The organism is Spirosoma knui, assembly GCF_054780635.1.
The window spans coordinates 1-115,343 of the sequence record NZ_BAAGVY010000015.1; the positions used below are offsets into that span (position 1 = coordinate 1).

Below are 115,343 nucleotides of genomic sequence, written 5' to 3' on the forward strand. Positions count from 1 at the left end.
ACACAGCGTCGGCGAAGTACTTCGTAGTCTGAGTGTTTGTATTTTGCCATACTAACAGCAAAATACAATTATTATAAGCTTATTCACGCATCAATAACCTGTTTGTAGCTAATATTCCAACTTAATATATCGCGAGTACCATAAAGAACTCCTTTAAAATTATTGGATTCCAACTTATTAGCTGCTTCCAACTCATTAATTAAGTAGTAGCGTCTCAGCAATTCTTTTTTCCAGCTAATCACATAAGACAAGATCTTATGACCGCCAATCTCTATCATACCATTCTTCTTGTACTCCTGCAAAAGTTCTTGTGAAATAAAGTTGTATGGGTTCAAGTCAATTACAACTTCCATTCTTCCAAAGCGGGAAAGTCGCCTAAACATGTCAACATCATTTGGTGTAAAATACCTTAAAGACAATTCACTTTTCGTGATTAAGGTTAACCACAGTTCTTTATGCTTAGCAAGGTTTTTTTTACGTTGGCCATAATTCTGATCCTGCATCATCGCTAACAAACTATCTTCATAATCCCATATTGATCTTAACCCATTATCGATGATATGTGCTTCATAAATCATGTGGTCAAAATCATCTTTCTCATTTAAGTACCACATAAATAAAGTTACTCCCTCAGCACATACTAAGTTATCAATGTCTTTCACTAATGTGGTTATTTCATCATAACTCATGATTTACCTCAATTAACCTTTATAATTCGATCTCAGGAAGGCGGTTGACAGCATCTTGCTTTAGAGCTTCTACAATGCGCACATACTTTTGTGTATGGTCAAAGCTAGAATGGCCTAACAAAGAGGAGGCACTACTTACATCAGCACCAAAAATTATTAGATTAGTAGCAAACGAGTGCCTTGCAACGTGGAACGTAACAGTTTTGGAGAGGCCCGCGCGGTTTTTCCATACTTTCAAACTCTTAGAGATCCCAGTATGAGAAGGAAGCGCAAATACAAAGTCGTCCGGTTTGCCTGGTTTTCCTAAGAGTCGCTGTGCAGTTGCGTTAAGGTTGATGATTACCGGCTTTTGGGTTTTATTCTGAACGATTCTTAGTCGCCCCTCCTGATAGTGTTTCCACTGCAACGTTTTTACGTCGCTGTAACGTAGCCCAGTGTTACAGGCAAGTAGAAATGCCCTCTTTACCTCATCATTGCTACATTCAGCCTTTGCCAGTGTTTGCAGTTCCTCAACGCTTAGAATGTCTTTTCTTACGTCAATGTCGGGTTTTTTGTTCGGTACGTCCTGAGCCGGGTTCACTAGAAAAATACCATCGCGTACAGCCTGTTTGATAACCTTCTTAAACTTTGCAAAGAAGTCGTAAGGTGTTTCACCGCTAAGGTTAGGGTGATCATCTAACCAAGTCCTAAAATCACGGCATAGATTCTCTGTGACAGACTTAGAGGAGAGGTAATCTGAGCTGACAAACTCTTTTAAGTATCTGAGCGTATAACGAATCATACGCACATCCTTTTTAGTGTAGCGGTCAATGTAGGCTTGCATATAGTCCAAGAAATTGACCTTCTGCTTTAAGGCAGGTATTACCCCGTTTTGCTCAGCACCAGCCTGTAGCTCCCGTTTAGCCCGTATGTTCTCAGCGGTTTGAGTTACCGCCTTATTATGTTGCTTCTCTAATTCGTCTTTGGGACGCTTGTAGATGTACAATTTGAGAAACTCGTACTTTCGTTCCTCTCCCGTATAAATGTCAAGGTAGTAGCTTAGCTTACCATTGGCTAAAGCCTTCTTTCTAAGTTTAACCGCCATTTGCCTTTGCTTTACTTTTACTTTCCTATGGTAAGGTAATAGGAAATCGAGCAAAAAGCGAGTAACAAATGAGTAACAAAGATTGATAAAGCAACTGAAAACAAAGGAATACGGAAAAGGGTATAAATAACAAAAGCGCTGATTATCAGCGCTTTTGTTTTCATTTGATTGCCCTTGTTAGAGCCTTTTGTACCGGGAGCCGGACTCGAACCGGCATGTCCTTGCAGACAATGGTGTTTGAGACCATCGCGTCTACCGATTCCGCCATCCCGGCTTAAGAATCGGTTCAGATTCGGTTAAAACCGTCTCCGAACGCGAACGTGGGTGCAAAAGTAGGGCGCTGGGCGGTGTTATGCAAGAAAAAAGTAGGATTAAGCCACACGATTTGCGGAACGAACGGATTGGTTAGTGCATATTGGCTCATTTTCTTAGCTTTACAACCCTTACCTTTTCGTCTATGGCTACCACGTATTCAACGGAAATGTCCACGCTTTCTCCTGCCCTCCTTGCCGAATTACTCGCTACGTCTCCGCAGGGCATCGTTGTATATGAAGCTGTACGTGGTGCTGATCGACAGATTCTTGACTACCGCACGCTTTATTATACTCCACCGGCCTTACTGATTACCGGATTTTCGAGCGCGCAGCTCGAAAACCAGCTCCTGTTCCAGCGCTCGCCCGGAGGTCACCTCTTTGCGGATCAGTTACGGCGGGTCGTTGAGAAACAGGAACCTGTAGATTTCCATTATTTTAATGAACAGACCGGTCGGTGGGTCGAGTCGCAGAGCCGTCCGCTGGGTGATGGTTTCTTCACAGTATTTAAAGACATTGACGAGTTAAAACAAACGCAGGCAGCACTGGAAGAAAAAAACCTTGAACTCCGGAAAACGGTCGAACGACTGGCCGAACAGAAGGCTCTGCTCAACAGTGTTCTCAACGCTGCGCCCAGCAGCATCACCGTTGAACGGGCACTACGTAATGAGGCAGGTGAGATCATCGACTTTCAGGCGATCCTCACTAATCCTGCCAGTTTTGCCATAGGCGGCTACAAACCGGAAGATGTCTTTACCAGGACAATCAGTGAGCTGAACCCAGTTTTTAAGTCGTCCGGACTTTTTGCGAAGTACTGCGAGGTCGCTACTACCGGAACGCCGTTCAAAATCGAATACGTGTATCCGCCCCTCAGTAAGCATCTCGAACAAACGGTAACCCGCATGGATGAGGAGCATATTATCGTGCTCTTCAACGACGTAACCGTAGCCCGGCAAAACGCCCTTGATCTACAGAGGCAGAACGAACTGCTGGATGGAGTTCTGCGCACGTCGGAACATGCCATTGTGGTGTACGAAGCCGTTCATGATGAGGCTGGTACATTAACCGACTTTCGATTTCGGCTGGCCAATGAAGCTTCACTCAAATCGACCAATCGCACCCACCATGAAGTTATTGGAAAGCTCGTCACGGAACTCTTTCCCGAAACGAAACAGACGGGTTTATGGGATAAGTACGTGTCTGTCTACGAAACGGGCAAAAGGTACCGGGGAAATCACTATTTCCCCCGGTATAATAAGTGGTACGATGTAGTCATTACCAAATTTGGGAACGGACTGGTGACCACGCTGACCGACATTACGCTGGCCCAGCTCGCGGCTCAGAAGCTGGAAGAACAGGCCAGTCTCTTCGACGGCGTGTTAGCTAATATCACGAACGGACTGAACATCGTGGAGGCCATTCGCGACGAACACGGGGCTGTTGTCGATCTGCGCTACATCCGGGTCAGTCAGGCCGTTCTCGACCAGACGGGGCTCCGCTGGGACGACCTGGCCTCCACGACCATGCTGGAGCAGTTTCCTGGCCTGACCAGTACGGCCTACTGGACTGCCTACCAGGCCGTATTTACTACCGGTGAGCCACAACGTTTCGAGGTGCACTACACCGACGGGTATGACAATTACACGGATAACTGGATTACGCGACTCGACGAAAACCGGGCGATCTGCGGCTACTCCATCATAAATGATCAGAAACGTGCGGAGATACAGGCTAAAGAGCAGGCCGCTTTATTGCAGAGCGTGCTGAATAGCTGTCAGATGCCGATTGTGCTGTTTGAAGCCATCCGCAATCAGATGAATCAGATTGTCGACTTTCGGTATCTGCTGCAAAACGAAGCCAATGCGCGCATCGTGGGCCATCCAGTAGATCAGACGACAACGCGGACAATGCTGGACGTACTGCCGAACCTGAAAACGTCGGGCGTTTTCGACCGATACGTATCGGTCGTTGAATCTGGACAACCAATACGCTTTGAAACCCGCCTGGAAGACAACCACGTTAACGGCTGGTTCGATATCTCTATCGTGAAGCAGGGCGATGGTATTGTACTGGCGGCCAATGACCAGACACTACTACGTCATACCCTTGAACGCGCCGAGCAGCTCGTGAACGATCTTAAGCTATCCAATCAGAATCTGGAGCAGTTCGCCTACGTAGCGTCGCATGATTTGCAGGAGCCCCTGCGTAAAATTCAATCCTTCGGCGATCTGGTACTCAATCAATACAGCGATGCAATTCCCGACGAAGGGCAGGACATGCTCCGGCGGATGCAGTCGGCGGCTAAGCGCATGAGCCTGTTGATTCGCGATCTACTTGCCTACTCCCGCTTATCGACTCAGCCGGAACCGTTTGAGCCAGTCAGCTTACAGGCCCTGTTTGCCCTAGTGCTCAACGACCTGGAAATGGCCATTCAGGACAAGAAAGCTCAGATAACGATCAATACTGACACGACGAATCTGCCGCCTACCGTAGCAGGCCACCCGCTTCAGTTGCGGCAACTCGTTCAGAATTTACTGAGTAATGCCCTTAAGTTCTCCCGACCGGATACCGAACCACGAGTACACATTCAGGCCCGACCAGTCCCAGGTGATGCACTCCCCGCTTCCCTACGTAGTCGCTCTCAGCAATCTTGGATAGCCATCGACGTAGTGGACAACGGCATTGGGTTTGATGAGCAGCACCATGACCGGATTTTTCAACTGTTCGAACGGCTGCACGGACGTAGTGAATACAGTGGTACGGGAATCGGACTGGCCATTTGCCGGAAGGTAGCCGAAAACCACGGCGGGGCCATTACCGCCCGAAGCGAAGTCGGGAAAGGCTCAACGTTCACTGCCTACCTGCCAGTGGGAAAATAGAAGTTACAGAGTTATGTAGTTGTAGAGTTATAAAGTTGCCTGACGGAATATACAGCTCTGCAACTTTACTCATACCGAAGTGCTTCGATGGGGTCGAGTTTTGAAGCTCGAACGGCGGGGTAAATTCCGGCGAAAAGGCCGACCGTTACGCATACAACGATGCCTAGTCCCATCCAGGCCCAGGGTACAACGAAGCCCCCCTCACCCTGACTAACGAGGGTTGAAATCAGGTTGCCAATCCCAAGGCCAAGCAGCACACCACCGATGCCGCCCAGAATACAGATCACAATGGCCTCAATCAGAAACTGCTCCCGGATGCGTTTGGGCGTTGCACCCAGAGATTTACGAATGCCGATTTCGCGAGTACGTTCGGTAACCGAGACCAGCATGATGTTCAGCAACGCAATGGCGGCCCCCAGCAACGTAATGAATCCAATCCCAAAGCCTCCCATGCGTAGGTAGCCCGTAATATTTTCGGTTTCTTTTGCCAGGTCATCGGCCCGCTCGATCTCGAATGAATCCGGCTGGCCAAGCGGATCACGGCGAACCAGCCGCATAACCCCGCGTGCTTCGCCAATGGCTTCGTCCTGATCTGATACGGAGGGCACAGAGGCCGTGATGTCGAACGAAAGTTTTTGCGTGCCGGCCAGGGCACGGGCATTATCGATGGGAATCAGAATAATCCGGTCATCGCCCCCTCCGGTCAGTCCTCCTTTTTTGGCCAGCACACCCACAATTTTATATTGATTGCCGGATACACGTATCACCTGATTCAGCGGGTCCAGCTTTCGCTCAAACAACGTAGTAGCCACTTCACTGCCAATCACCGCTACGTTCAGGTTATACGTAATGTCGTTCGGAGTCAGGTTCCGGCCACCTTGCAGGGTGAACCCTTTGACGGGTAAGTACCGATCGTCGCCCCCCGTCAACTGTATGTTGGGGTTCGTTTTTTTCGAGCCGAACTTAGCCTGTGCGGCCCCGTTAACAATGGTCGAGACGGAAATCGTCGCCCCATACGGGAACCGGCGTTTGAACTGCACCGCATCAAAATAATCGATGGGGGCGTCCTGCCGCTGAACACGTCCTCCACGCCGAAACGCATCCTGCCGGGCTACTATATTGAACGTATTGGCCCCCAGCCCCGCAAAGCTGCTGTTAACCGAATTCTGAATGCCATCAATAGCGGTCAGGATACCCACCAGCGACGTAATACCGATGGCGATGATAAGCGACGTAAGGATGGTTCGAAGGCGGTTTCCCGCAATCGACCGCAGCCCTTCTCGAATATTTTCAATAACATTCATTGACTCAAAGCGTGAAAGTGCGAAAGAACAAAAGTGCGAAAGCGAGTTGTAAGGCCCATTCTTTTACTCTTTCACGCTTTCGCTCATTAAAATCCTGCACAAAATTTGCTTATCTTTCGTTATTACAAAACTACCGCGAGCAATCTTAATGGGGAAACCAATGAAACGGCTGCTGTTACCGCTTATCCTAATTCTGACATTGACGGGCCGTGTCTGGGCCTCTAAAATTTTGATTCCAATGGACGAGAGCCAGAAGAATCATTTAAAAGCGTACGGCATCGCTTATTGGGTACTGAAAACGCACGACACCGAAATCGACTGGCTGCTGAATTACCGGGGCGGCTCGTTTATGATGCCCCAAACCCAGGCCTTCGTTAACGAAATGGTCATCCGGGGCGTCAGCTACGAAGTTATTTCCGATGCCCAGTCCGCCCAAATTCTGGCTGAAGTTGCCGCTGCCGATGCGAACATGGACGCGGTGAAGCTTCAGAAGCCCCCTAAAGTAGCAGTCTATTCACCCAAAACCAAACAGCCCTGGGACGATGCCGTTACGATGGTGATGACCTACGCTGAAATTCCGTACGACGTAGTGTTCGACGAAGAGGTGATGAATGGCAAACTGCCCGAATACGATTGGCTGCACTTGCACCATGAGGATTTTACGGGCCAGTACGGGAAGTTTTTTCACTTCAAGGATCAGCCTTGGTACATCGCTCAGAAACAGGAAGCCGAAAACATTACCCGCAAGTTTGGTTTCTCGAAAGTACCGCAGCTTAAACTTGCCGTTACGCAGAAGATTCGTGATTTTGTGTTAGGTGGCGGCTACCTGTTTGCCATGTGCAATGCGACCGACACCTTCGACATTGCGCTCGCAGCGCATAACACCGACATTGTTGATGCGTTCTACGACGGCACACCCGCCGACGCGAACGCGAACAACAAGCTTGATTTCAGCCAGACGTTTGCGTTCAGAAACTTCCAGGTTTTTACCAACCCATACCTGATCGAATTCTCAAACATCGATAACCAGCCAGAAGAACGCGGCTTAAGCGAGCACAACGATTATTTTTCGTTGTTTCAATTTTCGGCGAAATATGACCCGATTCCTACCATGCTGACGCAGAATCACCTCAACGTCATCAAAGGATTTATGGGGCAGACGACAGCTTTCAAGAAAAATCTGATTAAGCCCGAAGTGGTGATCATGGCAGAAAACCGCTCGGTTGGTGAGGCTCGTTATATTCATTCGCCTTACGGCCGTGGTTTCTTTACGTTCTACGGTGGTCACGACCCCGAAGATTACCGGCACGAAATCGGTGAGGAACCCACCGACCTGAACCTCCATCCCAACTCGGCGGGTTACCGCCTGATCCTGAACAACATCCTCTTCCCGGCGGCAAAGAAAAAGAAGCAGAAGACGTAAGCCTATCGCTGATATGCAGTTATAAAACAGGGTGCCGGGTTTGAGAATCTGGCACCCTGTTTTTATAAAACCTGTTTTCTTTCCCTGAATACTAATGGGTTAACTATAAAGAAAACCATTCATCAACCATTTCACCCCGGCCTTTGCTTTCCAGCTTGCGTTCCAGATCATCGGGAAGCTTGGGGAAAAAGTCAATGCCCGTAAGCTGCTCGATCTGATCGACGGGTACCACAAACTGCTTCAGCGAACGCTCAGAAGCTTCATTGTTCAACAGAAAGCCAATCATGCGAATCTCTGGCCGGGCAGTCGTACTGTTGTTGCAGTAGAGGATAACTTTGTAAAATTTCTGCGGTACGCTGATTTCGTTCGTGCGGCCAATGGTAGGTAAGCCTGGTTTCAGCACCGGTCCCGTAACCACATAAAGCCCGTTGTCACGCAGCGCCCACCGGCGAACCTGATCTTCCAGCTCCTTCCAGACACCCCGATTGAAGGCAGGCGCCTGGGGAGACATGTTACTCATGTAAAACGTTTCCTGCATCATTCGGCGGGAAAACTTGAAGTCACCGGCCGGAGCCAGGTGGCCGCGGTCGTAACCAGATCGCGTGTAATCAGCAGGTAAAGCCGAGCCAGTCCGCACAGCCGGATCGGGCTGAAACTTTGAGCCTTCACGGTCTGTATCGCCGTTGATCTCTTCCGGAAGCAGTGGGTAAGCCACCCAGTCGGCCTGCTTGTATTGATCCCGAAAACGAAGGGTGTAGCCATTATGCCGCACGACATCATCCGAAGCGGAGAAGGCCGGTAAGATGAAGTCAACCTGCTTTTCAAAACCGAATAAAGTTTTGCCGCGCGTACTGGGAGCAGGTACCGATCCGCCCTTATCACTAGCCGAACTCTCTTCTTCACCCGATGGCCTCTGTTTATCCGCACGGCGGTCAGAAGCCACCTCTTCCGACGGCTCAGGTGCTTTATAAGGATTATCGGTCCGATCTGATCGGACGGGCCCCAGACCCACAATCTTACGGATGTCGTTCCAGAAGGCAACGACCGGCTGCGTGCGGCCCCCATAATGCAGAAACAGGCCGATCAGAAAGAAGATGAACAGCAATACAAGCGTATTACCCCGCAGCCGGAAGCCACGCCGATAATACTTCTTCGAACGAAAATTTGGCGGAAACAACATACTTGCAAAACTACAATTATCTGGGGATGCACCTCCTATTCAATCGCCCTCAGTTGCGAACTACGAGGTCTGCGTCGCTGTTCAGTTACTATGCCATCGTTGACTATTGTTGTAATTGGCGGAGGAGCCGCCGGTTTTTTCGGGGCTGTCACTGCTGCCGAAACGTTCCCGGATGCCACCGTTACCATTCTTGAAAAGAACCGTACTGTCCTGAATAAAGTCCGCATCTCGGGCGGAGGCCGTTGTAATGTTACCCATGCCTGTTTCGACAACCGGCAGTTGATTAAGCACTACCCGCGTGGCGAAAAGCCGCTTCGTTCGCTGTTGACTCAGTTCGATGCCACCACCACGGTACGTTGGTTTGAGAATCGGGGTGTTCAACTCAAAACGGAAGCGGATGGGCGAATGTTTCCCAGCACCAATACGTCAGATACCATCGTCGACTGTCTGCTCACTACGGCCCGCCGACTTGGCGTTCAGGTACGGACGAGCTGCGGAGTGGCTTCGCTCAGTCGCACGGCGCAGGGACAGTGGGCCATTCAACTGCTAACCGGTGAAACCCTACAGGCTGACCGGGTTCTGATCGCAACGGGTGGTTACCCGCAGCTTACCGCCTATGGCTGGTTACCCCGGCAAAGCGAACCGCTCATTGCTCCCGTCCCCTCGCTGTTTACGTTTAATGTGCCGGATAACCCCTTGTTGCCCTTGGCAGGCGTGTCCGTACCCGATGCGAAAGTATACGTAGTGGGTACCAGGCAGGAACAGCGCGGGCCGTTGCTGGTCACGCACTGGGGGTTTAGCGGCCCTGCCATCCTGCGGTTGTCGGCCTGGGCCGCCCGCGAGTTAGCCGAAGTCGATTATCGGTTTACGTTACGTATCAACTGGGTACCGACGCTTAACGACAACCAGCTTCGCCTGGCTTTACAGGACTTCAGGCAGCAGAACGGCCGCAAGCAGGTTGCTTCGCAAAACCCGTTTGGTTTACCTGCTCGTTTGTGGCAATCCTTCACGGAAGCGTCGGACATTGCCGATCAACAGCGGTGGGCCGATTTACCCGCCAAGCTCCTGAACCGACTCATCGAGCGATTAACCAACAGTCAGTTTCAGGTTGCGGGTAAAAGCACATTTAAAGACGAATTTGTTACGTGCGGAGGCATCGATATGAGCAGTCTCCACCCACAGACTCTCGAAAGCAAAACGCAGCCAGGATTATTTTTCGCAGGGGAAGTCCTCGACGTAGACGGCATCACCGGCGGCTTCAACTTCCAGAACGCCTGGACAACTGGCTACGTAGCGGGGCGGAATATCGGTCATTAACCGAGTATTATTCAGTGGTCATCTTTGCTCTTTAACAGTCGTTTGTTGTTACGTATAGCAAGCAATGACAAATGACCATTAATAACCTACAGATAACAACGGATGGCCACTATTGCCCCAATATCTTCCTGGCCGATTCTTCGTCACGCTTGAGTTGAGCAACCAGAGCTGGCAGGCCATCAAATTTTTGTTCGGGTCGCAGAAACGCCCGAAACTTCAGCGTCATGTGCTCGCCGTAAATATCCTTGTCGAAGTCGAAGATATAGGTCTCAATTGTCTGATTCGTTCCGCCTACGGTGGGCCGATAGCCAATATTGAGCATACCGCCGAGCGTCTGACCGCCATACAGCACATCTACGGCGTAGACGCCATTGGCCGGAATCAGTTTGATGGGGTCGTCAACCTGTAGGTTCGCTGTAGGAAAACCAATGGTACGGCCTAACTGCTGCCCTTTAATGATCGTACCGGTAAGGTTATACGCCCGGCCTAGGAACCGATTTGCGGTATCTACATTGCCTTCGCTCAACGCAGCCCGAATCCTGGACGAACTTACGCCCACCGCTTCCACATCCTGACGAGGAATCTCTTCCACTTCAAAGCCATACGCACTCTGATGGGCCTGAATGTAGTCAAAGCCCCCTTCCCGATCGCGGCCAAAACGGTGGTCGTAGCCGATCACCAGCTTTTTTGTGCCAATCTTGTCGATCAGAATTTGCCGGATGTATTCTTCGGAGGTCAGTTGCGAGAACGAACGCGTAAACGGAATAACAATGAGGTGATCAACACCCGCCTGCGCCAGCAGCTCGATTTTCTCATCGAGCGTTGTCAGTAACCGCAAGTTCTGGCTATCGTTCGACACCACCGTTCGGGGGTGTGGCCAGTACGTGATTAGCACGGACTCGCCACCACTGAGTTTGGCCACTTCCGTCAGGCGGGACAGAATCGTCTGATGCCCCCGGTGAACACCATCGAAGGTACCGCTCGTAACAACGGCATTAACTAAAGGCTGTAGGTCGTCGAGACCACGGTGAATCATCATAGCGTTAGCGGTGGTGCGGGCAATTCAGCGCGACACTTGGCAATAAAGCTTTCAAGCGTATCAGCATCCTCCACCCGAAAGGCTCCGATACGTGTCCGACGCAGACTACTCATGTACGCTCCATTGGCAAGTAAAAGGCCCAGATCGCGCACCAGACTGCGAATATACGTGCCTTTGGAACACACAATGCGGAAATCGATTTCGGGGAATCGGCTGGCATCCGTTTCAAAGACCGATACCGTAACCTGACGACTTTTAATGCCGCCTTCGATTTCGTTTCCGGTTTCGCCCCGCCGGGCCTTCTCATAGAGCCGCTCGCCATTCACCCGCACGGCCGAGTAAATTGGCGGCACCTGTAGAATGTCACCCGTCAGTTGCTCAGCGGCTTGCTGTATCTGCTCGGTCGTAATACCCGACGTATCGAATTCTGCATCGAAAGCGGTTTCCAGATCGACAGAAGGTGTGGTTTTACCCAGCACCAACGTACCGGTATACTCTTTTTCCTGCGCCTGGTACTGATCGATCTGCTTGGTCATTTTTTCGGTGCACAGGATCAGCAGGCCCGTAGCGAGGGGATCAAGCGTACCGGCGTGACCGATCTTTTTGAACTTGCAGGCGTATTTAAGCTTGTTGGCAACGTCGAACGACGTCCACGTCAGGGGCTTATCGATCAGAATAACCTGGCCTGGATCTGGCGATGGTAAGTTTTGTTGTGACACGGATTGAATCGCCGAAGCGAACACGTAAAGACGTTTAAAAATGGGGAGAGAACTTCAGGTCGTCCTGTCGATTCGCCAGTAAACGTTTATAACACTTGTAGTTTCACGCCCGCAGCCCACAGCCCTAACAGCAGCAGACCGAGCGCAATGCGGTAATAGCCGAACACTTTAAACCCGTAGCGGTTCAAAAATCCAACAAAGCCCCGGATCGCCAAAAGGCCAACGACAAACGCAATGGCATTGCCAATGAGCAGCGTCTGGTAATCGGCAGGTTGCAGCAATTTATAGGTTTTAAGCAGCTTGTATCCCGACGCAGCCGCCATAGTAGGAACGGCCAGAAAAAACGAAAATTCGGCCGCCTGCTGGCGGGTAAGGCCCTGGGTCATACCCCCAATAATGGTAGCCGCCGAACGTGACACCCCAGGAATCATGGCGATACACTGAAAGAACCCTACTTTCAGCGCTTCCGGGAACGTAATGTCGTAGTCGCGGGGCTTATCCTGAAACGCCCGGTCAATAAACACCAGGACAATGCCGCCCAGCAACAAGGTAATGGCGACAACAACGACGTTTTCGAGCAGTGAATCAATGAAATCGTTCAGCAAAAAGCCGATGATCGCGGCTGGTAAGAACGCAACCAACAGCTTTAAGTAAAAGTCGATCTGGCTGGTGTACGAGCCAATGAGCCCTTGCAGCGAAGTGGGCAGGCTGCGAAACCAACGTACCGATTCAGTGGTGCGGGTGTCGCGCAGGAACCGCCGGTAATACAGAACAAGAACGGAGAGAATACAGCCGAACTGAATGTCGACGGTGTAAAGCTTGGTAAATTCGTCTCCGGCGATACCGGCTAGTGACGAGTAGATGATCATGTGGCCGGTAGAAGAAACCGGCAGAAATTCCGTCAAGCCTTCGATTATGGCTAACGCAATTGCGTGAATAAGATCCATTCCGCAAAGTTATAGAGTCAAGCAGTCATAAAGTTGCAAAGTTGGCGGACGCAGTATAAACTTTACAACTTTATGACCGGAGACTTGTATAACTAATCGCTTTGGGGCCGGGCCAGAATCGCGAAAAATTCGAGCACGAAGCCGCTCATCACCACAATTGGGCCGAGTGTCAGGCCCAGAAAGCCAAACCCAAACTCTTCTTTATCGAGACTCATGATAAAGAAACCGGCCAGAATAACGCCAATACCGATCAGCATCAACGTGTAATTTCGGCGACTGAAAGGTAAGGCAGGCGTTTTGACGGCGTCCCGCCGACTCGATTCGGCCGTAACCGAACGTAGTGGCGCAGCTTTGGGAGCCGCCGTGACGGCTGGAGCCGGTGCGGTCGTTTTTTTGGCTGGTTCTTCGCGCGTCAGCGTAGTCGAGCCATATTGTTTGTCTTTTGCCATGTTCTTTCTAGTTATCAGTATCTAATGAACAAGCGGGAAGCGATAATGGCTTACAAAACCGTTGCCCATGTTCATTATTCCTGTGCTTTATTCATTAATAAAGTTCATCGACTGTCAGGCCCAGGTATCGGTTAACAGCCTGAAACGTACTCAGAAAGCCAATCAGCACCCCCAATCCCACAATTCCGGCCAGCAAAATGGCGGTCTTGTCATAATCCTGAAATGTGGCCATTTCGGGCAGGTTACGAATGGCAATCTGCAAAGCCGCCAATAACAAGGCAACGGCCAGCAAACCGGCTAGAAACCCCTGCCACATACCCCGCGCCAAAAACGGACGAGTGATAAAGCCATTGGTCGCGCCCACAAGCTGCATACTTCGGATCAGCATCCGCTGCGAGTGAAGAGCCAGCCGAATGGTGTTGTTCATCAGCACAACAATGATCACCAGCAGAATCACCGCAAAAGCCGCCATAAGGGCGTAGATTTTTGTGATGTTGCGGTTGATATTATCGACCAGATTCTCCTGATACACGACTTCGAACACACCGTCGATCTGCTCCAGATCCTGTTTTACTTCCTGCAGCTTCGCTTCTTCAAAGTATTCCTCGGTCAACTTGATACGGTAGCTGTCCCGTAACGGGTTCTCGCCCAAAAACTTAGAAAAGTCTTCTTTAGTTTCGGCGATAAACTCTTTGGCAGCAACATCTTTGGGTACAAAACTCAACTGGGGCGATCCGTTCGCTTTCAGGATATACGGACGCTCGGCAATGGTCTTGTACAACTTAACCACTTTCGTCGTGTCCATATCTTTATCCAGAAACGCCCGCATCTCGTAGTTTTCCCGGATATAAGTCACCAGCCGCTTAGACTGAATCGCCAGCACGCCACAGAAACCAATTAAAAACAACGCAAGCGTCAGGCTAAACAGAATCATGCCACTGGGATACGTACCTACCTTCTTTTTCTTACGAGCCATTCAGGGGTTCGTGTTAGGAAACAAAAATAACTGATTCAACTGGGTAACGGCCCAATTTAAGAAAATTTAGCATTTAGGGACCTTTATTTCCGTGTACGGCGACTGCAATCCCTACTGTAAACGCTATTTACCAGATAAGTGGTGTGCAGGTTGGTAATACCTCGAATTACCTCTTAACCGGTAGTTGCAGGCAGGCAACGCACCAAGCCAGTTAGCCAGGTCACAACGTATCGCACGTTTTACCAAGCTACAGGAGACTTTTTTATCATCATTACACACCGATCTTTTCTCATCGTTGAACTGATTTTCTTATTCGTAGCAAGGCCCCACTACGTATCGACGATTTCGGCCAGTGGCTGTAGTTGACTTCTGCGTCAGGCAGATCATGCGCAGGCTAGTCTGTACGAATACAGCCGAAACTTCTGATAAAGCAAGAGAAAGCTTAACCGTTTATGGAAGAAATGATAGGTGTTAAACGCTGAAAACGACTGGCCACGCTGTGCAGGCGACTCGTAATTCAAAAATGGCCCTCCAGCTATAAGTTTTAGAAAATAACCTCTGTCTCCGCACAACTTGCCTGCGCTTAGCGACTACTACTCAGCTGTTTTTAGATAATAAGCTGAGCACATAGGAGCTTCAGTGTTACGGATAACAGTTGTCAAATCCCTTTCTCATGAAAGCTATTTTCTCCTTTCTCTTTTCAGTCATCCTTTCAGTGGGTCCTATTACGCACCTGCAAGCACAAATTGTTTTTGATGGTTCGGCAGGTGACGGGGTACCCCCAGCCACTTTAGGAGGCTACACAATGACTTCGGTAGTCGACCCAAGAGCAAACCATGCTAATGTCACCTCCGTTGCTAGTCCGATTAGTGGTTCCATTGGGTTTAGCAGTGCAGTCACCCTGTCTACTTACCAGCCTGCCTCAGACGCTACTGTAAACACAAGCTGGGGCAATGGTTACGTCGGTAGAGTTTATTATACTCCAAGTAAAAGCATTACCCTTACTCTTCCTCCAGGCACTAAAGCCTTTTATTTTTACAGTGCCTCTGCTGTTGTTAATGACCTCACAACGATATCAGCTACAACCCAAAGTGGACTATCGTCTGGCTCGATTGAGACGACAAGCTCAGTCAGTAATAGCAACGCTAAATACATTGGATTCTATGTCAATCAGCCAGGGTACACGCTTGAAACGATCACCATCACAACGGATGGTGAAGGCTTACCCTTTGGTCAGTTTGGCATAAGTCAATGTGCGACTGTTGCGCCCACTCTTACAGCTTCCAATTACGGAACCATTAACTGTGCTAACCCTATCCTAACCTTGACAGCCACGGGTGGAGACCCAGGAGCCACTTATTACTTCAATGGACCGGGGCAAACAAGCCTGCCAACTTCATCCTCAACGTCTACAGCTTCTGTCGAAGGTGATTACTCGGTGACAATAACTAACCCAGGCGGCTGCTCTTCCACGGCAACAACGCTAGTGGTAGGGGACGCGTTACCTCCCCAGAATTTACTCTTGGCCAGCATCGGAATGATAAGCTGTGCCGAGCCTAATGTTCAACTTATTGCAGTGACTAGCTCGTTTGGCTCGCTTACCTTCAGCTTTGCTGGGCCCAATGTTACATTCCAAGATGGAAACCCATCAGCCACGGTTAACAAACCTGGCACTTACACGGTAACCGTTACTAACAGTTCTGGTTGCTCTGCCACGGCTACCGCTGTCGTAGAAAGCAGTAACCCACCGCTTAGCGTTACGCTGACTAGCTCCGGCCCGGTGTCTTTTACCAATGCTAATGTCACTCTAACGACTACGGCGACCCCTAGCGACAACTTCAGCTATAGCTTTAGCCAAGGGGCTATTCAACAAGGGACCGGTAGCACAGCGCTAGTGAACACGGCAGGCGTCTATTCAGTAACGGTAACAAACAGTTTGGGTTGCTCAGCCACAGCTTCCACAACGGTACTGGGCGGTAACAATCCCAAGGTGTGTCGGGGCGGGACAGCCGTGATCAGCGTTATCGTGGGGGGCAATCCGGTCAAGTATGAATGGTATAAGAACACGCTCACCAGCCCTAAGCTTATGGAGACCCCTCAGCTCTTTAGGGGTACGGCGACCTCTAGCCTAACATTGATCAACGCCCAGACCAACACGCAAGGCAACTTCTTCCTGAAGGTGACAGATAAATCAGGCACGGTGATGATCTATGGACCATACCGATTAAACGTTGATGCGGGTTGCAAGGCGCGTGAAGCGGCACAGTTGGAGATGCCGTTGCAGGTCGAGCTAGCGCCTAACCCGATTCAACAAGATCGACTCAGAGCTGTAGTGCGCGGTGCAGAAGGACGCTCGCTACAGGTTGAACTGCTTGATCTAAGTGGTAAGCCGATACGTCAGCAGCACTGGCGCCAGGCAGAGGCTCAGCACGTACTTGACTGGGATATGCAGGCTCATACTAGCGGGATCTATCTCTTGCATGTAGTGAGTGAAGCGAGTAACGATGAACCCGCTCAGCGGCAGAGTATGAAGGTTGTTAAACCGTAAAGAACCTAAACCACTTCCTACATAACACATTGGCTTCGCGTGCACTAAGAAAAAAGGACGTTTTTGTAAGCGTGGTTCCCACATTACAAAACCCAATAGATCAAAAAAGGAGAACTTCACTTATGGGTCTAGAATCACGCAGTGTAACGCCAACTTAGATCACAAACTCGATGCGACCTGTTTGAAACCAGTTTCATCTCACTTACAATCACTATAATCGATGTTGCGAATGAAGACTTGTATCTTAACGCTTACTCTCCTGCTGTTCTTAATGGTTCATGCACACTGTCAAGAACAGCCCAGAACCAAGATTTTACTCCTGGGAACCATTCATTTTACGCCCTCTCCAACCGATACGTATAAAAATGAGGCCATGACGATTAGTAGCAATAAACGGCAACAGGAGATCAATGCAGTAGTTGAACGGCTAGCCAAATTCCAACCAAACCAGATCTGTATCGAAATGACGCTCAGCGAACAACAGCGTATGGATAGCATCTATCAACAGTTTCTTAAGGGTAGTTACCAACTAAAGAATGATGAAATTGATCAGCTAGCTTTGCCCACAGCCCAAAAAGCTGGCTTGAAAAGAGTGACTTGTGTCAATTATCGAGGTCGCTATGAGCCAGGCCCAGTTGTGGAGTTTGCTAAAAACAACGACCAGTTAGCTATCACCACGGCCTCCGATGAGTATGGCAGGAGTTGTATGGCGGAAATAGAGCAAAAGCAGAAAAGCCAGTCAGTGGGCAACTTCTTGGCATTTCTAAATACTCCTTACGCTTTAAATAAAAACCTGGCGTACTACACAAATTATTTAGCGCGAATAGGTAAAGGGAACAACTACATTGGGACAGACTTGGTAGCAGACTGGTACGCTACTAATTTACACATCTACACAAATATTATACGTGCTATTCAACCTTCTGACAAGGCAATCATAGTGATTTTTGGGCAAGGCCACATTCCTATTCTTAAGCATTTATTCGAATCAAACGCTACGTTTGAAGTCGTAGAGGTCGATAAGATTTTAGCTAATTAGCCTCATTTTAAGATTATAAGCGTGGCTCTACGCTGGCTCCAAAGTTTATCCGTGTCTAGATTCTGAGTTGTAAGACAACTCTCCAGAAAACAAAATGCCTGGCCAACTTGATCTGTAGCCAGGCATTTTGTTTTTATAATGAACCAGTTTAGGATTAACAAAATAAGATAGGAACGTAGTGTTTCGACGGGACCGCGCCGGATAACAAAACGCATTTAAACAGCCTATTCAAGATAAAAAACAATATTATGAATCGGCGCTTGCTAGGACTGACATAGTCTTTGCCGGTTCAGCCAATGCCGCCAAGATCGTACCCTAACTTCCTGATAAGAGCAGTTAACCACCTGAGCCATAAGCATATGGACACTACGTTAGTCACCTACCGCCAGATAGATTCCACCGGCTGAATTGATACGGAACCGATCCCATTTCCAAAAAACTCAATTCCCCGGCTCGTCGGACTTGGAAAGATCTGATTCGTGAGGGTTGCCTGCCCTTCATTGGCAAACACTTCCACCGATGAGCGATCGACCCATATCTGTAACGAAATCCGGCCGTTTTGCGCTTGCAAAGGAGCCGCAAATCGTCCGGGAAATTCCTTTTTGAACGAAACCTGCCCCGACCGCGTACGATCAACGTACACCTGCGATTTGGCAGGGTCGTATCCAATAACGGTCTCTTCATTCACGCCCGTTTCCGAAACGCCTTTACGGATCCGAACGCCCGATGCAGGCTTGGTTGCATCCAACTCCATGGTCAGCAGATACGTATCGCCCGAAAGAGCACCCGCACTTAAGCTTTCGTTCAGCATGGCCAGGTCCGAGCCATTTCCCTGCATCCCCTTTCCAACCAGTTGTTTCAGTTCCTGAATGGGCCGTTGACGTAGTTCGTAACTCGTGCCGACCTTCGCCAGTCGCAGTTCGCGGGGCAGCGACATAGTTCCCCGAAAGGGCGTCGTAGGAATATCGGCTGCGTACTGCCAGTTGTTCATCCAGCCAATGCTGATTGCTCCTCGATTCCCCCGAATGGGCAGGTTATTGTACGTAATGGCCGCATAATAATCTTTCCCCCAATCGACAAACCGGGGTGGACCAGGCTTCAGCTCGTTCACAAAAGTGGCCCCATTGAACCGCCCGACGTAATACTGCATACCCGAACCACCAGCCGCTCCGTTGCTTCCCATAGACAGCAGCAGCAGGTATTTCCGCTCGGTGGTCCCGTCCACGGGCACCTCCACCAGATCCGGACATTCCCAGATGTTGGCGGGGCTGTCGGTGGCCGTAAACTCACCGGTTTTTGTCCACCGTTTGAGGTCAGGCGAGTTGTAAAAAAGCGCTTTTTTCTCTGTGGGCAACACTACAATCATCACCCATTTCTGGGTCGGTTCGTACCAGAACACTTTAGGATCGCGGAAATCCTTTTTCTTTAAATCAAGGACAGGATTCGCCGTATACTTGGTCCAGGTACGTCCTTTATCCAGGCTATAGGCGATATGCTGGCTTTGGTTATTCGGCCGATGGCCAGTGTAGACCGCGACCATCGGAACGATTCCGTCGCGCCCGAAGCCGCTGGTGTTGTTTTTGTCGACGACGCAGCTTCCCGAAAAAATCATGGTCTCCCCTTCCTCCGGAATGGCGGGCGGCAATTCGCGCCAGTGCACCAGATCACGGCTGATAGCGTGCCCCCAGGTCATGTGCCCCCAGCGAATGCCGAACGGATTGTACTGAAAAAAAAGATGATATTCGCTATCGTAGTAAACCAGCCCATTGGGGTCGTTGGTCCAGTTCTGACGGGGTGAAAAATGATACTGCGACCGCAGGGGCTGCTTATACGTTGTGTCAGTGCTTGTGCGTTGTGCGAGTAGCGAGGGCGAAACGGCCCCTAGACAAACTAGTAGGGCGAATACGCGAATGAACATAAGGCAAAACAATTTGGGTAGCAAGTACGCTAATCTTACGAAAAACTACTGCATGAATCGAGTAAACAAACCACTTATTACGGCCGCGCTCCTGTTTCTGGGTTTTTCGCCCATCACGGACCAGCAGCCCGTCGTTCAACCGGGTCAGACGCTGGCGGGCCCCGATGAGCAGTTCGGTAAACTTTTTGAAGACGTTCAGTTAAAGGCCGTTTTCCCGGATTCAAAGACTTTTGCCGACTGCACCCCCAAATTTGCTCCGGCAACCATCCTGGCAAATTACGAAAAAGCCCGTCAACAACGAGGCTTTACGTTAAAGACGTTTGTGGAACAGCAATTTACCCTGCCCATCACCCCGGCTTCGGGCTATACGAGCAAAGCCAACCAGTCAGCTCAGCAGCATATTACCGAACTCTGGCCAGTGCTGACCCGGCCCGCCAGTACCAAACCGAAACCGGATGCGCTTACAGGATCATTGATTCCGCTCCCGAAACCGTATGTGGTGCCGGGCGGGCGATTCGGCGAAATCTATTACTGGGACAGTTATTTCACCATGCTGGGTTTACAGGCTTCGGGCCAAACGGCGCTAATCCGGAACATGGTCGATAATTTTGCGTACCTCATCCGCACCTTCGGCTTCATTCCCAATGGGAACCGCACGTACTTTCTGGGTCGGTCGCAGCCTCCGTTCTTTTCGTTTATGGTCAACCTGCTGACCGAAACCCAGGGTCGGCGGGTGCTGCTCAATTACCTGCCGTATCTGCAACAGGAATATAATTTCTGGATGAACGGCAAAACGCAGCTAACCGCTCAGAATCCCGTTTACCGACGTATTGTCCGACTGGCCGATGGCGTGTACCTCAATCGGTATTACGACGATAAAAACACACCCCGGCCCGAGTCGTATAAAGAAGACGTAGAAACGGCCAGGAAAAGCAAAGATCCGCAACTGGTTTACCGGCATCTTAGAGCCGGAGCCGAGTCGGGTTGGGATTACAGCAGCCGCTGGTTTCGGGATGGCAAAACGTTACGTACCATTCACACCACTGATTTTATTCCAATCGATTTGAACTGCCTGCTGGTTAACCTGGAACGAACCCTGGCCGAAGGCTATCGGCTAAAAGGCGATCAGCGTCGGCATAAGATGTACCTGCTGCTCGCCCAGCAACGACGCGACGCTATTTTGCGGTACTGCTGGAATGAACGACGTCAGTTCTTTTTTGATTATGATTACGTGGCGCAAAAACAGGCGACTATCTATTCGCTGGCCGCCGTGTACCCCCTCTTCGTGAAAGTAGCGAAACCTGAGCAGGCGCAGGGCGTGTCCCGTGTCTTACAGCGTGACTTTTTAAAACCTGGCGGTTTAATAACCACCACGGTACGTACGGGCGAGCAATGGGATTCGCCCAATGGCTGGGCTCCTTTGCAGTGGCTGTCCATTCAGGGGCTTCGGAACTATAACCAGACGGAACTCGCCAACCGGATTAAGCTAAACTGGATGACGGAAAACCTGCGGGTATACAGCGCTGCAGGAAAAATGGTGGAGAAATACGATGTTGTCAATACGGGAGCCGCTAAAGGTGGTGAATACCCGAATCAGGACGGTTTCGGCTGGACCAACGGCGTTTTGCTACGTCTGCTGAAAGAAAGTTAATCAGAAAGGCGGGTGTTCCCCGGACGCTAACCAGGGAATACCCGCCTTTGCTACGTGTTTATTTCTAATTGTCTTTACAGCTTAACCACTTTCAATTGCCTGGTTTGTCCGGCCGTATGGACGTACAGCATGTACACGCCTGCCGCCTGATTGCTCACATCCCACTCCACGGTTTGTTCCTGAGCGGCTGATTTCCAATCCTGCTGACGTAGTGAATATCCCTGCGCGTTAATCAATTTCACGGCTAGGGGCTGACCAGCCGCGCCTTTGACCACCGCCCGTAACTGACCATTTACCAAGGGATTGCCCAGTACAGATACCTCTAAAGCGGATTCAGCTATGGCCACTTCTGCACCCTCACGAGCCCGGCAGCTGGCGTCTACATACAGCCGGTACGGGCCGTAGACCGTAACGGTTCCTGCCCCATCCGTCGTCTTGAGGTAGAAGTCACCCTGGGTGTTGGTCTGGGCATTGATAATAGTCAGACTTGACGTAGCGGTACCTCTAAACAACTGCGGGCTCTCCATGATCTTGGGCGTAGTCAGACTGTTCTTGTACCACTCATACTTGACCGGACTACCACTGACCACTACGCTGATCACCGCTGTGCCTCCCCTACAGACCGTCAGGCTACTTGAGCCACCCGTCACCGTCGTACTGGCCGTGACTGAACAGCCTCCACTAGTAGTCGCCGTGACCGAGTAGAGACCTACCGTACTGACCCTGGCCGTGTTGCCGCTGCTGCCCCCCTGCTGAGCGGCTCCTGAACTAAAGACGTAGCTGGCAAAGCCTGGGGTGGCCGTTAGGGTCACGCTGGCATTGGTGAACGAAAGCGGTCCACTGCTGGTCAGACTCAGGCTAGCTGGGACGCTCACCGTTAGTGACGTAACTGCCGAAGCCACCTGCCCATTGCTGCTTACTGTTAGGGTAACGCTTTGAGCACCCTGCCCGCTGGCCGTTACGTTCTGGCTGAAGTTGCCGTTGGCCATGCCGATGGTGGGGGCACTGCTGCCACTGCTGAGCGTGTAATTGTAGGGGCCCGTTACGTTACCCACCGTAGCGGTAAAGGTGACCGGACTACCTACACAAACTACATTGGGACTGGCGGCAAAGCCGCTCAGTATTGGGGTCGCATCTGTCACGGTCAGTGTGTAGGCTTGACTGGCCACCCCCACACAGCCGTTGGCGTCGCTAGCCTGCACCAGCACCGAGTAGCTGCCCGCAGCAGTGGGTGTACCGCTCAAGACGCCACTGGCCGACAGGCTCAGACTCGAAGGCAGGTTGGCGCTGACCACCGAGAAGCTGTAGTTGCCACTGCCCCCCTGAGCCGTGAAGCTTTGGCTGAAGGGCTGGCCCACCGTAGCGGTGGTGGTTGCCGGATTACTAACAACCAGATTTGGGCATACTACCGTGAAGGAAGTCGGATTGTTGGGTCCTGCTGTACCGGGATCATCAGTCAGGGCTGTGTTTTCGTTCGTACCATTACCATCACTATCAAAATTGATCGTGCCCTGATTGCTGATAAGTTGTCCACCTGTCCCTGGATTGACGGTAGCCATAATGGTAATGGTTGTTAACCCCCCGCCCGGAATGCTGCCATTCCAGGTTATAGTTCGGTTACCCACATCAGCTATGGCAGTGCCGGTTGAGGCTGAAGCTGTAACCAGGCTCAGGCCGGTTGGCAGTTCATCCGTAAATTCATTGCCTGCGTTGTCAGACTGAGCGCCTAATCCGGTATTGGTCAGGACAATGGTATACGTAATAGTACCGCCCGGACTAAAGGAGCCTGAGACGGTTTTGGTACCGGAGAGGCTGGGCGTTGGTAGCACTGGATTCTGGACCTCCAGCGCGCCCATGTCAACCCGGCCACCCGCAATCCGGGGGTTAGCGGCTGCATCGGTTTGAGGCAGGTTGGTGGCCGAGTAAGGCCCGCTGGCTACCGTTACGCTGTTAGGGTTGCCCGCATTGACGGCGGGCGAGGTGTTGGGCAGGTTGAGGTCACTAGCCGATACAAAGGGGGATGCGGTGATCGTCAGGTTACCCGGTCCGCTGGTGTAGCCAGTGATGGCTTGGTCCAGCAGGCTGTACTGCGCCGTTACGTTGAAAAGCGGGTTACCGTATCCATCCCTAAAGGTATTTGCGCCACTTGTGTTCCAAAGCACGCTGTTGATGAGCTGGATATCAATCGGCGTTGTACTTTGCGAGGTAGTATTTTTGGCGAGGCCACCGGCCAAATTAAGCAGTGAGCAGTTAATGAACTGGGTTTGTAGTTGCCCCGTACCATATTGATCATTATCCAGGAAGGCCTCACCTGTGTAGTTGGCAATTATGCAGTTTATAAATGTTGGCTTCAGTAACGACGTATTTTGTCCCGGAGTGCCGGCCGTATAATTATACACCAGCCCGCCAGATGGACGGTCTCCTGCCTGATTATTCCTGAACACACAGTTAACAAAGCTTGGGCTGGTATTTCCATTAATTAAGGCATTGTTGGCCACACAATACCCACTAGCCACTCCAGGCCCAGCAGTATAGCCGGTAAATAACAAGTTTCGATATTGTGGGCTACACTCCACGCCGTAATTTGAACCACTATAGTTCATGATTGCCCCTGAATTCGTACCCGATTGGGGCGGGGTAATCACAGCCCCATCCAGGATTGCCGTACTGGTAAGGTTGTGTGTGTTATTAACTATGCAGTAACTATTCCCCGCCAATGTCCCATCTCCATCAATATCGGCGGAAAGCGTAGTCGACGAGGGATTGCTCAGGGAGATGGCAGGCCGCTGATCCAGATCAACTTCGCTCCCCTCAAATCCGCCGTAGATAGCCACTCCTGGCAACATAGCGAATCCAATAAGCCGATCCGACTGAGTGATTTGATTAGCTGGCTTTGTAACCGGTTTATACACTCCACGAGCAATCCAGATTTCGGTTAAGTTACCCGTACATGGGTACTTCAGAGCCGATTGCAGGTCGGTAAACGCATCCTGCCAACTCAGGCCCGTGTTGGCTCCTGTCGCATTGGCCTTCACATACAGCCGTGTTACATCAGAAGGGGTAACTGTCAGGCTGGTGACCGCCGTAGCTAGTGCTCCTCCATCACTCACCGTCAAGGTAAAGCTCTGAGTACTTTGTCCGCTGGCCGTTACGTTCTGGCTGAAGTTGCCGTTGGCCGTGCCGCTGATGGGGGCACTGCTGCCACTGCTGAGCGTGTAATTGTAGAGCCCCGTTACGTTACCCACCGTGGCGGTAAAGGTGACGGGACTACCTACACAAACTACATTGGGACTGGCGGCAAAGCCGGTCAGTACTGGGGTCGCATCTGTAATGGTCAGGGTGTAGGCCGAACTGGCCACTCCCACACAGCCACTGGCATCCTGAGCACTGACCAGCACCGAGTATCTGCCCGCCTGGGTGGGCGTACCCGATAAGACGCCACTGACCGACAGACTCAGACTCGAAGGCAGGTTGGCGCTGACTACCGAGAAGCTGTAGTTGCCACTGCCCCCCTGAGCCGTGAAGCTCTGGCTGAAGCCTTGACCCACCGTAGCGGTGCTTATGGCCGGGTTACTCACCGTCAGCGTGGTGGGATTGCCCTGGTACTCATACGCCCCCCGATCAATGACGCCACCGTTGTACTGTCGGGGATTCCCCGCCAGGTCAGTATTGCCCCCCCCGGCTTGGTTGTAGGCTTCGCTGTTACCAGTGTTGATAGCTGGTGAGCAGGCATTAAGCGCTACACTATTCCCGCTCACAAAAGGCGATACGGTGGTGATCAGGTTATTACCCCCATCTGTGTAGTTATTTACCGACGGTTCCAGCAGACTGTAGCTTATCGTCAAAGTAAGGTTTTCATTATTGCCAAAGGTGCTGCTGAGAAAGGTGCTGACTGCACCATTGTTCCATACCACCGAGTTAGTCAAGCTGGGACTGCTGTTGCCCAGGTTGTAGATAGCCCCTCCACCGAGTATAGCTGAATTGTTTTGCAGCGAACAATTGACTAGGCTGGGACTGCTGATATTATTGTAAACGGCCCCGCCATTTGATGTAGCCGAATTGTTTTGTAGCGAACAATTAACCAAGCTGGGACTACTGATATTGTTATAAATAGCTCCGCCATTAGAGGCCGTGTTGTTTTGAAAGCTACAATTGATCAGGCCAAGATTGCCATTCACGTTATAGATGGCCCCGCCATTGATTGCAGCTGAATTGTTTTGCAGACTACAATTGATTAGGCTGGGACTGCTACCCAAGTTGTAGATGGCCCCGCCCCGTGTGTCAATATTACCGTTGCCATTCGCATTGCCGCCACTGATAACAAACCCATCGAGTACCGCTGTATTGTCCAGACGGTTTCCATCGTTTCTGATAACATGGTAGCTATTGTCAGAGGTATTGGCGAAGTTAGGGCCGTCATCTCCATTCAGGTCGCCCGACAGTATACTATTACTTGGTTGCCCCGTAATGGGTGTGATCGTCGGCCGATCTCCCAGTTGCCCTTCAGTTCCTACAAAGCCCCCAATAATCTTAACTCCCGCTTTCATCACAAAGCTGACGCTGCGGTCAGTGCCGGTGGTGGGTTTGTAGAGCCCCTGGGCCACCCAGACCTCTTGCACACCCTCGGCATCGATCATGGTCTGCAAGTCACCACTGGCCTGTTGCCACGAAGAGCCGTCACCCGTACCGTCCTGTTTGACGTAACGGATGGGTAGCGTTTGAACATAGGAGATAATCACCAGGCCATTGCCCGAGTTGCCATCCTGGGCTCCGGTTGTAGCGGTGCCATTGGGGTCGATGTTGAACGAGCCGCCCCCCCCACCAACGCCACTACCAATGTCGTTTATAACACCAGCACTGCCACCCCCTGAGTAGCCACCGCCACCCCCGCCAACTGCCGCTAAAAAACCAACGGTTTGGTAATAGCCTAAACCGCCACCGCCGAAGCCAGCGGCTCCGAAAAGGCCACCGGCCCCACCATTGACAAACGCTCGACCGCCACTTACTTGGTATTGTGGCGCATTCTGGCCATTTGTGAATAGGCCCCCCCCGCCCGCTGCTGGATCTTCTAATCCAGCAATACTACCGCCATTGCCGCCTGTGCCGCCTGCACCGCCCCCATTGTTGGGAGCAGTGCCCGCCCCACCGTTGTTGGTTAGCTGACCATGCTTCGACTCTGAATCAAGGTTGATGGTATTGCCCCCGGCACCACCGCTGCCGCCACCGCCCCCGGCAACGATCAGTGGCTGAATGGGGTTGCTACCTGTAACTACAAACGAACCACCCCCGCCCGAAGGTAAACCAATATATTGCCCTCCTACTAGAATAGATAGCTGTTGACCCGGTGTAACGGTGGCTTTACCCGTAATGATTGCCCCCTTCCCTGGCGCATATACCGATTTCGGGGATGTGCCGCCCTCTGCGCCCCGGGCCTCAATCGTTAGGGAAGTGACCCCAGCTGGTACGGTCCAGGTTACAATAGTCTCCGAGTAGGCAAACGTTTCGGAGGTAACAGCGGCCAGCCGACCGCTGGGCAGAGGCCGCATGATGGTTGCCTTAACGGGGGCAACCGTCCTGAGTTGACTTGCCGCCGGTTTAGGGCGAGATACCTCCCGACGTTCCTGTCGCGAGATGACGGGTTGTACCTGCTGAGCTAATGCGCTGAGCCAGCTAGAGAGTAAAACGAGAAGGGTACACAGGTGCTTCATAAGAAGTTGATTGAAAAGAAAGTAAGTTTATTCGCTATAAAACTACCACTACTGTAGGCGGTCAAATGTAAGGGGGCTAGTTGTCCAGAGGCTAACACGGATGTTACATTCTTTAACACTGTTGTTACATTTTAGGCAAAATGACAACTTTTTATCGTCAACAGTACTTAAGAGGTTGGTTCACAATAGACCTGCTGGAGTCGGTGGCGGCTACGTTTAAGCCGCATCTTCACGGCGCTTGGGGATAGGTTATACTGTTCGCTAATGGCCTGAATTGATAAGCCCTGCTCATATTTAAGCCTTAACAGATCGACCTCTTCGGCCGATAACTTCTTCAGGGCATTCTCCAAGGCGGTTAGTCGAAGCTCGGTTAGCTCCGTCCGATCTGAGTTTGAGGGGATGGTATCGAACCCGTTCGTCAGTTCAGGGGGCAACGGTTCCACCGCCATTCGTTTGCGAAGCCGTATCTGGTCCAGGCAGTAGTGGTAAGAAATGGCATAGAGCCAACTGGAGAAAGAGGATCGGTTCCGAAACGAGCCTAACCGCTCGAATACTTTTATGAAGATGTCCTGCGTATAATCTTCAGCTGCGGTTGTGTCCCTGGTCAGTGATAAACAGGTCTTATAAACTTTATGGACGTAACGAGCGTAGAGTACGCTGAAACTGTCTTCTGAATGGTCGGTTAAAAAAGCGTTGGCCAATTGCTCATCGGTACATTTATTCTTCGTCATAGCGCTGATTAAGGGAATTAGTTCTAAAACTAAGCTAGGGTAGGTGACCGGTCAGTTGCTCAATGTATGATCTTATACTCCCGGCAAGTACCACAAACACCAAATCAGGCGCTAACGCTCACGTTACATTCTTTACCACTCATGTTACACAGGCATAAAAAAAGCCTGAAAACTCAGGCTTTTGAACGCGATGACTATACGACTCATTCATGTCAGTACGTAGCATCTCTCTACGATGCCGTAGTCTGGTCTGGCCGGTCCGCCGGTGTGGTGACCCGGTCTGGCGCGACCCGACCGTATTGAGAAGGAGGTACACCATAGCGCTCCTGAAACACCTTGGCGAAGTAAGACAAGTTATCAAAACCAACGGCGTAGGCCACCTGCGAAACACTTTGCCCGCCCATCTGCAACAGCTCGGAGGCTCTGGCCAATCGGATATGTCGAATAAATTCAGTAGCTGTTGAACTCGCCAACGCTTTCAGTTTACGATGGAGTTGAACGCGGCTCATATTAACCCCTTCAGCGAGTTCTTCTACCGTAAAATCAGCCCGGTCGATGTGTTGCCACACGATCGCCTTCAGGCGTTCCAGAAACTGCTGCTCGGCCTTTAGCGCTACAGATTCAGTAGGTTGCTGAGCGTTTCCATCAGCAGTCGACTCGTGCGCTGTAGCCGAAAATCGTTGGTACAGATGCTGGCGTTGCTTTACGAGATTACGTACCCGTACCTGCAACTCGGCGCGATTAAACGGCTTAGTCAGGTAGTCGTCAGCTCCCAGTTCGAACCCTTGAATACGATCGTCAATAGTCGCTTTAGCCGTAAGCATCACCACCGGAATGTGACTGGTAGCCTCTTGGGTTTTCAGAGCTTTACAGAAAGCAAATCCATCGAGCCGGGGCATCATTAAATCGCATACCACTACGGTAGGCAAACTAGCGGTGGCCTTTTCCAGCCCTTCCTGGCCATCCACGGCTTCCAGAATCTGGTAGTCTGCGGCAAAAATGCTGCGTACATAGGCTCGGATATCGGCGTTATCGTCAATAATCAGGAGAATATTGTCCACCGTGGCTGACGTATCTACAGCCCCCCCCTGGTTGCCTAACGTTGGTTCGGGTGCCAGTATAGCTAAAGTTCGCTCGACACTCGGTACGTCAGTATTCGATACGGGTTGAGCGCTGACTGAGCTAACCGGTAGTGGCAGCTCAACGGTGAATCGAGTGCCAACGCCTTCCGTACTCTCAACCCTGATCGTCGCGCCGATCACCTTTACCAGTTCGTGGACCAGCGCCAGACCGATACCGGTCCCTTCGTATGATCGGTTGATTTTACCATCGACCTGATAGAAACGCTCAAAAATGTGCGTCAGGTGTTTAGGGGCGATACCAATACCCGTATCCTCAATGATTAACTGCACCGGCCCCGACGTTCGTGCTTCCGGGTAGTGTACGCGCATGCGCACCTCATTCCCCACGGGGGTGAATTTAAAAGCGTTGGAAAGTAGGTTCGTAACAATCTTTTCTAGTTTGTCGCGGTCAAATACGCTCTCATAGTCGGTTTTGGTTTGGGTAAAGCTGAACTGAATCTGCCGGCTCTCGGCCAGGGAATTAAACGAACTGGCCAGCGTACGGAAAAATGCAGCCAAATCGCCCCGTTCCGCCTGTACCTGAAGCCCACCCGCTTCGAGCTTGCTCAGGTCGAGCAACTGGTTGATCAGACTCAGCAGACGGTTGGCATTCCGCTCCATCAAGGCTACCAGCGGCTCAGCAGGAAACTTCTGTTTCAGGTCGGAAAGCGGACCAAGCAGCAACGTAAGTGGCGTCCGAAACTCGTGCGAAATATTGGTAAAAAACTGCGTCTTGACAGCGTCCAGCTCCTGTAGTTTATCCACTTCCAGTTTCTCACGCGTCAGTGCATTTGCCGTGGCAACCCGATCTTTGATATAGGACTGTACGATCCGCCCCAGTACGAGCGACATCGATACCATCTCAATGGCCAGTGCCAGCAGAGCCAACTGACTAATCACGGGTCGGTACGGAATTACCGACAACGATTGCAGTTGAAAGAGAAAAAAAGGAATCGTGCAAAGGGCGATGGGTAAGACAAAATGAACCGCCGACCTTGACCTGGTAGACCAGATCAGAAATACGTTCAGAAAAAAGAGGCCATACATCACCAGAACGATGATTGCATTGAACTGACCAATAGCGGCTGTCTGAACGAAAAAGGGGAGAAAAACGCCTACCGCACAAACGCCCGCAATACCCAGCAACAGCCACCGGAGCGGGCGGAAGAGAGGTCGGTTGTCCAATAGGCTATACATCCAGACGGCCAATCCCAGCGGCAGCAGCCGCCCCATACCGTAGTGCATCCAGTCCAGCAGGCCAGGATGTCCCGAAAGAAGGATAGGGTACACGCCCGTGCGGGAAAGGGTCGATATATACAGCAGAAACGTACAGACGGCGTAGAAGCGAAATTGCGGATCAGGAATGAAACGGGCCAGCACAAAATTGTTCAGCGACCGAAGAATAAATAGCCCTAAAAACATCCAGATGGCAAAAATAATGACCCGCCCTTTGCTGAGGTTATAGTATTCTTCCCAGACGGTTACTTTGCCAAACATGGCCAGGCTGCTCTGAATGCGAAAATAGGCAGTGACGGGGGTATTGGGTGGTAGTTCGACACGGAAGAACGGAGTGGTCGCAAAAAAACCCTGGTCAACGTAAGGGCGCTTCAGCCCGCCAGTTTGGTGTTTAATTTGGCCGTTCGGATAAACCAGATACAGATCAGCATAGTCGAGGGTGGCCGCATCGATCAGACCCAGCAGCCAGTGTTTTGTATTTTCCCGACTTTGGTTGATCAACTCAAATCGTATCCAATACGCACTGTTGCTGAAACCAAACTGGAAGTTTTCGGAAGGGCTGGGTTTGAAGTCTGTACGCTGCCTAACTTGGGCAAGGGTTAACCGGCCACTTTTATCCTCCAGAATAGCCGTTTGGCGACCGACCGGTATAAACCGGGTCGTATCCGACAACTTTATGACCGGGTCAGCGGCCTGGACACTGCCACCAGCCAACAGCATCCAACAAAACAACGTTGTGTAAACCAGGATACGCATTAAAAGCGCAGTTAATTAATGGACCTTATCAAGATAATTAGTCTCAAACATTCAGCCAAACAAATCGACTACGAAAGGCAATCTGTTAGTTTTGATAGGTTTATACGAATATCAGTAGCAGAAGGATTCCGACGTCTCACAGCCCCCGCAACTAAACCGTTGGTCCAGGTTCATCGAACGAAACCAGCTTGCTCATACGCCCCCTGTTCCGGACGGGCTGCCCAACAGCCATTACTGTTACGGATCATCGCCAAATGACTTGCTTCCGTCTAGCCATAACATAGATCATCCCAGTAGTCAACTTGGATCACGTTGCCGATACGTTATGGAGCAGCCATTTGTTGGGCTAGCCAGCACCAGTGACCATCAGTGTTTAATAAGTTTATGCCGCTGGATTTGTTGGTTGGCCTTTACCTCCAGCAGATAGATTCCCACAGGCTGCTCCCTCATGTCCCATTCTATCAACTGCTCTCCGGCTGCTTGCTCCCACTGTTCACTCCGCACGCTACGTCCCTGCTCAGTAACCAGTTTCAGCCGAAGCGGCTGACCAGCCGCGCCTTTAACCACCGCCCGTAATTGGCCATTGACTAAAGGATTACCTAGAATAACCACTTGTACAGTCGGCTCAGTTATTTCCTGGGCTAGCTCCCGCGCCCGACAGCTGGCATCTACAGTCAACCGATAGGGACCGTAGAGGGTGATGGTGCCCGACTGATCGAGTACTTTCAAATAGAAGTTGCCCTGGGTATTGGTCTGGGCGTTGATGATAGTCAGACTCGACGTAGCCGTACCCCGGAAGAGCTGGGGCGTTTCCATGATTTTGGGGGTAGTCAGGCTATTCTTGTACCACTCGTACTTCACCGGATTGCCACCCACGGCCACGCTAATGACGGCTGTTCCTCCCCGGCAGACGGTGGGATTATTTCCCCCTGTAACCGTGGTAGAAGCCGTCGCTGTACAGCCATTGTCTAAGCGGGTTGCTGTCACGGAGTAAACCCCTGTAGCGGTTACCGTGGCGGTGTTTCCACTGCTGCCCCCCTGCTGCACAGCTCCCTGGCTAAAGCTGTAACTAAAGGGTCCGACTGGATTGGTAGTAGCTATCAACGTTACTGTCGTGTTCGTAAAAGACAGAGGGCCGGTGTTGTTCAGCATTACTGTCGCGGCATCAAGGTTGAGACCCACCACCGTAGTAGCGGTAGTTGAGCAACCATTAGACCCGGTGACGGTCACGGTATAGGTGCCTGTCCGACTTACAGTGGCCGTAGGGCTTCCACTTTCCGACTGGGTAATAGGAAGAGGTCCAGTGAAGCTGTAGCCCAGCGAGCCGGTTGAACTGCTGGCAGCGGTAAGCGTGACGCTGGTTTGGGCACAGGTCAGCGGACCATTGTTGATTAAACTAACATTTTGAGGAGGAGTCGTGTTGCTGGTGACCGTTGTAGACGCGCTTACCGAGCAGCCTCCCAGGGTAGTGAGGGTGACGCTATAGGGCCCCGCAGCCGTGATGCTGGTTACCGGGCTGCTCAGTCCACCCGCTTGTAACCCGTTGCTGAACTGATATGTAGTGCCAACGTTGCCCCCCTCAGCGACCAACTGAACACTGGTCTGCGCGCAGGTTAAGGTACCGCTGGCGGTGAGGCTGACCGTAGTAGGTGGGTCGCTGACCGTTACACTAAATGCTGTAGACGTAACGCTTTCGCAACTCCCGTAAACGACGAGCTGATAGTTCCCATTGTCACCCGCCTGCACATTCGTTAAGGAAAGGGGGGCAACCGAAGCTTCTAAGACTTCAGTAGCCGGCGTTCCATTTTTCAGCCATTGGTAACCAAACGTGTTGCCGGAAACGTTAGCCGCAATGGTCACCGACGAACCGGCGCACACGGCCGTACCCGATGCCACCGACACGGATATGGGGAAGCAGGCGATATTGGCAGTTCCGGTAGCGCTACAGACCATCTCGACCGCATTGCCGTCCTGATCCAGATCAGCCTGATCCGTTATAGAACTACCTGCGCAGCGTTTATCTAAACTCTGACTGTTGTTATACAACAACTGATCAACCGAGACACTGCCCTTACTGGGTAAATTTTTAACCGTTGTACTGATATTGATCCAGATCTGCTGGTTCACCCCCAGATTGCCGCTGCCCGCATTCCAGCGCCAACGTAGCACGGTATATTTCTTACCGTCGATAACTACCGGGTCAGACTCTCTTTCAAAAATTTGTGGGGCTGGCAGCCCTGTACCCTGATCATCAAACGTCCAGGAAGAAAAACTCAATCGCTCATCCAGTAAGCTGACTGCGACTACATCCTGCAATGGAATCGGATCACTCGACTGGGCGTTTGACCACACCCGTGTACGCCACGAGATTGTCTGCCCAGGGTTGAAAGGTCCCCCACCCGACAAATTATTGACAACGGGGCTGAACTGAACGAACGGGGCTGCCAGAGTAAAGGATTCGCAATCGTTCCGATTTACGTTGGTAGGCCCATCCGCATAAACAGCAGAAAGCGCAGCGCAGAACTGAATTTGGTCACCAATAGCTACTGGCCCGCCTGCGTTATCAGGGTTAATGATTCGTCCGGTAATAATCGGCCGGGTGGTTGAAGTCATTCCCGGTTGCGTTTGGCCGTACTCCCAGCGAACACGGGTGATATACTCGCCAGCGCCCAGGCCAGGCGGTGGGGCCGTCAGCGTTGTGTTGGTAGTTGCATTAGGCGAGCTCCCCCAGAGCGTGAACACACCCAAGGCAGTATTCTTTTCATAACTCACGCGTACGCCTTCGCCAGCTGCAAAATCACTAACGCCCGTATATGCCCCCGTTGTGACAGAGCTAACCTGTAACTCAACGGGCAAGGTGCCAATGACCACTGTATTATCCAGCGGTACGTTGCCGTTGTTCGTCATATTGATATCAAACGAAAATCTCTGATTCAATGCAGGCGGATTAGGCGTACCACCGGCCATGTTTACCGTGAATCCAGCTCCTGGAGCGGCCACAAACCTAGAGACCTGATGCGTAATAGTTGCATCTCCTATCGATTGAGCGGACTTACCTAAAGGGGTTCCAGTCGCTGTTACGCTCGTGGTAACATTGATACCACTAGGGAACGTAGCAGACGGAAACGTTACGTTAATAAGGATATCGCCATTCTGATTAGGCTGGAGAGGCAAGGCAAACGGCGACGTGAAGGTAACCGTGGCGGGCGTGGTACCCACGCACCCCGGTTGGCAGTCGGCGGCCGGGGTGGCTCCATTAAAAACTGTACCCGGTGGTAACGTAACTACAACTGGCCCTACAGCGGTGAGATTGAGCGCTCCGTTGGTATTAGGTACACTCAGTCGATAACGGTACTGCTCGGGTATATCGAGATTTGCCGGGCTGGACTGAAGCGTTAATGCCGCATTAACCTGAACCGTGGCTTCGCTGGTAACCGTTACCGGAGGAGTCGTAAACGTACCGGGTGTGCTCCCCAGATTGATTGCATCGGCCGTGTTGGTAGCCACCGTCCCGTCGGGCGTAGATCCATTGCGAAAACGTACGTTAACGATCAGGTCACCTGAACTTCCGGCGGGTAGCGAATTAATAAGCTGAAACAATACGCGCGTGCGGCCGCTGCCTCTAAAGTTGGGCGTAACATTTATGGCGGCAATATCTCCAGTGGGCGATGCCGGAATTGTAGATACATACTCAAGCTCAGGCGGCAATAGATCAACAACCTCAGCGTTCAGGCAAGGGCCGCTGGTACTACCACAACTGTAGGTCAGTCGGTAACCGAATGTAGCCCCGGAAGTTTTGGTATTGCCAGCATCCACCTGTATGGCTGATTTCAACAAAGGCTGCGCGTTGATACGACTGGCTACTCCCGTTGCGACAAAGAAGCCTATAATCAGCAAGAGTTTCTGGAGGTCCGGTAACGTTGGCACTGGCGGAGAGCAGAACAGAAACGGTCTGACTGGGCTGTTCCGAAAACGTAGAGACAAGGCCATATGCATAGGAGTTAATTCTGTAGATGCAGAAAAGCTGAGTTTATAAACAAAGCATTTTTACTCATAAAATACTTCATCTAAATCTATAATCAACTTACTTCTAACCCCTTACAAGACGTACTGATTTTGCCTTTATCTACTAAACTTCCTCCTATGTCAACGAACTATTCGCGGCTCAACTAATTTTGCAAAAAAGAGAATAAACGAATTTATAGCAACTCTCTCACTCGAACTGCACTCGCTGCTGAAGCACTTCGGCGGGATAGCTAACTTCCATAAGATACAACCCGTTGGCGGGGGCGGCCCGGCCCGCAATCGTCCGGTCTTTGGCCTGAATAATCTGCTCGAACTGCGTAAGGCTCATCCGCCCTTGTCCAATTTCGACCATCGTACCCACAATTGTGCGGACCATTCCCCACAAAAACCGGTTCGCTTTGATGTGAAAAGTAAGCCGATCATCGCCCGTCTGTTCCCAATAGGCGAAATCGAGTCGGCATAAGAAATTTGTTACGTTCGCACGAGCTTTGCTGAAGCTCTGAAAGTCACGATACGTTAGCAGAATTTCGCAGGCGGCATTAAGTTGATCGATAGCCAGATGGGGCCGAAAATGATACGTAAGTCCGGGTTGAAACACGCGCTTGTACCGGGTGATGTGGTATTGATAATAGCGGGCTACGGCCGAAAACCGGGCGTGATCGTCGGGGCGAACGGGGAATATAGTATGAATAGCAATGTCGTCGGGCAACATGCAGTTCAGGGAGTAAAGCAGTTCGTTGGTCAGCGGCAAAGGCGCGTCGCTGTCAAAATGAGCAAACTGCTGTTCGGCGTGAACACCGGCATCCGTCCGACCGCTGCCAACAATATAGATAGGTTGGCCAAAGCGACGGCTCAACGCGGCTTCGAGCGTTGTCTGGACACTTACGCCATTACGTTGTGCCTGCCAGCCATGATAAGCTGTTCCCCGGTATGAGACTTCCATAAAATAACGCATACCCCGCAAAAGTACCGCTTTGTCCGCAGCAATACAGGCTCGTCGCCCATAAAGCGACGAGCCAGCTATCAGATAGACAGCTGGCTCGTGGTCCTTATAAAGCAAACGTTACGTAGTCGTTGTCTGTACTGCTACGTAACGTTTGCGGCCGTTAATACGAGTTACCGAGGACCGCGTGAATGACCTGCGCGGTTCGCTTCTCCACCCCGGTTTTGGCCCGGCCACTGATTCTGCGACCGATCACGCTGTGGGTACCCTTGCCCCCGAACATCGGGAGAGGGTTGCTGATACGTATTCTCAGCGCGTGGGCCCGGATTAGGCGCAGGGCTATTAACTACGGGTGCCTGATGGTCTGGGCGTTCATAGGTCCGGTTCGGCTGGGGCGAGTACCCATCCGATGCACTGTTCCCCCGCCGGTTATTCCAGCCACGGTCGTTGCCGTCGGGTTGAGTCGGTCGGTTATACGTCCTAGGTTCAGCTGGTACGTTGCCATTACCGTAGCCTCCACGACGATCGTTGGGTGCATAGTTTGGTCTATACTCCCGGTTGGGTTCATTATACCTGTTATAACCACGGCCATTGTCGTAGCGGCCCGAGTTGTTGTAATTCCGCCCGTAGGCTACCGATGGGTTCGGCCGATAGAAACCAACTGACCCATTACCGACTACCGACCGTCCCGGACGATCCATATAATCGACCCGGTACACCTGAACAGGCCGACGGGTAACGCGCTCGATCTCGACGCGCTGCGGACCATACACATACGCCCGGTTGTTATACCGATAGACGTTGTTGATGATCGTTGTGTTCTGATAAATATTGATTACCCGTGGATGCGGAACCCGGTAGCTGTACAGGTTCGGGCTGGTGATATACACCTGTGGCACGAAGGTCCAGTACGGAGCCGGAATATTGATGTTCACGTTAATATCGATGCCAGGTCCCAGCGGAGCCCAGCCATAATAGCCACCACCCGAACGCCAGGACACCCAGGCCGGTCCCCATTCAGAGGCCGGAATCCAGATCCATCCGCCATAGGCCGGGTCCAGTATCCACCGACCGTAGTGAAAGGGAGCCCAGCCCCAGTCGTAATCAGAAACCCAGGTGTTCCCATATTCCGTAACCACCCAGTGCCCATTACTGGCGTAAGGTTGAAAGTCCGGCCCGGTATTGGGTCGCCACACGTTTCCATACGTTGGGTGCTGCCCCCATTGCCCGTAGGGAGCCAGTTCGGTATAAAACGATTCAACCGGTACGTTAAAACCAGGCTGAGCTATAGCTGCTTGGTTCCCGGCCAGGCTAATGGTCAGCATCAGCAGACCCCATACCCACTTATTTATTGACGCGTTCATGTGTCCCGACAATTAACGGCGAAATGCCTTGTGTGCTGGTTAGACAGCCAGATCAGTTCAGGGTTTAATGCCTCATCTCGAAAACTCTGCGACTGAACAGGCGGTTGATTTAACCAGTACAAGCTCTTCTCGTTATGCAGCCAAATAACCCTTTTGCGCGATACGATCCGACCGACGATGCCCTGTTCTACAGCCAGCCGAGATTGGTTGTGCACATCGACGAAGCGGCCATTACGGCGGCTACCCAACTTTTCCGCGAGTATTTATCCGAGACCGGTGCTATTCTTGATCTGATGAGCAGCTGGCGCAGTCACCTACCTACTGACGTATCGTACGCGCGGGTGGCTGGACTGGGCATGAACGAAACGGAACTGCGCGAAAACCCGCAGTTGACCGATTACGTCGTTCAGGACCTGAACAAAAATCCCTACCTCCCCTACGCCACTTTTGACGGGGGAATGGTTACGGTTTCAGTTCAGTACTTGACAAATCCGGTGGCCGTGTACCAGGAAATTGGCCGGGTATTACGTCCTGGCGCGCCTTTTCTGACGGTCTTCTCGAATCGAATGTTTCCCACCAAAGCCGTCGTCATCTGGCAGACGCTTGATGATCGAGGGCATCAGCAGTTGGTTCGTTCATACTATGAACAGGCCGGGACGTTCACAGACATTGAAGTACTGGACCGCAGACCCGGCCGTTGGAGTGATCCGCTCTACGCGGTTGTTGGCCGACGAAGCCGGTCGTAGATAACCCCGGCTACCAGGCCCCCGAAAAAATACCAGCCAATGGTCATGGCGGCTGTGGCGGTGGTACGTTTTGTTGGCTTTTCTCCCAGGCCCATCGGTCCGGGTAAAGTTACTGCCCCAACGCCCGCCAATAATCCCAGGGCCGCCCCCGTAGCAATCGGATGCTTGGAATACGTACCCAACAAACTATAATAGAGCGCGTTGGATGCTACGTCACCCGCCATAGCCAGCGCGTAGAGTTTATCTTCAGCGGGTGGCTGTTCGCCCACTTTGCGGTAGCCTTTGGCAATCGCGCGCATACCGAGCAGATCGGCGCGTGGGGCCGTGGAAACAAACCGACGTACGGTTTCGTGCAGCAGGTTCAGTGCAATGGCACCGCCGAGGCCACTGCCCAATGAACGGGTAATATTCGTGTTGGTGAGATGATCCATGATGTGTTGAGTTTACCTGTTACAACAACTCACGGCCTGCCCGCTTGGTTATACTGGGCATTGAATGTCATTGGGTGGTCAATGGCTGTCGCAATAGCCCGGATGCCATCAACGAACAACTAACGCCCACCAACTACAGCCAGTTCTTAAGCCGGAAGACCCAGACGGTCAGGGCCGAGGATACCACCATCATGGCTAAGGCGAAGACGTACCCGTATTTCCAGTGGATTTCGGGCATTTCATCGAAGTTCATCCCCCAGATACTCGCCAGCAAGGTTGGCGGCAGAAACACCAGTGACACGACCGTAAAGATTTTAACGACCCGGTTTTGCTCCAGATCGATAAGCCCGAGAAATGTATTCTGCAAGAATTCGAGCCGCTCGAAAATGAAATTGGTATGGTCGATCAGCGAGTTAATATCCTTAATAAGTGTCCGCAGCCGGAGTTGTTCGGCTTCGTTGAACCAGCCATCTGAACGAATCATGGCCGAAATCACGCGTTGTTTGTCCACTACGCTCTCCCGAATCGACATGGTCAGCTCCTGGTAATCGTTGATATTCAGCAGCATTTCCCGATCAAGCGTAGCATCCAGATCGAGCATTCGGTTAATGGCCTTGATTTCGCCCGACACCATTTCGACCAGGTCGGCGTCGTAGTCAATCCGTGACTCAAAAATATAGATCATGATCTGCGCCCCGTCGGAGAAAGCTGCTCGGCGTGACTTAATCCGCTTCACCGTATCAGCAAACGATTTCAGATCGGCATGTCGGTACGTAAACAACGTATCGTCTTTCAGGATAAAACTGACCGGCACCGTTACGTAGCGCTGTTCTGGATCGGACACCAGAAAGTTGGAGTTGGCAATCATGTACTCATCTTCCTCGATGTAGCGCGAACTGCTTTCGATTTCCTGCTGCTCCTGCTGACTCAAAAAATCAACGTCAAACTTTTCCTCCACGCTCTTGATCTCGGCCGGTGTCGGGTTCTGAAGGTCAACCCAAAGCGTGCGTTCGGTGTTGGAGAACGAGTCAATATCACGAATTTTACGGACGGCCGTTTCGTCCTGCTGAAAAATACGGATCATAGGAGTTGAGCGACCCAGTTGTAGGGTTCCGCGTAAAGTTCGCAGAAAACCCGTGTCTGCCGAATGTGTCGATCTACTTTTATCTGAGACAGCCCATAGCAATCCGCGCTGATTCAGCCGTTCAGGCAGGTGTAAACTAGTTATAGATGTTTGTAAACACCTGACCGTTAAATAACTACTTTCAGCGCACAAATTTACCTTACAATCTGTTACTACTTTAGAGGCTCAACCGAAAGACGCCCGTAGGCTATGCAACCTGATCACGCTATCGATACCGTAACTTCTGACTTATTCATCAATCGGCAGCGACCTGGTCTGCCAGCCGCTATTGACATTTGGGAAACGGCTCACTCGCTGGGCTTCCCGGCTGCGCTGTGGCGACTGCCCAACAAGCGCGATAAACACATGATCGTCTCGTTCGATGAAGTGCTGCCCCGCGTAACGGCCGATCTGGAAGAACTGCCAGCGGGTTTCCTGGTTAGCCCGTTTGCGAGCCTCGACGCGGGTGTCAACAGTCCAGCCGCCCTAACCGTATTCATCAGGGCCGATGTACAGGCTACTTTTTCGGATACGGGTGCGTCAGAACTCACTGTCAATAACAAATCAGCCGCCAGTCACTTCCGGGAAGCGTTGGCTAACCGGCCGATTTCCAGATCAGTTGCGCAATCGGCCCCGGCAAAACTTATTGAGCTTACTGACCCAACCGCTCAGGCCGTTTACGTCCGTAACGTAGCGGAAGCAGTTGCGGCTATGCAACGCGGTGAGTTTCGGAAGGTGGTGCTGTCACGTACCAAGCGCGTTGCCTTTACGGATGCTCCGAATGCGGTAGTTTTCTTCGATAAGTTGTGCGAACGCTACCCAACCGCGTTCGTGTCGGCGGTATCGATTCCGGAGAAAGGTCAAATCTGGATCAGTGCTACGCCCGAGCGCCTGGTCAGTGTCGATGCAGAAGGTATGTTTCGAACGGTATCGCTGGCGGGAACGCAATCGGCGGCTAACCCCGACGGCACCCAAAAACGCGCGGCCGATGCCTTATGGTCCCAGAAGGAAATTGAGGAGCAAGCCCTCGTCAGCCGCTATATTATTGAATGTTTTAAAAAAATTCGGCTGCGCGAATACCTCGAAGAGGGACCTAAAACTATTGTGGCGGGGAATCTGATGCACCTCGGCACCCAGTTCACGGTCGACATCCACGGCGTGCGTTACCCGCAACTAGGTACGGTTATGCTGCGGCTGCTGCATCCGACTTCGGCGGTTTGTGGTATGCCCCGCGAGGCCGCTTTTGCATTCATCAATCAGCACGAAACTCACGACCGGGAGTTGTACAGCGGCTTTATCGGCCCCGTGAATATGAACGCAGCAAACGAAGGGTCAGCGACTGACCTGTTTGTGCATATCCGGTGTATGAAACTGGAAGGAAAGCAGGCCACGCTCTACGCGGGCGCTGGTTTAACCGAAGACTCGGTGCCTGAGCGGGAATGGCAGGAAACCGAAATGAAATGCCAGACGCTTCTGTCGGTACTCAACGAACAGTAATTCATTATCCGTACCAGATCATCAGCAAATGCTAATCCGGCACGGATAAGAGTTAGTGTTTACTCATCCCGGCCTTCGGCGGGGTCGCTGGTTGCGCGTGAACCTTCTTCGGTGGTACGTCCACCATCGGCACTGGCGGCCGACGATTGGGTTTCGCTATCGGGCGCGGTGTTGCCGGGGCCATTGTTGCTACCCGCTGCGCCTTTGTTTTCTTCGGAATCCTGAATTTCGGATGGGGTCATAACATTGAGATTAAAGATTGCGGATTCCCAACTACACGACGGTTTGAGACATCCAATCAGAAATCCGCAATCAAACTTGCATAAAAAAGTAGATTAGTCCATACTGTCGTCGTCGAGATCGTCGTCAATGTCGTCGTCCAGTTCTTCGCTCAGATCGTCGTCATCGCCGAATTCTTCATCATCGATATCGCCGAGATCATCTTCACCGTAGCCGCTGGTCGCTCCAGACCCTAGTTCGTCAAAATCAGCTCCTTCGTCGAACTCATCATCGTCGTCAAAAGCAGCGGTTTCCGGATCAGGGTTCAGCATCAGCACGTCATCGTCCTGATCAAACGTTGGCAGGTTAATCATAGTTGAAATATGTGTAGGTTGATTCTGGTTTCTGGTCATAACGCGGCTCTTTCGAATATGGTTAACCGGTTCGTCAACTAATTGAGTAAACGGCCTAAGAACAGCGAAGCGCCTTTTGGGTTTTACAGGTAGGTTTCCCGTTGCGGCTGCCAGGAACTGTCAGCCGCCCAAAATTCGGGAACACAACGCGCAAATATTGTGAAAAACTATCAATTACAACGGCTATCTGAGCAGCCAATTTTACAAACAAAGGACGTAAAACCCTCAATTGAGGGTTTCGACGTACTCGGTGCCTTTAATCCGGCAGCCTGTCGGATCGGCGACGAAACGATCCTGCTGCTACGTGTCGCCGAAGCCCCATCTGCCCGGGCTGGTCATATCGCCGTTCCCCTCATCGAAGACCGCGACGGCGTTCCTTCCTTAACCGTTAAGTACCTGCCGGAGCCCCAGCAGCCCTACGATCCCCGTATTGTTACCATCGACGGCAAGCAGTACCTAACATCGTTGAGTCACCTTCGCCTGGCCCGCAGTACCGATGGCATTCGGTTTACCATCGACGAAAAACCGTTTCTTTTTCCTGCCCGTCTGGACGAATCCTATGGCATCGAAGACGCCCGCATTACGTTCCTGGACGGTCAATACTGGATCCTGTACACAGCCGTTTCTGAGCATGGCCCAGCCGTGGGCTTGGCGCTAACCAATGATTTTAAAACCGTGGAGCGTATAGGCATCATTTTGCCGCCCCCGAACAAAGACGTAGCGGTGTTCCCACAAAAGATTAACGGAAAGTACATGCTGCTGCACCGGCCAATGGTGTCAGAAATCGGAAAGCCGTCGATCTGGCTGTCGGAATCCGTTGATGGCGTTCACTGGGGGCAGCATAAATTCCTGTTTGGCGGCCGGGGATTCTCGGGTTCAGCCTACGCGTGGGAAGGCGGTAAGATTGGCGCGGGACCTGAACCCATTCTGACCGATGAGGGCTGGCTGGTCTGTTACCACGGCGCGGATGCCAGCCACTCCTACTCCCTGGCGTTGGCCTTGCTCGATAAAGATGATCCGTCGAAAGTGCTGGACCGTTCGGAGCTGCCCATGCTCCAGCCCGAATTATCCTGGGAGCGGGAAGGTTTTTTCCCGAACGTAGTGTTTTCAAACGGCTGGGTTCAGCAGCCCGACGGTTCGATCTGGGTGTATTACGGGGCCGCCGACTCCGGGGTTGGCGTGGCCAAACTGGTGCGAACGTAGCCCAACGTCAATCGTTTAGATTCAGCACGTACCGCTCTTTAATCTGCGCAATCGTCAGCGGCTTGTAGGTGATGTTCAGGCGAGTAGCGTTTTCTTCTACCGTTTGGGTAAAGCCCGCCAGCCGCCGACGTTCGTTTACGCCTTTCGGATCGTCGATGGGCCAGATAAAGCATTCGGATGCGTTCGGAGTGCTCCGTAGCGGATAACAGCTACCCTGGGTACCGTACCGTTGTGGTTTACCCTTGTTCATTAGTTGTCGATCTTCCATCATAGCCACCAGTCGGGCGGGTAACTCACCGCGCTTACCGGCCTCACGGATCAGCGGTAAATACTGCTCTATTTTATTGGAGTGCTGGATTATATACCAGACCGCTTCATTGGTAGGCTCCCCGACCAGCGTTTTTCCGGGATAACCGTTCTGCTTCAGGATTACCTCTATGCGTGCCAGATTTGACTTGTCGATGGTGCTCTGTTTTTCCCACAAAACCCCTCCCAGGTCGGTTGGGCTGACCTTAAAGACGTTACTCAGGCTGTCGCGCATAGTCGTATTCTGTCCTATATTCGACAAGTACTCGCGATACTGCTGATCAAGTACATACATACTGTCCAACTCCTGTTTAAGTGATGCGTTACGTTGCGCGTAAGCGGCACCGGATGTAAGCATCAGGATAATCAGCAGGAAAAGGCTTCTGGACATAGTTAAAACGGTTCAATGTGCTTAAATTTAGGGATTACTATCTGGCTTTTGGCACTTGCCCATTATGTTACGTAAACTTTCCGTTCTCTTTCTTCTGTTTTATACCGCTTCCATAGCTTCTGCCCAAACTCAAAAACGTCCGCTTACGGCTGCCGATTATGACCGCTGGCAGAGTGTACGCTCCGAGAAAATAGCCAATGATGGGCACTGGATTGCGTACCAGATCGACCCGCAGGACGGCGATGGCTACCTGGAGTTGGCGGACGCTACCCGCAAGACCCAAACGCGCCGGTTCGCACGGGGATATATGGCTCAGTTTACGCCCGACAGCAAATTTCTGGTCATGCGCCTAAAAGCCCCCGCGGCCGACACGCGCAAAGCCAAACTTAAGAAGAAAAAGGGCGACGAACTGCCTAAAGACAGTCTGCTCGTCCTGAATCTGGGAACGGGCACGACCACAAAACTGCCGAATGTAAAATCATTCATGCTCGGTAAAGAAGCGGGTTCGTGGCTGGCGGTTCTGCAGGAACGGAAAGATGAGAAAGAAAAACCAGCAACTAAACCCGTTGCTCAGAAAGACACCCTCAACCCGTCAGCGCCTGCGTCCACTACGTCGGCAACGGCAAAGAAAGGGTCTCCTAAAAAGCCAAAGGGTGACGAGCTGACGCTGTTGAACATGGCCGACGGAACGCGCAAAACCATGCGTTACGTGACGAGTGTGGTCGTTTCGGAAAATGGGCAGTCAATTTTTTACAGCAAGGAGTCGGCAAATGATTCACTGAAAACAGGCGAAGTCAGCATTCCCGGCGTGTTTCTGTTCAATACGTCTACCAAACAAACGACCCTGGTTGACACCAGTTCGCAACGCAAGATTTACAAAGGGCTTGCTGTCGATAAGGCCGGGCAGCAGTTGGCGTGGATGGCCTCCGCCGACAGCTCTGGGGCAGACGTAAAGGTGTTTACCTTGTACTACAAGAACCTGGCTTCGGCAACGGCTCCCGCAAAAGGCAAACGGCAAAAGACAACGACCGCCGAACTACCCTACCGGGTTGTCGCCGATACGCTGACGAAGGCGTTCCCGAAAGGCTGGTCCGTCAATGAGTTTCGAGAACCAAAGTTTTCGGACGATGGCAGACGCCTGTACTTCTCCTCCTCCCCTATTCCGCCCAAGCCAACGAAGGATACGTTGACGCCCGACGACGAAAAAGTAAAAATGGATGTCTGGAGCTGGACCGACAACCGCCTTCAACCCATGCAGCAGCGTCGGCTGAAGGAAGAAAAAGAGCGCGGTTATCTGGCCGTGTATGATCTCCCGTCCGGTCGCGTTACCCCCCTGGCGAGCCGCGAAGTCGCTACGGTTACTTTTGACTCGAAAATAAACACCCGTTACCTGTTGGGATTGAGCGATCTGCCGTATCAGGTTCAGGCTTCCTGGGACCCTGGCCATACTGACCTGTATCTGATTGATACCCAGACGGGCGATAAAAAACGTATTGCCAATGACGTAATGGCTTCGGAGCCTAAGCTCTCGCCCGGTGGTACGTATGCCTATTGGTTCGATGAGCGCGATTCGCTCTGGCGGGCCTGGTCCATCGCCGACGGCAAACGGATCGACCTGACCCGTGGCCTGCCCAGTAAATTCTTTGATGAAGAACACGATACGCCCAATCTTCCCGGCTCGTACGGATCGGCCGGCTGGACAATCGGCGATCGGTACGTCTGGTTGTATGACCGCTACGACATCTGGCAAATTGACCCAACTGGTAAAGAGAAGCCTCTGAATTTAACCGCTGGCTGGGGCCGAAAAAATAGCGTTCGGATCCGTCGTGCCGACCTCGACCCCAGCGACGGACCATCCCGAGAAAAAGCCATTGACCCAAGCCAGGCGTTGTTCCTGACCGGTATCTGGGAACGCGATAAAGCAACCGGCATTCTGAAACAGAAAAACGGGATAGGAGCTGCTGAACCGGCGGTTCTTAGCCGAAGCAACCACCGGTACTTTGGTTTGAACAAAGCCAAGAATGGGCCGACAATGACGTTCTACAGAGGCAACTACCAGGAGCCGATCAACCTGTTCCTGACCGATTCGACGATGGCGAGTCCACAGCAGCTTACCCGCGCAAACCCGCAACAGGACAGCATTCGTTGGGGAAGCGTCGAATTGGTTAGCTGGATAGGCACCAATGGCACTAAGCTGGAAGGGCTACTCTATAAGCCCGAGGGTTTCGACGCCAAAAAGAAGTATCCGATGCTGGTATATTTCTACGAACGTAACGCCGAAACGCTCAACGACTATCGGGTACCCGCCCCCAGCCGGTCAACGATCAACATCCCCTACTGCGTATCAAACGGCTACCTCGTCTTCGTACCCGATATTGTGTACACGACGGGGCAACCCGGTCCTAATGCCTACGACTGCGTAGTACCCGGTGTACTGAGTCTGCTCGATCGCGGCTTTGTTGACCGCGACCGCATTGGTATTCAGGGGCAGAGTTGGGGTGGTTATCAGACGGCCTATATCGTTACCCGAACGAACCTGTTCCGGGCGGCCGAAGCAGGAGCTCCCGTGGCCAACATGACATCCGCGTACGGGGGTATTCGGTGGGAAACGGGCGTAAGCCGGGCGTTCCAGTACGAAAAAACGCAGAGTCGCATCGGCGGTACGCTCTGGGACAAACCGATGAACTACATTGAGAACTCGCCCCTGTTCTACGCCAACCGGGTGCAGACCCCTTTGCTGATTATGGCAAACGATGCTGACGGGGCCGTTCCCTGGTACCAGAGTATCGAGTTGTTTTCGGCCCTACGTCGCTTGAATAAGCCAAGCTGGATGCTCGTCTACAATGGCGAAGGGCATAACCTCACCCAACGGCACAATGCTAAGGATTTGAGCATTCGGATGTATCAGTTCTTTGATCACTACCTGAAAGATGCACCCATGCCAACCTGGATGAAAGAAGGCCGAACGGCCGTAGAGAAAGATCGCGGAGAAATGAAATATTAGTCATTGTGGTCATTGGCTGTTGTTCCTGGTTGCTGTAACCGGTACCAAGAATGACAACCAATGACCACAATCATTAAATTTAATATAACCGTTCGCCGGGCAGTGTTACAGTTTCCCACCAGTAGCTGCGCATGGTCTGGAAATACAGGAGCCATTGATTGTAATCCGTAGGCTTGGTAATGTACGATGTCCCACCGAAGGTGTAGAGGTCACCGATATCGTCCCGGTTCGTGGAGTAACTGAACACGACAATAGGCATCCGGATAAATGGCGAGTTTGGGACCTTGAGCGTTCTCAGCAAGTTCCAGGCCGGTTCCGATTCAGGCAGGTACAGATCAAGAAGCATCAGTTTAGGCAACACCCGGTTTTCCTCCAGGCAGCCGGTCATATACGAATAAGCCTCCTCAGCACTTTGGGCCCAGATCGTCCTGACTTCAGGCAACGACTCCCGCAAAGCAGCCTGAATCAGCGTCCAGTGATCCTGCTTATCCTCGACAACGATAATACTCGCATGGCGAAAGTTGTTGTCGAGTGCATTGCGATTGTACTGTTGAGCCATAGTTACAAAAATAAAGGGGTTAGCTAAGTAGCATCAAGCTCTTCGGCCTTAGGCAAACAAATCTACGTTTACTTAGTCAATACTAGTGCCACTGGTGGTAGTTTCAAGTAAAAGTAAGTTCATTCCTCTATATACCTTATGAGCGATACGTCCGAACCAATCAGCCTGCCCAGTTATTTGTTTGCCCGTCGGGAAGCAATTCTGAATATGTGGCGGGCCTCTTGCCAGGCCGATCCAGTACTTGCTCACACAGCCAATCTGTCGCGTGAGGAGTTTAACAATGAAGCACCAATTATGCTGAATATTCTGGGGCAGCGTTTACGGAATCTTCCCGAAGAGCGGCCGCTTGTCGATACCGCTTCTGATCATGGCCTGCACCGCTGGCATAAGGGCTACACCTTGCGGGAATTGCTGGCCGAGATCAACCATTTCACCCAATGCCTGTCCACGGAAATTTCCTGCTACGGTCAGTTATATCCCGCAGCCAATCTCTCGGTGCTGGTCGATGCCTACGAAAAAATGGTTCGGTTCAATAATGAACTGGTCGATGGCAGCGTGATCCGCTATGATGACCTTCAGCGAAAACAGGCGGCCGGACGGGCTGATGCTCTCCAGCAAACACTCGATCAGGTTAATGCCCTGACTCAGCAGCGCGGCAAAGTTCTGCAGATGACGTCACATGACCTACGGGGAGGATTTGGCGTTATTCATGGCGCAGCAGTGTTACTCGACCGGCCAAGCAACTCCGATCAGGAGCGCAAAAACCAGGTACAGATGCTGCAGCGTAATCTCCTAGCGGTCAGCGATATGCTGGCGCAGCTAACCGATCTGGCACGCCTTGAAGCCGGTCAGGAAACCCTCCACATCGAATCATTCGATGTCAGCCTCCTGCTGAAATCAGTCGTTGAAAGTGCCCAGCCTTTAGCTCAGCAGCGTGGACTGATGCTACGTGCCGATGGCCCCGCTCAACTGCTGGTTGACACTGACCGGGTTAAAATTCAGCGGATTGTTCAGAATTTATTGCTTAATGCGTTGAAGTACACGCCAACGGGAATCATCTCGGTATCCTGGTCCAGCGAGGATAATTACCGGTGGCTGGTTAGCGTTCAGGATACAGGGCCGGGCTTGCCCAAAGAATTGATCAACTCGCTCATCGATCCGCTGAAACCCCTGCACGAATCGGGTGTTGTATTCGACAAAGCCCCGGAAGCGAACGTAGCAACCAACGGGGTTCCGGCACCGGGGCAAACCTTTAAACGACGATCCGACTCGGGCGAAGGCATTGGCCTGTACATCGTTAAACGGCTGTGCGAACTGTTAAACGCAAACGTCGATATTGAAACTGAGCCCGGCGAAGGAACGCTCTTCCGGGTGCGATTTCCTATTCATTACAAATCATAACGTCGGCGGCATACGTAACACGCCCTGCCGCTGATTTGGCAGAGCGTGTTACGTATCGCTTATTGACCAACCGGTGCTTTGCTGACAACTTCGCCCTTGAAATGCAGCACCGTAAGGCCGCCTTCCGCGTTCGATTCAACCGTAACGGTTTTGCTGAAAGCTCCCGGCGCGGCCGCATTGAACGTAGCCTTCACGCTGCCCGACTGCCCAGGCATAATTGGATCTTTGGAAAAATCAACGCCGGTGCATCCGCATGACCCTCGGGCCGTGTTGATAACCAGGGGCAAATCGCCCGTGTTAGTAAACGTAAACTTGGCCGTAACGGGTTTCCCCTGCTCAATACGGCCAAAATCATGGGTGGTGCTTGCCCACTTGAATATGGCGACTGCCTCGGTCATGGCGACAGACACCGTCAGAGCAACCACTGACACTAGAAAAAGAATGCGTTTCATGGAATAAGATAGGTTTATAGTTACTCACCTGAGCAACGGCACAAACTTAATTTGTCAGTTAGCCTGCACCTGTTAACGACTTCCTAACAGTTGTTAATGAGTTGTTAAAAAGGTCGTTTACAGGGTTGACTACTGAAGTGCATACTGGATAAAGACGTACTTTAGAGCCCTAAAATAAGCCATAAAATCGGCTTATCCGCTTCTGCTTTTATTTTTAGACGTAATAGCCGGTATCATGTCCCAACTCCGTTTGCTGGTCGTTCTTTCTGTACTGTCAATCATAGGGATTCTGACGGTGCAGGCGGTGTGGGTACGTAACGTGTACACCCTACGCGAACGGCAGTTTCGGCAATCGGCATTCATTGCGTTACAGGACGTAGCGGACGAGGTGGCTCGACTCAATAAATTCACGCTCAACCGGTACGCCGTTACGCAACTTTCGGCCGACTATTTCATCGTGAATACCGACGCACCGATCGACCCGACCACGCTTGAAACCCTGATTCAAAACTCGTTGCAGCGGCACAATCTCTTTACGGATTACGAATATGGCATTTACGACTGCGAAACTGACCGCATGGTGTACGGTGCCTATGTAAGTACTAACGTAGCCACAACGCCGGGGGCTGGCGTTAAGCAACGACCAAATTTGCCCAAGTTTTCGCGCTATACGTATTACTTCGGTATTCGATTTCCGAACCAGTACGGATTTATGACGGATCAGTTAAACGGTTGGCTTTGGTCGACCGTGGCGGTGCTGCTGGTTGTGCTCTTTTTTGGCTATACGCTCATCGTAGTGCTGAAGCAACGGCGGCTGACGGAAGTGCAGCGGGACTTCATCAATAATATTACGCATGAGCTTCAAACGCCGGTCTCCACGATTCGCATCGCGGCTGATGTGCTGCAATCCGAGTCGATTGCGCAGCAACCCCACCGACTCAGTCAATACGCCCGCATTTTGAGCGAAGAAAGCCACCGTCTGCAAAAGCAGGTTAACCGTGTGCTTCAATTAGCCAGCGCCGAACGGACCGGATTTGCGCTTACCCGCACCCCTATTCACCTTCACACTCAGTTGCAAACGACCGCGCAACTGTTTGCCCCCCATGTTGAACTCGACTTGCAGGCGACTACCGATCTGGTCATGGCGGATTCGTATCATCTCGAAACCGCCATCAACAACCTGATCGACAACGCAATCAAGTACTGTCAGGAGACGCCACGCATTGTCCTACGAACACGTACCAAAACCAATCACGTACTCTTGTCTGTAATCGACAATGGTATCGGCATAGCACCTGCCTACCAGAAAGCGGTTTTTAAACAGTTTTTTCGGGTACCATCCGGTGGTCACACGCACAACGCAAAAGGGTTCGGCCTTGGTTTATACTACGTTCGCCAGGTCGTCCACGCGCATGGCTGGCAGCTTTCGCTGACAAGCCAACCCGGCGAAGGAAGTACATTTTGCCTGGCGATTCCGTTGCTCACTGCCGATACGTCACTATTGTCCATTGTGGAATCGCAGCAATCACCTGCGCAAACCAAGCCCACCCTCCAATGAGCGCCCCATCCGCCCGTATCCTGTTTGTTGAAGATGATGTCAATCTTGGTTTTGTCATTCGTGATACGCTCGAAAACGAAGCGTTTTCGGTTACGCATTGCCTGAACGGCGCGGATGGGTGGGCCACGTTTCAGGCTGATCGATTTGATCTGTGCTTACTGGATGTTATGCTGCCTCAAAGCGATGGATTTACATTAGCTCAGCAAATTCGAGCGGTTAATGTACACGTACCAATTTTATTCCTGAGCGCATTGGCCGATAAGGACAACCGGCTACAAGGGCTACGGCTAGGTGCTGATGACTACCTGACCAAACCATTCAGCATTGACGAGTTGATATTAAAAATCAACGTATTTCTACGCCGTACCATCGCTGTCCGAAAAATATCAGCTTCCGATACGTTGCTCAATCGACAAAATTTAACCCTTCATGTCAACGGCGAGACCCACACCTTAACCCATCGGGAAGCCGACGTGCTGGCGTATTTCCTCGACCGGTCAAACCAACTTATTCGGCGCGATGAGTTGCTCCGCGCCGTTTGGGGTGATGATGATTACTTTATGGGCCGCAGTCTCGACGTTTATATTTCGCGCTTACGCAAACGGCTGGCCAGTACGCCTGATGTCCGAATTGAGAATGTGCACGGGGTAGGGTTTATTTTGCGTCAGTAATCCGTAGTTTGCGCCACCATTTTATATCCTCCATGCACCGTATGTATCTGAAACTGGCCGTTGCTACTGTAGCCATTGCCTCGCTAAGTATTGGTTGTAAGACCGTTAAGCCACTCGCCACCACGGCAGCGCCCAAGTCGGCTATGATTGCCGAAGAAGGACTGCTGAACTGTTTTGCCCCCGGCACTTCACTGGATGGGAAACCCGTCTGGTGCGAAGCATCGGCCGTGCTGTTCGACGGAAAAAACGTGTTGATTGCCAATGACAAAGACATGCCCACCGGCTTGAGTCCTGTTTTCACCAAAAATCTAACGGCTCTGGCTGACTCAACCCAACCACCGGCCTACCTGCTCGCTCCATCCTACACAGCCGCCCGTAAATACGAAGATTTTGCCCAGACACCCGATGGTAAATTTGTGTTTTTAACGACGGCTTTCGATCGGGTAAAACCCGGCAGTCGCGATTGGGATGGCTATAACACGATTTTATACTGGCCCAAAGGCGATGAACAACAGCCACGGGTACTGGCCCCCAGCGATACCAGCCGAACCTCAATGGCTTATCGGCAACGTATCGCTCAGCTCCTGGCTAATGACGAATTTCCGGGCACCATGCCTTATTTTAAGATTGAAGGACTGGCCGCTACGGATCGGCAGTTGCTGTTTGGCATCCGCGAAGAAGGGAAAGCATTCGACAATTTTAAGTACCGGGCCAAAATCATCGGTGTATCGTACCGAATCGAAGGAACTGGCAAAGCCGCCCGTATTCGGTTGGGCGACGACTGGGCGCTCGTTGCCGATTTCGATCCCGCTAAGGCAGAGGCTGGTCTTCCGCAACCGCTGGCCCTGTCGAGTCTTGAATATGATTCCTACCGCAACCGATTCTGGCTCCTGACCTCTATGGAAGCCGATGGGAAACTTGACGCTTACCTGTGGACCGCTAGCCCGGATGAATTGACGGCTAACAAACCATTTACCCTCATCCGCGATGGACAGGGTCAGCCGTTGCGACTGGGTCACAAAGCCGAAGATGTTACGCCCCTGGATAAAAACAGATTGCTGATCATTCACGACGACGACCGCGTTCGCACCTCCGTGGGCAATCAGGTTCGGCAACCGCACCAGACGGCGTACACCATTCTGACGATCAATTAGCCGTTTATAACGCACCAACTCCGTAACATTTCAGGCCGCTTTCAGAAATGGAAGCGGCCTGAATTGTTACGTAACCAGCTGTTCGCTTCTACGACTTATTGGGTTTTTACCACCGTTTATTTAGTCATACCAACGGTTCACTAATTCTGGCTATCAGCGGGCATAGAGTAGTCTCTACATTTGCTCACAAGTTTTACAGAACCTTCTCTCTTTTCTAACAACAACACTAATGAAATCAATACGTCCAGTTTATCTTACGCTGCTCATTACGTCGCTGCTAGCTACGAGCTTCGTAAAAGCAGATAATCCACCTAGAGTTATGCCCGAAACCGTTCAGGAAACGCTGCCAGTCGTTGGGCAAAAAATTACGTACGCAGAAGTCGTCGATTGCGGGAGTGTATCCCAGGCTGATTTGTTCAGACGCGCCCGACTTTGGATAGCCCAATCGTGGGATTCCAGTCAGGCTTTGTTTTCACTAAACGACAAGGAAACCGGCGATCTGGCCGGGCGCGTCACCCAGGTCATTACGGTACCCCGTTCGGAGAGTTCGCCGGGTGGCAGTTATACCTTTCGGTATAGTCTGGTTATTGAATGCAGCAACCGTAAATACCGGGCCACCATTACGCAGGTCGGCATTGAAGACGGAAACCGCTACATTCCGGTTGAAGTTTACAGCCAGAAGAGCGACAAGAACATGGAACTGGTGTACGCCGAACTTGATAAGCACCTGAAAGCGACGCTGGCCGCCCTACAGGAAAATGTAAAGAACTACAAAGCGTTTTAAGATTCTCTTACTGATTGCCTGTGTACGCTTATTCAAGATGACATAGGCGAGTGTAACAAAACATCGGCCCGAACGAAGATTGTACCACACTTCGCTCGGGCCGATGTTTTGTCAATCAGAACGGAGTGTGCTATTGAACCGATCCAAAGAAGGCGTATGTGCCAGTAATAAATTCTACGATACCCGTGGCGTGATTAGCACCTTTCATGGGCTTTAGTTCAACGTTGGTCGCGCCCCGTTTGCGCATAGCGTCGAAGGCATTCTGCGAGTTCAGAAAAAGCACCGTATCGTCGGCATCGCCATGGTAAAGCTGGGTACGCGTACGGGGTTTCCAGTCGTGAATATCATTGTCCAGTACGGCGGCAATAAATTCTTTGTCCGTCCCCTCGTTGATCGCTTGTTTGAAGCTGTCGGTGAAAATGGTGTTTACGCTCACGTTGATGCTGGCATCTTTCCCTTGGGCGGCAATCTGGCTCGCGTACGGCTCCTTAAAGTAATACGTCATGGGCCGATTTAATCCGTAGATGCGATCGTACGTAAGCAGCACCCTGATATACAGCCGATTGATGCTATTATCGCTGCTGCTCCGTTCGTTAATGATCTGCCGCATGAAGGCCGGTTTATCGTAGGCCCCAGCTCCACAGCTTGATGCAACCAGATTAAATTCGGTTCCGGTTTCGTCCTCAATTTTCTTCTGGAGGGCCATTGTCGCGTAACCACCTTCCGAATAACCCGCCAGAAACAGCCGTTTGTCCCAGTTTACCTGTTGCTTTTCCAGAAACTCCTGGGCGGCACGTAACATATCGAGGGAGGCCGTAGCCAGTCCGTTACGTTGCTCGTACGTATGCGGCAGGTCTTTCGACGCGCCATAGCCAATATAGTCCGGTGCCGCAATGATGTAGCCCTGCGAAGCAAACACGGACCCAAAGAGGTAGGCTTCGCTGCCCGACCGGTAATAAGACGGAGCGTCGTTATCGTTTGTGATCGTACCGTGTTGCATACTTAACATCGGCACAGGCGATGCTACGTCGGGAATCAACAGAGCACCGGAAGCTTTAACCGTCTTACCGTCGGTATTGGTAGTCGTGTATTCCAGGCGATAGGCTTTTATGCCATACCGAATAAAAATCTGAAAGAGCGAGCTCGCTCCTGAGTATCGGCTCTTGAGCTGGCTAACGGAATACTCACCGATTAACGAACTATTCACCAGCGTACGTACTGGCGTTGGTGCTACGGTTTCGGTAGACTCCGACGTCTGGCATCCCGAGGGCGCGATGACGAGTAGACTACCTATGAAAATCAGCGCTAAAAGCGATTTGATTGTAATCATGCAGAAAGAGTAATGAGGCATCTATATGGTATATAGCTAACGTTATGACCTACTTTTTCGTTTGCTATAGCTTACTTATTTATACATTGTATTCGACGAATAACTATCAGATTAATAGACACTTATTTAAATAAAATAACTATTTATTGTTAGCTAGGTCAATCCTTTGTCAAGAACTGAATGCCTGTCTAAAGCGAGTCTTTTTGTGGAAACTTGTGTGGAATGGGTTCTACAAGATTAGGCATATCGCTTCCCTATTACCCTACTAAATTACTTCCCTAGACACTAAGATTAAAATTCGTTTAAGAATGATCGCCAACCTAACAAACTGTATAACAGCTATTTAAATAAATGTAACCTACAACCGGCGGACGGATAAATTAAACTGGTACAGGGTTTGGGTATCTAAGGGCAGTACCAAACATTCACAACACATGAACATTCAGTTGAAATCAGTAGGTAAACAGTCGGCGGCAGTGCTCCTAGCAGCAACTATGTTGTCCGGAAACGTTTTAACAAGCTGTAAGTCATCTGGCGGATTAAACAAAACTCAGAAAGGTGCGGCAGTTGGTGCCGGTGGTGGTGCCGTGGTAGGCGGTATTATCGGCAACAAATACGCAAAAGGAAATACGGCATTGGGTGCCATTATTGGTGCAACCGTTGGCGGTGCCGCTGGGGCCGTAATTGGTCGCCGGATGGACAAACAAGCCGAAGAAATGAAGCGGAGCATGCCAGGCGCTCAGGTTGAACGGGTTGGTGAAGGCATTAAAATCACGTTCGGCTCCGACATTTTATTTGACGTCAATTCGTACGAACTGAAATCAGAGACCAAAAGGCAACTGACTGAGTTCGCCCAGACGCTGAACACGTATTCAGATACCGACATCCGGATTGAAGGCCACGCCGATGCAACCGGCTCGGACGATCTCAACCTGAAATTGTCGAAGCAGCGGGCCGATGCCGTCGCTAGCTTCTTACAAGCGCAGGGCGTGAAAGCATCGAGAATCGATGAAAAAGGCTATGGCGAAGCACAACCCGTGGCCGATAACTCCACCGAAGCAGGCCGACGCAAAAATCGTCGGGTAGATGTTGCAGTTTTTGCAAACAAAAAGATGCAACAAGATGCTAAAGATGGTAAGCTCGATAACTAATCGGGTACGCTTTATCCAACTAAACAAAATATGAACTATGGCAACGGTGAAGAAAGGTGACGAGGTGACATGGAAGTACGGGAAGGGAGAAGCTAAAGGCACCGTTGCCGAAGTTCACAAAGAAGACGTGACCAAGAAAACGCAGGGGTCGACCACCAAGCGTAAAGGTTCGGACAAAGAGCCTGCCCTGGTACTCAAGCAAGGCAGTAAAACAATTGTTAAGTCGGCCAGCGAGGTCACAAAGAAATAAACGACATGGCTACAGCGACGCTCGACGAAACGGAAAAGAAGGACATCAGGAGTGAGTTCGACAGCTTAGTTAATATGTCGGCCTCTCAACTCGAAAAGTGGCTCAAGACCGAAGAATCCAAGTCTGTCGGCCAAAAACAGGACGGAGACACGGAATCGACAGGACATAAATCCGGTGAGAGGATCATTAAGATCCTGGGAAAAAAGAACGCTGAGCTGGACGATGACGATTACGCGCACATGCGAAAAGTGATCAGTTACGTAAAACGGCACAGTGCTCAGCAACCCAGGGAAGTAGAAGGTTCGAACTGGGAGTATTCATTGAAAAACTGGGGCCACGACCCCGAAAAGAAATAGCGGATTGGCGGGGTGTAACGTAGCGGTATGTGAATTTGATCGAAGTTGTTACACCCCGCCCAAACGCTGACCTGGATTTCTAATTTACTTAATGCAACGTTATATAACTTTTTAATTCAACACACAACCAACCAACGTTATGACTGTTAAAGAAACACGTGGAGAAATTCTGGATGTTTTAAACCGCCTGCTAACCCGCAACCACGATGCTGAAAAAGGGTATCAGGAAGCATCAGAAAATGTAAAAGACAACGAACTGAAAAGTTTGTTCATGGCGCAGTCGCGTCAGCGGGCTGAGTTCGCAATGGAATTAGATCGTGAAATTCGTGCCTTAGGTGGTGAACCGGACAACGGTACCAGCCTGGCGGCCGATTTACACCGCGCCTGGATTAACGTAAAAGCGACGTTTGCCAGCGACGATGATAAAGCAACGGTACAGGAGTGTCAGCGTGGCGATCAGGATGCGATCGAGAACTACAACTCCGTACTGCAAGAAACCGACTTAGTAGCCAGCACCCGAGAGCTGTTACTACGTCAGAAACAGAGCATCGATTCGGCTCATGCCTCGATGGCTCGTTTAGCCTTGGTAGTGTAGTGAATGGTGGGATCGGAAAGCCTGCCCTCGTTGAGGGCAGGCTTTTTTGTTTTAGTCTACTTACTCTATTACTCCTTTCTGATAACATCGATACCATTCGCGCATAGCTACTAAACATTCGACTTCAACGCGAGTTTTTTAGTAGTCCACTCGTCAGGCAAAAGAGCCTGAGAGTATACCATTCCTGCCACAATACGTTATGGATAAACAAGTAAACACCGGCACAGCCACCGATAACTTCACCACAAAACCAGGTAAACCTTACCCACTAGGCGCTACGTACGACGGCGAGGGCGTGAACTTTGCGATCTTTAGCGAAAACAGTACGGGGGCCTACCTCTGTCTGTACGATGCCAATGATCCGACTCAGGAAACCGCTATGATTCCGATGCTGGAGCGGACAGAGCTTGTCTGGCATATTTACATCGACGGGCTACAGCCAGGTCAATTGTATGGGTTTCGCATCGATGGCCCTTATGATCCGCAGGCGGGTCACTTCTTCAACCCCAATAAGTTGGTGCTGGATCCCTACGCACGCGCGATCAACGCTCCGCTAAATCACAACGACGACTGGCTTGGGTATGCTTATGAGGAAGCGGAAGGTGAAGAAAGTAAACACCTTGTTATGAGCAGCACCGACAGCGGCCCGAGCATGCCTAAGTCGGTGGTAATTGACAGTAATGCCTTCGATTGGGACGACGACACCGCGCCTGCTACGCCCCTGCACCGATCGGTAATCTACGAAATGCACGTAAAAGGATTTACGTATCAACACCCGACGATTCACAAAGCCATTCGGGGTACGTACGCAGGGCTTGGTACGCGCGAAAGCATTGATTACCTGAAAAAATTAGGCGTAACGGCCGTTGAACTGCTGCCCGTTCATCAGTTTACCGACGAGAGCTACTGGGGCTATAACAGCATCGGTTTCTTTGCGCCCCAAAATACGTACTCATCATCAGGCATGGCGGGTGAGCAGGTTACCGAGTTTAAGCAGATGGTTAAAGACCTGCATAAAGCCGGTATTGAAGTAATTCTGGATGTCGTGTACAATCACACGGCGGAAGGCAATCAACTCGGCCCCACGTTATCGTTCAAAGGCATCGATAACCGGGCCTATTATCATCAGGTCGGCGACAGCCCGGATTTTTACATGGACTACACCGGCACGGGTAATACGTTCAACCTGAGTCATCCGAGAGCTTTGCAACTGGTGATGGACAGCCTGCGCTATTGGGTGACCGATATGCACGTGGATGGCTTCCGCTTCGATCTGGCTTCAGCCCTCATCCGAACCGACGAAGAAGCAGGCCGAGTTTCTTCGTTTCTGGATACCGTTGCCCAGGACCCGATTCTGGCTCAGGTGAAACTGATTGCCGAGCCTTGGGACATTCAGTCGTACCACGTAGGCGGGTTTCCAGTACGTTGGGCGGAGTGGAACGGTAAATACCGCGATACGTTGCGGGCGTTCTGGAAAAGTGAGGATGGTAAAGCCGCCGAAACTGTACTACGCCTGCTGGGTAGCCCCGACCTGTACGCGAATGATGGCCGATCACCCTCCAACAGTATCAATCTGATCACCGCCCACGATGGCTTTACGTTAAATGACCTCGTTAGCTACAACGAAAAGCACAACGAAGCCAACGGTGAAGACAACCGCGATGGGTCGAACGACAACATAAGCTGGAACTGTGGCGTTGAAGGCCCAACCGATGATCCGGCCATTAACGAACTACGCGAGAAGCAAAAACGTAACTTCTTGTCTACGATGCTGCTGAGTCAGGGTACGCCTATGCTGGTCATGGGTGACGAATGCGGCCGTACGCAGCACGGAAATAATAACGGCTACAACCAGGACAGCGAGATTAGCTGGATGAACTGGCACTGGGACGATAAGCAGCAGGCACTGTACGACTTTACGTGTCAGCTAACGGCGCTACGTCAGGAGATACCACTGCTAAGCCGTCGCCGGTTTTTCGGTAGTGAACAAGTTGCCTACCTGCGCTCGGATGGGCACGAAATGACCAATGATGATCTAAATGATCCGGGCATGCACTGCATTGGTTTGTTCATTGATGGCGTACGGGTGAGCGAACAAACCGAGGATGGGCAGGATATAGGCGATGAACAACTTGTCTGGATCCTGAATTCGTATTGGGAAGATCTTCCGTTCATGTTGCCCAAGATTGGTCGCAAGAGCTCGTCCTGGGAAGTGCTCGTGGATACCACCAGCGGACAGGTCCGGCCCAAGGTTGACGCAGCAAAAGGAGGCCAGCCCATTACGGTTCAGGCGCGTTCGGCCATGTTGTTACGTCTCAAGTAAGTTCATAGAATTTCGTTTATAAAACTAAAGCCGACCTATCTAGGTCGGCTTTAGTTTTAGTATTTTCCAGGGTTAAGCAAGCTGCAATAAGCTCCATGTTTGATAGTGAGTATCTCCAATTAAATTCTGTATCTGTCTACATAGTGTAAAGCAGTAGCCTCAACGATACGCATCTCTCCTACCCTTACGGCCGTAGATTGTTTTGTTTAACTCGTAAAAATGTTGTTAGTTTAAAGGCTAAATTTTCCAGTCACCAAACCAGTAAACCAATGCCTGATTCTATTTGCCCAAAATGCAGTACCAAACGCTTTGAGATTGTAGAGAAAGACGACATTAAGGGAAGTAACTTTAAGCTAAATTTTGTGCAGTGTGCTAATTGTGGGACCGTAGTTGGCGTGACAGACTTCTTCAACCTGGGTCAGATGTTACGTCTGGTTATGGATAAACTAGATATTCAAGTATCGTAGTACCTTTCTAAAAACTAGTTCGCCAACCTCAGTGAGGTTGGCGAACTAGTTTTTAAACTATATGGATTGTTACATCCCTTGTAATCCGATCCTTACTACTATCACCTCCTCCTTGATACACCCAGTATTAGAAACTATGTCCACAGAATCATTATTTTCTTTTTCTCTGGTACGTTCGCACACGACCCACCAAAGAGTTTTTGGGAAAGCTATTTCTTAAATTTCCACTCCCTGATATTGACGGGTGCATGCTGAATGGCCTCATACAGCGCATTGTCATCCGCAAAAACGAGTTGGTCTAGCTGAAACGCTTCAACGTGTACGCTGAATTCGGTTTCCTCGAACGGCCAGGGGTCCAGGCTAATCGTCTCGTCGTTACGTTGGCGAATGAAATAAGAAACGCCGTCGGGCCCAACGCTCACTTCCAAACGGCGTTCTTCGGGAGGAAGCTGATCCATACACAGAATCAGCGACAGCGCATCACACCATTGCAGAAACTCGTAGGCGTACTCCGCTTCGGCTTTTGTCGCTTTATACTGCTTTCGCCACGCGGGCTGATTAACCTGGCGTTGCTGATCAAGAAAAGCGTCCAGTTCCGGGTCTTTGCCCCGTTTAGGCTCGTAGAGAAACGAGGTGTGCATCGACATCATCAAGGCATTCCAGCGGCTCTTTTGTAAGCCAATCTGAATCATCTGCTGACACTGCGACAGTGAATATTCCAGAATCTGAAAGTGCAGCGGAGCTCCGGCCGTAGTTAAGTGATTACGGCCTTCCCAGCTATCCTGGCCATCGTCATGCTCCGTGAGCGCAATCAGAGTTTCGTACCAATGAACCGGGCGTTTATCAGTCCGCCAATGCACTGCCAGTTGCACCGCCAATAGTCCATGCGCCTGCTGGTTAATCAGTTGCCAGCCTATATCTGTTTGGGTAACAATCATAAAAGAGCAAATGAATAGACGTAATACAGACGAAGGGGACGAAGGATAAATTAGCTTTTCCTTTCGTCCCCTTCGTCTGTATTACGTATACTCGCTAATTATATACTTTTTCGTTTTCACCCATCTTCGGTGGGTTGCCTGTAATGGCCGCTGTTGCCTGCTGAAATAAACGTACCATTGTACTATCGCTGGCGTTCCAGTATTCAGCCATGTGAGTATGAACCTTCAGCAGAATCAGATCCGGATCGTCTTTGCCCTCCGGAAACCAGGCTTTTGCCTGCGGATTCCAGAGTTCATCTACTTTCGCCCGATCGTCGAGTTCATCGGCAGTTCCTGAGATAGACACGTATTCAGCATCACTCACGGAAACGAAGGCAAGGTTAACCTGAGGCTCGGTGTTGTCGATCTGGTCGACTTTCGGCGACGAACGCTTCGTAAAAAACCAAAGCGTACCTTCCTCATCCATCTGTAAGGCCGCCATTGGCCGACTGACCAGATTGCCCTGTTCATCGACGGTGGTCATCATCGCAATGCGAATATCGCCCACCAGTTCCCGGACTTTTTCTAATTGGTTGTTGTTCTGTGGTTTTGTTTCCATATCGTTGAATGGTGAAAAGCCATTGATCCGCCAACATAGCGCCGTACACTTACTCGTTATATAACCGAGTAGTGGGCCGCGATGTTGGCGGATCAATGGGTAAAAATTAATTATATAACGTTTCGCGCAAATCGATGCCGTAGAACAACGAAGCTGGCGTCGTTACGGGATTTTTCGACTCTACTTCGGTCTGGTAAGCCATATCCAGGATGCCTACACAGCTACAAATAGTTTGCTGACACATCGCATAGACCTGGTTGCAGCGTTCAGTATTGAACTGGCTAACCTCCTGCGCGCACTTCTCGCAAACCTCAATGCAGGCTTTCGCCATTAAACGGGTGTTTTCTGAACCCCGCACATAAAGCATGGCCAACTGGCGACACATGTCTGCACAGTCAAGGTTAAGAAAAATGCTGCGGTACCAGCTTTCGATGTCTTCCGAACGCGAACATTCGGTGGCAAATTCATCGCACAAAGATGCGCAACTTGTTAACGAATCGTAGATGTTTTTCTTCCAGACCATGGTATAACTTGACTTGATAAAGGGTAAGGTTGGTTAAGCGTAAGGGCGAGCCACTATCGACGACCGCTCCTGGTCGGCGCTCAGGTTACGAGCCCACTGCCGGGCCATGTCAACACTTGTAGAGATGACCAGTTGTTTATCTAACTGTCCTTGTTCCAGTAGTTGATTGGCAATCTCAATTGCCTTTGCCCGTGTACTGGGGTTTAGCGAGCGCATTGCCGCTGGAAAGTGAGAAGGTGTCCACATACGCGTAGTCATCATAGTAACTACCCTATAGCTTATATTGTGCCAGCTAGTACTCCACTTACCCAATGAACTTAAAAATTTCAGTTTACTATTTGGTTACCAGATGATTACCCACAGAACAACTAGTTAAATTTGACGTAGAATTGTTATAAGAAATTTTAGGCTGTGGAAATATTACAAGAAGTGTGTACTTTTTTGCCCACTTAATTCCACAAAAAAAGCCGCGTCGGCGGCTTCTTATGACAACGATAAAACTCGAATTCCTACTTAGGAAAGAATAAACGGAAAGAGGTCCCCTGCCCTACAGCGCTATCTACCTCGATCGATCCTTTATGGCTATTTATAATGTTTTGAGTTGCCGTTAAGCCTAGGCCCATACCGCCCGATTTGCCGGTAAAGAATGGATCGAACAACCGTTTACGGTCCGATTCGCTGATGCCGCCCCCGTTGTCCGTTACTTCAACGCAAACGCGGTTATCTTCCGTACAGGTCGTTTTGACCACCAATACGCCCTTTCCTTCTTCCATAGCTTCGACAGCATTAACCAAAATATTCAGCAAAGCCGTTTTAACTTGGTCGTTATCCAGCATAGCCGTACAATCATCGGTGGAGAACGAAGTCACAAGCCGCATTCGCTTCAGCTTGATCCGATCATTAACCAACTGCAGCGTTGCCTTGACCACCGCGTTGAAATCTTGCCGCTTACGGTCGAGTTCTCGTGGTTTTGATGAGTTCAGCATCTCGGTGATTAGCTGGCCAATCCGGTCAACGTTACGTCCGATGATGTCCGTAAACATGGTGACGTACTCATTGTCCGAATCAAGTTCTTCTTTGAGCTGCTCCAGGGCAAGACTTAAGTTTGTGAGCGGATTTCGAACTTCGTGGGCGATGCTGCGGGCTATTTTGCCGGTCATGGTGAGTTTCTCGGCGAGAATTAAATCCTGCTGAGCCCGTTTCTGATCGGTTATATCGCGCACAATTCCCTGGTACCATTCCGGGCGCCCCACGATGTCGTCGACGGCCCAGACAGAAATCTGGCAGATTCGCTTGCGGCCGTTTCGGTTGATAAGGGTTGTTTCAAAATCTTTGATCTGGCCATGTTCCCGAACAGTAAACCGTAGCTGACGCAGGTGATTCAAATCGGAAAAAAGCCGTGCCGGATTCAATTCCTGTAGTTCTTCACGGCTGTAACCTAGCAATCGTTCAACCGAGGGGTTCGCGTCCTGAAAGCGGAGGTCGTTCGTAGCAACGAAGATGGCATCAATGGACCGCTCAAACAACGAGCGGTATTTATTCTCTTTCTGAGCCACTTCAGCGAGCACACTTGCCTGACGTAATGCATATCGAATACTGCGACCCAACAGTTGGGCATCAATACGTCCTTTGACCAGGTAATCGGCGGCCCCCAGTTCGAGAGCCGACTGGTCGACGGTCAGGTCGTCTTGGCCCGTAAGCAGAATCATGGGTGCACGGCACCCCAGTCGGAAGGCTTCCTGAATCAGATCGATCCCGGTGTTGTGCCCCAGGCGGTAATCGACCAGATATACATCGTGCTCATCGTCCCCGATGGCCTTCATCGCTCCCTCGTAACTGTCGACCCAGTCGAGTTTAATATTCGCATTTTCCCGAGCGGCTACAAGCGCCCTGGTCAGCATATAATCATCTTCGTCGTCTTCAACCAGCAAGACACGAATCGTTTTCCGTGTTTCTATTACGTCGAGTGTAGCAGCTATCATAAACTATGAGTACGTTATTTTCAGTGACGATTCAGCAGTACGTAAACCAGTAAAGAGTTTGCCCGATGTTACGGCAGTTTAACCGTATCCATCCAATACGTTTTCAGAGCGCCAACCATCTCTACCAGCCGATTGAAATTGAAAGGTTTGGTAACGAACGAATTCACACCCAGATTGTAAGTTTTCACTACGTCCTCATCGGCCGACGAAGTGGTCATGACAACAACCGGCAAACGACGTAGTTTAGGGTCATCTTTTATTTCTTCAAGTGCCTGGAACCCATTTTTTCGGGGCATATTCAAATCCAGAATCAACAGGTTAGGCCACGGTGCATTGGATGCGTTGTAACGACCCTGATGACGCAGGTATTCCATCAGCTCTTCACCATCTTCCACAAAGTGAACAGCTTGTGTGTATCCATTTTGCCGAAGTGCCTGATCCATAAATAAGCGGTCGTCAGTGTCATCATCAGCAATAAGGATTGTCATGTTCGTCGGCTTACGGTGCATAAAGTTATTGATAAAGCAGAACTAAGTTACGGACGTGCAGTTCAGCGGTCAATTTCTTACGTATTGGTGAGCCAGTCAGTACTCAACCCAAACGTTTTGATGCCTTACTGATGAGTGTCTGGCAAGAAAAGATTGACAGTTGTTCTGACCAAAAATAACTAAAAACCTTAAACTATAACCGGATTCACTTTATTAAAATCGTGATAAGCGAACTACTAGCTACTTAGTCCTTATTTACGATAGGCAAAAAATACTATTGGCTTCTCTTAATTAAAAATCAGTCTCCAGCTGACAAGGAAAATCACACTTTTACGTATCACTAGTCATTGCTTAATTCCATTACCGACGGAGTATTCTGTGGGCAATATTGTAGCCTTTCTATTTAATTATTTAGGCACGTATTCTAATCTTACTCCTTTCTGCTACTTCACGAAGATGCCCAATAAGTTGAACGGTATGTTCTACAAACTGTAGAAAAACTTACGCGTTTTTCTGCTTTGTTACGTATAGCCGTAACGTCATATAAATCACTCAAACCGGTATAATCCAAGTATATAAGCCTATTCTGCGCTATGCAGACATATTTGGCACGCTTTTGACATATTAATACGTAAAGCAGGAACCCATCCTGCTGATACATCAACTACATTGTCGTTATGAAAAAATCTGTGAAGACCTTACTTGTAGCCAGTGCTTTACTGGCTGGTCTGTATCTCATCAATCCATCTACTGCATTGGCTCAGGGCCGCACGCGGGTTGGTATCAAAGGCGGTTTAAATGCCAGCTCTTTGTTTTATGATTCGCAGGGCGTCACCAATAAAAATGAACGTATTGGCTTTCACGCCGGTGTATTTGCGCAGGCTCCTATCGGCGAGTTTTTCGCCATCCAGCCTGAATTGTTGTACATGACAAAAGGAGCCTCAGCCGATTATAACATTCTGAGCGTTAATGGTCGAAACACATTCCGGCTGAATTATGCTGAATTGCCCGTACTAGCTACATTCAAGTTGGGCCAGGCGGTTGAATTACAGGCGGGTCCTTATGTCGGCTACCTGCTCAATTCGAACATAAACTCGAATGGTGATTTCGGCGTTGGTACAGCAGCCATCAACCGCGATAACTTCAACAAGGTAGACTATGGTCTAGCAGGTGGGCTGAACATCTATTTCGGAAAAGCATTCATTGGCGCTCGTTACGAACAGGGTTTACAGCGGATCGCCGAGGGGGGAGCAGCTCGTTCCTTATTAGGCAATGCTAAAAACAGCGTTGGGCTGATCTCGGTAGGTCTGAGTATGAACTAGTCTAAACATAATCAGGAGCGTAACGGAAGCGAGGTAAATAATTACTTGCTTCCGTTACGCTCCTGATTATTTACTACGTTTCCTCTCTGCGCTCAGGCTAAAGATGAATATCGTACGCCTTCAATTTGTTATAAAGCGTCTTACGGTCGATATTAAGTACTTCGGCCGCTTTTGTTTTATTGTAGCCCGTCTTTTCCAGAACTTTCAAGATAGCAGCCCGCTCCGCATTTTCAGAAACCGATTTTAAGTTGGCTGCTGACTGACTGAACACAGGCACACCGGGACGGACTGGATCGAAACTGACCTGAACGCCACCGCTGGATGTATCTTCGTGCGTAAAATACTGGGGCGAAATAATTTCGTGTGGCAATACATCAGCCTCTACATAATCGCCCTGGGTAAGCAGCACAGCCCGTTTTACTACGTTTTGCAACTCGCGCAGATTGCCGTGCCAGTAATACTCCTTCAATTTTTCCTTGGCTTCGTCGTCGAAACCCAGAATGTCTTTTTCTAACTGCTGATTTGCCGATTCGAGAAAGTGTTCCGCAAAAATCATGATATCGGCTTTACGCTCCCGCAATGGCGACAAGTGAAGTTCGAATTCGGCAATGCGGTGGTAAATATCTTCCCGAAACTTACCTTGTCGTACGGCTTCGCGCAGGTCTTCGTTGGTAGCGACGATAATCCGTACGTCAACCGGAATATCCTGGTTGCTACCAATCCGCCGAATTTTACGCTCCTGCAAAACACGTAATAACTTGATCTGATTATCGTACGAGAGGTTGCCGATTTCATCCAGAAACAGGGTGCCTCCGTTGGCAAACTCAAAGCTACCGGCTTTGTCCGACATAGCGCCCGTAAACGAGCCCTTAACGTGTCCGAACAGTTCACTGCCCGCCAGGTCTTTACTCAGCGCTCCGCAGTCAATAGCGACAAACGGCTTGTCGGCGCGTTTGCTTTTCAGGTGAATGGCATTAGCCACAAACTCTTTGCCCGTCCCTGTTTCGCCGGTAATGATCACCGACATATCCGTGGGAGCAATCAAATCAATGTGTTTCTGGAGTTGTTCAGCGGCCCGGCTCTTGCCAAAGATAAACCGCTTTCCGTCTGGTGTAAGCGATACTTTAGTCGTAGTAGCTTTAGCTGGTGCAGCTTTAGCGGGCGCACTCGTGCTGGAACTACCCGACTGCGCAATCGACTGGGTGCGCCGTTCGAGCGCCCCTTTAATCGTGTACAGAATCTCGTCGGGATAGAGGGGCTTGGTTACGTAATCATAGGCACCGTGCTTAACCGTTTGCACAGCCACCCGGACGTCGGAATAGCCCGTAATAATAATGACGGCCGTGGTGGGATGCATAACCTTTATTCGGCGCAGCATCTCAAGGCCGTCGATATCTGGTAACTTAAAATCGCAGATAACTAATTCAAACGCTTCCTTCCGTAATAGTACTAAGCCATCTTCGCCACGTTGTACCGAGGCTGTTTTATAGCCTTGCTTGGTTAAAAAACGCTCCAGAAGCAAGCAAATATCATTATTATCGTCAACAATCAGAATTTTTTCCATGAAGGAGAAGTAGCTTGTTCAGACAGACTGAGCCCACCAAAACAAGTAATAAGAAACGATGGAAAGGGCCCCCTGGCTGTATGAACAAAGTTACTCAAACCTGAATGGTTTGCAAAGCCATTTCAACCGAACGCCGGGTGAAGGGTTTGCCTATAAAATAATCGGCCCCCTGTTCAGTTGCACGTCGGCGCTCAGCTTGCCCATCGAACGCACTGATCATAATAATCTTGGCTTCGGTCTGATCTTCCTTAATGTGTGGAAGTAGATCGAACCCCAGCCCATCTGGCAGATTCAAATCAAGAAAAATGGCGTCAAATTGCTGCGAATTGAGGCATTGCCGACCTTCTTCAATGAAATGAGCGCAAGTAGGTTGATAGCCTAGCCGACGAAGTAATCCGGAAAGCAACAAGCAAATATCGGCTTCATCATCAACGATCAATACACGCTTGGCACTACTCCCTGTATTCATTACGGCTGGTCTGAATTGCTGGCCCGCGCTAACACCTAACATCGTCCTCACCACGGTCAAATTTTGTTTTTCATACATCTATACAGCGGTTTATTACAAAATATAGTGCCGAAACCGCGCTTTATTAAAAAATTTGCGTATTTCTACCCATAATCATCGATAGATTAGCCACTTGCGTTAAAAAGAGACTTAGTCTTACTTATAAACCCACCAACTCGATCAATTTGTAATCGCGATCTATTGCGCTTTATTTCTACGATAATTCCACAGTTGTAGAGCTTTTTCCCCAACTAGTTCAGCCGACCTTTTTACTGATGTTACCGCTAATAGTAGATGTTATAACGAGTTTATATCTCATTTACAAGCTTATATGGCTACTTACCCTCCTACATCACCTATAGCGGAGAAACTTGGCACAACTTTTTCTAAGTAAAATGGTAACGGCGAGATAATTCGTTCTGATTTACTCACGAAACGTTATGGGAAACCTTCTTTACACGATTGCGGTGATTTTGATCATCATCTGGCTGTTGGGGTTCCTCGGATTCAATAGCTTTGGATTGGGAGGCTTAATCCACGTACTGCTGGTTATCGCCGTGATCGCGATTATTTTACGCCTGATTCAAGGGCGTGGTGTGTGAAGAAGTCGAGTACCAAAAAGATATTGCGTGACTAGTGGCAGTTCCACAGCTCACGAACACAGTATTCCTAACAAATAGTACGTTTAGGTTTAGGTGGTTTCATTTTAGGTTAAGTACAAGTTACGGTGGGTACGGAATCCCTGTGTCAAGTTGAACACAGGGATTTTTTTGTGTCTCTATACCTAGAAGCTAAACATAAGTCAACCGGGCATGCTCGCAGTTCTGCTACGTAGCTTTATCAATAATCTTCTTCGTTTCGCTTAGGTCGTCATGTTCAGGCTCCGGAGTCTCTTCTTGGGCTTGGGGCGTCGGTGCATAAATCAGTGACACCAGAATAGGGAAATGATCGGAGCCGCAATTCGGCAGCCGTTGGAGTGTCTCCAATTGAAAATGGTGAGACACAAATACGTGATCGAGTGGCCAGCGCAGAAAGAAATAACGGGCGTGAAACGTACTGAACAAACCCCGCCCAACCCGTGGGTCCAGCAGTCCACTTACCCTCTGAAACAAACGGGTTGTATGCGACCACGCTACGTCGTTCAGATCACCAGCTACGATGATTGGCCCGTCGAGTTTACGAGATTCTTTACCAACCAGTAACAATTCGGCATCACGCTCCGTAGAACGGTAATGTTCCGTGGGGCTCGGCGGCATCGGGTGAACTCCGAAAAAGTGAATCTGTTGTCCGGAGGGCAACGCTAATCGGGTGTATATAGACGGAATGTCGTCCTGGATCAGGAAACGTAGCTCCTGATGGTTGATGGGCAGCCGCGAATACATAAGCATACCGTACGTATTTTCCAGTGGATAAAGAATCCGGTAGGCATAGCTCGCTTCAATGGGTTGCAGGGCGCGTCGCCAGGTTTCATTCGTTTCCAGTAATAAAACCACATCCGGCTGATGCGTCTGGATCAGCGCCAGAACGTCGGGCGTTCGGGTGTTGTCCATGAACACGTTGGACGTCAAGAGACGGATCCGGTTTTGGGTAATAGCCGACTCGTCACCAACCGGTTTAAGCGCCTTCACCTGCGGGGCATGAAAAAACGTGTATGGATAGATCAGCCAGCCCTGATACAGCATAGCGGCCAATAGACCGAATGGAATAAGACCAAACGGCCAGCTAAAGACAGGATTGATAACTAACCAGCCGACAAATCCGGCCGTAGTTAAAGCCGTTAACTGAAGGTGAGGAAAATCCCAGATCCGAATCCACCAGTAGTCGAGTCGGACGAAGTGGATGAATGAGGCCAGAACAAAAAAGCTTGCATAAATCGTGAAGAAAAGTAGTGTAGGTGTCATTACCCGAAGTAAAGGTTGGTGGCTAAGCAACTCGCAAAGCGTGGTCAAATGTTTTCTTAAAGTCTAATCCTTAGTTATTGTCGCTGATTGTCAGGAGGGAGATGTCATCTGCCCGACGGTCGTCAATTGGGTAAAACCTGGACGTCGTTGTAGAAAATACTCCTCAACTTGATAAAAATAGACCTTACTGTAATGACCAGATAACTATTTTATCCACAGCGAGTTACTGAATATATCACAATGTGGTACAAAATTTTCTAAAGGGAAGGCGTATCCAATCATCACACTAGACCAAGAACACATGAAATCACTACCAGGTGTCTTAGTGGGAATAGCAGTTGGCGCAGTTATTGGCGTCCTGCTAGCCCCGGAAAGTGGCAAAAAGACTCGTAAGCGAATTTCGTCGGAGTCTGACTCGTTTTTCAAAGACCTTCAGGATCAGCTTCAGTCAGGTCTTGAAAATATTAAAAATCAGTACAACGACTACGTAGATTCGGCTGTCAGCAAAACGCAGGATGTAGTCGAGCAGACGAAGCGCAAAGCGAAGTAAACCATCACTAATCACCTAAAACAAGCAAAGCAATGAGAAGTACAAGAGATTTTCTGACAGGCATTATTACGGGCGTTGTTATTGGGTTGTTAACAGCCCCACGCAGCGGTAAAGAAACCCGCGATAAACTGGTTGAAGAAGCTAACAAACGCTCGGGCGATCTGAAAGATCAGTGGGAAAAAGGCGTAGCTCAGGTGAAAGAAGGCTACGAGCAGGCAAGAACTCAGGTTGATGAATACGCTGCCAAAGCGAAAGATCAACTGAACCAATATAAAGATCAGGCGCAGTCGGCCTACAATCAGGCACAGTCGAACAAGGAAGACGTAAAAAGCCAATACAACGACAAAGTTGACCAATTGGCTGATGATGCGGAAAGCACCATCGAGAATAATAAAGACTCCTTTAAAGTTAGCTAGGTGCTAACACCTGATTTACTCAACGTCTTGAAAAGAGGGGCCCACCGGAATTTCCGGCGGGCCCCTCGCTTTTTAACGTAAACTATCGATCAGACCTAAGTTAATACAGGCTAGGTTAACGTGAATCATGGATCAGAAGTAAGTTAACTGTCTTCTGTTGAACTCTATAAAATAACAAAATATGTCATCCCGACGATAGGACCGGGCCGCCGGAGCGGAGATCTTCGGATGAGGCTGACATCACCTCCGGCCACAGAAGATCCCCGCTCCGGCGGCCCGGTCCTATCGTCGGGATGACAAAAATTAAGCTTATTTAGGTACGGAGATCAGCTCTTATTCACGTCAAATCAACATCGACTTGCTTCTGCGCGTCAGCCTTTCATCTAGATGGGATTAATACGAGACGCCAGGTGTTTTGCGGAGATACGTATCATCGGTTAACTGCTTCAGCATAAAATCTGCTACGTCGGCACGGGCTATTTTAACCTTGAGCGCCTTGTCGGTAGCCGCAAACCCGTGCCGATACTGGCCAGTACGCTGGTCATCAGTCAGGTTACCGGGCCGAACGATCACCCAATCCAATTGGCTCTGCTTGATGTATTCTTCCTGAAGGGCGTGATCCGCAAAGCCTTTTCGCAGGATAAACGGCACGATGATATACTTAAAAATGAAAGGGGTCATGTCCAGTACGTCCCGACTATCACCGTAGCCAAGTGAGGTTTGGCAGATTAGTCGCTGGACACCGTTTTTCTCCATGGCCCGAATGGTATTCTGGGTCCCTTCCGAGCGGATGGTACCAATTTTATTAGCCGGAGACCCGATAGCCGATAGAATTGCGTCCTGCCCTTGTATGGCCCGTTCCAGCGACGGGTAATCCAGTACGTCTCCCTGAACGATAGTCAGGTTAGGGTGAGTCAGGTTGAGTTTGGCGGGGTTACGCGCAAAGGCAGTAACCTGATGGCCTTGTGTGAGGGCCTGTTCGACAAGTTGGCGACCCGTGCCGCCGGTTGATCCAAGAATAAGCAGTTTCATAGTGTTTTTTTTGACAAAACTAGACCCCTGCTTATCCCGAAAATAGAACAAAACCGACACCTTGCTACGTAGCCAGTAGCGAAAAGTTCTCGGCTACGTCGCTGTTCTGCTTCTGAAACTGATAGGGTGAAACTCCCGCAAATTCTTTGAAGGTGCGAATAAAATGCGACTGGTCGGCGTACTCCTGCTCAAACGCTATATCGGAAAGCTTATCATACGTGTTGTTTCTGAGTTGCCCCAGCGAAGCCTGAAATCGGCAAATTCGGGCAAAAAGCTTAGGCGAAATACCAACCCATTGCTTAAACCGGCGCTCAAAGCTTCTCTCTGTTAGCCGCAGGTCAACCTGTAGCTTTTTTAGGGATACGTTGCCGTTTGACGTGATCAGGTGTGTGAGCGCGTATTTCATGGCAGCGTTGTCGGTTTGTTCGCTGCTTTTGGTAAGCTGAACCGTTAAATACGATGAAATCAGGCTGATCTGATTAGCCACCGAAGGCGCATTCAGCAGTTGCTCCCCCAACGGATACCCTTGTTGCCGGGACAATAGATTCAGATCTGTACAGTCGTTGGTGAGTTCATCCGCATCGAATTTGAATACGCTTTTTAACGCATCAGGGTAAAAGACGACGCCAATTGTCCGATGTTTACCAGACGAGGTAATCTCGGTGCACTGGGTTGTCTGCCCATACAGAAACAGGTCGGGTAGCTCCTTTTGGTTCTGAATAAGCGCTCCTTCGTTTGATTGATGGAACATAATTCCCGGGCAACCATCAGCAATCGGCCTGAATATAGTCGATGGCGTGTCGGCGGTCGTAGTTTCTAAGGTCCAGATGTACCGAACGTACCCACGCAGGTAGTCAGACGGTTGTATTTCCCGGTAGTTCATAAGTTTCTCCGTCAGTCGTAATTAACCGGCCTGTCTTCTTCCTTTAATAACCTCAGCTTATACTGACAAAGGAAGCTTAACAAACATAAAAACAAATACGCCAATTTCTGTCAGAAATTGGCGTATTTGTTTCATATCCGAGCGTTTGGTTTAAGGACGTTCGGTTTCGTCTTCACCCGTATTTGGTGTGCTGATCGTATCGTTATCGGCCGCTGTCGATTGCTCCAGGGGAACTTCGGTTCCTGCTGCTTTCTTGCCCTCTCTGGCCGAGTTCGGTATATCCGACGAAGGCACGGCAATGTAAGGAGCAATAACCAGTGAAACGATCGACATCAGTTTGATCAGGATGTTCATCGACGGACCAGAGGTATCTTTGAACGGATCACCAACCGTATCGCCCGTTACCGATGCCTTATGCGGCTCCGACTTCTTGTAGTACATCTCGCCGTTGATCTCAACTCCTTTTTCGAACGACTTCTTGGCGTTGTCCCAGGCACCACCGGCGTTGTTCTGGAAAATCCCCATCAATACACCCGATACCGTTACGCCCGCCAGCAATCCACCGAGTACTTCAGGGCCAAAGATGAACCCGACAATCACCGGCACCGTCAAGGCAATAGCGCCTGGCAACACCATTTCGCGGATCGATGCCTGAGTTGAAATCGCTACGCACTTTTCGTATTCCGGTTTGCCGGTTCCTTCCAGAATGCCCGGGATTTCGCGGAACTGACGGCGCACTTCCTCCACCATTTTCATAGCAGCCCGACCCACGGCGGCAATCGCCAGTGAGGAGAAAATAAAGGGAATCATTGCCCCGACAAACAAGCCAGCCAATACGTCGGCCTTATAGATGTCGATGGCCGAAATGCCCGATATACCCACGAAAGCGGCAAACAAAGCCAGGGCCGTCAGCGCAGCCGACGCAATAGCGAATCCCTTTCCGGTTGCAGCCGTGGTATTACCGACCGCATCCAGAATATCGGTACGTCCGCGCACTTCTTCGGGCAGGTAACTCATCTCCGCGATACCACCCGCGTTATCGGCGATTGGTCCGAACGCATCGATGGCCAACTGCATAGCCGTGGTGGCCATCATACCGGCCGCCGAAATAGCGACTCCGTACAGACCCGCAAAATGATAGGATGTGTAGATACCAGCAGCCAGCACCAGAATCGGCAGCACCGTGGATTCCATACCGACCGAAAGACCACCGATGATGTTGGTAGCCGCGCCCGTTGCCGATTGGCGAATGATGGATAATACCGGACGGCGACCCATTGCCGTATAATACTCCGTGATAGTCGACATCAGGGCCCCAACGATCAAGCCCGTTACAATAGCGTAGAATACGTCCATGCGCGTAAACTCAACGCCCCGAATCTCCATCGTTACGTCGGGCAGATAACTGGTTACCAGAAAATAAGACGCGATCAGGGTGATGATAATAGAAGCCCAGTTACCGAGGTTCAACGCCCCCTGTACACTGCCGTTATCGTTCTTGATGCGTACGAAATACGTAGCGATAATCGAGAAGATCAGGCCAAGACCAGCAATCATCATCGGTAAGACGATGGGGGCGTGTCCGGTAATGTTAGCTTCCTCCGGAATGCGAATCTCGCGACCCAGTACCATCGTTGCCAGAATTGTCGCCACGTACGAACCGAACAGGTCAGCGCCCATACCTGCTACGTCGCCTACGTTATCCCCGACGTTATCGGCAATAGTAGCCGGGTTGCGCGGATCATCTTCCGGAATACCGGCTTCTACTTTACCAACCAGGTCAGCCCCAACGTCGGCCGCTTTGGTATAGATACCACCGCCTACGCGGGCAAATAAGGCAATTGATTCGGCCCCGAGCGAAAAACCGGCCAGGACTTCAAGTGCTTTTTCCATGGGCAGGCCATTTACGTTACCGTCGGGCCCGACATACATGTTATATAAAACAATGAACAGGCTACCCAGGCCTAGAACGGCCAGACCCGCTACGCCGATCCCCATTACCGAACCACCCGTAAACGATACGTTCAGGGCATTGGCCAGGCTGGTACGGGCCGCATGGGCAGTACGTACGTTTGCCTTCGTAGCGATGTTCATGCCAATGTAACCCGCTAAGGCAGAGAGGAACGCACCGAGTAGGAAAGAGAGACCAATGATGGGACTGGAATTTTCGACTAGTGTACCGGAGTACGCTAATAAGATGGCCACAATGATACCAAAGTACGTTAAGACTTTCCATTCGGCCTTAAGAAATGCGATGGCGCCATCGGCAATGTACGACGCGATTTCCTGCATCCGGGCATCCCCAGCGTCCTGACGCGATACCCACAGGAATTTTGTGAACATGACCAACAAGCCAACAATACCCAGGAGGGGAACCAGATAGATACTGTAATTCATGCGATTGATTAATAGGTTAGAAATTTGATTGCTCGCAAAGATAGAATTTGCCCTTTCATAACCCAACGTAATAAGAGCCCCTGGTTGACTTTTTTCGAGGTTTTTTACAGTTATTCCTAGAATTGCCTCTCCCCGGTAAACCGCCTTTATCCAGCGTCGAATGATTTAATACCTCCGCTATTTTTATACTCGTTGTTAATACGTACTATGAAACGTGTTACGCCGGAAGGCGTATTTAAACGCCCGGAGCGGTTATATTTGCCAGTATTGATTTCCAATTGAAGAGCCCGTGAAAAAACGCTCCCTACTCTCTGTCTTCCTGTTCCTGATTATCGCTTCGGCTGGTGTTGCCCAGGTGCCCTACGGCCCGATTAAAACGGCATCGTCCAGCGACATACTGTCAAACCTCAAGAAGCTGGACGTACTCGGCTCAGTGCTGTACGTAGCGGCCCACCCCGATGATGAAAACACGCTGCTGCTGGCCTATATGGCCAAAGACCGGCTGGTCAGAACGGCGTATCTGTCGTTGACGCGGGGCGACGGTGGGCAAAACCTGATTGGCCCCGAGCAGGGCGAGAACATTGGCGTCATCCGCACGCAGGAGTTACTGGCCGCCCGGCGCGTTGATGGTCCTGATCAATATTTCAGCCGGGCCTATGACTTCGGTTTCTCTAAATCGACTAACGAAGCCGTTCGGACCTGGGGCCAGGACAAAGTGTTGGCCGATGTCGTCTGGATGATCCGTAAACACCAGCCCGATGTGATTATCACGCGTTTCCCGCCCGATGCCCGCGCGGGTCACGGTCACCATAGCGCGTCGGGTTTCCTGGCCGAAGAAGCCTTTAAAATTGCGAACGATGCCAGCAAATTTCCAGAGCAGTTGGCGTACGTAAAACCCTGGCAGGCTAAACGCATTATGTGGAACGTGTTTATTCCGAATGCGTTTTTCAGCAACAAAAAGCCCGACGAGCCGGGCAATCTGATCGGCATAGAGACGGGGTTATACAATCCGCTGCTGGGCAAATCGTACGGGGAGATTGCGTCCGAGAGCCGGACTCAGCACAAAAGCCAGGGGTTTGGTGTAGCAGCCAACCGGGGGGCACGCATGGATTACCTGCTGCTGAAAGGGGGTGATCCGGCCGAGAAAGATCCGTTCGACGGGATCGACCTAAGCTGGAAACGCGTCCCGAACAGCGAATCGGTGCAGACGCTCGTTAATCAGGTGATTGCCCAGTTTAAACCCGATCAGCCAGCCGCGTCGGTACCCGCGCTGGTCCAGTTGTACAGTGCAATCAGTAAGCTGGATACGTCGAATATCTACGTAAAAACGAAACGTCAGGACATTCAAACGCTTATTCAGCAGTGCACCGGCTTATGGTTTGAGACGAACCCAGCTAGTTACGCAGCTACGCCCGGCGAGACTATCCAGCTGACGACCAACGTAGTGGAGCGCTCTACTCAGGCGGTTAAACTAGTCGATATTCGGTATTCGACCGGCAAAGACACTACGCTGAATCTGGCGCTCAAACCGAACGACGTCGTAGTATGGCCGACAACGGTAACGATTCCGAAAACACACAAGATTTCGCAGCCCTACTGGCTCGAAAAACCCATCGACAAAGGCTTATTTCAGGTAGACAACCAGCAGTTGATTGGCTTACCCGAGAATCCGCCCGCCTTATCCGCCAGTTATACCGTTGAGATAGAGGGCCAGCGCTTTACGTTCACCCGACCGATTGTTTACAAATCAACGGACCCCGTAGACGGCGAGACTTACCGTCCATTCATCGTTCAGCCCGATGTTACGGCTAATCTGGGTGAACGCGTGTATGCGTTCTCAACCAGTGCGCCCAAAACGGCCGAGGTGGTGGTACAGGCCGGTCGTGCCAACGTATCGGGCACCTTACGACTATCCGTACCGGCGGGCTGGCGGGCAGAGCCGGCTTCGCTGCCGTTTACGCTGGCCAAAAAAGGCGACGAACAGCGGCTGTCATTCACCATATCGCCAACGGCGCAGGCAAAAGACGGTAAGCTACAGGGGGTGATGACAACCAGTTCGGGCACATTCACGACGGGTTTACGCGTGATTGCCTATAAACACATTCCCACGCAGACGCTCTTCCCCCCTGCCGAAGCCAAACTGGTGAAGCTGGACGTAAAGGTAACGGCTAAAAACATCGGCTACATCGTTGGAGCGGGCGATGAAGTACCAGCGGCTCTGCAACAGATGGGGTGCCGGGTAACCCTGCTCGGCCCGGCCGAACTGAACGGAAATCTGGCGGCCTACGATGCCATTGTGGCAGGTGTGCGGGCCTATAACACCAACGACTACCTTGCCCGTTATCAGGCCAAACTCCTGGACTACGTCAAGAACGGTGGCAATTTGATTGTTCAGTACGTAACGCCGGGCGGATTTGCGAACAACGGCGGCATAAAAGTAGCGCAGCTTGGCCCCTACCCTTTTACGGTTGGCCGCGACCGCGTGACCGAAGAAGACGCCAAAATGACGTTCATTAATCCAGCGCATCCGCTGCTCAATACGCCTAACAAGATCACGGAAGCCGACTTTTCGGGCTGGATTCAGGAACGCGGCCTTTACTTCGCTCAAGACTGGGACAAAGCGTACGAGCCTATCTTCTCCGCCAACGACCAGAACGAAGCGCCGAAGCAGGGTAGTCTGATTTACGCCAATTACGGCAAAGGGCATTATATGTATACGGGGCTGGTGTTCTTCCGGGAGCTGCCTGCGGGTGTACCCGGCGCTTATCGGTTGTTTGCCAATATGATTTCGGCAGGAAAATAAAGAAACGGAACCCTACTTATAAAACGCCAAAGCCAGTTGATGAGACTGGCTTTGGCGTTTTACAGGTATTCTGAATTAGTTAAACGAGTGCCGGAATTCAAGGGGTGATACGTTGGTCTTATTTTTAAATAACTTGCTGAACGACTGCGGATACTCAAACCCAAGCTGATAGGCAATTTCACTTACCGACATCGACGTAGTGCTCAGGATTTCTTTCGCTTTGTCGATCAACTTGTTCTGAATGTGCTGCTGTGTGCTTTGGCCGGTTAGGGACCGCAACGAATCGCTCAGGTAACTGGGCGACAGATTCAACTGGTCGGCGAGGTAATGTACTGTAGGCAAACCCGATTTCTGTACAGCATCACTGTTAAAATACTGGGTGAGCAACTCTTCGACGCGAACCAGCAGATCGCTGCTGGCCTGCTTGCGGGTGATGAACTGCCGATTGTAGAACCGGTTGGCGTAAGTAAGCAATACGTCCATATGAGCGACGATAACATCCTGGCTAAACGTATCAATTGCCGAATGATATTCCTGTTCGATGTGCTTCACAATGGACGCAATCATGGCCTCTTCTTTCTCGGAAAGATGCAGCGCTTCATTCACCGCGTACGAGAAATAGCCATACTCGTTTATGCGTCTGGCGAGCGGATAGCCCTGAATAAAATCAGGATGAACGACCAGCCACCAGCCGTTCAGCGCAATCTGATCGGTTGCATCGGTAGCGATGACCTGACCGGGCGAAAAAAACGTCATAACTCCCTCATCAAAGTCGTAGTAGTTCTGACCGTATTTCAGTTTCCCGGCGAAGTCTTTCTTGATGCAGATCGAATAGAAATTGTAGACAAAACTACCAACCAGCTCCGAACAAGAAGTCCTCAAATCGCTCAGGTTGATCATGCTCACCAACGGATGCTCCGGCCGGGGCAGCGATAGTAAGCGGTGTAGTTCAGAAATTGAGTTGATAACGTGGGGAGCAGTCGCCGTCTTTTTCATCGAGAGAATCCGTTAATCAACCGGAAGAACTCTGGATAACTTAATCGAGTTCATCCGGTTGATATAAAGCCGTTTACTTATCGATCCAGGTCATGCCCACTTCATCGTAACGAGCCCCGGTCGACGTTCCCAGCGGAATAATGCGTTCTAATCGGTTCAGGTCGTCCGCGCTCAGGGTGATGCTGGCTGCCGCTATGTTCTGCTCAACATACGGAACGCGTTTCGTGCCAGGAATCGGCAGTGAACCTTTTGCAATCGCCCACGCGATGGCCAGCTGCGACGGTGTTACGTCTTTTTCGGTAGCCAGTCGTTTTATCTCGTTGACCAAGTCAAGGTTTTTGTAAAACTGTTCGCCCTGAAACCGGGGGATGCCTCGCCGAAAGTCATCTTCCGCAAAATCATCGGGACTTTTGATGTCGCCCGATATAAAGCCCCGTCCCAGGGGCGAGTACGCGACCAGACCAATACCCAGCTCCCTGAGCGTATCGACGATGCCAGCTTCTTCCACCTCCCGCTCAAACAACGAGTATTCGGTTTGCACGGCGGTTAACGGGTGAATACGGTGAGCGTTTCGGATGGTCTCCGACGACACCTCCGACAGACCGATGTATCGAATTTTGCCTTCCTGTACGAGTTCAGCCATTGCGCCAACCGTTTCTTCAATCGGCGTGTTAGGGTCAAGCCGGTGCAGGTAATACAGGTCGATGTAGTCAGTACCGAGGTTTTTCAACGACCGTTCGGCGGCTTTCTTTACGTAGGCCGGCTGCCCGTTGAATTGCCAGGTCAGTTGTTCGTTGTCATCGATTTCGAAGCCAAATTTGGTCGCGACGATGTACCGATCGCGCTGGCCTTTTATGGCTTTGGCAACGAGTCGCTCGTTTTGCAGCGGACCATACAAATCGGCCGTATCCAAAAAATTACCGCCTAACTCCAGCGAGCGATGAATAGTCGCGATGGCTTCCTCTTCATTAGCTCGTCCGTACACATCGGCTCCATTAATCTGAGACATGCCCATGCAGCCAAGACCCACTACTGGAACGATGAGCCCCTGACTGCCTAGCTGAGTTGTTCGAATTCTGTCCATTTGCTTGTTCATGTGATTAATTAACAAGACAAAGGTCAGCCAATGTTCTCGGCGAAAAGTAGCCCAATCGCTTGTTGTTGTATCCAGATCAACGGCTTCCGTATTCCGAAGCCCAGCCTGTTACGTGTAGCCTAGTTCATCGTAGCCAGCTGCTTCAGGCGCAGGTACTGGAGCAGCATAATCGTTTTACCATCCATGATCTCGCCGTTATCGACCATGTCCAGCGCCTGACTGACGGGCAGCTCCAGAATATCAATCTCTTCTTCGTCAATACCGCCCCCCGCATTTCGCTGCGTATCGGCCGAGTACTGAGCGATGTAGAAGTATAGCTTTTCAGTAACTGAACCGGGGCTCATATACGCTTCCATCACTTTCTGCACCGACTCAATCCGGTACCCCGTTTCTTCTTCCGTTTCGCGCCGGATGGCGTCGTCGGGGTGTTCGTCATCGAGTAGGCCCGCGCAGGCTTCGATCAGCATACCCGACGAATTTCCGTTGACAAACGTCGGCAGGCGAAACTGACGCGTAAGAATCACCGTATTGGCGTCCGGATTGTGCAGAAGAATGGTCGCGCCGTTTCCCCGGTCGTAGGCCTCACGTTGCTGGGTTGTCCATTCGCCATTTTTCTTGAGGTAGTTAAACGTAAAGCGTTTCAATACGTACCAGTTGTCAGAAAGTAGCTTCTCCTCCGTTATTTGTACTCGACTAGTACTCATCTTGTTTAAATTTGTTTGATTTTGTTTATTTTTGAACAAAACAAATCATTGCGCATGAATTTTCAACATCGGAAGCAACTTATTGTACAAACGGTCGAAGAGCGGGGCTCGGCTGACGTGCGTGAACTCGCCGAATTGCTGCAAACGTCGGAGATGACCGTCCGGCGCGATCTGGTTCAGTTGGCGGCTTCCGGTTTGGTATATCGGACGCGGGGCGGAGCCATGAAAGTAAGCGCGGCCACCGATCAATTTCGGTTTTCCAATAAAGCTGCGGTCAATGCTGAGCGCAAGGATTACATCTGCCAGTTAGCCGCGCAGGAGATTCAGGAAGGTGATGTGATTTTTATGGATTGCGGCAGCACCGTTTTCCGGTTATGCCAGTTTATTCGCAACAAACGCATTACGGTCGTTACCAATTCCCTGCCGATCGTGGCCGAACTCATGTCAGCCGACGTAACGGTTAACCTGGTCGGGGGCGAAGTCGATAAAGGTCGGCAGGCGGTTCATGGCCTGATCGCCGAAGAACACATTGCCCGCTACCGCGCCAACCGGGCGTTTATCGGTGTCGACGGCATTTCGCTCCAGCATGGATTGAGCGCTAACAGCGAAAAAGAAGCCAGCACCGCCGTAGCCATGGCCCGTCAATCGGCCAGAACGTATTTACTTTGCGACTCGTCGAAGTTAGAAACCAACAAATACCTCTATTTTGCGCCGTTGACCCTGTTTGACGTATTGATTACGGACAACGAAGCCCCTGCCGAACTGGTAACAACGTATCGGCAAGCGGGCGTTACGCTCATCAATTAAAGCCTGTGATTGGCGGGGCAACTTCCCGAAACCGCGCTTACCTCTCATAACCCATGTGGCAAATCTGGATTGATACGGGTGGTACGTTCACCGACGGCCTGGCCCTTAACCCCGACGGCATTCTGCACCGTACGAAAGTCTTAAGCAGCAGCCGACTGCGCGGACGCTTGATTGAAGGCCGTGTAGAAGCCGCCTGGTTAACCACTCCCCTCTTCGCCGGGTATCAACTCCGAATCATTGAAACGGACGAAATCTATCAGGTTGACTCGCTGGACGTTGATGGTACGTTACGGATCTCCAATCTAAGCGGACGGTCCGGCTCACTGGCGGGTTCCTTCACGATCGAACTTTTTACCAACGAAGAAGCGCCGGTTCTGGCCGCCCGACTGCTGACCCAGACACTTCTTCACCAGGCGTTTCCCGCGCTGGAAATGCGGCTAGGCACCACAAAAGGCACGAACGCCTTACTCGAACGAAAAGGTGGTCGGGTGGCCCTGCTAGTGACAAAAGGTTTTCAGGATCTTCTGCTGATCGGTACGCAGCAACGGCCCAACTTGTTTGAACTGGCCATTCCACCCGCCGAAGTTCTCTATGACCAGGTGCTGGAAGTCGACGAACGGGTCTCTGCGGACGGGCAAATCCTAACGCCTTTGTCGGATGAAACCGTAGCTTCACTGCTGGATCATTTGCGGCAAACAAATCCCGACGCCGTAGCGGTTTCCCTGCTGAATGCGTACCGAAATTCCGTCCACGAAGAGCAGCTCCGGCAGGCTCTTCGCACGGCTGGGTTTCAACTGATAACCTTATCTACGGACGTATCAACTTCGCCTGGGTACGTAGCGCGTACGCAAACGGCCGTCGTGGATGCCTATCTGACGCCCGTCCTCCGCACTTATCTACAGAACGTGCAGCAGCAGTTGGGCGGGCATCCCGTACGGGTCATGAGCAGTTCGGGGGGGCTGATCCGTGCCGATCTGTTTCAGCCGAAAGATAGCCTGCTGAGTGGCCCGGCTGGCGGAGTGATTGGTGCTGCCAGCGTTGCCGACGGCATGAACGTATTAACGCTCGATATGGGCGGCACCAGTACCGACGTAGCACGCATTCAGACTCATTTGGATTACCGTTTTTCGACCAAAATTGGTCCGTTTGAGCTGCAGCTTCCGGCACTGGCCATTGAAACCGTAGCGGCCGGGGGCGGCTCGGTCTGCTGGTTCGATGGCTCGCAGTTGCGCGTGGGGCCACAAAGCGCCGGAGCGAATCCGGGGCCTGCCTGTTACGGTGCGGGCGGACCGCTTACCATTACTGACGTAAATCTGCTGCTGGGTAAGCTCCACCCAAACCAATTTGGTATTCCGGTTTTCCGAGAAAAAGCCCAGGTGGCTTTAGGCCGCATTGTCGATGAAATCGCCAAAAAAACCAGCATCCCGCCCGATGCAACCGTTTTGCTGCGTGGTTTCGAACGTATCGCCAACGAGACGATGGCCGGTGCAATCCAGAAAATCTCTGTAGCCCGCGGCTTTGATCCGACCGCCTACGGACTCCTGGTTTTTGGCGGTGCGGGTGGACTGCACGGTTGCGCCATCGCCCGACGACTCGGTATGAGCCGGATTCTGCTTCCGTTCGATGGGGGATTGTTGAGCGCTTACGGCATTGGACAGGCCAGAATCGAACGCATAACGTCGAAGTCCATTCTGCAACCGCTTAGTCAGGTTGACGCCGATTTACCCGCCATACGTGCCGAAGTCGAGGAACAGGCCATAACCTTGCTGCGGCAGGATGTGGGCCCGGATAGTCCGGTGGCGGTTCAATCGGTACTGCTATTTCTTCGGTTGCAGGGTCAGGAAACAACGTTGACCATTCCGTTCGACGAGGACGGGTATCGGCCGCTGGCCGACCAGTTTCAGGAAGCCTATCAGCACCTTTACGGTCATTACCCGACGAATACCAACGGCCAACCGCGCCCTATTGAAGTGGAAAGTATGCGCGTGCTGGCGAGTACCATCAGCGACCAATACGCTACTAGTGGCTCACCGGTGAGTCATCGCCATGCCGTGCCCGCCTTTTTTGCCGGTGAGTTTCCGGCATACGATTGGACCATTTTGCAGGAAGGCGATACGTTTCGTGGCCCTGCGTTGCTGCTGAACACCACGTCCTCGGCCTTCGTCGAGCCCGGTTGGCGGCTCGTTGTTCAGGCAAACCGCAATGTTATTGTTGACTATATCGAAGACGAAGACGATTCCTTTCCCGCCGAATTACCGGCTGATTCAGGCCATGAGACGCGTGTTGATGTCAACTCATCCTCCTCGCATTCTGGACGTATAGGTCAGATTGATGACGTCATTCAGCTGGAGTTGTTCACCCAGCGTTTTCGGGCGATTGCCGAAGAAATGGGCGCTCAGCTACAACGCACAGCGTTTTCAGTCAATGTAAAGGAACGGCTTGATTTTTCCTGCGCCTTACTCGACGCCAACGCTGAACTTGTTGCCAACGCCCCGCATATTCCCGTTCACCTGGGCAGCTTAGGCGTCTGCGCCCGCTTGACCGTAGCCAAACTACCCGTCGGACCCGGTGATGTGGTCATCGTCAATCACCCCAAATACGGCGGGTCGCACCTCCCCGACGTTACGTTGCTCAGTGGTGTGTTTACCAACGAAGATCCGTATGGCCAGCAGCACCTGATTGGCTACGTCATCAACCGCGCTCACCACGCCGAAATCGGCGGCAAAGTACCGGGTTCAATGCCCCCCGATGCCGTTTCTTTATTGGAAGAAGGGGTTGTGCTGGAACCGCGCTACGTAATGAAAGCCGGGGAATTTCAATGGGATGGCCCAACGGGTCTGGAACAGCAGTTCACCCAGGGTCCTTACCCAACGCGCTCGCTAGCCGAAAACCGCGCCGATATCGAAGCGGCCTTAGCCTCGCTGCGAGCCGGAGAAACTGCGCTGCGTGAACTAGTTTATCAGCACGGCCTCAGCACCGTTCATCAGTACATGACGCAGTTGAAACAATCGGCAAGTCAGGCGATTTCAGCGGTTCTGCACCCCCTCAACGGCCAGAGCTTTACCGCCGAGGAATCGCTCGACGATGGCCATACCATCCGCGTAGCTATCCGCGTAAAAGACGGTCGCATTACGTTCGACTTTACAGGCACCTCGGCTGTCCACCCCAACAACCTGAACGCGAACGTATCCATTTTGTACAGCGCCATACTGTACGTTATCCGGCTCTGGATCGCTTCTAATCAGGCTGATGAGTCAACGACTCCGGTAAGCATTCCGCTGAACGAAGGGCTGATGGCACCGGTCGATTTGATTCTACCGGATTCGTCGTTTCTCAACCCGATATTCCCCGATGAATCAGCGCGTTGCCCTGCCGTTGTGGGCGGCAATACCGAAGTCAGTCAGCGGCTAGTCGATACGTTGCTGAAAGCGTTGAATCTGGCGGCTTGTAGCCAGGGAACCATGAACAACTTTCTGTTCGGCAAGTCGGGCGCGGCCTCGGGCGCTTTTGGGTATTACGAAACCATCGGTGGGGGTGCCGGTGCAACTCATGGCGCAGACGGACGTTCGGCCGTACACCAGCACATGACCAATACCAAACTCACCGATCCCGAAGAACTCGAACGGCGCTACCCGGTTCGATTACGTCAGTTCAGCATCCGTACCAACTCAGGAGGGGCCGGTAAATGGACCGGTGGCGATGGCATCATCCGCGAGATTGAGTTTCTGGAGCCTGTGCAGGCCACCCTGCTCAGCCAGCACCGCGTTGTCTCTCCCTACGGGCTGAACGGTGGAGAAGATGGGAAACCAGGCCGACAAACGCTGATCTACAATGATGGTCAGGAAGATGCATTGCCCGGCATTTTCACGCGGGCAATGCAGGCAGGCGAGCGAATCCGTATCGAAACGCCCGGTGGTGGGGGCGTTGGCCGGTCAAATCGTACGGAGTAACTGGCGTGGCTATTGCAGAAGTCACTATCGTATACGAAATCAACGAACTCTGTCTCGTAGCTTCTCCCAACCCTATCAACAGAGCTTTACGCTACCCGTTAGGTCTTTGCTTATTGATGTGAACTGATCGATCTATACGGTTCGTTAATTTGGCTACGACAATCACAAATCTGGCTACGTTTGTGTGTTGAGTCTACCGGACCTTTGTCATGAGCAAAACCAAACAACATCATGATCTTAGTAACCGGGGCTACAGGCCACTTAGGCAACGCAGTCGTTCAACAGCTATTGCAAAAGCTACCCGCCAGCCATATTGCCGCCTTTGTGCGGGACAAAAACAAAGCCATCGACTTAACTGAACAGGGAGTGTCCATACGTATTGGGACTTACGACGATATTGACTCCCTCGACAGTGCCATGCAGGACATTAAAACCGTTTTGTTGATTGCCGGGACGGATGAAGAAAACCGGGTCCGTCAACATCAGCAGGTCGTGGACGCGGCCCGAAACGCACAGGTTCAGCGGATTGCGTATACGAGCCGGGCGTTGAAAGACCGGACTACGCTGGTCAACCGGTTGATGGACGGGCACTTTCAATCGGAAGATTACATTAAAGCAAGTGGGCTGGCCTATACGCTGTTTCAGAACAGTCTGTACCTGGACGCCATTCCGCAGTTTGTGGGTGGAGACGCCGTGTTTGAACGCGGTATCTACGTACCGGCCGGGGAGGGCCGGGTTGCACTTGCGCTACGTAGTGAGATGGGCGAAGCGATGGCCAACGCTCTGTCTAATGAGTTTGAAGGCAACATAACGTACCAGCTCACCGGCAGCGAATCGTATTCCTTCTATGATGTAGCGGCTGCTTTGACCGATCTATCCGGTAAGCCAGTGACGTATACACCGGCTGAGCCAGCGTCTTTTGAAACGCAATTGATCGGGCGCGGTTTACCTCCTGTTGTAGCTCGTCGAATTACCGGATTTGTGACCGACATCGCCAACGGGCAGGAAGACGCCATAAGCCCCGACCTGGAAAAGCTGCTCGGCCGAAAGCCGATTGCACTCAAAGAAGGGTTATCATTGTTGTATAGTTAGTGACTAAGAAGCGGGGAGAGAGAAAGGTGAAGTGAGGAGTACGTGTAAGTCCCGTGTGCTACGGCCTAAGTCTTAGAATGCCTTACTCCTCGCTTCTATCTTCTCACTCCTACCTATTTACCCACTTATGCCAACGGAGTTGTTGCACCGAATCGATTCGATAGCCACGTATCATCAGTTTGCGGGTCTGCCTAAGCCCGCTCACCCGCTCATTAGTGTGATTCGGTTCGACGACGTCAAACCGCAAAAGAGTGAATCACCCAGAAGCATCGTTAACAATTTTTATTCGATTGCGCTGAAACGAAACTTCAACGGTCGGATGAAATATGGTCAGCAGGCGTATGATTTTAACGAAGGCGTGATGGTCTTCCTGGCGCCTGGTCAGGTACTTACTGTTACAGCCGACGAATCGCATGAGCATACGGGTTGGCTACTAATGATTCACCCCGACTTTTTGTGGAATACGCCCCTCGCTAAAACAATTCGGCAACATGAGTATTTCGACTATTCCATTCGTGAAGCCTTATTTTTGTCGGAGAAGGAAGAACTGATGATCGTTGGGATCATTCAGCAGATTCAGCAGGAATACCAGGCACCAATCGATAAGTTCAGTCAAAATATTATCATTGCTCAACTCGAGGTGCTGCTTAATTATGCCGACCGGTTCTATCAGCGTCAGTTCATTACCCGGAAGATTACCAACCACACTATTCTTGACCGATTCGAAGCCGTACTTGATGCTTATTTTAGCAGCGGTGAACTCTTAAAAACCGGTTTACCAACGGTTGGGTACCTGGCAGAGCAAGTTAATCTGTCGCCTACCTACCTGAGTAGTTTGTTAAAGACGCTGACTGGGCAAAACGCCCAACAACACATTCACGACAAACTCATTGACAAGGCCAAAGAAAAATTATCGACGACGGATCTGTCAATTAGTGAAATTGCCTACTTGCTGGGGTTCGAGCATCCACAGTCTTTCAGTAAATTATTTAAGAGTAAGACTAATGCCACTCCGCTCGAATTTCGCCATTCGTTCAATTAGTGAATCCTGTGCTAGTCAGGTGAGGTAATTATTCCGTTTATTTTTACGACCAGTATTGAAGTCAGTCAAAACCAACTTCCACAACAGCCAAGGGTACTATGGTTTCAAAAATAAAAGGAGCTTTTTTAGGAACGGCCATCGGCGATGCACTGGGTGTCCCCGTTGAGTTTAAATCGAGAGATTACCTTCGCAGCAGCCCCATAACCGATTATATAGGGTATGGCACCTGGAACCAACCACCGGGTACGTTCTCCGACGACAGCTCTCTGGTATTTTGTACCGCAGAAAGCTTGTGCAATGGCTTCGACCTATCAGATATAGCCACACGCTTCATTCGGTGGGCTCATCACGGCTACTGGGGCGCTCACGATACTGTCTTCGACATTGGCAATGCAACCAGCGAAGCCATCGACCGGTTGCACAGCGGCACATCTCCGAAATTATCGGGCGGAATGGCTGAATTTAGCAATGGGAATGGCTCGCTCATGCGCATACTTCCTATCGTTTTCCACTTGCGTAATGTGGAATCAGTCAATGAACGATTTGAGGTTGTTAAACTAGTATCGGGCATCACTCATCAACACGTACGGTCAGTTATATCGTGCTTTATTTACGTTGAATTGTGTTCAGCTTTATTTACGGACGTAGACAAGTTGACGGCCTACGAAAATGCGCAGCAAACAATCAATCAATTTATTGCTACCCATAAGTTCTCGCCCGAAGAAATAGCCTTATTTGACCGGCTCCTGAAAAACAACATTTCCCTTCTGTCAGAAAATGAAATACGGAGTTCGGGGTACGTAATCGATACACTGGAAAGTAGTATATGGTGCTTCCTGACCACCTCGACCTATTCATCAGCGGTGCTGAAAGCGGTTAACCTAGGCGGTGACACAGATACTACAGGTGCTGTCACAGGTGGTCTTGCTGGTTTATACTATAGCGATGAATCTATCCCGGCTCATTGGATACAAGGCCTAGCCAAACATCAGGAAATCAGCGAACTGGCCGAGCGCTTTGCTCAATCGTGTGTTTGAACTCGGTCAACCATCTTCGGTAATGACATACAGCACTCAGCAGACGACAAGGCCATATTACGCGGTTAAGGACACATCGAACTGGCCTGAGTCAGGTATCGCTTTCCGTTGAGCAGGATGCCGTTGCCACCGCTGTTGTTGGTCAAGGCTAGTCGGGCCACGCGCCCATTGCGATACGTAAGTATCACTACCGTCTGACTGCCTTCGGTTATCACGCGCCAGTTACCAGTGTTACCGTCCTGAGTAACCGCCGAAAACGAATCATTCGCATTCGAACTACTGGCCGAGGCATCGGTGGCGTAAATAAACGTACCGTTGGCACACAGATCGTAGGATTGCTTCTCCGAAAAGCCGCTGGCGGTATAAAAATACAGCAACTGCCGACCGCTCAGCCGCTGCTGCCACTGCCGGGCTACCGCCGATGTCTGCGGTTTAGTGAACGTAACGCTGGCGGCTATACTCTTGAGCGTTTGGGATAACTCCGCATTGTACTCAGCCTGCGGAGCAATCGTCGTTAGTGACACGCCACCACCATTGGGCGAAACCAGGGTCAGCACCGTGAGCACAACCGGTTGACTCCTGAGCGTTCCCCAGAACGTAGCCAGCGCTCCATTGGACCCGTACCGTTCCTTACGGACCTGGAGCGACGTATTGCTGGCGGCATCCTGCTGGTCGTAGGCATCACTGAGCACGGCCTCAACACTGGCGTACTGATGCGGGCTAACCGTCAGGATCGTTTGCCGACCGGCCCGCATAAACACCCAGCCACCCTGCTGGCTCTGCAACGTCCAGCCAGCCGGACCGTTAAACTGGTAACCGCCGTTAGGGTCACTGAAGGATTGCCCGGTCGAGCGCGAAGGAACCGGGCTTTGCGCCCATCCGGTGAGCAGAGCAGGCCCTAAACAGCCAAGAAATAAAGCAGTTCGCAGCTTCATAGGAACGTAGACGAAGGGTTCGATGCCGGGCGTTACGGCTTAGCACCAACAATCTACGGTACGGAACCCGTAAACGTTACGTCTCCTTTAGGAAGCGGTACAGGTAGGGCGCTTTGTTAGCTGCGCCGGTAAACTTCTTGTCCAGGCGCTCCAACACGTTCAGGTCCAGGATCTTCTTCTGAAAATTATTCCGGGCAAACGGCTTGTCGAAGATCGCTTCGTAGAGTTCCTGCACTTCCTTCATCGTAAACGTTTCCGGGAGCAGGTTAAAGCCAATCAGTTTGTGGTCGAGATTCAACTGAAGCGTTTCAAGGGCGCATTTCACCATCTCGTTGTGGTCCATTATCAGGGTGGGCAACTGGTTGATGTCGTACCAGTCGATGGACTCGTCAATCTCACTTTTCTGAGGGATGACCTTGTTTATATCCACCAGCGCGTAGTAGCCGATGGATATAAACCGGCGGGTGATCCAGTCAAACCCCTTTTGAATGAAGTGACTTCCCCCAATCTTTTCCTTGTTCAGCTCGATCATTCGCTTCAGAAAGCGGATGTTGCTGCGTTCGGTGTCCCCAAATATGCGGAACTGCTCCAGATAAATATCTTTGATTCCGGTCCGACCCTCCAATATTCGGCGGGCAGCCTGGTCAATGCTTTCATTCTGATCAATGTATCCACTTGGCAATGCCCAGAAATCACCCTTGAAATCCAGTTTAGGCACCAATACTTTTAGCTTACGTTCCTGATAGCCAAAAATGACGCAGTCGATAGAAAGCTGTTGAATATAGTTTTGTTCACTTAGCGCATTCATGGTGTATTCAGTAAGCCAGCGAGCGGATTGTCTACTCACTGGTGCATAAGAACGTATCAGGTAAGGAGGCTGGCTCGCTCACCAGACCTCTTTTAATCGTATAACGTAGTAGGTGCTAATGAGTAAAGAACGTCGCAGCACCATGTTAATAAGCCTTTATTGAGAATTATAAGGGAATAAGGGGATAAGGCTAAAAGCTCCAGCTTATGACTATGCAAATATAGAGTTGAATAAAATTTATTGTCTACTAAAAAGACAATAAAAAGATTTCCTCTTACATTTGTTCAATAATCGTTCGTTAACCGTTTCTCCAATGAAAGCTAACCGCCTGGTAGCCATCGCTCTTTTATGCAGCGTATGGCTCGCTTCCCTTCCGCTATATGCTCAATCGCCCAAAATCAACGTATTAGTCTTTAGTAAAACGGCTGCTTTCCGGCACCAGTCCATCGAAGCCGGAAAAAAGGCGCTGGCCAAAATGGCAACGGAGAAAGGATTTGGCGTGAGTTTCACGGAGGATGCCTCTCAGTTCACCGAATCGAATCTAAAAAAATTCAACACCGTCGTGTTCCTGAGCACCACCGGCGACGTGCTCAACAACGAACAGCAATCGTCGTTCGAGCGTTACGTGCAGGCGGGTGGGGGCTATGTGGGTATCCACGCGGCTACCGACACCGAGTACGAATGGCCCTGGTACGGCAAACTGGCCGGTGCCTACTTCCTCGACCACCCCATGCCCAATAATGTGCAGAAGGGCAAGTTCATCGTCGCGATGAAAAACCACTGGGCTACCAAAGGCATGCCCGACGAGTTTGAGCGCAGCGATGAATTTTACAGTTTTAAAGACATCTCGCCGAAAATCAACGTCGTCCTGAAAATCGACGACAAGAGCTACACAGGTGGCAAGAACCCAGATTTTCACCCGATGAGCTGGTATCAGGAGTTCGACGGTGGCCGCGCGTTTTACACGGCAATGGGCCATACCGACGAAACGTTCGCCGAACCCCTGTTTCTGAACCACCTATGGGCGGGGATTAATTACACAGCCGGGGGCGACAGCCCGAAATCGCTAGACTTTTCAAAAGCCCGGCCGGAAGAAAACCGGTTTAGCAAAGTGGTTCTGGCCGAGAAACTCGACGAGCCGATGGAACTGAGCGTACTAGGCGACGGACGGATTCTGTTCATTCAGCGCAAGGGCGAGGTTCGGCTGTATAACACCAAAACCAAAGAACTGAAAACCATCGCCAAACTACCTGTTAGCGTTAAATACGTGAACAAGGAAGGCAAGGAGTCGATGGGTGAAGATGGCCTGCTGGGCCTGAGTAAAGACCCGAACTTCGCGCAAAACCATTGGATTTACCTGTACTATTCGGACCCGAACGCATCGCGGAACGTACTGGCCCGCTTCGAGCTGAAAGGCGACGAACTGGTGATGGACTCGAAGAAAGAAATGCTCGACGTAGCGACCCAGCGCGAAGAGTGCTGCCATACCGGCGGTTCGATTGCCTGGGACCGTCAGGGAAATCTGTACCTCTCGACGGGTGACAACACCAACCCGCACGGCTCGAACGGCTTTAGTCCCAGCGACGAACGGGAAGGCCGCAGCGCCTGGGATGCGCAGAAGTCGTCGGCCAACACCAATGACCTGCGCGGTAAGATCATCCGCATCAAACCCCAGCCCGACGGTACGTACACCATTCCCGAAGGCAACCTGTTCGCCAAAGGAACCGCCCAGACGCGCCCCGAAATCTACACGATGGGTCACCGTAACCCGTTCCGTATTTCGGTAGACCCCAAAACCGGTTACCTGTACTGGGGTGAAGTTGGCCCTGATGCCGCCAAACCCGATGCCAATCGCGGCCCGGCGGGTCATGATGAAGTCGGACAGGCGCGTAAGGCGGGTAACTTCGGCTGGCCCCATTTCGTGGGCGATAACAAAGCCTACAACAAATACAACTTTGCGGCCAACACCTCCGGCGAGAAGTGGGATGTAAACGCGCCAAGCAATACGTCGCCCAACAACACCGGCCTGAACGTGCTGCCACCGGCTCAGAAAGCCTTTATCTGGTATCCGTATGATGCCTCGTCCGAATTCCCCCTAGTAGGTGCCGGTGGCCGTAATGCCATGGCGGGTCCGGTGTTCTACTCGGATAACTTTGCCGGAGCGCCCCGTGCCTTCCCCAATTACTATGATGGTAAGCTAATTACTTACGACTGGATGCGTGGCTGGATTATGGCCGTTACGATGGACAAGGACGGTAATTATCAGTCGATGGAGCGCTTCATGCCGAGCTATAAATTCAGCAACCCGATGGATATGGAGTTTGCCGATAACGGCGACCTGTACATGCTCGAATACGGCTCCGGCTGGTTCACCGCCAACGACGATGCCCGCCTGATTCGCATTGAATACAACGGCGGCAACCGCAAGCCGCAGGTGCAGGTAGCCGCCAACAAGCTGGGTGGCTCGGCTCCGCTGGCGCTGAAGCTCAACGCGCAGGGAACCACCGATGCCGACGGTGATGCGCTGACGTATTCCTGGAAAATTGCGTCGAAAAACGGCTTCACGAAAGTCGTAAACACGCCCGACGCAGCTATGACACTGGCAAAACCAGGCGTTTATAAAGCAACGCTGACGGTCAACGATGGCAAAGGCGGAGTAACGTCGCAATCCATGGACATTACGGTAGGCAACGAAACGCCCGTTCTGACGGTGGACATGCCCGGTGCCAACAAATCGTTCTACGTAGCCAACAAACCGTTCAGCTACGACGTGAAGGTCAGCGACAAAGAAGACGGTACGCTGGGCAAAGGCATTGACCCCGATCGCGTAGCCGTCAACATCGATTATCTGGCCGAGGGCTATGATCAGATCGCTATTGCGCAGGGTCACCGCTCGGCCGATGCCAGCGCGCTTACGGCTACGGGCAAAAAACTGCTCGGAGCCAGCGACTGTAAGGCGTGCCACAGCGTAGCGAAGAAGTCGATCGGGCCAGCTTACATCGACGTAGCGAAGAAATACAAAAACGATAACTCGGCCCTGGAGCGGCTGACTAAGAAAGTGATCACGGGCGGTGCGGGCGTCTGGGGTGAAACGCCCATGTCGGCTCACCCCCAGCTGTCGACCGCCGATGCCTCCGAGATGGTCAAGTACGTACTGAGCCTGTCGAGCGAAGCCGCCGGTGCAAACGCGCTGCCGGTGAAAGGAAGCTATACAGCCAAACTGCCTTCGGGCGATAAAGGCAAAGGTGTTTACATTGTGCGGGCTTCCTATGCCGACAAAGGAGCCAAAGGGCTGCCGTCGCTGCGGGCCGAGAAAACGTTTGTGCTGCGGAATGCGGTAGTTGATGCGCACGGCTTCGACACGTACGACAACGTGAACAAGATGTCGTTTGGTGGCAACAACCTCGCCATCCCGTCAAAATCGGGCGCTTACATGGGCATCAAGCAGGTGGACCTGAACGGCGTAACCGCGTTCAAGATCATGGCCGTAGCGCCCAAACCTCAGCTCAATGCAAAAGGTGGTAAGGTTGAGTTACGCCTGGACAGCCCGACCGGTAAGCTCATTGGAGAGTCATCATTCCTGGCGGCTTCCGATAAGATGGACTTCAAACCCGCCGAGTTGATGGCTCCGGTCAAGCTGCCTGCTGGCTTCGACAATAAACCGCACGATGTGTACCTGGTGTACGTGAATCAGAACGAGCCCAGCGGCAGCCTGATGGTGGTGATGGCCGTAGAAGCGGTTCTTAACAGCGCAAACCTGTCAAGCCGGTAAGTTGCGCATACATCGGTACGCCTGGTCTGCCAGGCGTACCGATGTATCTGGTTCATAACCCATTATTTGCTCTCACCCTTAATCAAATAGATTCATGAAAAAAGTAAGCTTGTTTTTCATCATGTGCATTCTGCTCGTTGCCGTCAAAGGCATAGCGCAGGCACCCGCTCCCGCTGATTTCTTCGCCGACAAATGGGAGATCGTAGTAACGGGAACGCCTAACGGTGACGCCAAATTTGTTACGAACCTCGTCCGGAAAGACGGCAAACTTACCGGTCAGCTAGCCGACCCTACCGATCCATCCCGAGAAAAGATTCCCCTCACCAGCATCGAAGAAAGTACCGATAAGCTGTCTATGGCTTTTACGGCTCAGGGTTACGATGTTACTCTTGAACTGACGAAAGTCGATGATGACAACCTGAAAGGCAGCCTGATGAATATGTTCGATGCAAAGGCAAAGCGTCTGAAAAATTAAGTAGACTGGAAGGCGCTTGACAAAATGAGGACGGAAATTGAGCCCCGTCCTCATTTTATATTTACCCGTTTTGACTAACTAAGGTTCACCTGGAAGTCCCCATACGTAACCCCTTATCGCTCAACCCCTATTCCTGACTAAACCCTACCTTTCCCATGAAACGATCTCACGTAATCCCTAAAGCGACCGGACTGTTGCTGGTTTTGTCGCTGCTCAGTCAACCGGGGCTGGCACAGACTGGCTCTACACTCAAAGGCGGTTTTCAGACTCCACCCAATTCAGCTAAACCACGAGTCTGGTGGCACTGGATGAACGGCAACATTACTATAGAAGGGATTCAGAAGGACCTCGAATGGATGAACCGCGTGGGGATCGGCGGTTTTCAGAACTTCGACGCTAGTTTATTCACGCCCCTGGTCGTTCCGAAGAAGCTGGTCTTTATGACCCCCGACTGGAAAGACGCGTTTAAGTTCACGACCGATCTGGCCCAGAAACTACAGCTTGAAATGGCCATTGCCGGCTCACCGGGCTGGAGCGTTACGGGTGGTCCCTGGGTGCAGCCGCAGGATGGCATGAAGAAATACGTCTGGACCGAAACGCGCGTCAGTGGTGGGCAACCCTTTTCGGGTATTCTACCGCAGCCACCGGCAACTACGGGCAATTTTCAGCATGTCGCCCTGCCCAAAGCGACCATGCTGGGCGGAGCCGCCGGCGAGCTACCCACCTTTTACCAGGATGCCCTTGTGGTCGCGTATCGCGTTCCCAATACCGACAAACTCCTCACGGCCTTCAACCCGAACGTAACATCCAGCGGTGGTACGTTTAGCGTAAGCGAACTGACCGACGGGGATCTCAATACGACGAAGCACCTCCCCCCCACCGCCGTAGGCGAAGATATGTGGATTCAATACGAATTTGAGACGCCCCAGACCTTCAAAGCGTTTTCAGTCGCGGGAGCCAGTCATGTTGGCCTGGAAGAGTTCAACGGAGGGCCTGAGAACCGCTCGCTGAAAGTCAGTGACGATGGCACTAAGTTCCGGGAGGTTGCCACGGTTCCGGGTAGCATCGTTCCCCAAAACACCGTAAGCATTCCGCCTACGACCGCTAAGTTCTTCCGGTTTACGTTTAAAACGTTACCGCCCGAGGTGAACCGGTTTGCTGCCATGATGGGCGCTAAGCCTGAAGTGCCTAAACCCGCCGGGGTCGACGTAGCAGAACTGGTGCTGCACAATACCGACCGTATCCATTTGTTTGAGGACAAAGCCGGGTTTACGCCCTGGAAAGAAACGGGTCCACTGCCAACCACCACCCAGACCGACGCCATTCCTGCCGAAGACGTAGTCGATCTGACCGCGAAGATGACCCCTGATGGTCGTCTGACGTGGACGCCCCCCGCGGGAAACTGGGTCATTATCCGGTTGGGTTATTCGCTGACGGGCCGTCAGAACCACCCGGCTTCGCCCGAAGCAACCGGCCTGGAAGTGGATAAACTGGACAAGGCAGCCGTCCGGAAATACATCGATACGTATCTCGACATGTACAAGGATGCCACGGGTGGGCAGATGGGCGCTAAGGGGTTGCAGTACATGGTGCTGGATAGCTACGAAGCGGGCCACATGACCTGGACGAAAACCTTGCCGGAGGAGTTTGCCAAACGGCGTGGCTATGACCTCAAGCCCTGGATTCCGGTCCTGACCGGGCGCGTCGTGAAAAGTGCCGAAGCCAGTGAAAACTTCCTGTGGGACTTTCGCCGGACCATCGGCGAACTCATCGCCGAAAATCACTACGATGTCATCGGTGAAGCCCTGCACCAGCGCGGTATGAAACGGTACACCGAGTCGCACGAGAACAAACGGATCTTTCTGGCCGACGGTATGGACGTAAAACGGAACGCTGATATTCCTATGTCGGCCATGTGGACGCCGGGCAGTTTAGCCGGTGGCGCTGACGAGGAAGTGCGCAGCAAAGCCGACATCCGGGAGTCGGCATCAGTGGCTCACATCTACGGCCAGAACCTGGTAGCAGCCGAGTCCATGACCTCCGTCGGCAACGCCTTTACGTTCCATCCCGAGAAACTCAAACGGACGGCCGATATGGAGATGGCGTCGGGATTGAACCGCTTTGTGATTCACACCTCCGTGCACCAGCCGCTCGATGATAAGAAACCCGGATTTTCGCTGGGACCCTTCGGCCAGTATTTCACCCGTCAGGAAACTTGGGCAGAACAGGCAAAACCCTGGATGGACTACCTGGGTCGCAGTTCGTATCTATTGCAACAGGGCAAATTTGTGGCGGATGTCTTGTATTACTACGGAGAGAACCATAACATCACCAGCACATTCGCCACGAAACTACCCAGCATTTCCGGTTACGAGTACGATTTCATTAACGCGTCGGCCCTGATGAATCAGGTGCAGGTGAAGAATGGCAAGCTCGTCACCCCGACTGGCATGGCCTACAGTGTGCTGGTGCTGGACGAGACGGCGAAACTGATGACCGTACCCGTACTCAAGAAAATCAGAGATTTGGTCAAAGCAGGCGCTTACGTTACCGGCGCTAAACCCGAAAAATCACCTAGCTTAAGCGACAGTCCAGCGGAATTTACGGCCCTGGTCAATGAAATCTGGAGCAAGCCGACGGTATCGGTGAACAAACCCGCAGCCGACGTATTGAAGTCCATGAACGTACCGGAAGATGTCCTGATCAGCAACGCCAAAGCCGAAGTCCTTTACGTACACCGCCAGACCGGCGACGAAGATATTTACTGGCTGAATAGCCGCAGCGAAAACCCGAACGATGCCGAGCTTAGTTTCCGGGTGACGGGCAAAGCCCCTGAATTGTGGAATCCGCAGACGGGAGCGGTTGAAAAGGTGTCGTACCAGGTCAAAAACGGACGAACAGTAGTGCCTCTTCATTTTGAATCGTGGGACGCTTATTTCATTGTCTTTAAAGATAGGACCACCGCAACAACGTACACCAAACCGGCGGTTACGGTAACACCAGTCTTAACCCTCTCGTCACCCTGGACGGTCACGTTCAAAACCCGCACGGAAGCTAAAAATATGACGTTTCCGCAATTAACGTCCTGGTCAGAACATCCTGACGCCGACGTCAAGTACTTCTCCGGTACTGCCGCTTACAACACCCCGTTTACCCTTGCCAACGTAGTAAAAGGTGGTCACTATGAACTGGATTTAGGGGACGTAAAGAACTTGGCCGAAGTTGTCGTTAACGGCAAGAATGTAGGAACCGTCTGGAAAAAGCCGTTTACGCTGGACGTAACGGACGCGCTGAAAGCCGGTGCCAACACGCTGGAAGTGCGGGTGACTAATCTTTGGGTAAATCGGCTGGTTGGCGACGCCAAGCTTGATCCGAAGCAACGGACGACGTTTACGACAATGCCTTTTTACCAACCCGACTCACCACTGTTGCCATCGGGTTTATTAAGCCAGGTGCGGGTAATTTTGAAAAAATAGAAGTCGTTCTACAGCTTATTTAGGATTTTCAGAATAGATAAGAACGTAACGTTTTTGTCATTCCGAGGCCCGGTCGTGCCTCGGAATGACAAAAACACGCTCAATCTAAAACTCTAAACAGCTTCACAGATCGCGTCGACACTAAATAATGCTTTCCTGATACTTGTACATTATAGGTCCCCGTAAGGCCGCCTGTAACTTCCTGGCTAGTTCATCCATGTACAGGAAGCCAATGGTTTGCAGCGATGTACGGCTTTTGGTGTAAGCAATCGCAATCGTTTTACCGGTGGCACTCCCCCCGGTTTTATCTGCCATGTCGAAGATGCGGCCCGAAAGTTTAACGATTCCGGTGCTAACCACCAACTGCCCTTCAAACACTAATCCTTTGGCCGCCAGCGATGAATTCTCGCCAGACCGGATCAGCAAGCCGTCGTTATTGACCGTTACGCCAATCGGCTGCTCAGCCAAAATCTGCATAATGGTCTGATAAGCTTCTTTATCGGCCAGACTTGTTGACAGGATAATCATGTTGGCTCCCCGGAACGGCTCATGTTGAGCCTGGCAGTAGTTAGAACCAACTAAAATCAGAAAGGCTACCCAATAGCCCCATTGCAGACGGAAGATGTGTTTCATGCTTGTAACGTTAAGATTAGTTTGATTCAATTATTAAGACGGTAAAATCAGCAGGCGTCATCATAAATTTATTTTCGGCAACGAATCGAACGTAATCAATTGCCGGTTTGTCAGCATTCAAAAACCGCTCAGCCTACTTCAGCGGCTGAAAAAGGACTTTCTTCGACAGCAGAAACTGAATCGCGGCCCACGCATAAACTGTAGCGGTCACTAGTAGTAAGGCTTCCACACGTAACGTTTTAAGGTAGTTCTATACAAACTCCTCTCTACTAACTTTGTTTCATGTGTTACTGTGCAGACGTTTGCAGCGAACGGCACCGGGTAAACGTAGCCTGTGAGAATTAGCGTAAATGGCAGAAAAAACTTAAGTTTCCCAGCCTGAACCGTTATCGCTAACTCCGACAGCTTCACCTCATGTCATCAACTCGTCGTCATTTTCTGGGTTCGCTGGCTGCCCTTACCAGCGCTACGTTACTGACTGGTCGTCAATCGCTGCTGGCGGCTTCGGTAGACCCTCCAAAATCTGTCTCCTGCAATGCGTATACCTGGGGTACGTTTTACAGTCGGGAAAAGAAGCAATGGATGGCCAATCCGGACGCGTCATTCGCCGAGTACGTACAGACTGGCTTAACGGCCTATGAACCCTCGGTCAACGACGCTGATGAGGTACATAAACTTGCGCCTTATCTGGCAAAGTATAAACTGACAATGCCGTCGCTCTACGTAAACAGCACGCTCCACCGCGCCGATGACGCTCAGCAGTCTATTGACTCAGTATTAGCCATCGCCGATGCTGCCAAGCCTCTCGGAACTACGATTGTAGTCACGAACCCCAGCCCGATTAAATGGGGTAGCGACGACGACAAGAGTGATGCGGACCTGAACGAGCAGGTTAAAAACCTCGACCGACTCGGAGCCGAGTTACGTAAACGCGGCCTGGTGCTGGCCTACCATACCCATGCTCCCGAGCATCGGCAGGCCGCCCGCGAATTTCACCACATGCTGGTAGCATCCGACCCTAAACACGTATCGCTTTGCCTGGACGCCCACTGGGTGTATCGGGGATCGGGCAACTCGCAGGTCGCCCTGTTCGACGTTGTGAAGCTATACGGTAAACGAATCGTCGAAGTGCACATCCGGCAATCGAAAGGAGGTATCTGGCAGGAGACATTCGGCGATGGCGACATCGACTACCGCCGACTGGCCAATGACCTCAAAGCGCAGGGGGTTCGTCCGTTGCTGGTGTTGGAACAATGCCTGGAAAAAGGCTCGCCAAACACGATGGGGCCCGTTGAAGCGCACCGGCAGGATCTGGCCTACACCAAACAAGTGTTCGCGGGTCTACTTCGATAAACGGAGCAGTCTCAGCTTTTCCAGGCACCCAGCAAGCGCCGAATCAGGATAATTTCGCCAACATGATACGCCGTATGATCGCCAATTAGCAACGCTTCGCGAAGCAGATTCTGGCCATCACCGTGCGCGAAGGGAATATATAAATCCCGTTCGGGATCGTTCAATAAGGCAATGAACGCCCCCCGGTCCTGCTTAATCTGCTGCAGGGCCTGCTCCCAGGCGGCCTCATCAGCAGGTGCTGCTTCCCTCGACCAATAGCCTTCCGGCCACGGTGGCGATTGATGATTGGCATCCCGGGAAAACTCCAGAATATCCCACTGCGCAATGCGGATATGATCGACCAGTTGCCAGATACTATACGGAAGCTTATCGGGTTTCACCCCGCGCAGCGAGGCCGGCAAGTCGTTAAGCGCCCCGTCGAGCGACTGATGGGCGTTACTCCCGGTCAGAAATTGAATAAGCTGTTCGCGTACCGCAGCGGTGGCCTCGGCAACCGATGGTGTTGATGGTGTCATAACGTTACGTAATAAACAAAGACTGACGTTCGTACTGTCTGCCAGTACATTTCTATCACGTAATATCTTTTAGGGCTGCTTTGTTCGGCGTAGTCGGCAACGCGTATCTATATTTCTGATCTATTACGTATTGGGGGATGCAACCCAACACCAGCCTGTGGAACATCACCGGATGATTTCTACAGTAACTCACCCAATAGAAACGGCCGCGACGGAGCCCGGTGACTGACGACGGCCTGATCTAATTTGTGTAAGAACAACTGCTGATCAGGCTCCAGCCGATTTTCGGGCATAGCCTGGTGCAGCGCTTTCGCCACCGACAAGGGCAGATTGAGTTGATAGGATTTGTCGGCCCGGCGGTCCAGCCAGGCGCTGAGCCGGTGGTGTTTCCAACTGGCTCGATAGTCGAGCAACACCAGCATTGCCACATTCTGAAACACCAGGTCTAAATTTTGCTGGCCCTGTGTGATCTGCCACAAAAAGCTGATCATGCCTTTGAATTCATTGGGATAAAGCTTTAGGCGAAGCATGGCGGTTGTTTTCGGTAAATATACAACCAGCCCAGTTTATCCAGTCTGTTCTTCAGGTCAATAGGTCAAGGTCGCAGCCTCAGAGCAGCACTGACGCAAACGTACTTAGTTTAGCCGCCGTCGTTTTAGGGTTTAGTATATACGCCGATTGCGGCACCGGATCGGCCAGCAGCCATTGCCCTTTGATGAGCCAGGACGTACCAACGGCTACCAAAGCCAGCCACTCCATCCAGAAGATCGGCTTGTAGGTAGTCATCCCGAAAAGTACTTGCTGTTGCGTATGTTTATCCAGCCAGCCTGGTTTCGACAGGGCTACAATGGTAAACACGATGACCGTAATGGTAACGGCACTCGTGCGATACAGGCGGTTGCGGCTGCGAGCCTGTTTGCTCGTAGAACGGTTACTGCGTGCAAACAGGTAGAACAGCCCAGCCATAGTCAGCAAGAAAAAAGCGGCAAATGCCTTGTGCAGTTCCTCACCTATTGCATTGGGATGGTACGTATACGTGCAGCATCCATAAATGTCTTTTGAGGTTGGCAGGAAGGCCACCATGCTGATGCAGATACCAGCGAAGCGAGCCGCAATAACCTCAGCGCGATTGTCGCCTTTGTAAAGAAACAAAAACAGACCCGTCGTATACAGTACACCAACAAAAACGAGGCCCATAGTGGTGTAGTAATAATGGCTGACCGAAGCCAGCACGACTGTACAGCTATCGAAAGCAGCCGAACCCGCCATCAACACAAGCGGGAGCGAAATACTGAATAGGCCAAACACGCCCAGCAGTTGAGCCTGGACAGCTAACCGCCTGTCTGCGTTTAGAAACCGGCTGGCCCATGTGGTGCTTACCGACCCATTAATGCCGTTTACGCCGAACCTGAAGGCTTTAATCCAGAGACAGACGCAGCCGACCCCTGCCAATCCATAAGTGAGGAACGATTGAAGGTGTTTAACGAGCAGTAAACTAGAGCAGTAGTGATGCAGCTTATCCATACGAGTCAGCCGGGTTCATTGGTTAGATGAGGTGCTCAAAAGTAGATTGTCCGGAAAGGCTGCGCCGAAAAATGTTGTGAACGACAATTTTTGGTATGTCAACCGCAGAAATAAGTGTATATCGGGAGTGGCCGCTCATCGGCAGATACCGACAAAACGCGGATTAAGCCATCGGTCAGACGCTCACGTTGCGGGACGTACCCGTAAACAGAGGAAGTGAGAAGGTAGGATTCACCAGGCAATCAGGGCATCATCTGTAGACAGACCGTTAGCCAGTAATTAGGCTCTTCCAGCTGATAAAACTGATACGGTTCGGCAGGCAAGTGCAGTCGCCAGGCTGCCCCATCGGGCACGAACTGGATTTCGCTGAGGGACCAGCGCTTATCCGTTGCTTTTAGAAAAGCCTCTTTAGCCGTAAACAAACGTAAAAACCGGTCGCTTCGGATCGACTCAGGGACTGTCAGAAGTGCTTTACGTTCTTCTTGCGTAAGAACGTGCTGAAACAGCGTTACGTCGATGTTTTGTTTTGCTTCCAGATCAATGCCAATCGGCCGTGCAGCCACCCCAACTCCATACCAGCCGTTTGCGTGTGACAGACTGAAATGGGGTCGTTGAGAACCGTATACGGCCGGTAAATACGGTTTACCGGTGGTTGTGGTCGCCAGAAAAACGGACCGGGCTGCTACGCCCAGATACGTAGCCAGCTCCTGTTTCAGCAGGGTACGGCCCGTCAAAAATTCGAGTTGTTTTTGTGGACTACGTAACCGCTGATAACGCGTCTGCTCTCCCGCGTCGAGCAGACGCGTATCCGGGATAATTTCGTGCTGCGGCTTACATACCAAAACGTAGTCCATCGTCGACGAAACAGAGATGACAATAAAACTAAGCGGGCTGGATATGTACCTGTTTATAATGACCCGGCAGGTGAATGCCCCACAGGGCCAGGTACTGAATCCGATTCAGGTAAACCGCGCCGGTGAGCAACTGCAACGCTACGTCGGCGGCCCGCCGGTTTTCCCACGCCTGAAGCCGGGAGCCTTTGACCCAGGCGTTAAACGCCCCCATCGCCGGTCCACACCAGATCTGATAATCCAGTTCCCGCCCGGCTACCCCCCGGTTCGCCCATACCGACGACAGCCCCAGGTACCAGCGAAATACAAGAGCCATTTTGCGTTTGGGATTGTCGGTCGCTACCACAATCTGTTCGGGATCACGCTCCGAGAAAAAGTCGATACAATGCTGCCAGATGGTCTGGAAAGAATCGCCGAAGACAGTTTTCTCCAACATAGCGCGTTCTTTTTCGGGAATAGCCTCCCAGCTCAGGTACGCGTTATAGAGATCATACAACTTCTGCGCCCGCAGGCCGAAGAGCGTTCCCTGTTTGGCAACCTGGAGCTTCACCCCCATCTCGAACATATCGGCGGCTGGTGCCATCATTACGTCGGTCATGTCGATGTTCGCCAGGATAGCCCGAACGTGATCGGAGGTTCCCGCTTCCCGGCAGCTTTGGTTAACGGACCCGGTTACGATGTACGAAGCGCCCATGGCAAAGGCTCCGGTTACGGCTTCCGGCGTGCTAATGCCCCCGGCCGCCCCAATGCGAACGGTTTGCGCATAATTCTGCTCAGCCTGAATCTGATCGCGCAGGGCCAGCACAGCGGGCAGCAGGCAAACCAGCGACCGTTTGTCGGTATGCCCTCCCGAATCAGCCTCGACGGTGATGTCGTCGGCCATTGGCACCCGCGCTGCCAGTTCAGCCTGTTCCGGTGTGATGCTTCCCCGGCCAACCAACGTTTGCAGTATACTGTCCGGCGCGGGCTTAAGGAAAGCGGCTGCTACCTCTACCCGCGACACTTTGGCAATAACCCGATTGGCTAACTGAATCGTCCCATTCGGCCCCCGGCTGATGCCCGCCACCCGGTAACGCACCACATGCTCGGTCAGACTCAGGAAAGCCGATGCTTCGATGACGCGTACCTCTTTTTGCAGATACAGGTCAACCGCTTTTCGTTCGAGGGCTTCTTCGCTGGGGCTATGAATCAGGTTGAACGCATACGGTCCGTTGGGTAGGGCCTGTTGAATCTGGTCAATGGCCTGCTCAATCCGGGACGGAACCAGCCCACCCGCCCCAAACGAAGCCAGCATCCCCGCCTTACCGAGCGCTATCACCAGTTCTTCGGAAGCAATGCCGTTGGCCATCGCACCGGCCATGTAGTTATATCGAGTGCCATAGGTCTGCCGGAACAAAGGATCACCGAGCTGCTCGGGCTGGTAAGCGGGCAAAGTTGCCAGGAGTTCCATGGAACAGAGTAGGGACCTATCGGTCGTCCCCATCGTGGTGGCGGCTCCGATTCGTCCCTGTTTATCCCGCACCCAGAAACACGGCTGATGTCGGGCTTCAAGTATCCGCCGAATTCCTGGTTCATCGAAGCTGACATCCGTTTGGTTGCCAAACCATTTCGCCGTTACCCACCCCTGATCGGCGGTGATCCCGTTCGACGGCAGCGATTTTATACTTAACTCATGTGCAATCATTGCCTGATCCACTCAATAGCGTTAATATTCTGTTGGTCTTCCATTCATTCTATTCGTAATCACCGGACAGCGACAGCGATGTCGGTTACCGCATAAATGCGGAGCGGCCCTTTCCAGAGGTTCGCGTCGGCGGTGAGTGTCAGCGACTGATCCGTTCGGTCAATCGTTTTGATGTGCACCTCCAGGCGCATTTCGGGGTCGGTCGCTAGTATCTGGCCGCGGTATTTCCACACGGTTCTGTGCGGAGCCACCTGCCGGAACGTAACGTTACGTAGGCCATCTGCCAGCCCCTGCTGAAGCACAAAAAGCTGCATCGCCTGCAGAATTGCCTCCACCCCAAGCGAGCCGGGCATCACGGGGTCTTGGTAGAAATGACAGGTAAAAAACCAGTTGTGCGCTTCAATAACTTTCCGGGCAAACACGTAGCCCTTGCCGTAGTTCCCGCCTTCTTTGACGACGAGCGCCGTATCCAGCAGGTTAAGCTGATCGCCAGCCAGGTGAAGCTGCGGAGACGCCGGATTCGACGAACGAAACAGTTTCATCCGCCCAAACAAGGAATCCAGCTTAAAGGAAAGGCGATTTAGCCCCTCTACCGCTGGGGTTTCAGACCAGGGCGCTACGTGCGTACCCCGGTCCAGACCAGCCTGACTCGACAAATCGTCTTTGGTGAAAAAGCCGAACGAGGCCGTCCCCCGGTAAAATGGTTGCTCATCAACGCGTAGCTCGAAACTGTAGCGCTGCAGCACCGTACCGTTCAGGGCCGTATGGCTCTCCATGCGAACGGCATTGGTAATCGTTTTGCCACGCAGGTCGACGGAACGTAACAGATTGCCTTCCCCATCCAGATTCCGGAAGAACAGATCTTTCTCCGGAAAGAGCTGGGTAGAGCCCAGGTACGCTCCCAAAAATCCGCAGGGTTGCAACGCAATCTCCATCAGAATGGAATAGGGCATTTCGGGCGCTGCGTTCTGCTGGTAATACCAGGCGTCGGCCGGTACGTCGTATTCCGTCACGATTTCCGGCTTATTCTGGAACACACCTCGCTCGCCGTTTATCCGTAGTACCCTGGAAATGAGCTGCAAATCCGTATTCGGCTGACGAGAAAGCGCCCGACCTTCAAATAGCCGGTACTCCTCGCCGAAACATTTATGAATAGGACCGAGCGCAAACTGGGTCAGATGGTATTCATTGAAAAGTACCGGTATCGGCATGGGCTCCACAAACACCCCTCCCTCGCGAGGCAGCGTTTCTTTCCGGTAGGCAGGTTGGTCTTTCTCCTGGAGCCGCAGTCCAAGATTCTCGAAGAAGACCGCGATCTGGCCTTCGTACAGAATGGTCAGATCAGCAATGACGTAGGGTTCGGCTACTAATCCGATCTCCTTTACATCCATCTGATACACCAGTTTCCCCGGTCGCGCGGGTACCTCTTTCCGGCACCGAACTTTCTGGGGCAAACCGAGGATCGGCTGGAAACGAGCATCTTTCGTCAGCCGCTGCATACCCAGAAACAGCATAAAGAAACGCAGGAGCTGCCCACCGCCTTCGGCCTGTAGTGAACCGGCCAGGACTTCGTCATCGCGGAAATGGCAGGGAAAATACCAGTCGTCGGGACGCAGTTCTTTCTCGGCTTCGATGAATCCGATACCCGCACTTCCACCCTGCCGGTCAACCCGCGTAATCCGGTCCAGCATCAGAATTTCTTTGGGGGGCAGCCGCAGCGATGGATTGCGGCCATTCGGCAGATAAGCGGAGCCAAAGCAGCTGACCAGATCACCGTTCACCAACGCCATCAGCTCCTCCCGCGAGAAAGCTGACTTGTCGCAGTCCAGCAGGGGCGTAAAGAACTGCCGGGGGCGACTGGCCCGCTCGCTCAGCTCCTGCGGACTAAACACGACACCCTGTCCCTGTGCCAGGTCTTCATTACTAAAAAAACCGGCGCAGCCGCCGTCCATTTTCAGAACCAGCCGGTCTTCGACGTAGCATCGGTAATGGAAAAAGAACAACAGATTAGCTCCGTTGCGCACGAAACGGTCAATGGAAATATCGTAGCGCAGGGTCTGCCCTTCAAACGGCAAATCGTCGGTGAAGGTCAGGGTGCAGTCCAGAAGCCGGTATACGTATTCGCCTTTATTCTGAAAATCAATGCCCAGGTAGCTGATCAAAAGCAGATCGCACTGCCCGGATTCAACAGCGACCGCCCAGGGAATCTGCCCGTCGGTGGCAAAAGCGGACTGGTACGGAATATCGTACTCGGTGGTGATCCGGGACGGCTTAAACACCTGCGGCACGGCATCCAGTTGCGTCACCCGGCTTACCAACAGATACGGCGGCATAGGCAGCATCACCCGACGACGATACGTATCGATAACGGTAAACTCCTCCCCGAATACGTCCTGGATCCTGCCCGTAGCGAATGTCAACAAATCGGCTTCATTCCAGACAACGGGTTTGTTCGCTAAATAGTCGGGATTGGAATAATCCTGTAACAGCAGGCCGTTTTCGGCCCGTTGGCGAGTTAATACGTGTGATTTGGCGGTAGATTCCGGCACGGATAAGGTCATGGGTGGCGCGGGAGAAAGTGGGGTTGAACGAACGGACGTAGCAGCCACCTGGGACACAACCGTCGTCTCCGCTTCAATTAGTGCAGGTTCAGCACGTTTATTATTTTGCGAAAAAAGGTGTCTATTTTCCGGCGTCAGCAGCAGCGACTCAAAGCGGGGACCACCCGTATGTAAGGTTTTCACGAACGACTTACGGGCGGGTGAGCCGGTGTTTTTGGTTTCATAAAACGGGGTTAACTGCACCGGTACGCTATGCGCCAGCAGCCGGGCCACTAGTCCGGTCAGATTGCGGAGCACACTAGCCCCCTTGCGATCCATTGGAAAAACGGCATGTTCCTGCTCCTGTAGTACGTCTGCAATCCACCGGGAACAGGTCGCGTTAGCCCCTACTTCCACAAACAGCTTGTGGTTATCAGCAGCCAGTTTGCGCACGATGCGGGGCCAATCGACGGGTTGGCAACAGACTTCCAGCGAATTACGGGCGAGTTCATCACTGTCGATGCGGAGCGGCTGGGCGGTTACGCTGGAATAGAACGCTTTATCCGGTATGTGCTCGATTGGCAGGTGGTGCATCGCTATCAACTCGTCGGTCACCTGTCGGCAAAAGTCATGGTGGACGACATTGTTGATGGTTAGCGGCATAGCCGTTAGCGGATAGGTCGTTACGATGCGGTCCAGATCAGCCGAATCCCCGGAAATAATTATTTCAGTATCGGTGTTGATAAAGGTCAGAAACACCCGGCTCTCACGGGGGGCTATCTCTTGCCGGAACCAGTCGGCCAGTGACGCATAGCCCAGCCTGCCGTTGGGCACAGAGATCAGCCGGGACGACCACCGCTGCCGCGCTTCGGCTTCCGGTAGCTGCCAGAGTTCAGCCAACAGGCGCATACGCCCTCCCACTTTTTCCCGAAACAGCGGAGCCTGCCAGAATTTCGTTTCTACATGGACCGTACTCCAGACGCGCTGACAGTACCACATCGCGCTGGTTTCGCCCATGCTATACCCCAGGGCTGAATCGGCCTGAACGCCCAGGTGATCGTGCAGAATTTTGGTAAACAGCCCCGAAAACGTACAGCCCGTCAGCATCATGGCCGACGCGTCGGTTTGCAACTGACGTTCCCGCGCCTGTTTCTCGGCCGGACTCAAAGCAAACAGCGAACGTGGGTACACCTCCGTCCGCAGCGCATCGGCCGGGTCGTACCCCTGCGTTTTCAGGCGTTCGTCTAAATCGGGAAAGGCCTGAAAGATAGTTGCGCCAGCGCCAGCGTACATGCTGCCTGAACCGGGATATACCAAAGCCAGTTTACCCCGCTTCCCTAACGGGTTGTCGGTATAATAACTACCGGCCGGGGTCTGTAACGTACCGATAGCGGTCGCCTGTGCGGTGAATTTTAGCCGGAAGAATGTAATCTCTTTTTTTAATTCCTCATCCGATGCAGCTACCAGCACCAGTATTTGACCGGCTTCTGATGTCGGCTCATATGCCTGACAGAGCCTATCCGAAAGGTGTCGGAAAGACGTAGTCGCCAGTTCATCGTCCAGGTGAGCTAGCTGGTTAAGAAGTCCGTCGAGGGTAGCACCCTGAATGGGAAAAATCCGTTCGCCACCCTGAAGCAGGTACGTCGACGGTTCACCAGATTGGGCGTGAGTGCCTTCTGAAAGAAGCACATGGGCGCTGGTACCGTCGGAGGCCAGCCCACTGATGGCCGCCCGCAGGCGCGTTGCCCCTTTCTCGGGAACCCAGGGACGTGCCCCATCGGGGACGTAAAAGGGAATATGAACAAACGGAGCCGCTGACGAAGGGCCTTCCCAGTTCGGAACACCCGGCAGAAACCGGTGGTAGAGTGATAGAGCCGTTTTAATAATCGACGCAATACCCGATGCGGCAAACGTGTGACCGATGAAGGCTTTGCTGCTTCCCAACGCGCAGGTTAACGGAGCATCACTAGCCCGGTAGGCCTCGGTCAGGCCCGCAATCTCGGCCTGATCCTGTTGCGCTATGCCACTAGCCGATACGTCCAGGTAGCCAATGTCGGTCGGACGAAGCTGCTGGCGATGTAGTACCTGTTCGGCGGCCTGAGCGACCGCCCTGGCCGAGACCGCGCCCCGCCAATGCGTTTCGTCCGACTGCACAATAGCCAGGTCGTCGATGCGGGCGTACACGCGGTCACTCGCCGTTGCATCGGCTCGTTTCAACACAATGGCACCGGCTCCTTCGCCGATGGTCCAGCCCTGGGTGCTATGGTTCCACCCCATCGATACGGGGCCGGTATGAACCGGATGAACGGCCTGGCGGGCCAGTACGCTTTCCAGCCCCCCGCCCAGATCAACGGCACCAAGCACGACGGCATCCACCTCCCGATTCGTCAGTAAATTCTGCGCAATTTCAAGGGCTTTGTATACCCCGTTTTCGTTCGATGATACGGTGAACGCTGGCCCGGTAAAATCCATCAGGGCGGCAATTCGACTGGCAATAATATTACCGATAAAACCGGTATGCTCACTGAGCGAATGGCCTTCGTAATCCGAAAAAATGGCATTTTTCAACCCATTCGTCAAGCTGCCTACGGCTGATTCGGCCACGTCCAGACCAGACTCCCGGACAGCCTGCTGAACCTGCCAGCCCATGTGCCACCGACCCAACCGGTGGTGGATTTCCAGTTCGGTTTCCATCGCGATGATGACCGCTACGTTAGCTCCTTTTCCTTCGAGGGTATGCAGATTGGCATCCTGAATGGCCCGATCCGCGACTTTCAGCATCAAGACCTGCTGATGAGTGGCCCGCTCGGCTTCTTTGGGCTGAATTTTGAACCGCAGCAGATCAATATCAAAAGCCTCGACCCAGGCTCCTCTTAACTCACTGACAGGCGGCAAATCAGCATCCGCCATGGTTTTGCGGAGCGCGTCCATGCCTTTCCAGCGTTCGGGCGGCAGGGGGCCAAAGTGCTGTCGGCCGAGGAGCAGCGACAGGTAAAACTCATCCAGGTTCTCGCAGCTACCTATGTGTAAATCCATTCCAACGATTGCCATTGGCTCAGCCGGTTGGGCAACGGGTGCCTGGGCAGGGAACGTACCAGACGCGGGCGTTGACAGCACCATGTGCGCGTTGGTACCGCCGAACCCAAAGGCATTGACGCCCGCCCGGATCAGGTCAGCGTCGTTAGGCCAGTGCCGGTTCTGGCGCACCAACTGCTCAGCCCCCACTCGTCCATCAGCCGAGGCAAGTGGCTTATCGACACCAATCGTAGCAGGTATCATCCGCTGCTGCATCGCCAGAATGACCTTTATTGTACTGGCCATGCCAGCCGCCGTCAGCAAATGCCCAAGGTTTGGCTTTATGGAGCCAATCAAGGGAGGCTTCTGATCAAAAAAATCACCGATGCTGTTGAGTTCGGTTTTATCTCCGAGCCGGGTTCCAGTCGCATGGCATTCGAGATAATCAATCGCCTGCTGATCCGGGTCTAGTTTCGTATAAGTACGTGCAAAAGCAAGTTGCTGGCCTTTGGGGTTCGGCGTGAGCAAAAACTCACCTTTGCCATCGTTCGACAAGCCGACTCCCTCGATAACCGCGTGAATCGTATCGCCATCACGCTGGGCATCCGACAGTCGTTTCAGTAGGATAACTCCCGCGCCCTCGGCCGAGGTGAGTCCGCTGGAACGCTCATCCAGTGGGGCCGAAACCTCCGTTGATTGCGCATACGCGTGGAAATATGAAAATCCGATATGAATCAGGAGCGGATCAGCGCAGCTAACAGCGCCCGCGAGCATCATATCGGCCTTTCCAGCTCGTAATTCATCACAAGCCAATTTTATGGCATACAAACTGGACGCACAGGCAGCATCCAGCGAATAATGCGGCCCGCGCAGACCAACGGCCTGGGCCACCAACGCGGAGGGTGTGCTAACCAGAACCGACTCCTGAAAACTGCCCCGCTGCGCTACGTATGGGATAGCTACCGGTACGGGTTCACCCGCGAGGGTTTCCAGCGTTTGCTGGACCATATCGGCATACATCGAGGAAAGAATTTGTCGCGACTGACGGGTAGGAAAAGACAAGTTTCCCAGAATGACCCCGCACTGCTTCAGACTTGGGTGCTGCCAGTAGCCGCTACGTTGTAGGGCTTCACGGACAACGTACAGCGCCCAGTGCAATTGCTGATCCTGATTCAGCAGCGTCCGCGCATCTAGTTTATACCCCTCCGGATCAAACCGAAAATCACGGATAAATCCACCCCTGAGCGAGTAGCAGGTATCTAACCCGCCTTTTTCCGGTTGATAAAACAGCTTCGGATCGGCACCAAAATCAGCACTCGTTGCCTCACTGATACACGCTTCGTTCGCAACCAAATTCGTCCAGAATTGCTCGGGCGACGTAGCGCCGGGGAACAGCGCCCCCATACTCACTACGGCAATTTTCTCTCCTGACCGTTCTGTTTTCATTCGGCGCGACGAAGTAAGGGTTCCGATGGCGTCCACTGCAAGTCCCGGCTGATGGTGACGCTGGCCCGGTGCGTTTTTATCGATACGGCTCCCGTCGATGCATCATAAGCGGTCAGGTCGGCTTCCATCGTAAAATCGGTTGACTTCACGACCCGGAGTGCTACGTAGAAAGGTCGCCCGAAGGACAGTTCTCCGAAGATTTCGCCCCCGTCCGTGCGAAGAGGTAAACACGCACAGCCATGAAACCGACGTACCCAGATCAGCAATCCCTGGTACATGATGTCCGTCAGAAAGCCGTTAATGGTCGACACCGGAAACTGGCCCTGCCGTTCCCACGCCACGCCCGGATGCTCGCACAAAAGCAAAACGCCCTGTTCGTCCAGCGAAACGATCTGCTTTACACCCTGAAAATCGGGTCCGTGAAACAACGTACCGTCCTGATAGAGTACGGAGGCATCGGCCAGGAACGGAGCGGTCAGGTCAGGAAGACTTTCAACCGGAGCCGCTGGGCGTTGGGCAACCAGGGTGATCTGCCCCTGATAGCGGGGCAGGGATCGACCATTGACCTGATGCGGTACGTTCGTGCGAGCCCGACTGAGAATAGTAGCCAGTACCTGAATCCGATCTTCAGATTTTGTCTGTTCCTGAATAATCCCCTCGAAGTCCGTAGGCTGCGTACCGTCAAAGACGACTCCGTTGAACAGCTTGACGTTCTCTTCGCGGTAGAGCGTAAAGCCAGGGTACAGGTTGTCGGCCGTTTGGGCCAGCCAGCTATTTGCCATATTAATGGGCAGAACCGCATGACCCTGAATGACGTGGTGCGCCAGAAACAGATTGGCTTCCAGCGTCAGCGTACGGCGAATTGTGTAGGTCTGTACCGGCGTGCTGACCTCCGCTTTGGCGACGGGCAGGGTCCCTCCCAGAATGACCTGCACCTGATCTGTGGCCTGCCTGCTTAGCTGATCGACCAGCGCCTGCGGTCCTTCGTCGGACGGCACAAACGATACGTGTTGAGCCAGCAGCATCTTTTTAAGCTCCGGACTCACCATACCCGAGTCCCAGGCTCCCCAGTTGATCGACACGATATGCGCCAGCGGGAAGTTCTTTCGGAACAGATAGGCAAACCGATTCAGGACTTCGTTCGCCATCGCGTAATCCGTTTGCCCGACATTACCGTAAAATCCGGCTACCGACGAAAACAGGACGACATGCCGGAGATTATCTACGGGAAGCGTCTGCATCACCGACGCCAGCCCCTGTATTTTAACGTCAAAAACTGCGTCGAAATCTGCATCGGTTTTCTGTTCAATGCGTTTGTCGGCTAGTCGTCCGGCTCCGTGAATCAAACCCGTGACGGGGCCGGTTAGTGGCGTTACCTCGGCCAGGACCGCTTTTACGGCTGCGGCATTGGTTACGTCAACGGCCCGATAAAAGGCCCTGGCACCCTGACGTTGAAGCTCGGCCAGGTTTGCCCGAATGTCGCGTTGAGCCAGTACGTCGCTTACCATGCGCTCCACTACGCGAGGCAGTGGTTTTTCGCTTGCCATTTGTAGCGTTTTCATGGCCTGCCGTTTCAACTCCGCCGGATCCGTTAACCCATCGGCCCAGGCCGGATCAGTAGCCGACAATTCCGTTCGGCCCAGCAGAATAAATGTACAGTGAAACGTAGCCGCCAGTTGATTGACGCAACTGGCCGTAATGCCCCGCCCTCCGCCCGTTACCAGAAAGACGCTGTCTTGATCAAGTTGAGCGCTCAGTGTTGGCTCAGTAAACGGGGCCACTGGCTCAGCGACGAGTGTCTGCCGCTTCCCATCAGCGGTATAAGCGGTCTGGAGCAGGCACCGATTGGCGTCGTATAGTTCCTGACGAACTTTTTGGGCTGCTACAGCCGGAGTCAAGTCCGGTGATACGTCCACGGTTCGGCAGAAGACGCCCGGCCACTCCAGATTCAGCGACTTCGTCAAGCCGGTTAACCCTCCGCCCAAGATAGCGTCATGGCCCGAATTCAGCAGTCCGAACGCGCCATCCTGCCGAACGACCACCAGAAAAGCCGGTCGTGTCTGCCAGTGATCCTGATTTAAGGCGGGTTTCAGCCATTTAGCCAATAGAAAAGCTGCTTTCAAAAAAGCTTTTTCTGTTCCTGTAGCAAACGTCTGTACGTCCACTGCCCCCGTTTGCTGGGGATGCAGGTAAATGAGCTGACTGACCGAGTTGCCCAACCGAGCAAGCGTCCTCTGAATCGTGTCTTCCTGAACATCAGCCAGCACGTACTCAGTTACGCCTTCCGGAAGCGATTGCTTAGAGCGGTTAACATCGGTTCCCCAGGTCAGCACGACCAGTTGATGATCTTTGGCGATTAATTCAGCGCAGAGCGCAGGCGTTACGTCCGATCCGTCGTTGACAAGCAGGGTTATACCTTCTGCTGGCATAACCAGCTCATCCGGTTCCGGAAGGTAGCGCAGCGTAGCGACCGAACGGGGTACGTTCGGATAGGTTCCGGGGGCAAATCGAGTCTCCGGCTGGCACTCGGCAACCGGACCGGAACTTACTTTTTTACGCCAGCGCCCTCCAGCCCTGTCGTCATTTTCGTGACCAGATAATCGACAATCTGCTGCAGCGTACGCAGTTCGGCCAGTTCCTGTTGCTTCACGCCCTGTACGGCAGGATGCGCTTCGGTCATAGTACCGAAAATCTCAACCCGCTTGATCGAGTCAATACCCAGGTCAGCCTCCATGTCCATGCTTAAATCCAGCATTTCGGCCGGATAGCCTGTCTTTTCGGCCACTACCGACAATAAGCTCGTTTCGATAACCTTGTGATCAACGCCCGGCTTAGTGTCGTTTGCTACGGGCCTTTCGGCCCCGACTGGTGATACGTTAATGGGCGGTGAAATCTGTCCGTTGGTTGGCCGACCTGAGCCGCTGACCGCTTCTATTGTCGGTGACGATGCTGCAAATCCATTGGCCACTCCCCCGCCATTCATTTTCGAAGTCAGGTAGTCGACAATCTGTTGCAGCGTACGGAGTTCAGCCAGTTCCTGTTGCTTCATCCCCTGTACGGCAGGATGCGCTTCGGTCATAGTACCGAAAATCTCAACCCGCTTGATCGAATCAATTCCCAGATCAGCCTCCATGTCCATGCTTAAATCCAGCATTTCGGCTGGATAGCCTGTTTTTTCAGCCACCACCGATAGCAAGCTGGTTTCGATACGTTTGCGGTCGATACTGGTTGAAGGCGCGGGTGCCGCGGGTGGTTCAGCGACAACCTGCTGGGTAAGTACGGCTTCGTTTGTCGAGCCGTTTCTAGCCTCATGCTTCCCGTTGAGCGACAGTACAGGCTCATGATGATACCCATTAGCAGGCTGATGAACAGGCCGGGCCGGGATGGATTGCCCGTTTGTTTCCTTCGCAGGATGGGTATTGTTCGATTGGACTAAAGCTGTCAATAAAGCCTCGATCCGGTTTTGCTGTTCCTTTAATGCGGCTATGTCAGCCTGCATTTGGGTAAGTATTGGATTCATAAGTTCGTCTTCGTCGTCAGTAGGAAGAATGGAATTCAGGTCGATTGCGGGGATACTCAGGGCTTGTTCGTACCGCTTCTGCGTGGCTTCAGAAACGTAGTTATGGCCACTGATTTTAACGGTTAAACTGGCTTTGGCGGCCGGTTCGGCATAGGGCTGCGCAAACGAATCGAAGCCCTGTACCGCTACCCCCAGCACAGCGAGCTGCGCAACCGCTTCACGTATTTGTTTGTCGCCGTCTTTTTTAGCGTTCGCGTTCAGGGAAATCACGGTATGGGGCTTATCCCCCAGAATCTCCCTAACCAGGTTGCCTAAAATATTCTTTGGCCCAAACTCAACGAATACGCGCCCGCCCTGGCTGTAAATAGATTCGATCTGTTCGTTGAAACGTACCGGACTGGCGATATGGCTCGCCAGCAGGTCTT

The 115,343-nt window shown here is 51.8% G+C and carries 85 protein-coding genes and 1 tRNA gene (1 of these 86 running past the window's edge); 35 read left to right on the forward strand and 51 right to left on the reverse strand.

Going from position 1 to position 115,343, the window contains the following annotated elements; genetic code table 11:
- Positions 1-83: 83 nt before the first annotated feature.
- The 3 genes from ACYVIY_RS24535 to ACYVIY_RS24545 all read right to left on the reverse strand — a co-directional run bounded on the left by ACYVIY_RS24535 (position 84) and on the right by ACYVIY_RS24545 (position 2,047).
- Entirely contained in the window at positions 84-689 is a 606-nt protein-coding gene (locus tag ACYVIY_RS24535; RefSeq protein WP_460979151.1) for a hypothetical protein, read from the reverse strand.
- A 19-nt stretch (positions 690-708) separates the two neighbouring features.
- Positions 709-1,827, reverse strand: coding sequence for a site-specific integrase (locus ACYVIY_RS24540; protein WP_460979152.1), 1,119 nt, complete (start codon positions 1,825-1,827; stop codon positions 709-711).
- A 136-nt stretch (positions 1,828-1,963) separates the two neighbouring features.
- Positions 1,964-2,047: transfer RNA gene (locus ACYVIY_RS24545), tRNA-Leu, on the reverse strand.
- Positions 2,048-2,230: 183 nt separating this feature from the next.
- On the opposite strand from ACYVIY_RS24545, the gene ACYVIY_RS24550 reads away from it, so the two are divergent.
- Positions 2,231-4,963, forward strand: coding sequence for a PAS domain-containing sensor histidine kinase (locus ACYVIY_RS24550; protein WP_460979154.1), 2,733 nt, complete (start codon positions 2,231-2,233; stop codon positions 4,961-4,963).
- Positions 4,964-5,028: 65 nt separating this feature from the next.
- Here the strand turns inward: ACYVIY_RS24550 and ACYVIY_RS24555 are convergent, their stop codons facing one another.
- Complete coding sequence (locus tag ACYVIY_RS24555; protein ID WP_460979155.1) at positions 5,029-6,267, reverse strand: ABC transporter permease; 1,239 nt, start codon at positions 6,265-6,267, stop codon at positions 5,029-5,031.
- 160 nt (positions 6,268-6,427) lie between these two features.
- Between ACYVIY_RS24555 and ACYVIY_RS24560 the strand changes: the two genes are divergently transcribed.
- Positions 6,428-7,690, forward strand: a complete 1,263-nt coding sequence (locus ACYVIY_RS24560; protein ID WP_460979156.1) for an asparagine synthetase B — start codon at positions 6,428-6,430, stop codon at positions 7,688-7,690.
- A gap of 103 nt (positions 7,691-7,793) precedes the next feature.
- Here the strand turns inward: ACYVIY_RS24560 and ACYVIY_RS24565 are convergent, their stop codons facing one another.
- Positions 7,794-8,870 (reverse strand): DNA/RNA non-specific endonuclease, encoded by a 1,077-nt coding sequence (locus tag ACYVIY_RS24565; RefSeq protein WP_460979157.1) that lies wholly within the window; start codon positions 8,868-8,870, stop codon positions 7,794-7,796.
- 90 nt (positions 8,871-8,960) lie between these two features.
- Between ACYVIY_RS24565 and ACYVIY_RS24570 the strand changes: the two genes are divergently transcribed.
- Positions 8,961-10,187 (forward strand): BaiN/RdsA family NAD(P)/FAD-dependent oxidoreductase, encoded by a 1,227-nt coding sequence (locus ACYVIY_RS24570; protein WP_460979158.1) that lies wholly within the window; start codon positions 8,961-8,963, stop codon positions 10,185-10,187.
- A gap of 109 nt (positions 10,188-10,296) precedes the next feature.
- On the opposite strand, the gene ACYVIY_RS24575 is transcribed toward ACYVIY_RS24570, so the two are convergent.
- The 5 genes from ACYVIY_RS24575 to ACYVIY_RS24595 form a co-directional block, all read right to left on the reverse strand.
- Positions 10,297-11,226 carry a bifunctional riboflavin kinase/FAD synthetase gene (locus ACYVIY_RS24575; RefSeq protein ID WP_460979159.1) on the reverse strand — a complete coding sequence of 310 codons (930 nt, stop codon included), beginning with the start codon at positions 11,224-11,226 and terminating at the stop codon, positions 10,297-10,299.
- Positions 11,223-11,945: a tRNA pseudouridine(55) synthase TruB gene (gene truB / locus ACYVIY_RS24580; protein WP_460979160.1), complete on the reverse strand. Its 723-nt coding sequence runs from the start codon at positions 11,943-11,945 to the stop codon at positions 11,223-11,225. The genes ACYVIY_RS24575 and truB overlap by 4 nt, the downstream gene beginning before the upstream one ends.
- Before the next feature lie 86 nt (positions 11,946-12,031).
- Positions 12,032-12,892 (reverse strand): undecaprenyl-diphosphate phosphatase, encoded by an 861-nt coding sequence (locus ACYVIY_RS24585; protein ID WP_460979161.1) that lies wholly within the window; start codon positions 12,890-12,892, stop codon positions 12,032-12,034.
- 92 nt (positions 12,893-12,984) lie between these two features.
- Entirely contained in the window at positions 12,985-13,341 is a 357-nt protein-coding gene (locus tag ACYVIY_RS24590; protein WP_460979162.1) for a DUF3098 domain-containing protein, read from the reverse strand.
- Positions 13,342-13,435: 94 nt separating this feature from the next.
- Positions 13,436-14,317 (reverse strand): cell division protein FtsX, encoded by an 882-nt coding sequence (locus ACYVIY_RS24595; RefSeq protein WP_460979163.1) that lies wholly within the window; start codon positions 14,315-14,317, stop codon positions 13,436-13,438.
- 673 nt (positions 14,318-14,990) lie between these two features.
- Here ACYVIY_RS24595 and ACYVIY_RS24600 point away from each other — a divergent pair.
- Both ACYVIY_RS24600 and ACYVIY_RS24605 read left to right on the forward strand, forming a co-directional pair.
- Positions 14,991-16,865: a hypothetical protein gene (locus ACYVIY_RS24600; protein ID WP_460979164.1), complete on the forward strand. Its 1,875-nt coding sequence runs from the start codon at positions 14,991-14,993 to the stop codon at positions 16,863-16,865.
- 229 nt (positions 16,866-17,094) lie between these two features.
- Positions 17,095-17,904: a DUF5694 domain-containing protein gene (locus ACYVIY_RS24605; protein ID WP_460979165.1), complete on the forward strand. Its 810-nt coding sequence runs from the start codon at positions 17,095-17,097 to the stop codon at positions 17,902-17,904.
- Positions 17,905-18,283: 379 nt separating this feature from the next.
- Here ACYVIY_RS24605 and ACYVIY_RS24610 read toward each other — a convergent pair whose 3' ends face one another.
- Entirely contained in the window at positions 18,284-19,822 is a 1,539-nt protein-coding gene (locus tag ACYVIY_RS24610; RefSeq protein ID WP_460979166.1) for a glycoside hydrolase family 32 protein, read from the reverse strand.
- 52 nt (positions 19,823-19,874) lie between these two features.
- Between ACYVIY_RS24610 and treF the strand changes: the two genes are divergently transcribed.
- Positions 19,875-21,473 carry an alpha,alpha-trehalase TreF gene (treF, locus tag ACYVIY_RS24615; protein WP_460979167.1) on the forward strand — a complete coding sequence of 533 codons (1,599 nt, stop codon included), beginning with the start codon at positions 19,875-19,877 and terminating at the stop codon, positions 21,471-21,473.
- 74 nt (positions 21,474-21,547) lie between these two features.
- On the opposite strand, the gene ACYVIY_RS24620 is transcribed toward treF, so the two are convergent.
- From ACYVIY_RS24620 to ACYVIY_RS24645, 6 genes are all read right to left on the reverse strand, one after another.
- Positions 21,548-27,181 (reverse strand): putative Ig domain-containing protein, encoded by a 5,634-nt coding sequence (locus ACYVIY_RS24620; protein WP_460979168.1) that lies wholly within the window; start codon positions 27,179-27,181, stop codon positions 21,548-21,550.
- 167 nt (positions 27,182-27,348) lie between these two features.
- Entirely contained in the window at positions 27,349-27,912 is a 564-nt protein-coding gene (locus ACYVIY_RS24625; protein WP_460979169.1) for an RNA polymerase sigma factor, read from the reverse strand.
- A gap of 230 nt (positions 27,913-28,142) precedes the next feature.
- Positions 28,143-31,025 (reverse strand): 7TM-DISM domain-containing protein, encoded by a 2,883-nt coding sequence (locus ACYVIY_RS24630; protein ID WP_460979170.1) that lies wholly within the window; start codon positions 31,023-31,025, stop codon positions 28,143-28,145.
- 366 nt (positions 31,026-31,391) lie between these two features.
- Positions 31,392-34,952, reverse strand: coding sequence for a hypothetical protein (locus tag ACYVIY_RS24635; RefSeq protein WP_460979171.1), 3,561 nt, complete (start codon positions 34,950-34,952; stop codon positions 31,392-31,394).
- 286 nt (positions 34,953-35,238) lie between these two features.
- Positions 35,239-36,006 (reverse strand): tRNA pseudouridine(38-40) synthase TruA, encoded by a 768-nt coding sequence (gene truA, locus ACYVIY_RS24640; protein WP_460979264.1) that lies wholly within the window; start codon positions 36,004-36,006, stop codon positions 35,239-35,241.
- A 161-nt stretch (positions 36,007-36,167) separates the two neighbouring features.
- On the reverse strand, positions 36,168-37,358 hold the full coding sequence (locus ACYVIY_RS24645) for a DUF6600 domain-containing protein (protein WP_460979173.1): 1,191 nt from the start codon (positions 37,356-37,358) through the stop codon (positions 36,168-36,170).
- 134 nt (positions 37,359-37,492) lie between these two features.
- Between ACYVIY_RS24645 and ACYVIY_RS24650 the strand changes: the two genes are divergently transcribed.
- On the forward strand, positions 37,493-38,104 hold the full coding sequence (locus ACYVIY_RS24650; RefSeq protein ID WP_460979175.1) for a methyltransferase domain-containing protein: 612 nt from the start codon (positions 37,493-37,495) through the stop codon (positions 38,102-38,104).
- On the opposite strand, the gene ACYVIY_RS24655 is transcribed toward ACYVIY_RS24650, so the two are convergent.
- Positions 38,071-38,535: a hypothetical protein gene (locus ACYVIY_RS24655; RefSeq protein WP_460979176.1), complete on the reverse strand. Its 465-nt coding sequence runs from the start codon at positions 38,533-38,535 to the stop codon at positions 38,071-38,073. The two genes, ACYVIY_RS24650 and ACYVIY_RS24655, sit on opposite strands and share 34 nt — an antisense overlap.
- Before the next feature lie 133 nt (positions 38,536-38,668).
- Positions 38,669-39,619 (reverse strand): magnesium/cobalt transporter CorA, encoded by a 951-nt coding sequence (gene corA / locus ACYVIY_RS24660; RefSeq protein ID WP_460979177.1) that lies wholly within the window; start codon positions 39,617-39,619, stop codon positions 38,669-38,671.
- Positions 39,620-39,868: 249 nt separating this feature from the next.
- Between corA and ACYVIY_RS24665 the strand changes: the two genes are divergently transcribed.
- The gene (locus ACYVIY_RS24665) at positions 39,869-41,155 is read left to right on the forward strand and encodes an isochorismate synthase (protein WP_460979178.1); all 1,287 of its coding nucleotides are present in this window, start codon (positions 39,869-39,871) and stop codon (positions 41,153-41,155) included.
- A gap of 59 nt (positions 41,156-41,214) precedes the next feature.
- Here the strand turns inward: ACYVIY_RS24665 and ACYVIY_RS24670 are convergent, their stop codons facing one another.
- Together ACYVIY_RS24670 and ACYVIY_RS24675 are read right to left on the reverse strand one after the other, a co-directional pair.
- A complete protein-coding gene (locus ACYVIY_RS24670; RefSeq protein ID WP_460979179.1) occupies positions 41,215-41,397 on the reverse strand; it encodes a hypothetical protein in 183 nt (60 codons plus the stop codon).
- Between the two features lie 93 nt (positions 41,398-41,490).
- Positions 41,491-41,748, reverse strand: coding sequence for an adhesin (locus ACYVIY_RS24675; protein ID WP_460979180.1), 258 nt, complete (start codon positions 41,746-41,748; stop codon positions 41,491-41,493).
- A gap of 198 nt (positions 41,749-41,946) precedes the next feature.
- Here ACYVIY_RS24675 and ACYVIY_RS24680 point away from each other — a divergent pair, with 198 nt between their 5' ends.
- The gene (locus ACYVIY_RS24680; protein ID WP_460979181.1) at positions 41,947-42,990 is read left to right on the forward strand and encodes a glycoside hydrolase family 130 protein; all 1,044 of its coding nucleotides are present in this window, start codon (positions 41,947-41,949) and stop codon (positions 42,988-42,990) included.
- A gap of 7 nt (positions 42,991-42,997) precedes the next feature.
- Here ACYVIY_RS24680 and ACYVIY_RS24685 read toward each other — a convergent pair whose 3' ends face one another.
- Positions 42,998-43,687: a DUF6624 domain-containing protein gene (locus tag ACYVIY_RS24685; protein ID WP_460979182.1), complete on the reverse strand. Its 690-nt coding sequence runs from the start codon at positions 43,685-43,687 to the stop codon at positions 42,998-43,000.
- A gap of 64 nt (positions 43,688-43,751) precedes the next feature.
- Between ACYVIY_RS24685 and ACYVIY_RS24690 the strand changes: the two genes are divergently transcribed.
- Complete coding sequence (locus tag ACYVIY_RS24690) at positions 43,752-46,691, forward strand: S9 family peptidase (RefSeq protein ID WP_460979183.1); 2,940 nt, start codon at positions 43,752-43,754, stop codon at positions 46,689-46,691.
- 79 nt (positions 46,692-46,770) lie between these two features.
- Here the strand turns inward: ACYVIY_RS24690 and ACYVIY_RS24695 are convergent, their stop codons facing one another.
- Entirely contained in the window at positions 46,771-47,250 is a 480-nt protein-coding gene (locus tag ACYVIY_RS24695) for a response regulator (protein WP_460979184.1), read from the reverse strand.
- 138 nt (positions 47,251-47,388) lie between these two features.
- On the opposite strand from ACYVIY_RS24695, the gene ACYVIY_RS24700 reads away from it, so the two are divergent.
- Positions 47,389-48,651 (forward strand): sensor histidine kinase, encoded by a 1,263-nt coding sequence (locus ACYVIY_RS24700; RefSeq protein ID WP_460979185.1) that lies wholly within the window; start codon positions 47,389-47,391, stop codon positions 48,649-48,651.
- 59 nt (positions 48,652-48,710) lie between these two features.
- Here the strand turns inward: ACYVIY_RS24700 and ACYVIY_RS24705 are convergent, their stop codons facing one another.
- Positions 48,711-49,103 (reverse strand): DUF1573 domain-containing protein, encoded by a 393-nt coding sequence (locus tag ACYVIY_RS24705; protein WP_460979186.1) that lies wholly within the window; start codon positions 49,101-49,103, stop codon positions 48,711-48,713.
- Positions 49,104-49,338: 235 nt separating this feature from the next.
- Between ACYVIY_RS24705 and ACYVIY_RS24710 the strand changes: the two genes are divergently transcribed.
- From ACYVIY_RS24710 to ACYVIY_RS24725, 4 genes are all read left to right on the forward strand, one after another.
- Complete coding sequence (locus ACYVIY_RS24710) at positions 49,339-50,661, forward strand: sensor histidine kinase (RefSeq protein WP_460979187.1); 1,323 nt, start codon at positions 49,339-49,341, stop codon at positions 50,659-50,661.
- Positions 50,658-51,332: a response regulator transcription factor gene (locus ACYVIY_RS24715; RefSeq protein ID WP_460979188.1), complete on the forward strand. Its 675-nt coding sequence runs from the start codon at positions 50,658-50,660 to the stop codon at positions 51,330-51,332. The genes ACYVIY_RS24710 and ACYVIY_RS24715 overlap by 4 nt, the downstream gene beginning before the upstream one ends.
- Positions 51,333-51,364: 32 nt before the next feature.
- The gene (locus ACYVIY_RS24720) at positions 51,365-52,486 is read left to right on the forward strand and encodes a hypothetical protein (protein ID WP_460979189.1); all 1,122 of its coding nucleotides are present in this window, start codon (positions 51,365-51,367) and stop codon (positions 52,484-52,486) included.
- Between the two features lie 229 nt (positions 52,487-52,715).
- A complete protein-coding gene (locus ACYVIY_RS24725) occupies positions 52,716-53,270 on the forward strand; it encodes a DUF4468 domain-containing protein (RefSeq protein WP_460979190.1) in 555 nt (184 codons plus the stop codon).
- Between the two features lie 130 nt (positions 53,271-53,400).
- On the opposite strand, the gene ACYVIY_RS24730 is transcribed toward ACYVIY_RS24725, so the two are convergent.
- Complete coding sequence (locus tag ACYVIY_RS24730; protein ID WP_460979191.1) at positions 53,401-54,600, reverse strand: alpha/beta hydrolase family protein; 1,200 nt, start codon at positions 54,598-54,600, stop codon at positions 53,401-53,403.
- Positions 54,601-55,034: 434 nt separating this feature from the next.
- Between ACYVIY_RS24730 and ACYVIY_RS24735 the strand changes: the two genes are divergently transcribed.
- The 6 genes from ACYVIY_RS24735 to ACYVIY_RS24760 all read left to right on the forward strand — a co-directional run bounded on the left by ACYVIY_RS24735 (position 55,035) and on the right by ACYVIY_RS24760 (position 59,742).
- Positions 55,035-55,751 (forward strand): OmpA family protein, encoded by a 717-nt coding sequence (locus ACYVIY_RS24735; RefSeq protein WP_460979193.1) that lies wholly within the window; start codon positions 55,035-55,037, stop codon positions 55,749-55,751.
- A 37-nt stretch (positions 55,752-55,788) separates the two neighbouring features.
- Entirely contained in the window at positions 55,789-56,001 is a 213-nt protein-coding gene (locus ACYVIY_RS24740) for a hypervirulence associated TUDOR domain-containing protein (protein WP_460979194.1), read from the forward strand.
- Positions 56,002-56,006: 5 nt separating this feature from the next.
- On the forward strand, positions 56,007-56,357 hold the full coding sequence (locus tag ACYVIY_RS24745) for a DUF3140 domain-containing protein (RefSeq protein ID WP_460979195.1): 351 nt from the start codon (positions 56,007-56,009) through the stop codon (positions 56,355-56,357).
- Positions 56,358-56,496: 139 nt separating this feature from the next.
- Positions 56,497-56,952, forward strand: a complete 456-nt coding sequence (locus ACYVIY_RS24750; RefSeq protein WP_460979197.1) for a ferritin-like domain-containing protein — start codon at positions 56,497-56,499, stop codon at positions 56,950-56,952.
- Positions 56,953-57,151: 199 nt separating this feature from the next.
- Positions 57,152-59,275, forward strand: a complete 2,124-nt coding sequence (gene glgX, locus ACYVIY_RS24755) for a glycogen debranching protein GlgX (RefSeq protein ID WP_460979199.1) — start codon at positions 57,152-57,154, stop codon at positions 59,273-59,275.
- A gap of 269 nt (positions 59,276-59,544) precedes the next feature.
- Positions 59,545-59,742, forward strand: coding sequence for a hypothetical protein (locus ACYVIY_RS24760; RefSeq protein ID WP_460979201.1), 198 nt, complete (start codon positions 59,545-59,547; stop codon positions 59,740-59,742).
- A gap of 209 nt (positions 59,743-59,951) precedes the next feature.
- Here ACYVIY_RS24760 and ACYVIY_RS24765 read toward each other — a convergent pair whose 3' ends face one another.
- The 6 genes from ACYVIY_RS24765 to ACYVIY_RS24790 form a co-directional block, all read right to left on the reverse strand.
- A complete protein-coding gene (locus tag ACYVIY_RS24765; RefSeq protein WP_460979202.1) occupies positions 59,952-60,680 on the reverse strand; it encodes a DUF3891 family protein in 729 nt (242 codons plus the stop codon).
- A gap of 94 nt (positions 60,681-60,774) precedes the next feature.
- A complete protein-coding gene (locus tag ACYVIY_RS24770) occupies positions 60,775-61,278 on the reverse strand; it encodes a pyridoxamine 5'-phosphate oxidase family protein (protein WP_460979203.1) in 504 nt (167 codons plus the stop codon).
- Positions 61,279-61,384: 106 nt separating this feature from the next.
- Positions 61,385-61,801 (reverse strand): four-helix bundle copper-binding protein, encoded by a 417-nt coding sequence (locus tag ACYVIY_RS24775; RefSeq protein ID WP_460979204.1) that lies wholly within the window; start codon positions 61,799-61,801, stop codon positions 61,385-61,387.
- A 33-nt stretch (positions 61,802-61,834) separates the two neighbouring features.
- Entirely contained in the window at positions 61,835-62,062 is a 228-nt protein-coding gene (locus tag ACYVIY_RS24780) for a DUF2188 domain-containing protein (protein ID WP_460979205.1), read from the reverse strand.
- A 248-nt stretch (positions 62,063-62,310) separates the two neighbouring features.
- Positions 62,311-63,783: a two-component system sensor histidine kinase NtrB gene (locus ACYVIY_RS24785; protein ID WP_460979206.1), complete on the reverse strand. Its 1,473-nt coding sequence runs from the start codon at positions 63,781-63,783 to the stop codon at positions 62,311-62,313.
- 68 nt (positions 63,784-63,851) lie between these two features.
- Positions 63,852-64,271: a response regulator gene (locus ACYVIY_RS24790; protein ID WP_460979207.1), complete on the reverse strand. Its 420-nt coding sequence runs from the start codon at positions 64,269-64,271 to the stop codon at positions 63,852-63,854.
- A 677-nt stretch (positions 64,272-64,948) separates the two neighbouring features.
- On the opposite strand from ACYVIY_RS24790, the gene ACYVIY_RS24795 reads away from it, so the two are divergent.
- Complete coding sequence (locus ACYVIY_RS24795) at positions 64,949-65,593, forward strand: porin family protein (protein ID WP_460979209.1); 645 nt, start codon at positions 64,949-64,951, stop codon at positions 65,591-65,593.
- A gap of 97 nt (positions 65,594-65,690) precedes the next feature.
- On the opposite strand, the gene ACYVIY_RS24800 is transcribed toward ACYVIY_RS24795, so the two are convergent.
- Both ACYVIY_RS24800 and ACYVIY_RS24805 read right to left on the reverse strand, forming a co-directional pair.
- Positions 65,691-67,157, reverse strand: a complete 1,467-nt coding sequence (locus ACYVIY_RS24800; RefSeq protein WP_460979210.1) for a sigma-54-dependent transcriptional regulator — start codon at positions 67,155-67,157, stop codon at positions 65,691-65,693.
- 94 nt (positions 67,158-67,251) lie between these two features.
- A complete protein-coding gene (locus ACYVIY_RS24805) occupies positions 67,252-67,626 on the reverse strand; it encodes a response regulator transcription factor (RefSeq protein ID WP_460979211.1) in 375 nt (124 codons plus the stop codon).
- 479 nt (positions 67,627-68,105) lie between these two features.
- Between ACYVIY_RS24805 and ACYVIY_RS24810 the strand changes: the two genes are divergently transcribed.
- Complete coding sequence (locus ACYVIY_RS24810; protein ID WP_460979212.1) at positions 68,106-68,267, forward strand: lmo0937 family membrane protein; 162 nt, start codon at positions 68,106-68,108, stop codon at positions 68,265-68,267.
- 225 nt (positions 68,268-68,492) lie between these two features.
- On the opposite strand, the gene ACYVIY_RS24815 is transcribed toward ACYVIY_RS24810, so the two are convergent.
- A complete protein-coding gene (locus tag ACYVIY_RS24815) occupies positions 68,493-69,566 on the reverse strand; it encodes an endonuclease/exonuclease/phosphatase family protein (protein ID WP_460979213.1) in 1,074 nt (357 codons plus the stop codon).
- A 301-nt stretch (positions 69,567-69,867) separates the two neighbouring features.
- Here ACYVIY_RS24815 and ACYVIY_RS24820 point away from each other — a divergent pair, with 301 nt between their 5' ends.
- Both ACYVIY_RS24820 and ACYVIY_RS24825 read left to right on the forward strand, forming a co-directional pair.
- Positions 69,868-70,116, forward strand: coding sequence for a YtxH domain-containing protein (locus ACYVIY_RS24820; RefSeq protein ID WP_460979214.1), 249 nt, complete (start codon positions 69,868-69,870; stop codon positions 70,114-70,116).
- Between the two features lie 32 nt (positions 70,117-70,148).
- A complete protein-coding gene (locus ACYVIY_RS24825; RefSeq protein WP_460979215.1) occupies positions 70,149-70,532 on the forward strand; it encodes a YtxH domain-containing protein in 384 nt (127 codons plus the stop codon).
- Between the two features lie 393 nt (positions 70,533-70,925).
- On the opposite strand, the gene ACYVIY_RS24830 is transcribed toward ACYVIY_RS24825, so the two are convergent.
- The 3 genes from ACYVIY_RS24830 to ACYVIY_RS24840 all read right to left on the reverse strand — a co-directional run bounded on the left by ACYVIY_RS24830 (position 70,926) and on the right by ACYVIY_RS24840 (position 74,844).
- The gene (locus ACYVIY_RS24830) at positions 70,926-71,564 is read right to left on the reverse strand and encodes an NAD(P)-dependent oxidoreductase (protein WP_460979216.1); all 639 of its coding nucleotides are present in this window, start codon (positions 71,562-71,564) and stop codon (positions 70,926-70,928) included.
- Positions 71,565-71,628: 64 nt separating this feature from the next.
- A complete protein-coding gene (locus ACYVIY_RS24835; RefSeq protein WP_460979217.1) occupies positions 71,629-72,447 on the reverse strand; it encodes an AraC family transcriptional regulator in 819 nt (272 codons plus the stop codon).
- 150 nt (positions 72,448-72,597) lie between these two features.
- Positions 72,598-74,844, reverse strand: a complete 2,247-nt coding sequence (locus ACYVIY_RS24840) for a sodium-translocating pyrophosphatase (RefSeq protein ID WP_460979218.1) — start codon at positions 74,842-74,844, stop codon at positions 72,598-72,600.
- 289 nt (positions 74,845-75,133) lie between these two features.
- Here ACYVIY_RS24840 and ACYVIY_RS24845 point away from each other — a divergent pair, with 289 nt between their 5' ends.
- On the forward strand, positions 75,134-77,647 hold the full coding sequence (locus tag ACYVIY_RS24845; protein WP_460979219.1) for a PIG-L family deacetylase: 2,514 nt from the start codon (positions 75,134-75,136) through the stop codon (positions 77,645-77,647).
- 75 nt (positions 77,648-77,722) lie between these two features.
- On the opposite strand, the gene ACYVIY_RS24850 is transcribed toward ACYVIY_RS24845, so the two are convergent.
- The 3 genes from ACYVIY_RS24850 to nudK form a co-directional block, all read right to left on the reverse strand.
- On the reverse strand, positions 77,723-78,643 hold the full coding sequence (locus tag ACYVIY_RS24850) for a helix-turn-helix domain-containing protein (protein ID WP_460979220.1): 921 nt from the start codon (positions 78,641-78,643) through the stop codon (positions 77,723-77,725).
- 73 nt (positions 78,644-78,716) lie between these two features.
- On the reverse strand, positions 78,717-79,727 hold the full coding sequence (locus ACYVIY_RS24855) for an aldo/keto reductase (RefSeq protein WP_460979221.1): 1,011 nt from the start codon (positions 79,725-79,727) through the stop codon (positions 78,717-78,719).
- A 131-nt stretch (positions 79,728-79,858) separates the two neighbouring features.
- Complete coding sequence (nudK, locus tag ACYVIY_RS24860; RefSeq protein WP_460979222.1) at positions 79,859-80,443, reverse strand: GDP-mannose pyrophosphatase NudK; 585 nt, start codon at positions 80,441-80,443, stop codon at positions 79,859-79,861.
- Between the two features lie 27 nt (positions 80,444-80,470).
- Between nudK and ACYVIY_RS24865 the strand changes: the two genes are divergently transcribed.
- The 5 genes from ACYVIY_RS24865 to ACYVIY_RS24885 all read left to right on the forward strand — a co-directional run bounded on the left by ACYVIY_RS24865 (position 80,471) and on the right by ACYVIY_RS24885 (position 88,371).
- Complete coding sequence (locus ACYVIY_RS24865; RefSeq protein WP_460979265.1) at positions 80,471-81,250, forward strand: DeoR/GlpR family DNA-binding transcription regulator; 780 nt, start codon at positions 80,471-80,473, stop codon at positions 81,248-81,250.
- 53 nt (positions 81,251-81,303) lie between these two features.
- Positions 81,304-85,200 (forward strand): hydantoinase B/oxoprolinase family protein, encoded by a 3,897-nt coding sequence (locus ACYVIY_RS24870; protein ID WP_460979223.1) that lies wholly within the window; start codon positions 81,304-81,306, stop codon positions 85,198-85,200.
- A 231-nt stretch (positions 85,201-85,431) separates the two neighbouring features.
- A complete protein-coding gene (locus ACYVIY_RS24875; protein WP_460979224.1) occupies positions 85,432-86,292 on the forward strand; it encodes an SDR family oxidoreductase in 861 nt (286 codons plus the stop codon).
- Positions 86,293-86,419: 127 nt separating this feature from the next.
- Positions 86,420-87,334 (forward strand): helix-turn-helix domain-containing protein, encoded by a 915-nt coding sequence (locus ACYVIY_RS24880; protein WP_460979225.1) that lies wholly within the window; start codon positions 86,420-86,422, stop codon positions 87,332-87,334.
- Between the two features lie 98 nt (positions 87,335-87,432).
- Positions 87,433-88,371 carry an ADP-ribosylglycohydrolase family protein gene (locus ACYVIY_RS24885; protein ID WP_460979226.1) on the forward strand — a complete coding sequence of 313 codons (939 nt, stop codon included), beginning with the start codon at positions 87,433-87,435 and terminating at the stop codon, positions 88,369-88,371.
- 65 nt (positions 88,372-88,436) lie between these two features.
- Here ACYVIY_RS24885 and ACYVIY_RS24890 read toward each other — a convergent pair whose 3' ends face one another.
- Both ACYVIY_RS24890 and ACYVIY_RS24895 read right to left on the reverse strand, forming a co-directional pair.
- Positions 88,437-89,306: a hypothetical protein gene (locus ACYVIY_RS24890; RefSeq protein ID WP_460979227.1), complete on the reverse strand. Its 870-nt coding sequence runs from the start codon at positions 89,304-89,306 to the stop codon at positions 88,437-88,439.
- Between the two features lie 76 nt (positions 89,307-89,382).
- Entirely contained in the window at positions 89,383-90,114 is a 732-nt protein-coding gene (locus ACYVIY_RS24895) for an NUDIX hydrolase (protein ID WP_460979266.1), read from the reverse strand.
- 313 nt (positions 90,115-90,427) lie between these two features.
- Between ACYVIY_RS24895 and ACYVIY_RS24900 the strand changes: the two genes are divergently transcribed.
- The 3 genes from ACYVIY_RS24900 (at position 90,428) to ACYVIY_RS24910 (ending at position 97,837) form a co-directional block, all read left to right on the forward strand.
- On the forward strand, positions 90,428-93,886 hold the full coding sequence (locus ACYVIY_RS24900) for a ThuA domain-containing protein (protein ID WP_460979228.1): 3,459 nt from the start codon (positions 90,428-90,430) through the stop codon (positions 93,884-93,886).
- Positions 93,887-93,980: 94 nt separating this feature from the next.
- Positions 93,981-94,361: a hypothetical protein gene (locus tag ACYVIY_RS24905; RefSeq protein WP_460979229.1), complete on the forward strand. Its 381-nt coding sequence runs from the start codon at positions 93,981-93,983 to the stop codon at positions 94,359-94,361.
- Positions 94,362-94,516: 155 nt separating this feature from the next.
- Positions 94,517-97,837, forward strand: a complete 3,321-nt coding sequence (locus tag ACYVIY_RS24910) for a glycosyl hydrolase (RefSeq protein WP_460979230.1) — start codon at positions 94,517-94,519, stop codon at positions 97,835-97,837.
- 141 nt (positions 97,838-97,978) lie between these two features.
- On the opposite strand, the gene ACYVIY_RS24915 is transcribed toward ACYVIY_RS24910, so the two are convergent.
- Positions 97,979-98,470, reverse strand: a complete 492-nt coding sequence (locus tag ACYVIY_RS24915; RefSeq protein WP_460979231.1) for a hypothetical protein — start codon at positions 98,468-98,470, stop codon at positions 97,979-97,981.
- Between the two features lie 414 nt (positions 98,471-98,884).
- Between ACYVIY_RS24915 and ACYVIY_RS24920 the strand changes: the two genes are divergently transcribed.
- Positions 98,885-99,823: a sugar phosphate isomerase/epimerase family protein gene (locus ACYVIY_RS24920; protein WP_460979232.1), complete on the forward strand. Its 939-nt coding sequence runs from the start codon at positions 98,885-98,887 to the stop codon at positions 99,821-99,823.
- An 11-nt stretch (positions 99,824-99,834) separates the two neighbouring features.
- Here ACYVIY_RS24920 and ACYVIY_RS24925 read toward each other — a convergent pair whose 3' ends face one another.
- The 8 genes from ACYVIY_RS24925 to ACYVIY_RS24960 form a co-directional block, all read right to left on the reverse strand.
- Positions 99,835-100,338, reverse strand: a complete 504-nt coding sequence (locus tag ACYVIY_RS24925) for a DinB family protein (RefSeq protein ID WP_460979234.1) — start codon at positions 100,336-100,338, stop codon at positions 99,835-99,837.
- Positions 100,339-100,517: 179 nt separating this feature from the next.
- Complete coding sequence (locus tag ACYVIY_RS24930) at positions 100,518-100,868, reverse strand: hypothetical protein (RefSeq protein WP_460979236.1); 351 nt, start codon at positions 100,866-100,868, stop codon at positions 100,518-100,520.
- Positions 100,869-100,947: 79 nt separating this feature from the next.
- Positions 100,948-101,862, reverse strand: coding sequence for a hypothetical protein (locus tag ACYVIY_RS24935; RefSeq protein ID WP_460979237.1), 915 nt, complete (start codon positions 101,860-101,862; stop codon positions 100,948-100,950).
- Between the two features lie 242 nt (positions 101,863-102,104).
- Entirely contained in the window at positions 102,105-102,716 is a 612-nt protein-coding gene (locus tag ACYVIY_RS24940) for a 4'-phosphopantetheinyl transferase family protein (protein WP_460979238.1), read from the reverse strand.
- 28 nt (positions 102,717-102,744) lie between these two features.
- Positions 102,745-104,397: a PfaD family polyunsaturated fatty acid/polyketide biosynthesis protein gene (locus tag ACYVIY_RS24945; protein WP_460979239.1), complete on the reverse strand. Its 1,653-nt coding sequence runs from the start codon at positions 104,395-104,397 to the stop codon at positions 102,745-102,747.
- Positions 104,398-104,456: 59 nt separating this feature from the next.
- Complete coding sequence (locus ACYVIY_RS24950; protein WP_460979240.1) at positions 104,457-111,398, reverse strand: beta-ketoacyl synthase N-terminal-like domain-containing protein; 6,942 nt, start codon at positions 111,396-111,398, stop codon at positions 104,457-104,459.
- Positions 111,395-113,827 (reverse strand): SDR family NAD(P)-dependent oxidoreductase, encoded by a 2,433-nt coding sequence (locus tag ACYVIY_RS24955; protein WP_460979241.1) that lies wholly within the window; start codon positions 113,825-113,827, stop codon positions 111,395-111,397. Before ACYVIY_RS24955 ends, ACYVIY_RS24950 begins: the two co-directional genes overlap by 4 nt.
- A 116-nt stretch (positions 113,828-113,943) precedes the next feature.
- Positions 113,944-115,343: the final stretch of a beta-ketoacyl synthase N-terminal-like domain-containing protein gene (locus ACYVIY_RS24960; RefSeq protein ID WP_460979242.1), read on the reverse strand. 2,509 nt of this gene lie beyond the right edge of the window; the window shows 1,400 of its 3,909 coding nt (coding positions 2,510-3,909); its start codon lies off the right edge, out of view; its stop codon occupies positions 113,944-113,946.

Excerpts from the sequence above, each read along its gene's own strand:
- ACYVIY_RS24535 (WP_460979151.1), bottom strand. The coding sequence starts at position 689 with ATGAGTTATGATGAAATAACCACATTAGTGAAAGACATTGATAACTTA.
- ACYVIY_RS24550 (WP_460979154.1), top strand. The coding sequence starts at position 2,231 with ATGGCTACCACGTATTCAACGGAAATGTCCACGCTTTCTCCTGCCCTC.
- ACYVIY_RS24555 (WP_460979155.1), bottom strand. The coding sequence starts at position 6,267 with ATGAATGTTATTGAAAATATTCGAGAAGGGCTGCGGTCGATTGCGGGA.
- ACYVIY_RS24560 (WP_460979156.1), top strand. The coding sequence starts at position 6,428 with ATGAAACGGCTGCTGTTACCGCTTATCCTAATTCTGACATTGACGGGC.
- ACYVIY_RS24565 (WP_460979157.1), bottom strand. The coding sequence starts at position 8,870 with ATGTTGTTTCCGCCAAATTTTCGTTCGAAGAAGTATTATCGGCGTGGC.
- ACYVIY_RS24570 (WP_460979158.1), top strand. The coding sequence starts at position 8,961 with ATGCCATCGTTGACTATTGTTGTAATTGGCGGAGGAGCCGCCGGTTTT.
- ACYVIY_RS24575 (WP_460979159.1), bottom strand. The coding sequence starts at position 11,226 with ATGATGATTCACCGTGGTCTCGACGACCTACAGCCTTTAGTTAATGCC.
- ACYVIY_RS24585 (WP_460979161.1), bottom strand. The coding sequence starts at position 12,892 with ATGGATCTTATTCACGCAATTGCGTTAGCCATAATCGAAGGCTTGACG.
- ACYVIY_RS24590 (WP_460979162.1), bottom strand. The coding sequence starts at position 13,341 with ATGGCAAAAGACAAACAATATGGCTCGACTACGCTGACGCGCGAAGAA.
- ACYVIY_RS24595 (WP_460979163.1), bottom strand. The coding sequence starts at position 14,317 with ATGGCTCGTAAGAAAAAGAAGGTAGGTACGTATCCCAGTGGCATGATT.
- ACYVIY_RS24600 (WP_460979164.1), top strand. The coding sequence starts at position 14,991 with ATGAAAGCTATTTTCTCCTTTCTCTTTTCAGTCATCCTTTCAGTGGGT.
- ACYVIY_RS24605 (WP_460979165.1), top strand. The coding sequence starts at position 17,095 with ATGAAGACTTGTATCTTAACGCTTACTCTCCTGCTGTTCTTAATGGTT.
- ACYVIY_RS24610 (WP_460979166.1), bottom strand. The coding sequence starts at position 19,822 with ATGTTCATTCGCGTATTCGCCCTACTAGTTTGTCTAGGGGCCGTTTCG.
- treF (WP_460979167.1), top strand. The coding sequence starts at position 19,875 with ATGAATCGAGTAAACAAACCACTTATTACGGCCGCGCTCCTGTTTCTG.
- ACYVIY_RS24620 (WP_460979168.1), bottom strand. The coding sequence starts at position 27,181 with ATGAAGCACCTGTGTACCCTTCTCGTTTTACTCTCTAGCTGGCTCAGC.
- ACYVIY_RS24625 (WP_460979169.1), bottom strand. The coding sequence starts at position 27,912 with ATGACGAAGAATAAATGTACCGATGAGCAATTGGCCAACGCTTTTTTA.
- ACYVIY_RS24630 (WP_460979170.1), bottom strand. The coding sequence starts at position 31,025 with ATGCGTATCCTGGTTTACACAACGTTGTTTTGTTGGATGCTGTTGGCT.
- truA (WP_460979264.1), bottom strand. The coding sequence starts at position 36,006 with ATGCGTTATTTTATGGAAGTCTCATACCGGGGAACAGCTTATCATGGC.
- ACYVIY_RS24645 (WP_460979173.1), bottom strand. The coding sequence starts at position 37,358 with ATGAACGCGTCAATAAATAAGTGGGTATGGGGTCTGCTGATGCTGACC.
- ACYVIY_RS24650 (WP_460979175.1), top strand. The coding sequence starts at position 37,493 with ATGCAGCCAAATAACCCTTTTGCGCGATACGATCCGACCGACGATGCC.
- ACYVIY_RS24655 (WP_460979176.1), bottom strand. The coding sequence starts at position 38,535 with ATGGATCATCTCACCAACACGAATATTACCCGTTCATTGGGCAGTGGC.
- corA (WP_460979177.1), bottom strand. The coding sequence starts at position 39,619 with ATGATCCGTATTTTTCAGCAGGACGAAACGGCCGTCCGTAAAATTCGT.
- ACYVIY_RS24665 (WP_460979178.1), top strand. The coding sequence starts at position 39,869 with ATGCAACCTGATCACGCTATCGATACCGTAACTTCTGACTTATTCATC.
- ACYVIY_RS24670 (WP_460979179.1), bottom strand. The coding sequence starts at position 41,397 with ATGACCCCATCCGAAATTCAGGATTCCGAAGAAAACAAAGGCGCAGCG.
- ACYVIY_RS24675 (WP_460979180.1), bottom strand. The coding sequence starts at position 41,748 with ATGATTAACCTGCCAACGTTTGATCAGGACGATGACGTGCTGATGCTG.
- ACYVIY_RS24685 (WP_460979182.1), bottom strand. The coding sequence starts at position 43,687 with ATGTCCAGAAGCCTTTTCCTGCTGATTATCCTGATGCTTACATCCGGT.
- ACYVIY_RS24690 (WP_460979183.1), top strand. The coding sequence starts at position 43,752 with ATGTTACGTAAACTTTCCGTTCTCTTTCTTCTGTTTTATACCGCTTCC.
- ACYVIY_RS24695 (WP_460979184.1), bottom strand. The coding sequence starts at position 47,250 with ATGGCTCAACAGTACAATCGCAATGCACTCGACAACAACTTTCGCCAT.
- ACYVIY_RS24700 (WP_460979185.1), top strand. The coding sequence starts at position 47,389 with ATGAGCGATACGTCCGAACCAATCAGCCTGCCCAGTTATTTGTTTGCC.
- ACYVIY_RS24705 (WP_460979186.1), bottom strand. The coding sequence starts at position 49,103 with ATGAAACGCATTCTTTTTCTAGTGTCAGTGGTTGCTCTGACGGTGTCT.
- ACYVIY_RS24710 (WP_460979187.1), top strand. The coding sequence starts at position 49,339 with ATGTCCCAACTCCGTTTGCTGGTCGTTCTTTCTGTACTGTCAATCATA.
- ACYVIY_RS24715 (WP_460979188.1), top strand. The coding sequence starts at position 50,658 with ATGAGCGCCCCATCCGCCCGTATCCTGTTTGTTGAAGATGATGTCAAT.
- ACYVIY_RS24720 (WP_460979189.1), top strand. The coding sequence starts at position 51,365 with ATGCACCGTATGTATCTGAAACTGGCCGTTGCTACTGTAGCCATTGCC.
- ACYVIY_RS24725 (WP_460979190.1), top strand. The coding sequence starts at position 52,716 with ATGAAATCAATACGTCCAGTTTATCTTACGCTGCTCATTACGTCGCTG.
- ACYVIY_RS24730 (WP_460979191.1), bottom strand. The coding sequence starts at position 54,600 with ATGATTACAATCAAATCGCTTTTAGCGCTGATTTTCATAGGTAGTCTA.
- ACYVIY_RS24735 (WP_460979193.1), top strand. The coding sequence starts at position 55,035 with ATGAACATTCAGTTGAAATCAGTAGGTAAACAGTCGGCGGCAGTGCTC.
- ACYVIY_RS24740 (WP_460979194.1), top strand. The coding sequence starts at position 55,789 with ATGGCAACGGTGAAGAAAGGTGACGAGGTGACATGGAAGTACGGGAAG.
- ACYVIY_RS24745 (WP_460979195.1), top strand. The coding sequence starts at position 56,007 with ATGGCTACAGCGACGCTCGACGAAACGGAAAAGAAGGACATCAGGAGT.
- ACYVIY_RS24750 (WP_460979197.1), top strand. The coding sequence starts at position 56,497 with ATGACTGTTAAAGAAACACGTGGAGAAATTCTGGATGTTTTAAACCGC.
- glgX (WP_460979199.1), top strand. The coding sequence starts at position 57,152 with ATGGATAAACAAGTAAACACCGGCACAGCCACCGATAACTTCACCACA.
- ACYVIY_RS24760 (WP_460979201.1), top strand. The coding sequence starts at position 59,545 with ATGCCTGATTCTATTTGCCCAAAATGCAGTACCAAACGCTTTGAGATT.
- ACYVIY_RS24765 (WP_460979202.1), bottom strand. The coding sequence starts at position 60,680 with ATGATTGTTACCCAAACAGATATAGGCTGGCAACTGATTAACCAGCAG.
- ACYVIY_RS24770 (WP_460979203.1), bottom strand. The coding sequence starts at position 61,278 with ATGGAAACAAAACCACAGAACAACAACCAATTAGAAAAAGTCCGGGAA.
- ACYVIY_RS24775 (WP_460979204.1), bottom strand. The coding sequence starts at position 61,801 with ATGGTCTGGAAGAAAAACATCTACGATTCGTTAACAAGTTGCGCATCT.
- ACYVIY_RS24780 (WP_460979205.1), bottom strand. The coding sequence starts at position 62,062 with ATGATGACTACGCGTATGTGGACACCTTCTCACTTTCCAGCGGCAATG.
- ACYVIY_RS24785 (WP_460979206.1), bottom strand. The coding sequence starts at position 63,783 with ATGATAGCTGCTACACTCGACGTAATAGAAACACGGAAAACGATTCGT.
- ACYVIY_RS24790 (WP_460979207.1), bottom strand. The coding sequence starts at position 64,271 with ATGACAATCCTTATTGCTGATGATGACACTGACGACCGCTTATTTATG.
- ACYVIY_RS24795 (WP_460979209.1), top strand. The coding sequence starts at position 64,949 with ATGAAAAAATCTGTGAAGACCTTACTTGTAGCCAGTGCTTTACTGGCT.
- ACYVIY_RS24800 (WP_460979210.1), bottom strand. The coding sequence starts at position 67,157 with ATGGAAAAAATTCTGATTGTTGACGATAATAATGATATTTGCTTGCTT.
- ACYVIY_RS24805 (WP_460979211.1), bottom strand. The coding sequence starts at position 67,626 with ATGAATACAGGGAGTAGTGCCAAGCGTGTATTGATCGTTGATGATGAA.
- ACYVIY_RS24810 (WP_460979212.1), top strand. The coding sequence starts at position 68,106 with ATGGGAAACCTTCTTTACACGATTGCGGTGATTTTGATCATCATCTGG.
- ACYVIY_RS24815 (WP_460979213.1), bottom strand. The coding sequence starts at position 69,566 with ATGACACCTACACTACTTTTCTTCACGATTTATGCAAGCTTTTTTGTT.
- ACYVIY_RS24820 (WP_460979214.1), top strand. The coding sequence starts at position 69,868 with ATGAAATCACTACCAGGTGTCTTAGTGGGAATAGCAGTTGGCGCAGTT.
- ACYVIY_RS24825 (WP_460979215.1), top strand. The coding sequence starts at position 70,149 with ATGAGAAGTACAAGAGATTTTCTGACAGGCATTATTACGGGCGTTGTT.
- ACYVIY_RS24830 (WP_460979216.1), bottom strand. The coding sequence starts at position 71,564 with ATGAAACTGCTTATTCTTGGATCAACCGGCGGCACGGGTCGCCAACTT.
- ACYVIY_RS24835 (WP_460979217.1), bottom strand. The coding sequence starts at position 72,447 with ATGAACTACCGGGAAATACAACCGTCTGACTACCTGCGTGGGTACGTT.
- ACYVIY_RS24840 (WP_460979218.1), bottom strand. The coding sequence starts at position 74,844 with ATGAATTACAGTATCTATCTGGTTCCCCTCCTGGGTATTGTTGGCTTG.
- ACYVIY_RS24850 (WP_460979220.1), bottom strand. The coding sequence starts at position 78,643 with ATGAAAAAGACGGCGACTGCTCCCCACGTTATCAACTCAATTTCTGAA.
- ACYVIY_RS24855 (WP_460979221.1), bottom strand. The coding sequence starts at position 79,727 with ATGGACAGAATTCGAACAACTCAGCTAGGCAGTCAGGGGCTCATCGTT.
- nudK (WP_460979222.1), bottom strand. The coding sequence starts at position 80,443 with ATGAGTACTAGTCGAGTACAAATAACGGAGGAGAAGCTACTTTCTGAC.
- ACYVIY_RS24870 (WP_460979223.1), top strand. The coding sequence starts at position 81,304 with ATGTGGCAAATCTGGATTGATACGGGTGGTACGTTCACCGACGGCCTG.
- ACYVIY_RS24875 (WP_460979224.1), top strand. The coding sequence starts at position 85,432 with ATGATCTTAGTAACCGGGGCTACAGGCCACTTAGGCAACGCAGTCGTT.
- ACYVIY_RS24880 (WP_460979225.1), top strand. The coding sequence starts at position 86,420 with ATGCCAACGGAGTTGTTGCACCGAATCGATTCGATAGCCACGTATCAT.
- ACYVIY_RS24885 (WP_460979226.1), top strand. The coding sequence starts at position 87,433 with ATGGTTTCAAAAATAAAAGGAGCTTTTTTAGGAACGGCCATCGGCGAT.
- ACYVIY_RS24890 (WP_460979227.1), bottom strand. The coding sequence starts at position 89,306 with ATGAAGCTGCGAACTGCTTTATTTCTTGGCTGTTTAGGGCCTGCTCTG.
- ACYVIY_RS24895 (WP_460979266.1), bottom strand. The coding sequence starts at position 90,114 with ATGAATGCGCTAAGTGAACAAAACTATATTCAACAGCTTTCTATCGAC.
- ACYVIY_RS24900 (WP_460979228.1), top strand. The coding sequence starts at position 90,428 with ATGAAAGCTAACCGCCTGGTAGCCATCGCTCTTTTATGCAGCGTATGG.
- ACYVIY_RS24905 (WP_460979229.1), top strand. The coding sequence starts at position 93,981 with ATGAAAAAAGTAAGCTTGTTTTTCATCATGTGCATTCTGCTCGTTGCC.
- ACYVIY_RS24910 (WP_460979230.1), top strand. The coding sequence starts at position 94,517 with ATGAAACGATCTCACGTAATCCCTAAAGCGACCGGACTGTTGCTGGTT.
- ACYVIY_RS24915 (WP_460979231.1), bottom strand. The coding sequence starts at position 98,470 with ATGAAACACATCTTCCGTCTGCAATGGGGCTATTGGGTAGCCTTTCTG.
- ACYVIY_RS24920 (WP_460979232.1), top strand. The coding sequence starts at position 98,885 with ATGTCATCAACTCGTCGTCATTTTCTGGGTTCGCTGGCTGCCCTTACC.
- ACYVIY_RS24925 (WP_460979234.1), bottom strand. The coding sequence starts at position 100,338 with ATGACACCATCAACACCATCGGTTGCCGAGGCCACCGCTGCGGTACGC.
- ACYVIY_RS24930 (WP_460979236.1), bottom strand. The coding sequence starts at position 100,868 with ATGCTTCGCCTAAAGCTTTATCCCAATGAATTCAAAGGCATGATCAGC.
- ACYVIY_RS24935 (WP_460979237.1), bottom strand. The coding sequence starts at position 101,862 with ATGGATAAGCTGCATCACTACTGCTCTAGTTTACTGCTCGTTAAACAC.
- ACYVIY_RS24940 (WP_460979238.1), bottom strand. The coding sequence starts at position 102,716 with ATGGACTACGTTTTGGTATGTAAGCCGCAGCACGAAATTATCCCGGAT.
- ACYVIY_RS24945 (WP_460979239.1), bottom strand. The coding sequence starts at position 104,397 with ATGATTGCACATGAGTTAAGTATAAAATCGCTGCCGTCGAACGGGATC.
- ACYVIY_RS24950 (WP_460979240.1), bottom strand. The coding sequence starts at position 111,398 with ATGAAAACAGAACGGTCAGGAGAGAAAATTGCCGTAGTGAGTATGGGG.
- ACYVIY_RS24955 (WP_460979241.1), bottom strand. The coding sequence starts at position 113,827 with ATGCCAGCAGAAGGTATAACCCTGCTTGTCAACGACGGATCGGACGTA.